The sequence below is a fragment of the Hydrotalea sandarakina genome (genome assembly GCF_003254115.1).
Lineage (GTDB): Bacteria > Bacteroidota > Bacteroidia > Chitinophagales > Chitinophagaceae > Hydrotalea > Hydrotalea sandarakina.
Window position 1 is genome coordinate 1 of record NZ_QKZV01000004.1, and the last position, 115343, is coordinate 115343.

General features: G+C 37.0%; 101 protein-coding genes (1 of these 101 running past the window's edge). 49 read left to right on the plus strand and 52 right to left on the minus strand.

The features are described 5' to 3' along the window. The first annotated feature begins 155 nt into the window (after window positions 1–155). The 12 genes from LX80_RS07100 (at window position 156) to LX80_RS07150 (ending at window position 20138) form a co-directional block, all read left to right on the plus strand. On the plus strand, window positions 156–467 hold the full coding sequence (locus tag LX80_RS07100) for a hypothetical protein (RefSeq protein ID WP_146250415.1): 312 nt from the start codon (window positions 156–158) through the stop codon (window positions 465–467). Then, entirely contained in the window at window positions 464–2275 is a 1812-nt protein-coding gene (locus LX80_RS07105; protein ID WP_111294714.1) for a hypothetical protein, read from the plus strand. The genes LX80_RS07100 and LX80_RS07105 overlap by 4 nt, the downstream gene beginning before the upstream one ends. 47 nt (window positions 2276–2322) lie before the next feature. Then, window positions 2323–3999: a type I restriction-modification system subunit M gene (locus tag LX80_RS07110; protein ID WP_111294716.1), complete on the plus strand. Its 1677-nt coding sequence runs from the start codon at window positions 2323–2325 to the stop codon at window positions 3997–3999. Continuing rightward, window positions 3996–4880 (plus strand): ORF6N domain-containing protein, encoded by an 885-nt coding sequence (locus LX80_RS07115; protein ID WP_111294717.1) that lies wholly within the window; start codon window positions 3996–3998, stop codon window positions 4878–4880. Before LX80_RS07110 ends, LX80_RS07115 begins: the two co-directional genes overlap by 4 nt. Then, window positions 4877–6121: a restriction endonuclease subunit S gene (locus tag LX80_RS07120; RefSeq protein ID WP_111294719.1), complete on the plus strand. Its 1245-nt coding sequence runs from the start codon at window positions 4877–4879 to the stop codon at window positions 6119–6121. Before LX80_RS07115 ends, LX80_RS07120 begins: the two co-directional genes overlap by 4 nt. A gap of 2 nt (window positions 6122–6123) precedes the next feature. Next, window positions 6124–6933, plus strand: coding sequence for a hypothetical protein (locus tag LX80_RS07125; RefSeq protein WP_111294721.1), 810 nt, complete (start codon window positions 6124–6126; stop codon window positions 6931–6933). Continuing rightward, the gene (locus LX80_RS07130) at window positions 6908–10102 is read left to right on the plus strand and encodes a DEAD/DEAH box helicase (protein ID WP_211307724.1); all 3195 of its coding nucleotides are present in this window, start codon (window positions 6908–6910) and stop codon (window positions 10100–10102) included. The genes LX80_RS07125 and LX80_RS07130 overlap by 26 nt, the downstream gene beginning before the upstream one ends. An 18-nt stretch (window positions 10103–10120) precedes the next feature. After that, window positions 10121–13045 (plus strand): type I restriction endonuclease subunit R, encoded by a 2925-nt coding sequence (locus LX80_RS07135; protein ID WP_111294724.1) that lies wholly within the window; start codon window positions 10121–10123, stop codon window positions 13043–13045. Between the two features lie 2 nt (window positions 13046–13047). Continuing rightward, the gene (locus LX80_RS07140; RefSeq protein WP_111294726.1) at window positions 13048–13485 is read left to right on the plus strand and encodes a M48 metallopeptidase family protein; all 438 of its coding nucleotides are present in this window, start codon (window positions 13048–13050) and stop codon (window positions 13483–13485) included. A gap of 78 nt (window positions 13486–13563) precedes the next feature. Continuing rightward, a complete protein-coding gene (locus LX80_RS14375; RefSeq protein ID WP_146250416.1) occupies window positions 13564–13752 on the plus strand; it encodes a hypothetical protein in 189 nt (62 codons plus the stop codon). A 60-nt stretch (window positions 13753–13812) separates the two neighbouring features. Next, window positions 13813–14778 carry an RNase H family protein gene (locus LX80_RS07145; RefSeq protein WP_111294728.1) on the plus strand — a complete coding sequence of 322 codons (966 nt, stop codon included), beginning with the start codon at window positions 13813–13815 and terminating at the stop codon, window positions 14776–14778. A gap of 542 nt (window positions 14779–15320) precedes the next feature. Beyond that, window positions 15321–20138 (plus strand): RecQ family ATP-dependent DNA helicase, encoded by a 4818-nt coding sequence (locus LX80_RS07150; protein WP_111294730.1) that lies wholly within the window; start codon window positions 15321–15323, stop codon window positions 20136–20138. Window positions 20139–20980: 842 nt separating this feature from the next. On the opposite strand, the gene LX80_RS07160 is transcribed toward LX80_RS07150, so the two are convergent. Next, a complete protein-coding gene (locus LX80_RS07160) occupies window positions 20981–21400 on the minus strand; it encodes an STAS domain-containing protein (RefSeq protein WP_211307725.1) in 420 nt (139 codons plus the stop codon). Window positions 21401–21682: 282 nt separating this feature from the next. On the opposite strand from LX80_RS07160, the gene LX80_RS07165 reads away from it, so the two are divergent. Next, complete coding sequence (locus tag LX80_RS07165) at window positions 21683–22372, plus strand: SDR family NAD(P)-dependent oxidoreductase (protein WP_111294734.1); 690 nt, start codon at window positions 21683–21685, stop codon at window positions 22370–22372. An 80-nt stretch (window positions 22373–22452) separates the two neighbouring features. Here the strand turns inward: LX80_RS07165 and katG are convergent, their stop codons facing one another. Beyond that, entirely contained in the window at window positions 22453–24699 is a 2247-nt protein-coding gene (gene katG / locus LX80_RS07170; protein WP_262509758.1) for a catalase/peroxidase HPI, read from the minus strand. A gap of 200 nt (window positions 24700–24899) precedes the next feature. On the opposite strand from katG, the gene uvrB reads away from it, so the two are divergent. The 7 genes from uvrB to LX80_RS07205 all read left to right on the plus strand — a co-directional run bounded on the left by uvrB (window position 24900) and on the right by LX80_RS07205 (window position 33322). Next, on the plus strand, window positions 24900–26942 hold the full coding sequence (gene uvrB, locus LX80_RS07175; protein WP_111294736.1) for an excinuclease ABC subunit UvrB: 2043 nt from the start codon (window positions 24900–24902) through the stop codon (window positions 26940–26942). A gap of 124 nt (window positions 26943–27066) precedes the next feature. Continuing rightward, window positions 27067–29028, plus strand: coding sequence for a tetratricopeptide repeat-containing sensor histidine kinase (locus tag LX80_RS07180; protein ID WP_111294738.1), 1962 nt, complete (start codon window positions 27067–27069; stop codon window positions 29026–29028). Continuing rightward, window positions 29021–29638 (plus strand): response regulator transcription factor, encoded by a 618-nt coding sequence (locus LX80_RS07185; RefSeq protein WP_111294740.1) that lies wholly within the window; start codon window positions 29021–29023, stop codon window positions 29636–29638. The genes LX80_RS07180 and LX80_RS07185 overlap by 8 nt, the downstream gene beginning before the upstream one ends. A gap of 503 nt (window positions 29639–30141) precedes the next feature. Beyond that, complete coding sequence (locus tag LX80_RS07190; protein ID WP_111294742.1) at window positions 30142–30768, plus strand: response regulator; 627 nt, start codon at window positions 30142–30144, stop codon at window positions 30766–30768. Between the two features lie 177 nt (window positions 30769–30945). After that, window positions 30946–31686 (plus strand): ParA family protein, encoded by a 741-nt coding sequence (locus tag LX80_RS07195; RefSeq protein WP_111294744.1) that lies wholly within the window; start codon window positions 30946–30948, stop codon window positions 31684–31686. A 13-nt stretch (window positions 31687–31699) separates the two neighbouring features. Then, window positions 31700–32431 (plus strand): esterase family protein, encoded by a 732-nt coding sequence (locus LX80_RS07200; protein ID WP_111294746.1) that lies wholly within the window; start codon window positions 31700–31702, stop codon window positions 32429–32431. 105 nt (window positions 32432–32536) lie between these two features. Next, on the plus strand, window positions 32537–33322 hold the full coding sequence (locus LX80_RS07205) for a peptidase associated/transthyretin-like domain-containing protein (protein WP_111294748.1): 786 nt from the start codon (window positions 32537–32539) through the stop codon (window positions 33320–33322). Between the two features lie 43 nt (window positions 33323–33365). Here LX80_RS07205 and LX80_RS07210 read toward each other — a convergent pair whose 3' ends face one another. After that, window positions 33366–33752 carry a MerC domain-containing protein gene (locus tag LX80_RS07210; protein WP_111294750.1) on the minus strand — a complete coding sequence of 129 codons (387 nt, stop codon included), beginning with the start codon at window positions 33750–33752 and terminating at the stop codon, window positions 33366–33368. Window positions 33753–33866: 114 nt separating this feature from the next. Here LX80_RS07210 and LX80_RS07215 point away from each other — a divergent pair, with 114 nt between their 5' ends. From LX80_RS07215 to LX80_RS07225, 3 genes are read left to right on the plus strand one after another with little or no spacing between them, the layout of a single operon-like run. Further along, window positions 33867–34505, plus strand: a complete 639-nt coding sequence (locus LX80_RS07215) for an SCO family protein (protein WP_111294752.1) — start codon at window positions 33867–33869, stop codon at window positions 34503–34505. 16 nt (window positions 34506–34521) lie between these two features. Next, window positions 34522–34950: a Fur family transcriptional regulator gene (locus LX80_RS07220; RefSeq protein ID WP_111294754.1), complete on the plus strand. Its 429-nt coding sequence runs from the start codon at window positions 34522–34524 to the stop codon at window positions 34948–34950. Between the two features lie 27 nt (window positions 34951–34977). Further along, entirely contained in the window at window positions 34978–35541 is a 564-nt protein-coding gene (locus LX80_RS07225; RefSeq protein WP_111294756.1) for a TlpA family protein disulfide reductase, read from the plus strand. 41 nt (window positions 35542–35582) lie between these two features. On the opposite strand, the gene LX80_RS07230 is transcribed toward LX80_RS07225, so the two are convergent. The 5 genes from LX80_RS07230 to LX80_RS07250 form a co-directional block, all read right to left on the minus strand. Then, the gene (locus LX80_RS07230; protein WP_111294758.1) at window positions 35583–36149 is read right to left on the minus strand and encodes a PepSY-associated TM helix domain-containing protein; all 567 of its coding nucleotides are present in this window, start codon (window positions 36147–36149) and stop codon (window positions 35583–35585) included. A gap of 116 nt (window positions 36150–36265) precedes the next feature. Continuing rightward, the gene (pdxH, locus tag LX80_RS07235; RefSeq protein ID WP_111294760.1) at window positions 36266–36910 is read right to left on the minus strand and encodes a pyridoxamine 5'-phosphate oxidase; all 645 of its coding nucleotides are present in this window, start codon (window positions 36908–36910) and stop codon (window positions 36266–36268) included. A gap of 73 nt (window positions 36911–36983) precedes the next feature. Then, on the minus strand, window positions 36984–40049 hold the full coding sequence (locus tag LX80_RS07240; protein WP_111294762.1) for an efflux RND transporter permease subunit: 3066 nt from the start codon (window positions 40047–40049) through the stop codon (window positions 36984–36986). Between the two features lie 38 nt (window positions 40050–40087). Continuing rightward, a complete protein-coding gene (locus tag LX80_RS07245) occupies window positions 40088–41146 on the minus strand; it encodes an efflux RND transporter periplasmic adaptor subunit (RefSeq protein WP_111295151.1) in 1059 nt (352 codons plus the stop codon). A 179-nt stretch (window positions 41147–41325) separates the two neighbouring features. After that, window positions 41326–42297 carry a c-type cytochrome gene (locus LX80_RS07250; protein WP_111294764.1) on the minus strand — a complete coding sequence of 324 codons (972 nt, stop codon included), beginning with the start codon at window positions 42295–42297 and terminating at the stop codon, window positions 41326–41328. Window positions 42298–42513: 216 nt separating this feature from the next. Here LX80_RS07250 and recA point away from each other — a divergent pair, with 216 nt between their 5' ends. The 3 genes from recA to LX80_RS07265 all read left to right on the plus strand — a co-directional run bounded on the left by recA (window position 42514) and on the right by LX80_RS07265 (window position 44701). Next, window positions 42514–43539: a recombinase RecA gene (gene recA, locus LX80_RS07255; protein ID WP_111294766.1), complete on the plus strand. Its 1026-nt coding sequence runs from the start codon at window positions 42514–42516 to the stop codon at window positions 43537–43539. 127 nt (window positions 43540–43666) lie between these two features. Continuing rightward, a complete protein-coding gene (locus LX80_RS07260; protein ID WP_111294768.1) occupies window positions 43667–44137 on the plus strand; it encodes a methylglyoxal synthase in 471 nt (156 codons plus the stop codon). 18 nt (window positions 44138–44155) lie between these two features. Beyond that, on the plus strand, window positions 44156–44701 hold the full coding sequence (locus tag LX80_RS07265) for a GNAT family N-acetyltransferase (protein ID WP_170120401.1): 546 nt from the start codon (window positions 44156–44158) through the stop codon (window positions 44699–44701). A 75-nt stretch (window positions 44702–44776) separates the two neighbouring features. Here LX80_RS07265 and leuB read toward each other — a convergent pair whose 3' ends face one another. The 5 genes from leuB to LX80_RS07290 form a co-directional block, all read right to left on the minus strand. After that, window positions 44777–45853 (minus strand): 3-isopropylmalate dehydrogenase, encoded by a 1077-nt coding sequence (gene leuB / locus LX80_RS07270; protein ID WP_111294772.1) that lies wholly within the window; start codon window positions 45851–45853, stop codon window positions 44777–44779. A gap of 12 nt (window positions 45854–45865) precedes the next feature. Next, window positions 45866–47392, minus strand: coding sequence for an alpha-isopropylmalate synthase regulatory domain-containing protein (locus tag LX80_RS07275; protein WP_111295153.1), 1527 nt, complete (start codon window positions 47390–47392; stop codon window positions 45866–45868). A 48-nt stretch (window positions 47393–47440) separates the two neighbouring features. Further along, window positions 47441–48037: a 3-isopropylmalate dehydratase small subunit gene (gene leuD, locus LX80_RS07280; RefSeq protein ID WP_111294774.1), complete on the minus strand. Its 597-nt coding sequence runs from the start codon at window positions 48035–48037 to the stop codon at window positions 47441–47443. Window positions 48038–48052: 15 nt separating this feature from the next. Next, on the minus strand, window positions 48053–49459 hold the full coding sequence (gene leuC, locus LX80_RS07285) for a 3-isopropylmalate dehydratase large subunit (RefSeq protein WP_111294776.1): 1407 nt from the start codon (window positions 49457–49459) through the stop codon (window positions 48053–48055). 201 nt (window positions 49460–49660) lie between these two features. Further along, window positions 49661–51097, minus strand: coding sequence for an NADP-dependent isocitrate dehydrogenase (locus tag LX80_RS07290; protein ID WP_111294778.1), 1437 nt, complete (start codon window positions 51095–51097; stop codon window positions 49661–49663). Window positions 51098–51180: 83 nt separating this feature from the next. On the opposite strand from LX80_RS07290, the gene LX80_RS07295 reads away from it, so the two are divergent. Next, window positions 51181–52104 carry a LysR family transcriptional regulator gene (locus LX80_RS07295; RefSeq protein WP_111294780.1) on the plus strand — a complete coding sequence of 308 codons (924 nt, stop codon included), beginning with the start codon at window positions 51181–51183 and terminating at the stop codon, window positions 52102–52104. 53 nt (window positions 52105–52157) lie between these two features. On the opposite strand, the gene LX80_RS07300 is transcribed toward LX80_RS07295, so the two are convergent. The 3 genes from LX80_RS07300 to LX80_RS07310 form a co-directional block, all read right to left on the minus strand. Continuing rightward, window positions 52158–52520 (minus strand): hypothetical protein, encoded by a 363-nt coding sequence (locus LX80_RS07300; RefSeq protein WP_111294782.1) that lies wholly within the window; start codon window positions 52518–52520, stop codon window positions 52158–52160. A gap of 98 nt (window positions 52521–52618) precedes the next feature. Further along, window positions 52619–53617 carry a Gfo/Idh/MocA family protein gene (locus tag LX80_RS07305; protein ID WP_111294784.1) on the minus strand — a complete coding sequence of 333 codons (999 nt, stop codon included), beginning with the start codon at window positions 53615–53617 and terminating at the stop codon, window positions 52619–52621. Between the two features lie 32 nt (window positions 53618–53649). After that, window positions 53650–54777 (minus strand): redoxin family protein, encoded by a 1128-nt coding sequence (locus tag LX80_RS07310; RefSeq protein ID WP_111294786.1) that lies wholly within the window; start codon window positions 54775–54777, stop codon window positions 53650–53652. A gap of 202 nt (window positions 54778–54979) precedes the next feature. Here LX80_RS07310 and mgrA point away from each other — a divergent pair, with 202 nt between their 5' ends. After that, window positions 54980–55978, plus strand: coding sequence for an L-glyceraldehyde 3-phosphate reductase (gene mgrA, locus LX80_RS07315; protein ID WP_111294788.1), 999 nt, complete (start codon window positions 54980–54982; stop codon window positions 55976–55978). Window positions 55979–55995: 17 nt separating this feature from the next. Next, window positions 55996–57204 (plus strand): glycoside hydrolase family 27 protein, encoded by a 1209-nt coding sequence (locus LX80_RS07320; protein ID WP_111294790.1) that lies wholly within the window; start codon window positions 55996–55998, stop codon window positions 57202–57204. An 8-nt stretch (window positions 57205–57212) separates the two neighbouring features. Here LX80_RS07320 and LX80_RS07325 read toward each other — a convergent pair whose 3' ends face one another. The 4 genes from LX80_RS07325 to LX80_RS07340 form a co-directional block, all read right to left on the minus strand. Further along, entirely contained in the window at window positions 57213–59603 is a 2391-nt protein-coding gene (locus tag LX80_RS07325) for a plasma-membrane proton-efflux P-type ATPase (protein ID WP_111294792.1), read from the minus strand. A 16-nt stretch (window positions 59604–59619) separates the two neighbouring features. After that, window positions 59620–60075 (minus strand): universal stress protein, encoded by a 456-nt coding sequence (locus tag LX80_RS07330; RefSeq protein WP_111294794.1) that lies wholly within the window; start codon window positions 60073–60075, stop codon window positions 59620–59622. 132 nt (window positions 60076–60207) lie between these two features. Beyond that, window positions 60208–61119, minus strand: a complete 912-nt coding sequence (locus LX80_RS07335; protein ID WP_111294796.1) for a diacylglycerol/lipid kinase family protein — start codon at window positions 61117–61119, stop codon at window positions 60208–60210. 60 nt (window positions 61120–61179) lie between these two features. Continuing rightward, window positions 61180–62229, minus strand: a complete 1050-nt coding sequence (locus LX80_RS07340; RefSeq protein ID WP_111294798.1) for a 3-oxoacyl-ACP synthase III family protein — start codon at window positions 62227–62229, stop codon at window positions 61180–61182. Between the two features lie 260 nt (window positions 62230–62489). Here LX80_RS07340 and LX80_RS07345 point away from each other — a divergent pair, with 260 nt between their 5' ends. Next, window positions 62490–63479 carry an aspartate-semialdehyde dehydrogenase gene (locus tag LX80_RS07345; RefSeq protein ID WP_111295155.1) on the plus strand — a complete coding sequence of 330 codons (990 nt, stop codon included), beginning with the start codon at window positions 62490–62492 and terminating at the stop codon, window positions 63477–63479. Window positions 63480–63561: 82 nt separating this feature from the next. Next, a complete protein-coding gene (locus LX80_RS07350) occupies window positions 63562–65064 on the plus strand; it encodes an NAD(P)H-hydrate dehydratase (protein WP_111294800.1) in 1503 nt (500 codons plus the stop codon). Here the strand turns inward: LX80_RS07350 and LX80_RS07355 are convergent. The 3 genes from LX80_RS07355 to ligA form a co-directional block, all read right to left on the minus strand. Then, window positions 65061–65729 (minus strand): DUF2461 domain-containing protein, encoded by a 669-nt coding sequence (locus LX80_RS07355; protein ID WP_111294802.1) that lies wholly within the window; start codon window positions 65727–65729, stop codon window positions 65061–65063. The two genes, LX80_RS07350 and LX80_RS07355, sit on opposite strands and share 4 nt — an antisense overlap. Window positions 65730–65813: 84 nt before the next feature. Continuing rightward, window positions 65814–66392, minus strand: coding sequence for an HNH endonuclease (locus LX80_RS07360; RefSeq protein WP_111294804.1), 579 nt, complete (start codon window positions 66390–66392; stop codon window positions 65814–65816). Between the two features lie 12 nt (window positions 66393–66404). Continuing rightward, window positions 66405–68519: an NAD-dependent DNA ligase LigA gene (ligA, locus tag LX80_RS07365; RefSeq protein WP_111294806.1), complete on the minus strand. Its 2115-nt coding sequence runs from the start codon at window positions 68517–68519 to the stop codon at window positions 66405–66407. Between the two features lie 150 nt (window positions 68520–68669). Here ligA and LX80_RS07370 point away from each other — a divergent pair, with 150 nt between their 5' ends. The 8 genes from LX80_RS07370 to LX80_RS07405 all read left to right on the plus strand — a co-directional run bounded on the left by LX80_RS07370 (window position 68670) and on the right by LX80_RS07405 (window position 75968). Next, window positions 68670–69413, plus strand: a complete 744-nt coding sequence (locus tag LX80_RS07370; protein ID WP_111294808.1) for an NUDIX hydrolase — start codon at window positions 68670–68672, stop codon at window positions 69411–69413. Between the two features lie 305 nt (window positions 69414–69718). Beyond that, entirely contained in the window at window positions 69719–70162 is a 444-nt protein-coding gene (gene rplM, locus LX80_RS07375; protein WP_111294810.1) for a 50S ribosomal protein L13, read from the plus strand. A gap of 30 nt (window positions 70163–70192) precedes the next feature. After that, a complete protein-coding gene (gene rpsI, locus LX80_RS07380) occupies window positions 70193–70582 on the plus strand; it encodes a 30S ribosomal protein S9 (RefSeq protein WP_111294812.1) in 390 nt (129 codons plus the stop codon). A gap of 51 nt (window positions 70583–70633) precedes the next feature. Beyond that, window positions 70634–71512 (plus strand): 30S ribosomal protein S2, encoded by an 879-nt coding sequence (gene rpsB / locus LX80_RS07385; protein ID WP_111294814.1) that lies wholly within the window; start codon window positions 70634–70636, stop codon window positions 71510–71512. A gap of 196 nt (window positions 71513–71708) precedes the next feature. Beyond that, window positions 71709–72548, plus strand: a complete 840-nt coding sequence (tsf, locus tag LX80_RS07390; protein WP_111295157.1) for a translation elongation factor Ts — start codon at window positions 71709–71711, stop codon at window positions 72546–72548. 136 nt (window positions 72549–72684) lie between these two features. Further along, window positions 72685–73401, plus strand: coding sequence for a UMP kinase (gene pyrH / locus LX80_RS07395; protein WP_111294816.1), 717 nt, complete (start codon window positions 72685–72687; stop codon window positions 73399–73401). A 66-nt stretch (window positions 73402–73467) separates the two neighbouring features. Continuing rightward, on the plus strand, window positions 73468–74772 hold the full coding sequence (locus LX80_RS07400; protein ID WP_111294818.1) for a TolC family protein: 1305 nt from the start codon (window positions 73468–73470) through the stop codon (window positions 74770–74772). A 41-nt stretch (window positions 74773–74813) separates the two neighbouring features. Next, window positions 74814–75968: a methionine aminotransferase gene (locus LX80_RS07405; protein ID WP_111294820.1), complete on the plus strand. Its 1155-nt coding sequence runs from the start codon at window positions 74814–74816 to the stop codon at window positions 75966–75968. 91 nt (window positions 75969–76059) lie between these two features. Here LX80_RS07405 and LX80_RS07410 read toward each other — a convergent pair whose 3' ends face one another. The 8 genes from LX80_RS07410 to LX80_RS07445 all read right to left on the minus strand — a co-directional run bounded on the left by LX80_RS07410 (window position 76060) and on the right by LX80_RS07445 (window position 87603). Beyond that, window positions 76060–78447: a glycoside hydrolase family 3 C-terminal domain-containing protein gene (locus LX80_RS07410; RefSeq protein ID WP_111294822.1), complete on the minus strand. Its 2388-nt coding sequence runs from the start codon at window positions 78445–78447 to the stop codon at window positions 76060–76062. A gap of 70 nt (window positions 78448–78517) precedes the next feature. After that, window positions 78518–79081, minus strand: coding sequence for a Crp/Fnr family transcriptional regulator (locus LX80_RS07415; RefSeq protein ID WP_111294824.1), 564 nt, complete (start codon window positions 79079–79081; stop codon window positions 78518–78520). 111 nt (window positions 79082–79192) lie between these two features. Next, on the minus strand, window positions 79193–79684 hold the full coding sequence (locus LX80_RS07420) for a DinB family protein (protein WP_111294826.1): 492 nt from the start codon (window positions 79682–79684) through the stop codon (window positions 79193–79195). 12 nt (window positions 79685–79696) lie between these two features. Beyond that, window positions 79697–80488, minus strand: coding sequence for a TIGR00266 family protein (locus LX80_RS07425; protein ID WP_111294828.1), 792 nt, complete (start codon window positions 80486–80488; stop codon window positions 79697–79699). Window positions 80489–80587: 99 nt separating this feature from the next. After that, window positions 80588–84190 carry an efflux RND transporter permease subunit gene (locus LX80_RS07430; RefSeq protein ID WP_111294830.1) on the minus strand — a complete coding sequence of 1201 codons (3603 nt, stop codon included), beginning with the start codon at window positions 84188–84190 and terminating at the stop codon, window positions 80588–80590. A 50-nt stretch (window positions 84191–84240) separates the two neighbouring features. Continuing rightward, window positions 84241–85443 carry an efflux RND transporter periplasmic adaptor subunit gene (locus LX80_RS07435; protein WP_111294832.1) on the minus strand — a complete coding sequence of 401 codons (1203 nt, stop codon included), beginning with the start codon at window positions 85441–85443 and terminating at the stop codon, window positions 84241–84243. A 25-nt stretch (window positions 85444–85468) separates the two neighbouring features. Then, window positions 85469–86875, minus strand: a complete 1407-nt coding sequence (locus LX80_RS07440) for a TolC family protein (RefSeq protein ID WP_111295159.1) — start codon at window positions 86873–86875, stop codon at window positions 85469–85471. 44 nt (window positions 86876–86919) lie between these two features. Next, window positions 86920–87603, minus strand: coding sequence for a TetR/AcrR family transcriptional regulator (locus LX80_RS07445; protein ID WP_111294834.1), 684 nt, complete (start codon window positions 87601–87603; stop codon window positions 86920–86922). Window positions 87604–87762: 159 nt separating this feature from the next. Between LX80_RS07445 and LX80_RS07450 the strand changes: the two genes are divergently transcribed. The 6 genes from LX80_RS07450 to LX80_RS07475 all read left to right on the plus strand — a co-directional run bounded on the left by LX80_RS07450 (window position 87763) and on the right by LX80_RS07475 (window position 94473). After that, the gene (locus tag LX80_RS07450) at window positions 87763–88404 is read left to right on the plus strand and encodes a DUF502 domain-containing protein (protein ID WP_111294836.1); all 642 of its coding nucleotides are present in this window, start codon (window positions 87763–87765) and stop codon (window positions 88402–88404) included. 76 nt (window positions 88405–88480) lie between these two features. Continuing rightward, window positions 88481–89551, plus strand: coding sequence for a 3-phosphoserine/phosphohydroxythreonine transaminase (gene serC, locus LX80_RS07455; protein WP_111294838.1), 1071 nt, complete (start codon window positions 88481–88483; stop codon window positions 89549–89551). Window positions 89552–89590: 39 nt separating this feature from the next. After that, window positions 89591–90826, plus strand: coding sequence for a DUF1015 domain-containing protein (locus LX80_RS07460; protein WP_111294840.1), 1236 nt, complete (start codon window positions 89591–89593; stop codon window positions 90824–90826). 33 nt (window positions 90827–90859) lie between these two features. Next, entirely contained in the window at window positions 90860–91882 is a 1023-nt protein-coding gene (locus LX80_RS07465; RefSeq protein WP_170120402.1) for a tetratricopeptide repeat protein, read from the plus strand. A gap of 134 nt (window positions 91883–92016) precedes the next feature. Next, complete coding sequence (locus tag LX80_RS07470; RefSeq protein WP_111294844.1) at window positions 92017–93807, plus strand: AMP-dependent synthetase/ligase; 1791 nt, start codon at window positions 92017–92019, stop codon at window positions 93805–93807. 42 nt (window positions 93808–93849) lie between these two features. Next, entirely contained in the window at window positions 93850–94473 is a 624-nt protein-coding gene (locus LX80_RS07475) for a hypothetical protein (RefSeq protein WP_111294846.1), read from the plus strand. Here LX80_RS07475 and yidD read toward each other — a convergent pair whose 3' ends face one another. The 18 genes from yidD to LX80_RS07565 all read right to left on the minus strand — a co-directional run bounded on the left by yidD (window position 94474) and on the right by LX80_RS07565 (window position 110126). Next, window positions 94474–94704: a membrane protein insertion efficiency factor YidD gene (yidD, locus tag LX80_RS07480; RefSeq protein WP_211307726.1), complete on the minus strand. Its 231-nt coding sequence runs from the start codon at window positions 94702–94704 to the stop codon at window positions 94474–94476. It lies immediately after the preceding gene. Then, window positions 94679–95095 (minus strand): ribonuclease P protein component, encoded by a 417-nt coding sequence (gene rnpA, locus LX80_RS07485; protein WP_111294847.1) that lies wholly within the window; start codon window positions 95093–95095, stop codon window positions 94679–94681. The genes yidD and rnpA overlap by 26 nt, the downstream gene beginning before the upstream one ends. Window positions 95096–95173: 78 nt before the next feature. Continuing rightward, the gene (gene rpmH, locus LX80_RS07490; RefSeq protein WP_074419624.1) at window positions 95174–95329 is read right to left on the minus strand and encodes a 50S ribosomal protein L34; all 156 of its coding nucleotides are present in this window, start codon (window positions 95327–95329) and stop codon (window positions 95174–95176) included. 203 nt (window positions 95330–95532) lie between these two features. Then, a complete protein-coding gene (gene murI / locus LX80_RS07495; RefSeq protein WP_111294848.1) occupies window positions 95533–96363 on the minus strand; it encodes a glutamate racemase in 831 nt (276 codons plus the stop codon). A gap of 70 nt (window positions 96364–96433) precedes the next feature. Next, window positions 96434–97039, minus strand: coding sequence for an OmpH family outer membrane protein (locus tag LX80_RS07500; RefSeq protein WP_111294850.1), 606 nt, complete (start codon window positions 97037–97039; stop codon window positions 96434–96436). Window positions 97040–97084: 45 nt separating this feature from the next. Further along, entirely contained in the window at window positions 97085–97603 is a 519-nt protein-coding gene (locus tag LX80_RS07505; protein ID WP_111294852.1) for an OmpH family outer membrane protein, read from the minus strand. Window positions 97604–97681: 78 nt separating this feature from the next. Further along, the gene (locus tag LX80_RS07510) at window positions 97682–100516 is read right to left on the minus strand and encodes a BamA/OMP85 family outer membrane protein (RefSeq protein ID WP_245898014.1); all 2835 of its coding nucleotides are present in this window, start codon (window positions 100514–100516) and stop codon (window positions 97682–97684) included. 85 nt (window positions 100517–100601) lie between these two features. Continuing rightward, window positions 100602–101363, minus strand: coding sequence for an isoprenyl transferase (locus LX80_RS07515; RefSeq protein WP_111294854.1), 762 nt, complete (start codon window positions 101361–101363; stop codon window positions 100602–100604). 158 nt (window positions 101364–101521) lie between these two features. Then, window positions 101522–102373 (minus strand): type IX secretion system protein PorG, encoded by an 852-nt coding sequence (gene porG / locus LX80_RS07520; protein ID WP_111294856.1) that lies wholly within the window; start codon window positions 102371–102373, stop codon window positions 101522–101524. A gap of 74 nt (window positions 102374–102447) precedes the next feature. Next, on the minus strand, window positions 102448–103326 hold the full coding sequence (locus tag LX80_RS07525) for an NAD kinase (RefSeq protein WP_111294858.1): 879 nt from the start codon (window positions 103324–103326) through the stop codon (window positions 102448–102450). A 112-nt stretch (window positions 103327–103438) separates the two neighbouring features. After that, complete coding sequence (locus LX80_RS07530; RefSeq protein WP_111294860.1) at window positions 103439–104833, minus strand: POTRA domain-containing protein; 1395 nt, start codon at window positions 104831–104833, stop codon at window positions 103439–103441. Window positions 104834–104956: 123 nt separating this feature from the next. After that, window positions 104957–105616 carry a CBS domain-containing protein gene (locus LX80_RS07535; protein ID WP_111294862.1) on the minus strand — a complete coding sequence of 220 codons (660 nt, stop codon included), beginning with the start codon at window positions 105614–105616 and terminating at the stop codon, window positions 104957–104959. 35 nt (window positions 105617–105651) lie between these two features. Beyond that, complete coding sequence (locus LX80_RS07540) at window positions 105652–106431, minus strand: alpha/beta fold hydrolase (RefSeq protein WP_111295165.1); 780 nt, start codon at window positions 106429–106431, stop codon at window positions 105652–105654. A 196-nt stretch (window positions 106432–106627) separates the two neighbouring features. Beyond that, window positions 106628–107140 (minus strand): CvpA family protein, encoded by a 513-nt coding sequence (locus LX80_RS07545; protein ID WP_146250418.1) that lies wholly within the window; start codon window positions 107138–107140, stop codon window positions 106628–106630. 77 nt (window positions 107141–107217) lie between these two features. After that, window positions 107218–107667, minus strand: a complete 450-nt coding sequence (locus LX80_RS07550; RefSeq protein WP_111294866.1) for a GatB/YqeY domain-containing protein — start codon at window positions 107665–107667, stop codon at window positions 107218–107220. A gap of 18 nt (window positions 107668–107685) precedes the next feature. Then, window positions 107686–108036, minus strand: coding sequence for a gliding motility protein GldC (gene gldC / locus LX80_RS07555; RefSeq protein ID WP_111294868.1), 351 nt, complete (start codon window positions 108034–108036; stop codon window positions 107686–107688). Between the two features lie 81 nt (window positions 108037–108117). Further along, window positions 108118–109248: a glycosyltransferase family 4 protein gene (locus tag LX80_RS07560; RefSeq protein WP_111294870.1), complete on the minus strand. Its 1131-nt coding sequence runs from the start codon at window positions 109246–109248 to the stop codon at window positions 108118–108120. A gap of 29 nt (window positions 109249–109277) precedes the next feature. Beyond that, a complete protein-coding gene (locus LX80_RS07565) occupies window positions 109278–110126 on the minus strand; it encodes a 3-hydroxyacyl-CoA dehydrogenase family protein (RefSeq protein ID WP_111294872.1) in 849 nt (282 codons plus the stop codon). Window positions 110127–110202: 76 nt separating this feature from the next. Here LX80_RS07565 and LX80_RS07570 point away from each other — a divergent pair, with 76 nt between their 5' ends. After that, window positions 110203–110817, plus strand: a complete 615-nt coding sequence (locus LX80_RS07570; protein WP_111294874.1) for a MerR family transcriptional regulator — start codon at window positions 110203–110205, stop codon at window positions 110815–110817. Here LX80_RS07570 and LX80_RS07575 read toward each other — a convergent pair whose 3' ends face one another. Then, window positions 110818–111924, minus strand: coding sequence for a mechanosensitive ion channel family protein (locus tag LX80_RS07575; RefSeq protein WP_111294876.1), 1107 nt, complete (start codon window positions 111922–111924; stop codon window positions 110818–110820). It lies immediately after the preceding gene. Window positions 111925–112380: 456 nt separating this feature from the next. Between LX80_RS07575 and LX80_RS07585 the strand changes: the two genes are divergently transcribed. From LX80_RS07585 to LX80_RS07595, 3 genes are all read left to right on the plus strand, one after another. Beyond that, window positions 112381–112878: a hypothetical protein gene (locus LX80_RS07585; protein ID WP_111294880.1), complete on the plus strand. Its 498-nt coding sequence runs from the start codon at window positions 112381–112383 to the stop codon at window positions 112876–112878. A 101-nt stretch (window positions 112879–112979) separates the two neighbouring features. Next, the gene (locus tag LX80_RS07590) at window positions 112980–113516 is read left to right on the plus strand and encodes a hypothetical protein (protein ID WP_111294882.1); all 537 of its coding nucleotides are present in this window, start codon (window positions 112980–112982) and stop codon (window positions 113514–113516) included. 15 nt (window positions 113517–113531) lie between these two features. After that, the gene (locus tag LX80_RS07595) at window positions 113532–114050 is read left to right on the plus strand and encodes a hypothetical protein (protein ID WP_111294884.1); all 519 of its coding nucleotides are present in this window, start codon (window positions 113532–113534) and stop codon (window positions 114048–114050) included. 194 nt (window positions 114051–114244) lie between these two features. On the opposite strand, the gene LX80_RS07600 is transcribed toward LX80_RS07595, so the two are convergent. Both LX80_RS07600 and LX80_RS07605 read right to left on the minus strand, forming a co-directional pair. Continuing rightward, complete coding sequence (locus tag LX80_RS07600; RefSeq protein ID WP_111295167.1) at window positions 114245–115003, minus strand: UDP-2,3-diacylglucosamine diphosphatase; 759 nt, start codon at window positions 115001–115003, stop codon at window positions 114245–114247. 21 nt (window positions 115004–115024) lie between these two features. Further along, window positions 115025–115343: the end of a LutC/YkgG family protein gene (locus LX80_RS07605; RefSeq protein WP_111294886.1), read on the minus strand. Its footprint extends 320 nt past the window's final position; only the last 319 of its 639 coding nucleotides appear in the window; the start codon falls outside the window, past its right edge — the gene reads right to left on this strand; the stop codon is at window positions 115025–115027.

Here is a 115343-nt window from a genome sequence, read left to right on the forward strand (position 1 = left end):
ACAGGGTGTAGCTAAAGCAATAAGTGTGTATAATCATTTACGTCCACATGGTAGTATTAGTTACAAAACACCTATAGAATTACATAATCATAATGAACCGGTTGAAAGGAAATGGAAGAACTATTATGTAAAAAAGGAACTATTAAAAGTTGGAGTTGCTGAGGAAACATACCGATGAAAAAAATATTTCTATAGCTGAGATGGGCTATAAAATATTTTTTTCATCTGCAACCTTAACTTTGAATAGTAAACCAATGGCAGGACTAAAAACAAATCGTAAACCTGTCGTAGGATTAAATCAAAAAAACTGTCAACTATTTTTAGGACGATACACATTTTTTAAAACCAATTTTATTGCCACCGCACAAGTGGCACATTTGGCTTTGCCCGACACACAAGCCGACCCTTCGCAAAGCCAAAAGAGCCACTTCTTTGCCAACCCACACGAAAACTGCTACAAACTATGAGTAAACAAATCAACATAGGAAATGCAGTAGCAATGGGTCAAATCTTGGAATTTGAAGTTGCTTTTCCGGGCGAGGAAAAATTGACTATCGAACAATATTTAGCAGGAAGCAGCAGAGAAATGATTTTAAATGCAGCAGCTTTCTTTTTAGGATTCAAGAATCACAAATCAAAGTTTGATGATAATAGAGAGTTTCTCGGAATGTTCTTCCGGGCGGAAAACAATGAACTTGCAAATCAAATTTATGACCGAATAAAAGAGTTTGAAAAGAAAGGCGTTCGTATAGGCATTATTAACACATATTCAAGCTTGAAACTGTTTGAATATTTCTTTTCAAGACCAGAGGAGCCCATAACGCAAACAGAAGCTCAGTTAGAAGTCAACTTATTCAAAGCATACTTAGTTCTAAACTCTGAATTCACCCAAAAACAGAGTATTGCCTTTCCGTCTGCACAGGAAAGCGATGAGGAATTGAAAATTCCGATGATGATGTTTTGTATGCAATATCCTGTTTCGGATAAATCGAACTACGACATCAATCAGATTTGGGCTACACAAATGATAAAGGCTATTTATCTATTTCAGTTTCTTGAATCACATGAAAAAACTCAACCCTTATTATCCGCTTTTTTAGCTTATTTCAAATGCCCAACATGGCAAGAATATTTAAAAAGTCTTTTGCCATTAACTACGCCTGCAATCCAAAGCGAAAGAGAAGCACACACCGATATTGTTATTGTGCCGGGAGATAAATTTGAACAAGGGTGTGCATTCATTGAAAAACTAATGGTTCAAGAACAAGATGAGCTTGACCCAAATGACTTCCTAACCATTAGAGCCAAACCTTTCTACAAAGTCAAGGATGGTGTTTACCGAATTATTTTCAATCTGTTTGTTGTAGAAAAGATTTTCAAAGGCGTTTATTTCCTTCTGAGAGATGTAAATAAAACCTTGCCAGCGGCAAGCCGAATTAAAGATATCAAAAGCTTTTACGGTGATGAGTTCTCCGAAAAGATTCTTTGCTATAAAGTAATGGAAAGCATTTATCCTGATAAATGTATTCGATTTTCAGGCAAAGAGTTAGCTGATATGAAAATAGATGCGGCACCCGATTACTATATTAGAAAAGGCAAAAACATTGTATTGATTGAGTCTAAAGACTTCTTGATAGCAGCCGATAAAAAAATGTCTTTCGACTTTAATGTGTATGAGGAAGAGTTTGGAAGAATATTGGATTTTGAAGAATTACCAGACGGAAAGATAAAACCCAAGGCAGTAGTTCAATTGATTAACAGTATTCGCAGAATTTTGAAAAATGAGTTTTCTGCCGATACTGATTATCATTACAAGGATGTTTTCATTTATCCGGTTTTGCTAAATCACGACCACCAATACGACACACCGGGATTTAATGAATTGATTGACTTTTGGTTTCAGGATGCTTTATTGGAGTTGGCAGAAGAAGGTTTGTTTATTCATCATGTTAAGCCGCTTTCAGTCGTAAATATTGATTCGCTTATTTACAATCAAGTCGGACTGTCTAACGGTATTCCTTTGCATGAAATGTTGAATCTGTATCATGAGAACAAAAAAGTAGAAAAACCGAAAAAGAAAAACTTCAAATCTCAAGTTGAATACGAACAATATCTTGAAGAATACAAACAAATGAGAATGTCGAAACTCATTCCATTCTCAATGTTCATTTATAAGTATTTCCATAAAGAAGGATTGTGGAAGCTACCGCCATTATTGGAGTTGGTAGCTCCGGCTCTTTTCAAGGAAGAATATGAAGCAAAAGAAGCCAAGTAAATCTTAACTTAGGCGATTAAAATAATAAACAAAAGAGCACAACATAAATGGCCAAACAAAACGGAAACGGAGAGAAAGTAAAATCCATGGAATCGTGGATTTGGGATGCGGCTTGCAGCATTAGAGGTGCTGCCGATGCAGCTAAATACAAGGACTATATTCTGCCACTCATTTTTGTAAAACGCTTGTGCGATGTGTTTGATGATGAAATTGACCGCATTGCCGATGAACTACATAAAAGAAACACTCGTGCTGAGCGTAGCCGAAGCAAAGCCCTGCAATTGGTGGAAAGAGATAAATCGCTGGTGCGGTTTTATTTGCCTATACGACCCAAAGACCCCGAAAAAGAAACGACTTGGGATGTAATACGCACTTTAAGTAATAAAATCGGCCAGCAACTTACCGATATTCTGCGTGCCATAGCCAAAGAAAATCCCAGTCTGCAAGGAATCATTGACCGCATTGATTTCAACGCCACAACGCATGGACAAAGAGATATTGACGATGACCGCCTGAGCAAACTCATTGAAAAAATTGCCGAGAAGCGTTTGGGGTTAAAAGATGTAGAACCCGACATCATTGGACGCAGTTACGAATACCTGATACGCAAGTTTGCCGAAGGCAGCGGGCAAAGTGCCGGAGAGTTTTATACGCCTGCCGAAGTGGGTATTATCATGGCAAAAATTATGGACCCCGAGCCGGGCATGGAAATTTACGACCCTACCTGCGGCAGTGGCGGCTTGCTGATTAAATGTGAGTTGGTGCTGGAAGAAAAAATGCGGCTTCGGCTACGCTCAGCCGACAGTAAAAAAGGTGATGACGGCTGCCTGAGCGAAGTCGAAGGCAGCCATAGATACGCCCCGCTCAAACTTTACGGACAGGAGTTTACCCCTTCAACCTGGGCCATGGCCAAAATGAACATGGTGATCCACGACATGGAAGGCGACATTGAAATTGGCGACACACTTAAAAATCCAAAATTCAGAAACGGTAACAAACTTAAAAAATTTGACCGCGTGGTGGCAAACCCCATGTGGAACCAGGGCAGAGACAGTTTGCCTTACATTACCGATGATTTTTTTATTAACGATGAATTTGGCCGATTCCCCGCAGGAAGTTGTGGCGGAAAAATTGACTGGGGCTGGATGCAACATATTTACAGCAGCCTAAATGATAGCGGAAAAGCAGCCGTAATTCTTGATACCGGTGCCGCCAGCCGTGGCAGCGGCAACCAGGGCAACAATAAAGAAAAAGAGGTGCGTAAATGGTTTGTGGATAACGACCTGATTGAAGGCGTGATTTACCTGCCCGAAAACCTGTTTTACAACACCACCGCCCCGGGCATCATTATCTTTTTAAACAAAGCCAAGCCCGCACACATTAAAAACAAAATTTATCTGCTCCATGCCGGAAAAGAATTTGAAAAAGGCGACCCGAAAAACTTTATTCCGCCTGCAAGCATTGAAAAGATAGCCGACTACTACAAGGCTTTTAAGGAAGAAGAAAACCCGCCTGCCGGACGGGCAGGGTTTGCCCGGCTGGTGAGCAAGGAGGAGATTGTAAAAAACGATTACAACATAAGCCCAAGCCGCTACATACAAATCACCGATGCCGAAACCTACCGACCCCTGGGCGAGCTGGTGGAAGAACTGAAAGCGTTGGAAGAAGAAGCCGCTGAAATTGATAAAGAATTAAAAACCATTTTTCAAAAGTTGGGGATATGAGTAAAAAAAGCAATGAAATAGCCCTGACCCAACAGCTGATTGAAAGCAGAATATTTACCATCCGCCATTTACCGGTGATGATAGACCGTGATTTGGCTGAATTGTATGGCGTGGAAACCAAGCGGCTCAACGAGCAGGTAAAACGTAACATTGAACGCTTCCCCGATACATTCAGGTTTCAACTGACTGAAACAGAACGGGACGAACTGGTCGCAAATTGCGACCGGTTGGCTAACCTGAAACATTCTTCCGCCATGCCCTATGCTTTTACCGAACAAGGTGTGGCCATGCTTTCGGCCGTGTTGCGCAGCGACACAGCCGTAAAGGTGAGCATTCGCATCATGCAGGCTTTTGTAGAAATGCGTAAATTCCTGATGCAAAACGCCCAAATTTTTCAACGTCTTGACCGCATAGAAACCAAACAACTGGAAACTGATAAAAAATTTGAACAAGTATTTAGGGCATTAGAAAGCAAACACCCGCAGCACGACAAAGGCATTTTCTTTGACGGGCAGGTGTTTGATGCCTGGGTGTTCATCAGCAACCTGGTGAAAAAAGCCCACAGCAGCCTGATATTGATTGACAACTATGTGGACGAAACCGTGCTGGCGCTTTTTGCCAAAAAGAAAAAGCAGGTAAGTGTAAGCATTTATACCCAAAATATAACCCGCGCTCTGCAGGAAGATGCCAAAAAATTCAATGCCCAGTATGGCGGGCTTTCCCTGCACCGGTTTGAAGCTGCCCACGACCGTTTTTTGCTGATTGACAAAACCGAAGTGTATCACATAGGCGCTTCACTGAAGGATTTGGGAAAGAAGTGGTTTGCCTTCAGCAAAATGGAAAAAGACACCTTAACCATTTTTCAAAAGTTGGGGATATGATAGAAGAGTGGAAAAAATATGAGTTTTCTAATTGCTTAGTCGACAATAATGTTGGTAGGTCAAATCAAATTAATGCATCAGAAATAAAACCTACTGGTAAATATCCAGTTATTGACCAAGGTCAAGATTTCATAGCTGGTTATACTGATGAAGAGGAAAAACTTGTTTCGGAAGGTTTGCCATATATAATTTTCGGTGATCACACAAGATGCTTCAAATATGTTGATTTCCCATTTGTTGTTGGAGCAGATGGAACAAAAGCGCTTTCACCAAATAAAGATCTATTTGATCCTAAGTTTTTTTACTTTCATCTATTAAGTTTTGATATTCCGAGTCGTGGTTACAACCGACATTATAAATTACTTAAAGAAAAAATAATCCTAAGGCCCCCCCTCCCCGAGCAGCGCAAAATCGCTTATGTGTTAAGCACGGTGCAAAAAGCCATAGAGCAGCAGGACAAACTCATCCGCACCACCACCGAACTCAAAAAAGCCCTGATGCAAAAACTCTTTACCGAAGGCATCCGCTGCCTGAGCGGAGCCGAAGGCAGCGGAGCCGAAACCAGACAAAAACAAACCGAAATCGGACCCGTGCCGGAAAGTTGGGAGGTGGTGGAGTTGGGTAAAGTTTGTGAAAAAACAAAATTGATAGACCCAACAAGATACCCCAATGAAGAATTTATTTATGTTGATGTATCAAGCGTGAATAATGAGTTATTCAAAGTAATTGAATATAATAAAATAAAGGGGAAAGACGCACCAAGTAGAGCAAGAAAATTAATCCAAACTGATGATGTAATTTTTGCAACAGTTAGACCGACATTGAAACGAATTGCTAAAATCACAGAAGATTTAAATAATCAAGTTTGCAGCACGGGTTATTGTGTTTTGAAACCAAATAAATCAAAACTTAATTCTGAATTTCTTTATCAATACTTACAAACAGATGATTTTATTGCAAGAATTGAGAAATTACAAAGGGGAGCTAGTTATCCTGCTGTCAGAGACTCCGATGTAAAAGGCGTGAAAATTCCATTACCAAAATATGATGAACAAATTTTAATTGGGAATTATCTGAAAACATTAGATCAAAAGAAGAGTTTAGCAAGTTCAAAAAAACAAACCCTTACCGCCCTATTCAAAACGCTGCTGCACGAGTTGATGACCGGGCAGCGGAGGGTGCATGAAATAGAATTTGAAGCACTAAATGCAGAAATAAAAGAAATGAGTACAAGCATGTAACTATGAATGTGGTTTATCAAGATATTGACTCAACATATCGCGGCTACGATGGGGTTTCGTTTGAAGAAACCGAAACCGATGCTTTGCTTTCCGGCAAGGTAAAAGATATTCTTGTAGATAGACCGCAAAGGCAGGAAATGCTCAGCATTCTGCAAACGCTTCAGCAGGATACCGGTTTTCAGCAATCGCAAACGCTCTTACAGGATATTCAGGCATGGCAAAATGAAAGCGTGGATGTGCAAACGTTCAGGGTTGGGGAAGCCTTGGCTGAAGTGGTTTTGCAGGAGCATTTCCGTTGTCGTTTTTACTGGAACGAACTACGCGATGCCCGCAATCCGAAAGGCAATAAAACCGGAGCCGATTTAGTTGGGTTTATCGAGATTCAAAATGATGTGCTGTTTCTGTTTGGCGAGGTAAAAACTTCTTCAGAAACAAAATCACCACCACAGGTGATGACCAATCCCGGAGGCATAGAACATCAACTGAAAGATTTGTATCAAGACCCGAAAAAGCGGCGTATTCTTATTAGTTACATTCAAAATAAAATTCCGCTGAACGGGAATGAAGATTTTAAAAAAGATTTTGATAAAGCAATCAAAACCTATTATCAGCAGAATGCAGGTAAATACCTTTTGTATGGAGTGTTAATAAGAGACACAGCCGTAAATGAAAAGGATATAAAACCTTCTTACCAAAGGTTAAAGGAAGAAATTCTGGAACCAATTGGGTTGAAACTATTAGCCATTTACTTGCCTATAGCTAAAGAAAAGTGGCTGAACAATATGAATGGAACAGGCAATGAAAGCAACTGAAAAATATAAACTTTTAAGCGATGCTTATCCTGAAATGCTTCAGGACATCGGGCAGCTTATTCAAAAAGGCAAGCTGGCTAAAAGGTTTTCATTGCTTCAATTGTCAGAATCCGAGCTGAATCAACTCGCTAAAGCCAAAGAACTGTGCGAACTGGAAATTTTGAAATTGTGGAATAATCAGGATGATGAAACCTTCAAAGCGCTTTGCTCGGTTTATTTTGATATTGCTTCCCTTTTACCCTGCGAGTGCAAAAGCGATGAAGATATTTACGAAATCATCAAAGTGATTTCGCTGGGCTATCTGGGCGAACATGCACATTGGCTTAGAGATTTTTTAATCTCTCAAAAAAATGCCATAGATAATTTACAAATCCCTGAAAAATGGAATAGCCGCCTGCTCCGAAAATGCTTTCAGGTGATGGTTTCATTAGTTATCAAAAAGTCATGGGCTGACCTCTCACAATCCATCAATGCAATTAACCAACTTAGAGAGGAACAACAACAATTTGAAGAACAGTTTTTAAGCCAGGTAAAGGAAGAAGGACAACCCTATGGTGCCGCTGAAGTGGTATCGCTGTATCACTTTGCCAAAACCACTGAGATAGTAGGGCAATACCTTTTAGAGGGAAGAATTGAAAATGGACAATACGATGTTGAAAATAAAATAAAATACCATCTGAAAGTTGCCCGTGAGTTTGCCGGTGCCGCAGGCAATATGATGCTGGAACTGCTGTATCAGTATGTAGAAGCCTTCGCCATCAAACTTTGCAGAAACACGATTTGGTACACACTCACGGGAATCAATCACTGGGTAAGTGCGTTTAATCAATTCGTTGCCAAACGAGAAGAAAATGCAGTGTTTGAACTATTGTATCCGCAAAAGGAAGCCATATTAAAAGGCGAACTGTTAAATCCTGCCCATCGCTCTGTTGTTGTGAGTTTACCCACTTCCAGCGGGAAAACCCTGATAGCTGAATATAAAATTTTACAAGCCCTGAATGAATTTAGGGACCGTGGTGGTTGGGTAGCTTATGTTGTACCAACAAAAACATTGGTGAATCAGACCTACATAAGATTAGAGCAGGATTTAGGCAAGATAGGTTTACAGATAGAAAAAGCCAGTGGCGTAGCCGAAATAGACGGATTTGAAGCCTATCTTGTTGAAAATAGTGGAGACCTTACAGATTTTGACGTTCTTGTTACCACCTACGAAAAGCTCAATTTACTTATCCGTCAGGGACTTGGCACTACGGAGCGCAGGCCGCTTGTACTTACCGTAGTGGACGAAGCTCACAATATTGAAGAAAAACAACGCGGCTTAAACCTTGAATTACTCTTAGCTACCATTAAAAACGATTGCCGTGAAGCCAACTTCCTGTTGCTTACCCCCGATATTCCAAACGCCAAACAAATAGCCGAATGGCTGGGCGGAGAAAGAGGAAAAACCATCAACATTCAGTTTGATTGGTGGCAACCCAATGAAAGAGTTGTGGGTGCCTTAGGAACACAAGGAAGAGGTAAAAGCTTTGATGTGTTTATCCAAACCCTAAACACTGCCAAAGGTACATATCAGATTGGTGAAAATATTCCATTGATTAAAGTAGAAAACTCCGAAATCAACTTATCGCAAATCAAACAGTCAAAAGTTAAGTTAGCACGTTTTGTCGGTAGTGAAATTTTGGATGTGAATTCACCCATCATCATCCTTGCTGCCGGTGTTGATGAGACCTATAGCATTGCAGATTATTTAACCCAAAAATGTTCTGTAAACTTTGAGCCGGATGATGATATAGAACTGCTGAAAAAATTTGTTCAAACCGAGTTAGGAGATGATTTTCCGTTGGTCAACTATTTAGACAAACGCATTGCCATTCACAGTTCAGCTATACCGGACGAAATCAGGCAACTTATTGAACTCTTGATGGTGCAGGGCAAATTGCAGGCATTAGTAGCTACTACTACCATAGCACAAGGTATCAACTTCCCTGTTTCAGCTGTGATTATGGGTTCATACGATTATCCATTCAGCGGGCCGATGCCCACCCGCGATTTCTGGAACCTTGCCGGACGTGTAGGGAGAGTTGGGCAACAATCCTTAGGTTGGGTAGGAATAGTTTCAAAGAATGATAGTGACTTACAGAAGATAGTCAACTATGTTAGTGAAGCTTCCCGGGATTTACTTTCCCAATTGGAAAGTGCGGTCGCAATAGCGATGGATAACCAACAAGAGGATTTTGCAAGATGGCTTTACAAGGATGAGCGTTGGTCGGCTATTCTGCAATATATTTCCCACTTGCGATTGCAGGTAAACGACCTAAACCAGTTCTTAAATCATCTGGAAGAGAAACTTCAGGCTACCTTGGGCTACCGACAAATTGAAGAAAGTAAAAAGAAATTTCTGATTAACAAATTAAGAGAATACGCACAAAATCTTTCATTAGAAGATGCACGCAGGGCTGATTCTACAGGTTTTTCAACTGTTTCTGTCCGACAAATGATAGCTAGGTTGTCACAATCAAATATTTCACCCGGTGATTGGAATAAAAACCAGTTGTTTTCTGAGCAAAATCAAACCATGAAAAAACTGGTTGGCATCATGCTCAACACTTATGAAATCAGAAAATCACTGGAAGAAATAAAAGTTGGTGAACATGTATTAGACCAGCAAAGCATATCCCGATTAATTATTCAATGGGTTAATGGCAATAATATTTCGCAAATTTCTCGAAGCATTTTTCCAAATGAAGACGACAAAACAAAAGCCATAGAAAAAACCACAAAAGCCATTTACAAAGTGATTGCCAACATGGCAAGTTGGGGCATAGCCGCTTTACAGAAAATGCCAACCAGTGGAATAGATTGGCAGGATTTATCAGAAACAGAAAAAAAGAAAATGATGAATATCCCTGCTTACTTGTTATATGGAGTGAATACCGATGAAGGCGTATTGATGCGTAAGGCAAATGTACCCAGAAGCATAGCGAACAATATGGGTAGCATTTATAAGCAACAAGTGAGTGATGAGATTTACAATAAAAAAACGTATATGGTTCAAGAATGGCTAAAAAATCAAGGAGAGGATGTGTGGCAAAGCATTGTGCCGTCTAACTCAAAATTAAATGCTGGAGAATACCAAAGGATATGGAAAAAATTAAACGGAGTTCAATAATCAAAAATACTTGTGCGAATGCCTTCACCAACGGAACATAAAAGCGTTCAAAGCCGCATCATAGAATATGCCACCGAAATTGGCTGGCAATATGTTTCGCAAAGCGAAGCCGAAAGCCGCAGGGGTTTTGATGCTTCTGCAGCTTCGCCAAGGGAAAAAGCCAGAAATGCCAGTCGTTTTTTCACCGATACCCTTTTTGAAAAAGTTAAAGAGTTCAATCCGAAGTTTAAAGACAACAAAGCCGATTTATTGCGTTTGCTTGATTTGCCTTTACCCAATATACACGGCAACCGTGATTTTCTGCATTACCTGCAAGGCGAAAAAACCTTTTTCAGCCAAGAAGAAAACCGGGAGTTCAATCTGATATTGATTGATTATGACAATCCTGCCAACAACATTTTTGAAGTAACGGAAGAATATTACTTGTTCAACGGGCAATATGCCAATCGTGAAGATGTGGTGTTTTTAATCAATGGTATTCCGGTAGTGGTTATTGAATGTAAAAACGCTACCAAAGATGAAGCCATTGCCATTGGTGTTGACCAACTGAGAAGATACCACCGGGAAACACCTGAACTGATGGTTCCGCAACAATTATTTACAGCAACAGAAAGCATCGGCTTTTCGTATGGCGTAACCTGGAATACCATTCGCAGAAATATTTTTAATTGGAAAAGCGAAGAAATAGGAAACCTTGAAGCTAAAGTAAAATCGTTTTGCGACCGTCAGCATATTCTCGACCTGCTCAAGAAGTTCATTCTGTTTGCTGAACAGAATGAAGAACTCAACAAATTCATTTTACGCCAGCATCAAAAAACAGCCGTTGACAAAGTAGTTGAACGGGCATTAGACCCCACCAAAACAAGAGGGTTGGTTTGGCATACGCAAGGCAGCGGCAAAACCTACACCATGATTAAAACAGCCGAGTTGCTGTTTAAAGCCCCACAAGCTGAAAAGCCAACCATCTTGTTGATGATTGACAGGAATGAGTTGGAAGACCAAATGCTGAAAAACCTAAATTCAGTTGGTGTAAACAATGTACAACAAGTCGAAAGCATTCAGGATTTACAACGGCTTTTGAAAAACGATTATCGGGGCATTATTGTGAGCATGGTGCATAAGTTCAGAGATATACCGGCCGATGTGAACTCGCGTAAAAATATTTATGTACTCATTGATGAAGCCCACCGCACCACCGGCGGAGACCTTGGCAACTATTTGATGGCAGCCGTTCCCAATGCCACATTCATCGGCTTCACCGGTACACCCATTGACAAAACGGCCTATGGTAAAGGCACTTTCAAAACTTTCGGCACGGATGACCCACAGGGCTATCTGCACAAGTATTCTATAGCAGACAGTATTGAAGACGGAACCACGCTTCCGCTCTTCTATGGCATGGCACCTAATGAGTTGTTAGTTCCAAAAGAAATTTTGGAAAAAGAGTTTCTGAGTTTGGCAGAAGCATACGGAGTGAATGACATTGAAGAACTGAATAAAATTCTGGAACGAGCCGTAAACACCAAGAACTTTTTGAAAGGTAAAGAACGGGTGGATAAAGTGGCTGAATATGTTGCCAAACATTACAAGGAGAATGTAGAACCTTTGGGCTACAAAGCTTTTTTAGTAGCAGTTGACCGTCCGGCCTGTGCTATGTATAAAAAGGCATTAGACAAATATTTACCTCCCGAGTATTCAGAAGTTGTTTACACAGGCAACCATAACGACCCTGAAGAATTAAAAGCCTATCATAGGGATGCAAGAAGTGAAAAGGAAATCAGGCGGAAGTTTACCAGACCCGATGAGTTGCCTAAAATTTTAATCGTTACTGAAAAATTATTGACGGGTTTTGATGCACCAATTTTGTATGCCATGTATTTAGACAAGCCCATGCGGGACCATACGCTTTTGCAGGCTATTGCCAGGGTAAACCGTCCGTATGAGAATGAAGAATTAGAAATGGTAAAACCGCACGGTTTTGTGTTGGACTTTGTGGGCATCTTTGAAAATCTGGAAAAAGCTTTGGCGTTCGACAGTGATGAAATCAACGCCATTGTAAAAGACATCAACTTGTTGAAACAACTTTTCCAAAGCAAAATGGAAAAAGATGTTCCACCTTATTTGGAGTTGATTCAGCATAGTTTCAATGACAAAGACACCGATAACCTGATAAATCATTTCAGGGATAAATCGAAACGCAAAGAGTTTTTCAAACTCTTTAAGGAAGTAGAAATGTTGTATGAAATTATTTCGCCTGACAAGTTCCTTCGTCCATACATTGACACGTATGCAACACTTTCAGCTATTTATCAGGTAGTCCGCAATGCTTATGCAAAAAGGGTTCAGGTGGACAGAGAGTTTCAACGCAAGACAAATGAATTGGTGCAAAGTAAAATTGCTGGCACAGCACCGCATTTCAACAATGAGTTTTTTGAAATCAACGAAAAGACAATTCAAAAAATCAAAGACAGTCAAGATAACGATAATACAAAGGTTATTAACTTAATCAAGAGCATTGAGAAAATTGCGGATGAAAATTCAGACGACCCATTTTTGATTGGCATTAAGGAAAGAGCCGAAGCAGTTGAAGAAAATTACGAAAGCAGACAAATAAGCACACAAGAGGCATTAGAAGAAATCCGTAAACTTTATGAACAAGATTTAAAACGCAGAAAGGAACAAGCCGAAAAAGGTTTTGACGATTTGACTTTCTTCATTTACAAGAAAATGCTTGAAAACGAAATCAACAATGCGGAAGAAATAACCAAACAGATAAAAGGGGAATTTGTAAATCATCCGAACTGGAAAACCAGCGAAAAAGAATTAAGAGAGCTTAGACAAGCAGTTTATTTCGCCTTGCTTGCAGAAGAAGACGACATTGATAAAGCCGCCAATCTGATTGACGAATTGTTTAACCATTTATTCATTGCTTTCAAATTGTAGTTATGGCAAAGTGGACAGACAAAGCGGAATTTAAACGGGCAGTTTACACCTATGCCGACAAAATGAAAGTTAAAGTAAAGTCATTGGCATTACGACCAATGTCAAACAAATGGGCTTCATGTTCGACAGACGGAAACTTAAACTTCAATAAGGAACTACTCGACTTAGACAAAGAATTGGGAGAATATGTGATTGTTCATGAACTACTACATTTTAATGTTCCAAATCATGGTAAACTTTGGAAGAGTTTAATGACAGCTTACCTTGGTGACTATGAAAAAATAGAATTGAAATTAAAGCAGATTGCTAGAAGCCAGCCCAATTTGCAAGCACATTTAAAAGCCGCACAAGCCAAAGCAGAACCAAAACTTTTAAAAGAGCTTGCAAAGCCGACCCAAGAAATGCAAAGCATTCACGAACGCCATAGAAATGAAAAATAATGTGAGTAAAAAATTGGTTTTAAAAAATCTCCTGCCCTTCAAAAAAAATAAAAAACGCAACGCACAGCCGACACGACAATGACACGAGAACTCAATACAGACAATGGTTTGCAAGGACGGACGACAGAAGGCCTACTGCTAACAGCGGTTTGGCATAATGGCGGGTGCAGTGCTTCGTATGAAAGTTTTGTGGTAGGTTCAAGTGCAGTTCTTCGATTAAACTTTTGTGCTAAAAATCCGCCACTACGCCAAGCCGCCAAACGCTAGCGGTCAGGCTATGAAGACAGAGCGTTACTCAACAGATGGTGATTGAAACAGCAACAACGAATGACAGATGAAGTAAAAATATTTGTTTATGGTTCATGCCACTTTTCCGAGCGACTTGACAGTTATGAAGTTGTTGGTAACGGTGGTTACGGAGTTGTGATATGTACCAACGGAAAAAGGACAGAAGAATGTTCAGGTGGTTTTTCCAACACGACAAATGCACGAATGGACATTGTTGGAATAACTGAAGGACTTAAAAGAGTAACTGAGCCAAGCAACATAACCGTTTACTTGACCAACGGTTACGTAATTGACACCTTAACAAAAGGCTGGTTGGAGAAATGGAAAAAGAAAGGTTTCAAAAAGAAAAAGCATGTTGATCTTTGGCTTGAATTGGACAAAGTTCTTACAGCAAATTCACATTCAATTTCGTTTCAGCATTCAAGAGATGTCAAGTTTTCTAAGGACTTCCAACAAGCAGAACTATTAGGTAAAACAATGTCTGAGAAGAGAAATCTACCAAGCGACTTAAAGACAATGGACAACACAGTAACCGACCTTTTTGTAGCCACAGGGGACGATGCAAGTCAAAATTCAGATTTTGAAATTACTGATGACGAGCCAATTCTTGACAGTATTTGCGTTGACGCTTCAACAATTTCAAATCCTGGACCAACCGAGTATCGTGGTGTTGACACCAATACAAAAAAGATAATATTTGATCTTAAACTGGAAGAAGCAACAAACAATATTGGCGAGTTTTTAGCAATTGTTCATGCACTTGCACTTTATAAGAAAAAGGGTGAAGAACTTAAAATTATTTACAGCGATAGTTTGAACGCAATCTCTTGGGTTAAACAGAAAAAATGTAAAACCAAATATGAAAAAACAGATACAAATAAGAAAGTTTTTGAACTCATACAACGTGCTGAGACTTGGCTTCAAAACAATCACTATGATACTAAAATTTTAAAATGGGACACTGCTGCTTGGGGACAAATTCCAGCGGACTATGGACGTAAGTAAACAGCAACATGACAACAAACATGTACTTCAAACGCTCGTGGATGGCTAAGCACAAACCGGTAACAGCCGTTTTGCGTCAGGGGGGTGACATGCAAACTTAAAGGTTTGTGCTCCTATTTGGCTTTGGTGCAGGTTGACAGCTTAGTGCTTCTATTCCCGCCCGAACACAAAGCGACTAAACGTTAGTGGTCATGCTATTGAGATATCGCAACCATTAAAACAATAGAAGGGCTGACAATAAATTTTAAGATAACAAATTTTGATAGGTAGACAACATACAGGAAACATAACTTCTGGGCAGTTCTAGCAGATAGTTCGCCACTCATGCCTATGGAGGAAAAAAATTAAAACAACCCCACCGTACAAAATAAAATCAAATTTCTACGACAAACGCACAAGCGGTAGATTTGCTGTTGCCGCAACACTGCATACCCTCACAAGGGCAACCCAAAAAGAGCTGCTTCTCACAACGCTTGATCAGTTGAGCGGTAACAAAAGAGCCCTATTTTCTCACTTTTATGAATATATTTAGCAAATAGGAAATGAACTCAATTGCATTTATTGATACGGAGGTTGAGCCAAAGAGCCAAAAGATACTTGACATTGGAAGTGTCAAGGGTGATGGAAGTTCTTTTCATAAAAATTCCGTAGCCGAGTTCATTCTATTTCTGAACGGAACACAATTCATTTGCGGACACAACATTTTCAATCACGACATAAAGTATATCGGAAAAGCACTCACTGATGCAGGAATAAATTCAGCAAACATCATTGACACTTTGTTTTTATCTCCCCTACTTTTCCCCACAAAGCCGTATCATGCTTTATTGAAGGACGATAAACTTCAATCAGAGGAAATGAACAATCCTTTGAATGATTCTGTCAAAGCAAGAGATTTATTCAATGACGAAGTTGCTGCTTTCAGCCAAGCAGACGAAACTCTTAAACAGCTTTTCTATTTACTATTGAAAGACAAAAAGGAGTTTCAATCTTTTTTCCGTTTCATCGCATATACATGTGCTAGCAAAGACATTGAACAACTAATTCGCCAAAAATTTCAAAATGAAATCTGCGAACGTGTTGATTTGAGGAGAATAATTTCAGAACACCCGATTGAACTTGCTTACTGTTTGTCCCTTATAGACTCGTTCATTCAATTCAAGAAAACACATTCCATCACACCGCCTTGGGTGCTGAAAAATTATCCAGAAGTTGAACGAATAATGTTTCGCTTGCGAAACAGACCATGCGTAAGTGGTTGTGTATATTGCAACAATGCTTTAGACGTACACAAAAGTTTGAAACGTTTTTTTGGTTTTGATTCATTCAGAACTTATGCAGGTGAGCCACTGCAAGAGAAAGCAGTTAAAGCTGCAGTTGACAACAAATCAATTCTTGCAGTTTTCCCAACTGGTGGTGGCAAGTCAATCACCTTTCAATTGCCTGCTTTGATGAGTGGAGAAAATTCAAAGGGTTTGACGGTTGTAATCTCCCCTTTGCAATCGTTGATGAAAGACCAAGTTGATAATCTTGAAAAAGCAAACATTGTTGAAGCTGTTACCATAAATGGTTTGCTTGACCCGATTGAAAGAGCAAAATCTTTTGAACGAGTTGAAGACGGCTCTGCTAGCATTCTCTACATCTCACCTGAATCACTCCGTTCAAGGACAATTGAGAAATTGATTTTAGGTAGAAAGATTGCTCGGTTTGTGATTGACGAAGCTCACTGCTTTTCTTCGTGGGGACAAGATTTCAGGGTTGATTATTTATACATCGGAGATTTCATCAAGCAAATACAAGAAAAGAAAAATCTTGAAGATGGAATTCCAGTTTCATGTTTTACTGCAACTGCAAAGCAAAAAGTAATTGAAGATATTCGTGACTATTTCAAAGAAAAACTTTCGCTTGAACTTGAACTATTCACTTCAAAAGCATCACGAACAAATCTTCAATACAAAGTTTTTGAGAAAGGAGATGAAGAGGAAAAGTATCAGACAGCAAGAGATTTGATTGAGGAGAAAAATTGTCCGACTATCATTTATGTTTCAAGAACACGAAAAGCATATTCACTTGCAGAAAGATTAACTGAAGATGGTTTCAATGCAAAACCTTATCACGGCAAAATGGATGTGAAGGAAAAAACTGCAAACCAGAATGCTTTCATATCTGGTGAAGTTCAAATTATGGTAGCGACTTCTGCATTCGGAATGGGGGTTGACAAAAAAGATGTGGGCATGGTGATTCACTATGAAATTTCAGATTCACTTGAAAACTACATTCAGGAAGCAGGCAGAGCAGGACGAGATGAAAATATTGTTGCTAATTGCTTCGTATTGTTCAACGAGGAAGACCTTGGAAAACATTTCATCCTATTAAATCAAACCAAACTTTCAATCAAAGAGATTCAACAGATTTGGAAAGCAATAAAGGAAATTACAAGATTCCGTTCAACTGTTTCAAACTCTGCGTTAGAAATTGCACGAAAAGCAGGTTGGGATGATAATGTTGTTGAGATTGAAACAAGGGTAACTACAGCAATTGCAGCATTGGAAGATGCTGGGTATTTGAAGCGGGGACAAAATATGCCGAGAGTTTTTGCCAATAGTATTCTTTCAAAGAATGCACAGGAAGCAATTGACAAAATCAATGCTTCGGAAAAATTTGAGGAGAAGCAGAAAGAAAAAGGGATCCGAATTATCAAGAAACTTTTTTCTAGTAAAAGTAGAAAGCAATCAAATGATGAATCAGCTGAATCAAGAATTGATTACATCAGCGACCATTTGGGGATTGTAAAGGAAGAAGTGATAAACATTGTGAATCTTCTTCGTGAGGAAAAGATTTTAGCAGATGCAAAGGACTTAACTGCATTTATCAGGAAAGGTGAAAACAAAAATCGTTCACTCAATATTGTTGAAGCGTTCGGTAAGATTGAAAACTTTTTACTTTCTATTTTTGAAGAAACGGAAAAAACATTTCACATTAAAGAACTGAATGAAAAAGCAGAGGCAAATGGTTGTGAAGATATAACCACTAACAAACTAAAAACCATTGTCAACTTTTGGGCAATAAAGAATTGGATTAAGCGACAGAATCTTGAATACTCAAAAAATCATATTGCAGTTCTTTGCCTTCATCCGAAAGATACTCTGAAAGAAAAGTTAGGGCGGCGGCATGAGTTAGCAAAGTTCATTGTTGAATATCTCTATGAGAAAAGTAATCTGAATGTTTCCGAAGATGACAAAGACAAGGAAGATGTATTGGTTGAGTTTTCAGTTCACGAGTTGAAAGATGAGTTTGAAAGGAAGCCAAAAATGTTTGAAATGAAAATCACACTTGATGATGTTGAAGATTCTCTTTTCTACTTGTCAAGAATTGATGCCATAAAAATTGAAGGAGGGTTCCTTGTAGTTTATAATAAACTGACCATTGAAAGAGTTGAACAAGACAACTATAAAAAATACACAAAGGAAGATTATCGTAAGTTGAATCAGTTTTATGAAAACAAGGTTCAGCAAATTCATATTGTCGGAGAGTATGCAAAGAAGATGATTGACGATTACCAGGATGCTCTACAATTTGTTGAAGATTACTTTCAACTCAATTATGCTTCGTTCCTAAAGAAATATTTTCCGGGAAGCAAAATTGACAACCTGAAACTCAAAATGACCCCTGGAAAATTCAAGCAACTTTTTGGAGAACTTTCACCAACGCAGTTGAAAATTATCAATGACAGTGAACCAAAAATTGTAGTAGCGGCTGGACCTGGAAGTGGTAAAACAAGAGTGTTGGTTCACAAACTTGCTTCATTGCTTTTGATGGAAGATGTAAAACATGAACAGTTGCTCATGGTAACTTTTTCAAGAGCAGCAGCAACAGAATTCAAAAAGCGTTTGTTGAAGTTAATTGGCAACGCAGCAAACTACATAGAGATAAAAACTTTTCATTCCTACTGCTTTGACTTGTTAGGCAAGGTTGGAAGTTTGGAAAAGTCTGATGTGATTTTGAAAAAAACAATTGAGAAAATCAAAAACAAGGAAGTTGAAGCGAGTCGAATTACCAAGACTGTTTTGGTGATTGACGAAGCACAGGACATGGATGAAGATGAATACAATCTGATAAATGCTTTAATGGAGCAAAACGAAGAAATGAGAGTAATTGCAGTTGGTGATGATGACCAAAACATATATGAGTTCAGAGGAGCAAGTGCAAAATATCTTGAACAATTTATTGAGTTGAACAAAGCAGTCAAGCATGAATTGGTTGAAAATTATAGGAGCAAAGGCAACCTTGTTAAATTCACGAATCAATTTGTAAAAAGAATTCGCCACCGCTTAAAAGACACCCCAATTATTGCAAGGCAAACTGACAATGGAAGAATAAAATTGGTTCGTTATCAAAGCGGCAATCTCATTACTCCGCTTGTGCATGACATACTCACAACTGGGCTTACAGGAACAACATGTGTGCTTACGAAGACAAATGAGGAAGCATTGCAAATCACAGGATTACTTTTGAAACATAACATACAAGCGAAGTTGATTCAAACGAATGACGGTTTCAGTTTGTATAATCTTTCAGAAGTGAGATTCTTTTTAAGCCGGTTGAATTTGGCTGATGATGTTTTCATAATCAGTGATGATGTTTGGGCAAATGCAAAGCGGGAATTAATAATCAGATTTCGCAATAGCACAAAGTTGGAAGTATGCAACAACATCATTAAAGATTTTGAAGCGACCAATCCCAAGAAGAAATACAAATCAGATTTGGAAGTTTTCATTCGTGAATCCAAGTTGGAAGATTTTTTCAATGAAAACGGAGAAACAATTTTTGTTTCAACTATTCACAAAGCAAAGGGAAAAGAGTTTGACAATGTTTTCCTGATGCTTGAAAACATCAATCCTACAACAGACGAAGCAAGACGCCAGTTATATGTTGCAATGACAAGGGCAAAGCAGAACCTGACTGTTCACTTGAATTCAGATTTCCTTGACGACCTAACAGCAGAAAATTTAGAACGAGTTGATGATAGAGAAATTTATTTACCACCAAATGAAATGACAATGCATCTGACTTTCAAAGATGTTTGGCTTGATTACTTCATCAACAAACAATATTTGGTATCTCAACTTACAAGTGGAGATACTTTGACTTTGAACGGAGATGAATGTTTGAATTCAAAGGGACAATCTGTTTTGAAATTCTCGCAGCAATTTGTAAAGCAAATTCAAAGTATGAGAGAGAGAAATTATGAATTAAAAAGTGCGAAAGTTAACTTCATTCTTTACTGGCTTAAAGAAGGAGAAGAAAAGGAAGTTAAAATTGTTTTACCGGAATTATATTTTGAAAGGAGAACCAACTAATAAGCCAATACACAAATTTACAAGCTACAAGCCATGGTACAGACCAAAGCTTACAAAAGAGTGTGTTTTTTTTCCCCAATAAGAAATTCAAATATTTTTTACCCTGGCCTTTGTTGTTTTAATTTTTTCCAACCGCACAACCCACGAAAGACGAACGATTTGACAGTTTATTGCAGACCTTAACTAGAAGATGTAACTTGACACATACGCCAGATGTAGGAACTGCTAACAGCCGTTTGCCGCAATGGGGGCTGATGTGGTTAAATCAAGCGCAGTACCTCTATCAACATTTGTGCTTGGTTGATAGTGAAGTACCCCGAAATCTCCGCCACTACGCCATGCCACAAAACGCTATACACAATCCTAAAACAAAATCCCCTTCACTAGTAAGCTAAAAGTTATTCAAAGCGAAGTGTATCTAACAGCCCACTGTACATTTCAAAGTCGAACAAAATCAATAGTATTAAAAACACCCCTGTAAAAGAGATGAAATAGCCAATACATGGCAGGCATTAATTAATTCATTCAGATCGAGTACAAAACAAAATAAGAAAAAGAAACCACCAGAAGGTAAACTCTTAGGTTAATGCTACATTTAAGCTTTCCAAATTCATTTTTGCCGCATAGCTAACGTTTATTTTTTAGGAAGCACTTTTGTGTAATAATTAAATTCTAACAATTAAAATTATGGGCACCATCATTTCACAATTTAGTATCCTTATTAAAAGCAAACTCACAACACTTAACTAAAAGCAATTTAAATTATTAAAATAGGTATGCTTTTCGCCAACCCATCACTATCAAATTAACACAGCTACTCTAATTATTTAAAACCAATTTCATCACCCATTCAACATAACATTATAGGTAGGATCTTCTATTACATTTACATCAATTAATGTTTCGGCATTTTTTAGTAATCTACGGCAGTCGGGACTTAAATGTTCTAAATGAACTTTTTTGTTCTGTTTCTGGTAGCGTTCCGTTAACTTATTCAATGCTTCAATGGCTGACATATCTACCACTCTACTTTCGCTAAAATCTATTATTACTTCCTTAGGATCATTAAGTATATCAAATTTCTCTGCAAACGCTGTGGTGGATGCAAAGAAAAGCGGACCGTATATTTCATAGTGCTTTACGCCATTTTCATCTACATATTTTCTTGCACGTATACGCTTGGTAAAATCTAATGCCAATAACTTATTCAGCAATAATAAGTCTAAACCTTCAGCAATAATCAGAAATATTATTCTTAACATAATATATTGAAAGAATAAAACAGGTAAAAAAATGGAAAAAAGGAACTTGGCGGGAAAAGGTACCAATCTTATTCACTGTTTTTCAACTTAATAAAAACAACCCTATTTTTTAAAACTTCAAACAACAACTAACCATTGTATGTTATCAATATATTGTTTAAAAATTTATATCAACGGTCAATAATTTTTTCACGACTATTAAAATAGGAGATATAGTTTCAGAAAAAGGAGATATTCAACAAATTGGCAACTGTAGTGTTATTATGAAAAAAATATTGAAAGATGCAATATTTAATCATTGGCACTAATGGCATTGGTGGCGCACTGGCCACACAGTTAGCTGAAAAGAATCATACCGTTTTTGGCACTTATTTTCAACACCCTAAAACAAATACAAATAATATTGAATACCATCCCTTAAATGTTTTAGACGATAATATTGATTTAAGCTTTTTACCTGAAAAACTTGATGGATTAGCTTATTGTGTTGGAAGCATAATGCTAAAACCTTTTCAACGATTAACTGCAAACGATTTTATACAAGATTATCAGTTACAAGTAGTGGGTGCCGTTAAATTATTGCAACTATGTTTGCCTAAGTTAAAACAAAGTCAACAGGCCTCCGTTGTTTTATTCAGTACCATTGCGGTACAAACAGGCTTTAACTTTCACAGTTTGGTAAGCGCCAGCAAAGGTGCCATTGAAGGCTTAACCAAAGCTTTAGCCGCTGAATGGGCACCTGCCATCCGTGTCAACTGCATAGCGCCTTCTATTACCAACACTGCTTTAGCACAAAACTTTTTAAACACACCCGAAAAAATTGAGTTGAATGCTCAACGACATCCATTAAAAAAAATTGGCAGTGCTAATGATGTGGCTAATTTGGCTTCATTTTTACTAAGCCCTGAAAGCAGTTGGATTACCGGTCAAATTTTTCATATTGACGGTGGCATGAGCAGCATAAAACTTTAAAACACCTATAGTTACATAAAAAAAGAAAGCAACTGAGAACAGTTGCCTTCATATTACAAATCTGAACCAATATGAAAAAGTTATGCATGTAAATCAAATCTGTCTAATTCCATTACTTTATTCCATGCTGCAATAAAGTCGTGTACAAACTTTTCTTTTGCATCATTTGCGCCGTAAACTTCGGCAATGGCTCTGAGTTCAGAATTAGATCCAAAAATCAAATCCACTCTTGTAGCAGTAAATTTCACTTTACCACTCTTACGTTCCTTAATTTCAAATACATCTTTTTTATCAGATATAGGTACCCATTTGTTATTCATATCTAACAAGTGTACAAAGAAATCGTTGGTAAGTGTACCGGGCTTATCGGTAAACACACCATGTTTAGAACCATCGTAATTAGCACCCAACATGCGCATGCCGGCTACTAACACTGTCATTTCAGGTGCCGTAAGCGTTAATAGTTGTGCTTTATCTACTAACAAATGCTCAGGTAACACTTTGTTGGTACTGGTAACTTTTACATAGTTTCTAAATCCATCAGCAATTGGTTCCAATACGGCAAATGATTCAACATCGGTTTGTTCTTGAGTAGCATCATTTCTGCCGGGTGTAAATGGAACAGTTACTTTAAAGCCTGCATCATGTGCTGCTTTTTCAACGGCTGCACAACCTGCCAATACAATTACATCGGCTAATGAAACTTTTTTATTTCCTTTTTGTGCAGCATTAAATGTTTGTTGAATTTTTTCTAAAGCATCTAACACTTTAGCTAAATGTGGTGGATTATTCACTTCCCAATATTTTTGGGGTGAAAGACGTAACCTTGCACCGTTGGCACCACCACGTTTATCAGAACCTCTAAAGGTTGATGCGGAAGCCCATGCAGTTGTAACCAAATCAGCAATACTTAAACCGGAATTGAGAATGGTTTGCTTTAATGAAGCAATATCATTGGCATCGATTAATGCATAGTCAATTGCAGGAATAGGATCTTGCCATAACAAAACCTCTTTGGGAACTTCAGGACCTAAATAGCGGGTAATAGGCCCCATATCGCGGTGAATAAGTTTGTACCAAGCTTTTGCAAAAGCATCGGCAAACTCATCAGGATTTTCATAAAAATGACGAGAAATTTTTTCATAAACCGGATCAACGCGCAATGCCAAGTCGGTAGTTAGCATAAATGGAGCATGGCGTTTGTTGGGGTCTTGCGCATCGGGTACAGAACCCGCACCGGCATTGTTTTTAGGCTTCCATTGGTGTGCACCTGCAGGACTCTTTGTTAATTCCCATTCATATTCAAATAAGGTTTCAAAGAAATTATTGTCCCATTTAGTAGGTGTTTTGGTCCATGCACCTTCTAAACCACTGGTAATAGCATCTGTTCCGACACCTGTACCAAATGAATTTTTCCAACCTAACCCTTGCTCTTCAATTTCTGCAGCAGCGGGCTCACGACTTACATATTTAGAAGGGTCGGCAGCACCATGTACTTTACCGAAAGTATGGCCGCCTGCAATTAAAGCTACGGTTTCGTAATCGTTCATGGCCATTCTGCCAAAGGTTTCGCGAATATCTTTTGCGGCTGCTAACGGATCGGGATTGCCGTTAGGGCCTTCCGGATTCACATAGATTAAACCCATTTGTACGGCGGCTAATGGATTTTCCAGTTCTCTGTTGCCGGTATAGCGTTTATCGCCCAACCATTCAGTTTCTGCGCCCCAGTAAATGTCTTGTTCAGGTTCATATATATCTTCGCGGCCACCACCAAATCCAAATGTTTTAAAGCCCATGGATTCTAATGCGCAGTTGCCGGCCAATACAATTAAATCAGCCCAGGAAAGCTTCTCACCATATTTTTGTTTAATAGGCCATAAAAGTCTTCTGGCTTTATCTAAATTGGCATTATCAGGCCAACTGTTTAATGGTGCAAAACGTTGAGAACCGGAACCGGCACCACCTCTTCCATCATGAATACGATAAGTTCCTGCACTATGCCATGCCATACGAATAAACAGCGGTCCGTAGTGACCATAATCAGCCGGCCACCAATCTTGCGAATTCGTCATCAACTCAAAAAGGTCTTTTTTTACGGCAGCGAAATCGAGCGATTGAAATGCTTTTGCGTAATTAAACTTTTTACCCATTGGGTTAGAAAGTTCTGATTGCTGGCGCAGAATATTCAACTTCAGTTGATTGGGCCACCAATCTTGATTGCTGGGACCACCACCGGCAACATGATTAATCATTCCATGATTAAATGGGCATTTGCCGGTACCATTCATTTTGTGGGTCTCTTTTTCGTGATTTGTAATAGGGTCCATATTTTGTTATTTTATTAATTCAGATTTTCAAAAGTACAACAATAAAAACATAAGTTTTATTTATAAATACAATAATGAAATCGATAAAATCTATCAATTAAAATCTTCTTTTAACAAAGCATTCGCAGCAATTCATTAATAATTCAAGCAAATTTTGGCACAATACAGCGGCATATTTTTTGAATGCAGTAATTTGCAGTATGCCTTTTCAAATTAATGCACCTTATTCACCCGGCGGAGATCAACCGGAAGCCATTAAACAATTGGTAAATGGATTACGAGCCGGCGAACAATTTCAAACATTATTAGGGGTAACCGGCAGCGGGAAAACTTTTACCATTGCCAACGTTATTCAACAAGTGCAAAGGCCAACGTTGGTATTAACGCATAATAAAACTTTAGTTGCGCAATTGTATGGGGAGTTTAAACAATTCTTTCCCAATAATGCAGTAGGTTACTTTGTAAGTTATTATGATTATTACCAGCCTGAAGCTTACATGCCTGTTAGTGATACCTATATTGAAAAAGACTTGAGCATTAATGAAGAACTGGATAAATTAAGACTGCAGGCTACATCCCAACTACTTACGGGGCGAAGAGATATTATTGTGGTGGCCAGTGTTAGCTGTATATATGGCATGGGCAACCCAACAGATTATGAAAACGGCATTATTCGAATTCAACAGGGACAGGTAATTTCACGTCAAGGATTTTTGCATGCCTTAGTTAATGCACTATACAATCGTTCGCAGGTAGAATTTAGCCGAGGCACTTTTCGTGTAAAAGGCGATACCGTTGATATTAATTTACCTTATGCAGATTATGGCTATCGCATTCGCTTTTTTGGAGATGAAATTGAAACTATTGAAAGCCTTGATTTAGTTACCGGCAAAAAAATTGGCAGCTTGGAAAATGCCGCCATCTTCCCAGCCAACTTATACCTGGCACCAAAAGATATTTTACAACAGGTAATTTATGAAATTCAAGATGAAATGCGGCAGCAGGTTGAATACTTTACCAAAATCGGTAAATTTATTGAAGCCCAACGCATTAAAGAGCGTGTTGAGTACGATTTGGAAATGATTCGTGAATTGGGTTATTGTAATGGCATTGAAAATTACTCACGCTTTTTTGACCGCAGACAACCCGGCACACGTCCCTTCTGTTTATTAGATTATTTTCCAAAAGACTTTTTATGTGTTATTGATGAAAGCCACCAAACCATTCCGCAAATTGCCGGCATGTACGGTGGAGACAGAAGCAGAAAATTAGTATTGGTAGAATATGGTTTTAGATTACCAAGCGCATTAGATAATCGTCCATTGAATTTTCATGAATTTGAAAATTTAATTGGCCAAACCATTTTTGTAAGTGCAACACCCGGCGATTATGAATTAGAAAAAACGGGAGGCGTTGTAATTGAACAAGTAGTTAGACCTACCGGGTTATTAGATCCACCAATTGAAGTAAGGCCTTCTGTAAATCAAATTGATGATTTACTGGATGAGATAGATAAACGCGTTAAACAAGGCGATAGGGTTTTGGTTACCACACTAACCAAACGTATGGCCGAAGAAATGGATAAATACTTGCATAGAATTAACATAAAATCGAAATACATACACAGTGATGTGGATACATTGGAGCGGGTTGAAATTTTAAGACAACTAAGATTGGGAGAAATAGATGTTTTGGTAGGTGTTAATTTATTACGGGAAGGGCTTGACTTACCGGAAGTTTCATTGGTAGCTATTTTAGATGCAGATAAAGAGGGTTTTTTACGCAATGAAAAATCACTAACACAAACTGCAGGAAGAGCAGCCAGAAATGCCAATGGCTTAGTTATTTTTTATGCAGACACCATTACGGAAAGCATGCAAAAAACCATTGATGAAACCAATCGTAGAAGAGAAAAACAAATTGCCTATAACATACAACACAATATTACACCCACTACCATAAAAAAATCCATTGAGCAAATTATGCAACAGACCTCTGTTTTAGACATAAAAGAAACAGAGCAGGAAAAAACGGTTAATACGGTTGCTTCAAAAGAGGGATTATTAGCTGCAGAAGATGCCGCTTCTTACCAAACAATTCCTCAATTAGAAAAAAGTATTGCACAAATTAAAAAGCAAATGGAAAAAGCAGCTCGTGATTTAGAATTTATTGAAGCTGCACATCTCCGCGATAAAATGTTTGCCTTGCAAGAACAATTAAAAGCCCTAAAAAAAGATAACTAGAATACTGAAACATTGCCTCCTAAACATTTTTACCATTCAAAACACAATAGCTTTTTTCAAAATAATATTAAATGATGTATATTGTTATACATTAATAAAACCCCATACCCCATATTTTTGAAACATGAAGCTGATTGGCATTTTATTCATTTGCTTGTTTGTTTGTCATCCTCCATCCTTCGGTCAGGCTCCGTCGTTAGATTCGTTGGAAGCTATGGCATTCCATGGCACAACAGATAGCATTAAAATTGAGGGGTTATATAAACTATGTTTCAGCTATTTATCTATCGATCCGCAAAAAGCCGTTTTGTATGGTGAAGAGGCCTTACTACTCAGCAATAAAGTGCCTAATGAAATTTTACTGGCAAAAGTATTAAACAACTTAGCACAAGCATACGACTTACAACGCGATTTTAAAAAGTCTAGAGCACTTTTGCAAAAAGCAATTTATTTAAGTATTAAAGAAAATGATGAAGAGGGACTGGGCAATGCACAAAACAATATGGCCTTATCTTATTATTTAGAAGGACAACTGGACAGTTCCTTATTTTGGCATTACAGAGCATTAGAAACCAGAACGAAAATTGGGAATGTATTACAAATTGCAGATACCCACAATAATATAGGCATTCTATTCAGCCTAACAAAAGCATATAAAAATGCTTTATTTCATTTGAATGAAGCATTAAAAATTTACGTTTCACATAAAGATACCAATGACTTAGCCAATATTTACAGTAACGTGGCAGACGTATATCAACGACAAAAAAAATATGACAGTGCCATACATTTTTTACACCTCTCTATCAACTATGCCAAGTTTGCCTCATCGCCAAATTTGCTTAAAAATGCCTATCTAAATATGGGGTTTTGCTATAATGGAATGCAGGATTATAACAAAGCTTTGGAATATTTTAAAAAAATTGAAAGTTATAATAATATAGAAAAAGATGTTACTGTTTATTCCTATTTATTATTAGGCTTGAGCGATGCATACCTTGGGTTACACAATTATGCATTAGCTATTAGCTATGCAGAACAAGGCATTCAATTACCTTCGGTTGGCGACAATAACAAACTTGAATTGTATAGTTACTATTATAAAAACTTAGCCGATGCATATGAAGCCCAGGGCAATCTTTCAAATGCATTACTGTATTTCAAATCATATAAATCAGTAACCGATTCTTTAAGAACAGAAGAAAATATTCGCAACCTAAATGATTTGGCAGCCAAATACGAATCAAAACAAAAAGACCAACAAATAGAAATTTTAAATAAGGACAATGAGTTAAAAAGCTTAGCATTAAAAGACAAAAAAAACATCATCATTTTTTATAGCATAGGGCTAATTGTATTGGTATTTAGTTTGGGAAGTATTTTGCTTTTATATTTTAATAAAGAAAAATTAAACCATGAATTAGCAGAGAAAAATAAATTGATTACACAATCATTGGCTGATAAAGAAGTATTACTAAAAGAAATTCATCACAGAGTAAAAAATAATTTACAAGTAATTAGCAGTTTACTGAACCTGCAAAGCAAAACCATACAAGATGAAAATGCTTTAATTGCATTAAAAGAGGCAAGAGACAGAGTGAAAGCCATGGCCATCATTCATCAAAATTTATATGTAGAAGGCAATATTGCCGGCATAGATATGCACGAGTATATTGAGAAACTCATCAACAATTTATTTAGCTCGTACAATATTGATGAAGCAAACATTCAATTAAAAATGGAAGTGGACCCTATTCAATTAGAGATTGATTATTTAATACCCATTGGTTTAATATTGAATGAATTAATCAGTAATGCTTTGAAATACGCCTTTAAAGGCCGTGAAAAAGGCACTTTAGAGGTTACTTTGCATACCTGGCAAAACAAATTAATTTTGCAAGTAAAAGATGACGGTATTGGAATGCCTAATGAAATTGATTTTAAGCATTTGAGTACCATGGGCTATCAATTAATTGATTCATTTATCAAAAAATTAAAAGCAGAGTTGTATATTGATGGCACAAACGGTACAACAATAACATTAATTATTCCCAATTACCACACCAAAACTGCTGTATATGAGTGAAATTAAAATTTTAATTGTTGAAGACGAGCCTTTAATTGCTGCCGATATTGCTCAATGTTTAACCAATCTTGATTTTTGTGTATCGGGCATTGCATACAATACATTTGATGCGTTAAAAGAATTGGAAACCAATTTGCCGGATGCCATTTTATTGGATATTAATTTGCATGAAGAGAAAGACGGAATTGATTTGGCCGGTGTAATTAATACCAAGTATAAATTACCATTTGTGTATCTTACCTCACATGCCGATAGACTGACATTGGAACGCGCCATTAAAACCATTCCTGCAGGATATATAGTAAAACCATTTGACGAAAAAGATGTGTTGGTAAACCTGGAAATTGCCTTACATAACCATGCACAACAACACAATGCTGCATATCCCAGTTTATCATTAAAAGCCATTAATAAACATTTGGTGAAACCACTTAGCGAACGTGAATTCGAAATTTTAAATGCCATTTATGATGGCAAAACGAACCAGCAAATGGCGGAGTCATTTTATCTTTCTGTCAATACCATCAAAACACATATTGCAAATATTTATGGCAAGTTAGAAGTTACTTCCAGAACGGCAGCCATAGCAAAATTGCGCAATTGGATTTAGTATTAACACAAGCAACTTTGCAGGAATTGTCTGAACTTTCCCATATTCAATTTCATTTGCTGTTTTATGCTTGAATGAGCTGTACAATGCTTTTACCAATGGCGATTTCAGGCTTTCAAAATCATACTATTGGGTGAATAATTTAATCAGTAAAATACTTCAAATTTGCGGTATTGAATATCAGAATGTTTCTGGTTTAGGGGGTTAAAAACGTTTTGGTTTTTCATAGGATATAGGATTTATGGGCGTCTCTTTCTAGAGATGCCTTTTTTCTTTTCAGCCTCCTTTATTTAATAATTTTCTTATATATTTTGAAACCTCAAAAAAAGTTTGTAACTTGCCACTTATATAATATCCAGGCCTAATTATCTTTCGAAGTAAATACATTTGCAAGCGCTACCCTTGTAAAAGGTACAAAACCTGTGAAAATACCCATTTAACTTTAAAAAGCCTTAAAGATTGATGTGTATGTTTCACTAATTTTTGTAAAATAAAATATTCATATGAAAATAATTTTAGCGGACGACCACAATGTTTTACGAAAGGGCTTGATTATGATTTTGGAAAAAGCCTTCCCTTCTGCAGAAATTGAAGAAGTTTCTGAAGGTACAGACCTCATTAAAAAAGTAATGAAACAAAAGTGGGACATAATTATTTCCGACATTTCCATGCCCGGTCTCTCAGGCATTGATGCCATAAAGCAAATTAAAGATATTAGTCCGCATATTCCCATTTTAGTATTAAGTACGCATGCACCCGAGCAATATGCGCTAAGAGCCATTAGAGCAGGCGCATCGGGATATTTAACCAAAGAAAGCGCACCCGAAGAATTACTAACAGCCATTAATACTTTACTGCGCGGAAAAAAATACATTACACCGGAAGTTGCCGAAATACTGGCGGAAGCTTACGGAGATGATTTTGAAAAAGCCCCACACGAACAATTATCTGACCGGGAATTTCAGGTTTTGCAACTTATTATAAAAGGCAAAACCATTTCTGAAATTTCAGAAGCATTATCATTAAGTGTCAACACCATTAGTACTTACAAAGCCCGTATTTTAAGCAAAATGCACGTACACAATAATGCTGAATTGATTAAATATGCCATAGATAACAATTTAATGTAATCTACGCTAAAAGTATCCTTTATTACCCTTCCTTAAGTTTACACGGTTTATTTTGCTGTGCAGTGTAACATTGTGTATTCAACCTCTTAATAATTAGCGCAATTACATTTAAAACCATAGTTGCAAAAAAATTGTATGGAATATTTGATGCATTCAAATGTTTTGTATATTTAAACTATGGTCAGTTTAGCATTTTATAACCTGAAAGGGGGTGTTGGCAAAACCGCATCAGCCGTTAACCTTGCTTATTTAGCTGCACAAGAAGGGAAAAAAACTTTGGTATGGGATTTAGACCCACAAGGTTCTGCTTCGTTTTATTTGGGTGCTTCAGCTACTACCAAAAATGAATCAAAGAAAATTTTATTGCAAGAAATAGATATAACGGAAGTAGTACTACCAACCGCTTATGATCATTTATCGGTTATACCGGCCGATATTTCTGCCCGCTATGCAGATATTTTACTCAACGAAATGAAACAGTTTAAAAAGAAAGTAGCCGCTTTATTAAACAGTTTTAAAAAAGCATTTGATATAATAATTATAGATTGCCCGCCGGGACTTTCTATTTTGCATGAAGCTATTTTTTACGCAGCTGATTGGATTTTAATGCCCAATATTCCCACAACTTTATCTATTCGATCATTCGAAACTGTATTGCAGTTTTTTAAAGACAATGATATAAATAGCGATAAAATAAAATGTTTCTTTAGCATGGTTGACCATAGAAAGAATTTACACCATGAAACCATGCATGAATTTTATAAAGACAAACTTTTTTTAAAAAATTATATTCCCTATTTAAGCGATATTGAAAAAATGGGTATTCACCAAGCACCACTGGAAACCTTTGCTTCCAGTAGCTATGCCGCTCAATGTTATAGGGAAGTTTGGAAAGAAATAAAAAGAACTTGTTTATAAACCACTTGCATTTATGGTAAAAGAAATAACATCGTGGTTTAGTCCCGCTTTGCAAGAAGAAATGCCCATTGCAACTTATGGTTATTTCGGATTTGCTTTACTGCTGATACCTACTGCTGCTGCTGATTTTTTAGAATATGAACGATTTCAATTAATTGATGCACTCTCTCCCCATATTCATGCCGGGAAAATAAAAGTATTTAGCATAAACAGCATGAACAACCAAAGCTGGATGAACGATAATATGGAACCTGCGCATAAAGCCATTCGTCAGAATCAGTTTAATGAATATGTTCATAATGAAGTTATTCCCTATATACGCAGGCATACCAGTAACAACACCTTAATATTTACTTGTGGCGCCAGTTTTGGCGCATTACATGCCATGAATTTATTTTTAAAACGCCCCGATATCATTAACGGTGCTATAAGCATGAGTGGTGTGTACGACTTAACAGAATACACAAAAGGCTATTGGGATGAACAAGTATATTACAACAGCCCGCAACATTATATACCCAACCTTACCGACCCTTGGTTTTTAGATAAAATTAAAGCCAGTCACCATATTCATATTTATTCAGGTTCAGGTGCGTATGAAGATCCGGAAGCAAGCAGAAGGTTCTCCAAAGTACTATGGGACAAAGGCATTTGGAATGATTTAGAAATTTGGGGTAATGATATTCCACACGATTGGCCCACTTGGCGAAAAATGCTTCCATTAATTATTGAACAAAAATTTTAGCCCTTAGCCGGCCGGGCTTAAAATTTTTAAATAACATGTTAATTCCTGCTGAAAGCTATTCATCTTAGTTAATTTGGCTTTAATATTACAAACCAATTGAACAGTTTGACAAAATATATTTACTTACTATCTCTACTCATTTTTGCCATTGTTGAAGCCCACGCACAACAGCCTTCAAAGGCATTCACAATTAAAGGGACTGTTTACGACATAACAGCCCGTCGTCCAATAGAAGCGGTTGCCGTGTTAACATCATCCGGCAAAGGAACTTTAACCGACTCTTTAGGCAAATACAGCATTACGGTATTTCCGCATGATTCTATTTGGTTTTCATTGATTAATAAAACCACCATGAAATACCCGGTAGATACAATTAGTAATACTGAAGCATTCGATGTACAAATATTTTTAAACGCCTTTAACTTGCCCGATGTAAGTGTGCGCAATAGAAGCTATAAACTGGATAGTATTCAAAACAGACAGGATTATGCCAAAATATTCAATTTCAGAAAACCGGGACTTCGTTTAAGCAATGGCCCATCGGGTTACAACCCCGGCAGTGTTACAGTTGGTTTAGATTTAGATGAAATTATTAATTTATTTCGGCGAAAACGAAACCAAAGCATTGAATCATTGCAACGACGCTTAATTCAACAAGAACAAGATGCATACATTGACCATCGGTTTAATAAAGGTTTTGTTCGAAAAATTACCGGCCTTACATCTCCACAGTTAGACAGTTTTATGGTAAAATACAGGCCGGACTATGATATTTTGAAAATGTTGAACGATCTTGAATTTGGGTATTATGTTGAACAATGCTACAAACAATACATGCGTAATTTAGGGCTGGATAAATATTACTTTCGGAAGGAAGACACTCCGTTTTAACTTACATGATGTGGTCATAAGTTAAACTTCTACAGCTAAAACATTACTTGGTAACATTAACCGCAGGTTTATAGTTGCAGGTTTTATTGTTAAGCAAATGGCCATAAACAATAAAAATGACGGCAGGTATTAATAATACCACTTCCCATTTATGCCAAAACTGTTTGGCAACTAAAAAAAGAATACCAATTAAGAAAATTACCAATGGCTTCAATTGGTGGTGTTTGTATAAATAACCCCGCAGTAAAGAAAATGCACCAATAACAAAAGCCAATCCAATCATAAAATACTCAAATGCTCGGTTATGAATTACTTCTATACCTAATAGGGGCAAACTGGTTAATACAATTGGCAGCAAGGCACAGTGAATGGCACAGGCAACAGAAGTAATAATTCCCACTACATCCCAATTTACCTTTTTCAAAAACATGGCACAAAGATAAGAACATTGCAACAATGTTGCAAAATTAACAAAACAAAAAAATCTTCAACACCATTTAGCCGACGTGAAGGCGTAAATTTGCAATCTATTTAATTCATTTTCATGAACAAGAAGAAACTGATAATTTATTCCGTGTTTTTTATTGGGTTAGTGGCGGTTTTTATGTTCGTAATATCACGGGTAACCGATATGTTTCAACGTAGCACGCTTACAGAAAGAAGCACAGTGTTACCTTTCCAATTTACAAACCAAGATGGTAAACCTGTTACCAATAAAGACGTAGAAGGAAAAGTATATGTGGTAAACTATTTTTTCACCACTTGCAAAGGCATTTGTCCCAGAATGAACAACAATTTGAAAGAAGTATATGAGCAGTTTAAAAACCGCCCCGACTTTATGATATTGTCGCATACTTGTGATCCTGACAATGATTCTGTTCCAAAAATGAAACGTTATGCCGACTCTATGCAAGTAAATACCCAAAAATGGGAGTTTTTAACGGGAAGAAAGGATAGCTTATACAAAATGGCTCGTTACAGCTATGGTATAGATGATCCCAAAAATACCGTGAACGATATTAAAGATGATTTTATTCATACGCAATTTGTTGCATTGGTGGATAAAAATGGTATAGTACGAGGTCAGGTTTATGACACGCTAAAAAAAGATGAAATTGAAAAATTAAAACACGATATTGAACAATTATTGAATGAACCAACACCCGGTACTGCTTTACGATAAATGATAAACTCGCTTTATGAATAACATTTTTGCCGACATATTAAGGAAGAACAATTTAAGTATTACACCTTGTCGATCAGCTATTTTAGAATTATTTCATGAAGCGAACGGCGCATTAACCCATGCTGCTATTGAAGAAAAAACCGGGGAACAGTTTGATAGGGTAACTATTTACAGAACGTTACAAATTTTTGTAGAAAAAGGATTAATTCACACCATACCAAGCCCCGATAATTCAATATTATATGCATTGTGCAAAGATGATTGTTCAGAAGGACACCACCATGATGACCATATTCATTTTATATGCAACCAATGCAGCACTACAGTTTGTTTAGACCATATAAGCACACCCAAAATAGTTTTACCCAAAGGATTTAAAGTTCAACAAACAGATGTTTTAATTAAAGGCCTTTGTGCACAATGCAATTCCAATTCACAATAAATTCATTTTATTTAAAAAATCATCAACATGTTACACAATAAATTTTTTGCAAACGGATTTGTAATACTACTGATAACGACAGGAATCACTTTAACTGCCTGCAAAAACAATCAATCGAGTAATGAACCTGTACAAAGCACCAATGCAAGTACAAGCAATGCAACTACAGCCAACAATAACACCAACGCTGATGCCTTGCCGACCTTTAGCATAAAAGATGCCAACGGGAAAGTTGTGAATTTAAAAGATGCTTTTAAAGGAAAAAAAATATTGGTGAACTTATGGGCTACCTGGTGCCCGCCCTGCCGCGCTGAAATGCCTTCGTTACAAACCTTATACAGCACAACTGATAGCAGCAAAGTTGCCTTTGTATTTCTTTCAATGGATGATGATTTCAATAAAGCTTTACAGTATGTAAAAGATAAAAAATACACGCTTCCGGTTTATTATCCTGCACAGGAACTACCCCAATTATTCAATGTTGAAGGCATTCCTACCACATTTATTTTTGATGCTAACGGTAAAATTATTCATCAACAAGTGGGTATGGGCGATTATACCAGCCCCGAAATTAGACAACTGCTTCAATAAATAAACATTCACATTCAACTGCACCAATTTATTTCCCATTGTTATTGGTAAAACAAAACCAAAATAGCAATGGGAAAAATTATGCCCATAAGTGCCAACCACCAACCTCTTTTTTTGAAACTATACTTCCCACGCATTAAAAACATACCACTAACGGTAATAAAAATTAAACCAAGGGCAAATATATCAGAATACCAAATCCACCAGTTGCCCGTAAACTTGTGTAAAAATGCCATTTGCGCCAACACCGGTTTGGGTTTCCATAAGTTCATTTCAACCATGCCATTTTCCAAATGTATCGTTATATCTGCATTGGCAAAAACAGCCACCACAGTACTATCATTTCTGGAATCTGAACGCAAAAGTTTTCCCAATTGTTGTGCGTCGCCAAAAGCTTGCAGCTGCTGCTTTTGAATACTATGTGCCGCGCCTGAAAATGCAGATGACAACTTCTTATATTCATACAAATATTTATCGGGCTTCCAAAGTTTTCGGTGGTTTTGTGCAATACCTGAAACAGCAAAAGCAATAATCAATCCTACAAAGAAATAGCCAATATCACGGTGCCAATTACGCAGTGATTTATTCGACAAAAAATTATAAGCCATAAAGGGTTAATTAAGTGATGCGAAACTAACCCTCCATTAAAGCGAGCATTTATAAATTAGGGAAAAACGTTTATGTTTTTGGGAAGAATTTGTTATGCTTAGTCAATACCAAACCGTTAAGGTGCTAAACGTACTTTTTCCCAACTGCCATTAGCTTGTAAATTATATTGAATTCTATCGTGCAATCGATTACTCCTGCCTTGCCAGAACTCCATCATAACGGGTTTTACGCAATAACCTCCCCAGAAATCGGGACGAGGAATAAATCCACCTTCATATTGCTGTGTGAATTTTTGAACAGCAAGCTCCAACTCTTCTCTGTTTTTAATTATCCGGCTTTGTGGCGAAGCCCATGCGCCAATGCGGCTGCCCTCGGGCCTTTGTTGAAAATAAGTATCACTTTCTTCAACCGATGCTTTTTCAACTATTCCTTCTATACGAATTTGCCTTTCCAATTCTTTCCAAAAAAACACTAATGCAGCATGTGGATTTTCAGCTAATTCATGCCCCTTGTGGCTGTTGTAATTTGTAAAAAAAACAAAGCCATCCTTACTGTAATCTTTCAACAACACAATTCTGGCACTGGGTAATCCGGTTTTAGTGGCAGTAGCTAAAGTCATGGCATTTACTTCCTCAATTTCACTGTGTATTGCTTGTTGCCACCATTTTTCAAATTGATCAAATGGATTGTTGGCACAATCGCTTTCGTTTAACGATTGAAGTTTATAATCCTTTCGAATGTTTGCAATATCTAAACGCATGGTACAAATTTAGAAGCTGCCATTGGTAAAAAATACTGATGTGCATCAGTTTTCATGAAATTCAACAGAAAAGTTATTCAATAATTTCAAACTGTTTTTGTTGATGTTTTCCTGAGATATACGTATAAACGGCCGGAATAACAAACAAGGTTAAAATTAACGAAAACAGAATTCCGCCTACAACCACAATACCCAAAGGAATACGACTGGTGGATGCAGCACCTAAACTGAGTGCAATGGGTAATGCACCTAATGAGGTAGCTAAGCTGGTCATTAAAATGGGGCGCAGCCTTTGTGTAGCAGCTTGTACCACCGCATTTTCTTTAGCTAATCCATTTTCGCGTTTTTGATTGGCAAATTCCACAATTAAGATCCCATTTTTAGTTACCAATCCAATTAACATAATCATTCCAATTTCAGAAAAGATGTTAAGGGTTTGATGGAAAATAAATAAGCTTAATAAAGCACCGGCTAATGCCAAAGGCACCGTTAACATGATGGTGAATGGATCCAAGAAACTTTCAAATTGTGCAGACAGCACCAAATAAATGAGTATTAACGCAAGTATAAATGCAAATAAGATGTTGGATGAACTTTCAGCATAATCGCGGGATGGGCCATTTAAAGCAGTGTGATACGTTTCATCCAACAAGCGGTTGGCAATATTTTGCATGGCATTGATTCCATCACCAATGGTTTTACCTTCTGCCAATGATGCCGATATGGTAGCTGATTTATAACGATTAAAATGATATAACGTAGCCGGATTGCTGTTTTCCTCTAAATGCACTACTGCATCTAATGGAACTACATTGCCCGATTTTGTTCGAAGAAAAATATTCTTTATATCGTCCGGATTGTTTCTACCCTCTCTGTCAATTTGTGCAATTACTTGATATTGATAACCATTCATAATGAAATAAGCCAACCTACCCCCACTAAAGGCAGCCTGTATGGCACCCACCACATCCGCCGTAGTTAATCCTAAATCTTTCACCTTCATTCTATCAACCGTTAATCTAACTTCAGGCTTATTAAACTTTATGTTTACATCGGCATTAGCAAAGGTTTTATCTTTCCGCACCTCTTCCAGAAATTGCGGTAAAATACTTTTCAACTTATTCAAATCCTGATTTTGAATAATAAATTGAATAGGCAATGACCCTCTTGAAGCCAAACCAACGGAAATGGTTTGTTCTTGTATGGCAAAAATGCGGGCATCATTAAATTGAGGTAATTTTTTTTGTAAATCATTTACGATATCTGCCTGGCTGCGAGTTCGCAAATTTGGCTCTATTAAACCTAAACGGGGTTGTGATGTATTACTACCCGGACCAGCAGGTGTGCGAGCAAATACAAAATCGCGTTCAGGAATTGAATCGTATAAATAATTAGCAAAATTATCTATGAAATTAACCATGTAATTATAACTGGTTCCTTCAGGTGCAGTAACTACGAAGCGAATACTGCTGCGATCTTCAACGGGTGCCAATTCCGATTGCAAATTGCGCATGAGCAAGCCAATTATAACTAAACAAATGGCAACAATTACCCAGGCCATCCATCTAATTTTCATAAATCCTTTCAAAGCACGTTGATACAATGCTTCCATGCCTGTAAAAAATGGTTCTGTTTTTTTATAAAACCATCCTTCATGTGCATTTTTTGTGTTTAAGTAAACATTTAGTACCGGTGTTATGGTTAACGAAACAAAAGCAGAAATTAGCACTGCAGCTGCTAAAGTAACACCAAACTCTCTAAACAAACGCCCTACAAAACCTTCTAAAAATATAACGGGCAAAAACACCACTGCAAGTGTAATAGAGGTTGAAATAACTGCAAAGAAAATTTCTTTACTGCCTTCTAATGCAGCTTTTCGAATGGGCATTCCTTCTTCTAACTTTCTGAAAATATTTTCTGTAACAACTATCCCATCATCAACCACCAAACCCGTGGCCAATACAATGCCCAATAAAGTAAGAATATTAATGGAAAACCCGGCAATATACATTACGAAGAAAGTTCCAATTAATGAAATGGGAATATCAATTAATGGGCGCAATGCAATTAACCAATTACGGAAGAAAAAGAAAATAACCAATACCACAAGCCCAAAGGCAATGAGTAAAGTTTCTTTTACTTCGGCAAGGCTTTTACGAATGTTTACCGTATTATCAATTAATACATGAAACTGAATATCGGATTTATTAGATGCTTCAATTTGTTTTAATCTACGGTAAAATTCATTGGCAATTTCAATGTTATTGGCACCGGGTTGCGGAATAATGGCTAACCCTACTGCATTGACGCCATTGTATTTCCATGATTGTTCCAAATTTTCAGGACCTAATTCAATACGAGCCACATCATTTAATCGAACAATTCCTGTTGAATCTTCTTTTATAATTAAATCACGAAACTGTTGTTCATTGGTTAACCTACCCATGGTACGAATAACCATTTCCGTATTATTACCATATATTTTACCGGGTGGCAGTTCAATGTTTTCAGTTTTCAATGCATCACCTATATCAGTAAAAGCCACATTATGTGCCAACATTTTAGATGGATTCAACCAAATACGCATGGCATAACGCTTTTGGCCAAATATGTTAATGGCGCTTACATCTTTAATGGTTTGCAATTGTTGTTGCAAAACGGTTTCTGCATAATCGCTAAGTTCCAATAAACTTTTGGTGCGACTTTGTACAGCAAGAATCAAAATAAAATCGCTGTTTGCATCAGCTTTAGAAACAGTCGGTGGCGCATCAATATCTTGGGGTAAGCTGCGTTGTGCCTGGCCCACCTTATCGCGAACATCACTTGCAGCAGCTTCTAAATCAGTACCTAAATTAAATTCAACCGTAATTTGGCTACTGCCTAAACTACTGGTTGATGAAATGGAACGAATACCGGGAATCCCATTAATTTGCTTTTCAAGCGGCTCTGTAATCTGACTTTCAATAATATCGGCATTAGCACCGGTATAATTCGTTGAAACGGTGATGATTGGCGGATCAATTGCCGGATAATCGCGTACGGCCAGGAATGTGTACCCCACTATACCAAATAAAATAATAATGAGGTTCATTACCGTTGCCAATACGGGACGCTTTAATGAAAGGGCAGATATATTCATGAATTAATACAACTTGAACGTTTTGGAATACAATACCATTAATTGGAAAATTCGGACAATTGCTTCACACTTCTTACCTGAACAGCATTTTGTGGCCTTGCGAACAACACACCCGTAACTACCACCGTATCGCCTTTTTGAATGCCTTTTACAACCTCAACGGCATCTGCTTGCCGAACGCCTGTTTCTACATTTACAAAAAAAGCTTTCCCATTTTTTACCAATACCGCTTGCTTATTTTTATCGTCGGGAATTAATGCATTCGTAGGCACCAAAATAGCTTTTTTATCATTATTGGTAGCTACAATTACTTTCACAAATGCACCCGGATTAACACCTCCTTCTTCCAACAAGGCACGAACTTTAATATTGCGAGTGGCGGTATTTATTTGAGGTTCTGCAGCAATAATGGTTGCTTTTTGAGTAGATTTCTCTGCAGCATCGCTTTTAACAATAACGGTATTGCCTTTGCGAATATAGCGAGCATATTCCTCAGGCATGGTAAAATCAATTTTTAAACGATTTAATTGTTGCAAAGTAGCAATAACTGATGCCGGAGTAACATAAGCACCAGGGCTAACCTGTCGCAAACCCATTGTGCCATCGAAAGGTGCTTTTATAATGGTTTTATCAATTAATGACTGGGTATAAGCAATATCGGCTTGAATACTTTTTACTTGATTGAGCGATGCATCATAATCACTCTGATTGATACCATTTATATTAAGTAGTTTTTTATTCCGTTGCTCCGTAATTTCGGCCAACTGCAATTGTACTTTTAATTTAGCCAACTGAGCTTGTAAATCGGCATCATTAATTGTAGCAACCACTGTTCCTTTGGTTACCGGTTTTCCTTCCGGCACATTTAAATATGTTAATCGACCACTTACTTCAGGCCTTAACTCAACATATTCATTGGCTACTACGGTACCATTTGCTTCAATTTGAGAAACAATAGATTGTGGGGTAGCAATTAAAACATCTACTACGGGTATGGAAGCACTGGTTGCCTTAGCAGTGTTTTTTCCCTTTTTCGTATGGCAAGCCAATAATGCAAAACTAAAGCCGGCAATGGCACAAACAATTGGTTTTATCATTGAAACAGCGGGTTGAAGTTTGGTTGCTAATATAACCAAAATTACCCGGCAGTGGACAAATGAAGGATGAACGGACGAAAAAGCTGTATTAAAGAATCAATGAAATGACCATACATTTAATTTTAATTCAATTCAATTTTTGACAAGATAATATTCCATGGAACATTTTTTTGAAAAAGCTATTTCATAGTTATTATTTCAAAATGTTGTACCTTATTTTTCAACGGCTTTAGTGTTTTAAGATAAGCGTAAATTGCGGACAAATCATTTGTATCCATTCCGCCATACATAGACCATGGCATAATGGTATTTATTTTCTTATCTGTCATGGTTTCTAAATTTGCAGTATCGCTATAGGTTTTGAATCGGGCAATAAAACTTTCCCGAGTCCAATTACCAATACCGGTTTCTTTATCGGGCGTAATATTGGCTGAGTAAACATTACCATTGGGCATTTTAAACAATCGGCCTCCGGCAAAAGCCATATCCTTTATTAAGTTACCTTTTTCTTGCATGGTATGGCATTCCATACAAGCAGCAATACTTACCAAGTAGTTACCATAAGCTATAGTATCGGAGGGCTTAGGTTTGGCCATGGGCACTGCTTTTTGGGGAATAGTGTTTAAAATTAAATTCATGGGGAATTGAATGGAACGAGGTGGAATAACATTTTGAATGGGGTGCAGTGAACGTATATAAGCAATGATATCCAATACATCTTCTTTATCCATATTGCCATAATATGGGTAAGGCATTACCGGAAAAATGGCATGTCCGTTTTTATCAACACCGGTGGTAATTACCCGATAAATTTCACCATCGGTCCAGGTACTTAAATTAGCGGGTGTTATGTTTTTTGAATAAAACTTGCCCGGAAAGCCAAGTTCTTCACCAAAATATTCTCCGCCCTTACCCTCTGTACCCGGAGTAATGGGACCGGTATATTTTTTCCAGTTACGGGTGGAATGACAATCCATACAAACCGTAACATGATTGGCCAAATAAGCACCATGCTGAACGCGCTGTGGAGTAATATCAACTGTTAATTCAGGGGCATTGCCAACATTAGGCAATACATATTGCAGGTAAATAAACACTGCAGCTATCATTAGCAGCAACAAAGCCCCAACCCAAATAAGTATTTTTTTCATGACAGGATGTTTTAGGGTAAATGGATGGCTATGCAGGTTTTGAGTTGATTGAAGAATAGTAAAATACGGCGGAAGTTTTATTTATACAAGCACAATTTTTAACCCGGACAAAATAATTAAATAATATTTTTAGCAAAATTTGCTAAAAATATTAGTGTGCGTAATTTTATTTCCTTAACTTCGTGGCATTATTAATTTTGGAAGAAAATAATTGATATGAGTAATGCAGATAAACTGAAAGCACTGAAACTTACTATAGACAAGATTGACAAGGATTATGGCAAGGGAAGTGTTATGATGATGAATGAAAAACCGGAACGATTGAATGAAGTAATTTCAACCGGTTCAATTGGTTTAGATATTGCCTTAGGCATTGGCGGATTACCGAAGGGAAGAGTAATTGAAATATATGGACCTGAGTCATCCGGTAAAACCACTATTGCCACCCATGTAATTGCTGAAGCGCAAAAGAAAGGAGGCATTTGTGCCATTATAGATGCAGAACATGCATTTGACAGTAATTATGCGCAAAAATTAGGTGTTGATGTTGACAATCTTTTAATATCACAACCGGATTATGGAGAACAAGCTTTAGAAATAGCAGATCGATTAATCCTTTCCGGTGCCTTAGATGTTGTGGTTATTGACTCTGTTGCAGCCTTGGTGCCTAAAGGCGAATTAGAAGGTGAAATGGGCGACAGCAAAATGGGTTTACAAGCCCGTTTAATGAGCCAAGCCTTGCGAAAACTAACGGCCACCATTAGCAAAACCAATACCGTTTGTATTTTTATTAACCAATTGCGCGAAAAAATTGGAGTAATGTTTGGCAATCCGGAAACAACAACCGGTGGTAATGCTTTAAAATTTTATTCATCCGTTCGTTTAGATATACGCCGCATTGCGCAAATAAAAGATGGCGATGAAGCAATTGGTAACAGGGTAAAAGTAAAAGTGGTTAAAAACAAAGTAGCCCCACCTTTCCGTTCCGCTGAATTTGATATAATTTTTGGACAAGGTATTAGTAAGATTGGTGAAATAATTGATATGGGTGTTGAATTGGGAATTGTACAAAAAAGCGGTAGTTGGTTTAGTTATGATAACAACAAATTAGGTCAGGGTCGCGATGCAGTGAAACAATTATTGCAAGACAATCCCGAATTGGCTAATGAAATTGAAGGAAAAATTAGAGCAAAAATTTTAGAAGCCAACAGTGCTGTAGAAACTGTGGCAGCAAAAGCATAAGTTTTTTGGATTTAACAGGTTAGTAAGTGTAAAGCCGTCTTTCGTTTGAAGGATGGCTTTTTTATTTGTGTACATTATTTCTTCTCGGCAAATTGTATCTTCATAGCTCAAACATTCAATCAAACGTATGGCAAATTTTCGGTTATTGGCAAAAAGAAAAAGAATTGCTTTGGTAGCACATGATAATAAAAAAAGTGATTTAATAGCGTGGGCCGAATACAATAAAGAAGTTTTAGCAAAACATGAACTTATTTCAACCGGAACCACAGGAAAATTGATTGAAGCGGCATTAGATCGTCCGGTAAAAAAATTATTGAGTGGTCCATTGGGAGGCGATCAACAAATTGGAAGCATGATTGCTACAGGGGAAATTGACATCATGATATTTTTCTGGGATCCCATGGAAGCGCAACCACACGATAGCGATGTAAAAGCTTTATTGCGTTTATGTGTAGCATGGAATATACCCATGGCCTGTGACAGAGCAACGGCAGATTTTTTAATGACTTCGCCCTTTATGCATGAAACCTATGAATTAGCTATTCCCGACTATACGCAATATTTAACCCGCAAAATTGAAACACCCAACCATCCTTAATATTTAAACCTTCTGTTCTTGACAAAACAAGTAACCCATATTAACGAAAACGCAAGTGTTACATTAAAACCCTGGAACAAAAATGATGCTGCTGCATTAGCCAATATAGCAGATAATAAAAAAATATTTATGCAGGTGCGCGATTCATTTCCGCAGCCTTATACACTTACTGATGCATTGAAATGGATTGATGCGCATTTACAAACAAGCAAAGCCACAAATTTTGCCATCTGGTATAATAATGAATTGGCAGGTAGTATTGGTTATGTACCCCAGGAAAATGAACGGAGGCACATTGCCGAAATAGGTTATTTTATTGGGGAAGTATTTTGGGGGAAACAAATTGCAACAAAAGCAGTTGAGCAACTATTACAGTTAATACAGCAACAACAAAAGTTTTATAGAATTGAGGCTTACGTTTTTGAAAAAAATGTGGCTTCTGTTAAAGTACTTCAAAAAAATGGCTTCTTTTTAGAAGGCATACAACATAAAGCTGCCATTAAAAACAATGAAATGCAAAATGTGTTGGTGTGGGTGAAATTTTTAACCAACTACAAAGTTTAATCATATGTAGTTTTACTAGTTCTTAAAAAAATGACAACAAAATAAATGCAGTACGTTAACTAGATGAAATAAAAACTACTTCAAATACGCTAATACTAATTGTCCCATCTGCTCAGTACCAACAATATTTGCGGCCTGTGTAGATGAATTAGCAATATCACGGGTACGATAACCTGCTTTTAAAACTGCATCTACAGCGGCAATTACCGCATTCGATTCCGTTGTTAAACCAAAACTAATATCCAACATTAATGCAACCGATAATATAGATGCTAAAGGATTGGCTACACCTTTACCGGTTATATCATGTGCCGAACCATGAATGGGTTCATACACACCGGTTCCATCGCCAATGGAAGCAGAGGCCAACATACCCATAGAACCGGCAATTTGTGAAGCTTCATCGGTTAATATATCCCCAAACAAATTAGCCGTTACAACAACATCAAAACGAGTAGGTTCTTTAATTAACAGCATGGCAGTAGCATCTACAAATTGATGCTCAACTGTAACATCAGGATAATCTAATGCTACTTGCTGCACTACTTCACGCCAAAGGCGACTGGTTTCAATAACATTGGCTTTATCAACCGAACATAATTTTTTTCTTCTGGTACGTGCAGCCTCAAATGCTTTACGCGCAATTCGTTCAATTTCATATCGGCTATATTCAGCAACATCGAATGCGGTATTACCATTGTTCTTTCTGCCTTTTTCACCAAAATAAATATCCCCGGTTAATTCACGAAAAAACAAAATATCGGCACCTTTTAAAATCTCAGGTTTAATACTGGAAGCATCTAATAATTCATCAAATAATTTTATGGGACGAATATTGGCATATAAACCCAGTTCCTTACGCATTTTTAGTAAACCCTGTTCAGGTCTAACTTTAGCTGTGGGGTCATTATCATACTTAGGATGGCCAACAGCACCAAAAAGCACTGCATCGCTTTGTTTCATTTTTGTAAGCGATTCATCCGGCAATGGGGTACCGGTAGCTTCAATAGCTACATGCCCAATTAAAGCAGTATCATAACTAAATTGATGATGGTATTTTTGTGCAATAGCATCTAAAACTAACTTTCCTACTGCTGTAACTTCTTTTCCTATGCCATCACCGGGCACTACTAAAATTTTTTTATTAGCCATTGCGTATAAACTTTAAATCTGATTCAACATTTTTTGTGTGGCTTTAATAGCAGAAACGGTTTGATCGCTATCTAATCCTCTGGTTTTAAATTCTCTGTTTTGATAGAACCAAGTAATAATGGTTTCGCACAATGCGTCGGATTTTCCTCCGGGCGGTATGCGAACTTCATAGTCGGTTAATTGAGGTAATTCTCTTTTTTTTAGCGCATAGATAGTTTTTAGTGCATTCATAAATGCATCATACTGACCATCACCTTGTGCATGTTGTTCAAAAATTTCCCCATCCATGTTAATTTTAAGTGTTACAGAGGGACGAAGATTTTTTGAGTGTGTAAGCACATAGTTTTCAATATGCACTCGTTCTTCTATGGAATTACTATCCAATACATCGGACAAAATATAGGGTAGATCTGATTGTGTTACAACTTCCTTCTTATCGCCAAGTTCAATGATGCGTTGGGTAACTTTTTTTAAATCTTCTTCAGATAATTGAATGCCCAACTGCTGTAAGTTATTTTCAATGTTGGCTTTTCCACTTGTTTTGCCTAATGCATACCGGCGTTGACGACCAAAACGTTCGGGCAATAAATCATTAAAATATAAATTATTTTTTTTATCACCGTCGGCATGAATACCCGCCGTTTGTGTAAATACATTTTCACCCACAACCGGTTTGTTTGCAGGAATTCTGAAACCGGAAAAAGTTTCCACTAATTTGCTAATGGTATATAATGATTTTTCAACCACATTGGTTTTAACATTTTTGGCGTAATCGTTTAACACGGCAATAGCACTGGCCAAAGGTGCATTACCCGCCCGTTCACCCATGCCATTAACTGTTAAATGTAAACCTTTTGCTCCGGCTTTAACAGCTTCTAAAACATTGGCAATGCTTAAATCATAATCGTTGTGTGCATGAAAATCGAAATGAATATTAGGATAACGTTGTACAATTGACGAAATATATTCAAAAGTTTCAGAGGGCGTTAAAATGCCTAATGTATCGGGCAATAAAATGCGCTTCACAGGTTGCTGCACTAAGAAATCAAGGTATTCAAATACATAAGATTTTGAATGCCGCATACCATTGCTCCAATCTTCCAAATACACGTTACATTCAATATCGTTATTGCGTGCTAATTGAATTACGGAAGCAATTTCAGCAAAATGTTGTTGAGGCGTTTTTTTAAGTTGATGCGTTAAATGATTTAATGAGCCTTTCGTAAGTAAATTCATTACTTTGGCTCCAGCTTGTAACATCCAATTAACAGAAGTATCGCCATCAACAAAAGTGAGTACTTCTATTTTATGTAAACAATTATTTTCTGCAGCCCATTGTGTAATTTTTTTAACGGCCAAAAACTCTCCTTCCGAAACCCTTGCAGAAGCAATTTCAATTCTATCAACTTTTACTTCCGTTAAAAGCAATTGAGCAATGGTTAATTTTTCTAATGCTGAAAATGCAACACTACTGGTTTGCTCCCCATCACGCAGGGTAGTATCCATAATTTCAATGTATTGTGTTTTTTCTTCATGCATAAGTTTGTACATTTTGTGCTAGGGTGAAAGCACTTGGTGTATTGGCAATTAATAAAAACTTTTTTCTGAAAACGCTTGAATGGCAGGTTTTATAGATTGCAGATAATCAATATCATCAAACCCATTTAACAAATTATGTTTTTTATATGCATTAATTTCAAATGAATACTTTTCACCGGTTGAAAGAATAGTAAAAGTTTGATTGGGAAGATGCACTTCGAATTCAGTAGCAGGATTTGCTTCAATTGCCGTAAAAACAGCTTGTAAAAATTCGGGGCTTACTTGTACAGGAAGAATACCGATGTTTAGAGAATTATTTTTAAAAATATCAGCAAAAAAACTGGAAACTACACAACGGAAACCATAATCGTAAATAGCCCAAGCAGCGTGTTCGCGGCTACTGCCACTACCAAAGTTTTTACCCCCTACTAAAATTTTTCCTGAATAAATAGGATTATTCAAAACAAAATCTTTTTTAGGTGTATTATCGGCATTATAACGCCAGTCGCGAAACAAATTATCGCCAAAACCTTTGCGCTCAGTAGCTTTCAAAAAACGTGCAGGTATAATTTGGTCTGTATCAATGTTCTCCATAGGCATGGGAACTGCGGTACTTTTTAAAACAGAAAATTTATCGTAAGCCATAAAATTAAATTCAAATTATTGCATTAAAGTTCTTGGATCAGTTACAACACCGGTAACGGCAGCTGCAGCAGCTACCAAAGGGCTGGCTAAAAGCGTGCGGCTACCGGGGCCTTGCCGTCCTTCAAAATTTCTATTACTGGTACTAACCGCATATTTTCCTGCAGGTATTTTATCATCATTCATAGCTAAGCATGCGCTACAACCGGGCTGCCGCAATTGAAAACCAGCTTCAGTTAAAATATCTAAAATACCTTCTTCTTTAATTTGTTGTTCTACAATACGCGAACCGGGTACGAGCCACGCAGTAATATGCTCTGCTTTTTTTCTGCCTTTTACAATTGTTGCAAAGGCGCGAAAATCTTCAATACGCCCGTTGGTACAACTGCCTAAAAAAACGTAATCCACTTTTTTTCCCAAAATGGCTTCGTTTTCTTGAAAGCCCATGTATTCTAAAGATTTTTTGTAAGATGCCTCACTACCACCCATTTGTGAAGCGGCAGGAATTTTTTTAGAAATACCGGTACCTAAACCCGGATTGGTACCATAGGTAATTTGAGGCTCAATATCGGCAGCATTGAAATATAATTCTTTGTCGAAAACAGCACCTTCATCAGTTTTCAGTGTTTTCCAATAAGCTAATGCTGAATCCCAAGCAGCACCTTTGGGTGCTTTTTCTCTACCTTTTAAATACGCAAATGTGGTATCGTCAGGTGCAACCATTCCTCCGCGGGCTCCCATTTCTATTGACATGTTGCAAACCGTCATACGACCTTCCATACTCATATTTTGGAAAACATCGCCGGCATATTCAACAAAATATCCTGTAGCGCCACTGGCAGTTATTTGAGAAATGATATATAAAACCACATCTTTCGGCAAAACTCCTTTCCCCAATTCTCCATTCACATGAATACGCATTTTTTTTGGCTTAGGTTGCATAATGCATTGAGAGGAAAGTACCATTTCAACTTCGGAAGTACCAATACCAAATGCAATACATCCAAATGCACCGTGAGTTGAGGTGTGTGAATCACCACATACAATGGTCATACCGGGTAACGTAATACCATTTTCGGGGCCTACCACATGCACAATACCATTTTTAGGATTTCCCAAACCCCAATGTGAAATGCCATACTTTGCAGTATTTTCTTCTAATGCTTTTAATTGATTAGCTGACAAAGGATCTTTTACAGGCTGATCTTGATGGATGGTAGGAGTGTTATGATCGGCGGTAGCAAAAGTTTTATCGGGAAACATTACAGAAAGTCCGCGATTTTTTAATCCTAAAAAAGCAACCGGACTGGTTACTTCATGAATAAAATGACGATCAATAAAAAGTACATCGGGACCATTATCAATGTGTTGCACCACATGTGCATCCCATACTTTATCAAACAATGTAGATGGTGTGTTCGACATGAAAAAAAATTTTTAAAAACTACATCCCCCATGACGGAGGAGTGTAAAATTCGTAAATTTTACAGACAAATGGATAGTTTTTTAAAATTTATTCAAAAAATAAGCCCTTTTTTAAATACTAACAAATGTTCGTAGTAGATATATAAAAAAAAGCAATCCTTATAACTAGGATTGCTTTAATATTTATGGATTGAATTTTATCTATTCCCCCTGCCCTAACGAAAAGGCGCGAACTCCGTTAAACGTGTATAAGTTTTCTGTTTTAATAACATCTATACCTGCTTCATTGGCAGAAAATAGTAGTTGCAGAACATGTTTTTTATCCAATTTGGTATTAGGAGCCGCGTAAAATCGACAACGCCAATGGTCGGTACAAAAAGTTTCATCAAAGCCATTTGGCCAAACCTTTGTTCCCCGATTGGTAATCATGGTTAAAGTTAGTTCGGGTGTATTTAAAGTTTGTAATTGCTTCGCTAATTCTTCAGCATGGCTGCCTTTCCAATCAACAAAAACATCAATTCCGGTTAATTGCTTTTCAGCAGGAGCCTTCCGCTTATAAGGAGGAATTGATAACGTAATGCCATTGGTGTAATGTACCTTAGGTAATTGAACGGGTTGCTTACCTAATCTTTCAATCACTGCCTCACCAAACTCTTTCGTTCCAACTAACTGTTTACTAATCCCCGGCTTATGAATATCTGCTGTATGAATACCATCTTCAATGGTGGTTAACCACGCATTTTGAATAGAAGAGGCGGCTTCATTTTCGCCAATATGATTTAACATTAAAACAGCAGCTTGAATTAAACCGGATGGGTTAGCCATATTTTTTCCTGCAATATCGGGTGCTGAGCCATGAATGGCCTCAAACATCGCACAAGAACTACCAATATTAGCTGAACCGGCCAATCCAACCGAACCGGTTATTTCAGCAGCTACGTCAGATAATATATCTCCGTATAAATTCGGCATCACAATTACATCAAACAATTCTGGTTGGTTAGCTAAACGAGCAGCACCAATATCCACTATTAAATGTTTACTTTCAATGGAAGGATATTCTTTTGATATTTCATCAAACACTTTATGAAACAAACCGTCTGTTTGTTTCATAATATTATCTTTTACAAAACAAGCTACTTTTTTTCTTCCATATGCTTTAGCATACTCAAATGCATAACGTATAATACGCTCACAGCCCGGACGTGAAATCAATTTCAAGCATTGAACAACTTCATCTGTTTGCTGATGTTCAATTCCTCCATATAAATCTTCTTCATTTTCACGTATAATAACTACATCCATGTTTGGATGTAAGGTAGAAACAAAGGGATGTAAACTTTTACAAGGACGTACATTGGCAAATAATCCCAATGTTTTTCTAATGCTAACGTTTAAACTTTTGTAACCGCCGCCTTGCGGTGTTGTAATGGGTGCCTTTAACAAAACTTTATTGGTTAAAATACTTTGCCATGCCTGCGGCTGAATTCCGGAAGTATTTCCGGATAAGTACACTTTCTCACCCACCATAATTTCATCAAATTGAACAGCCGCACCCGAAGCTTTAATAATTTTTAAGGTTGCATCCATTATTTCCGGACCTATACCATCGCCTTTCGCTATTGTAATTGTTTTCATAAAAATTAATTTCGGCGCAAAAGTATTGCCGTTATATCATTGTGTTTCATTTATCTTTATAATGAAATTGATTAAAATAATTTATGAATTACACTTTACATCAACTATTGGTTTTTACAACAATTGCCAAAACAGAAAGTATTACCAAGGCTGCAGAAGAATTAAATTTAACCCAACCTGCTGTTTCTATTCAATTAAAAAACTTACAAGATCAATTTGAATTACCCTTAACCGAAATAATTGGGCGGAAACTATACGTTACAGAATTCGGAAAAGAAATTGCAGCAGCAGCGAATAATATTTTGAACGAGGTACAAGCCATTGATTATAAAACGCAAGAATACAAAGGCTTATTAAGTGGCAAATTAAAAATAGCTGCTGTTTCTACGGGCATATATGTTATACCTTATTTTCTGGAAGGGTTTTTACAACAACATCCCGGAATTGCGCTAAGCCTTGATGTAACCAACAAAGCAAAAGTGTTAGAAAGTTTGGAAAATAATGACATTGATTTTGCCATGGTTTCCGTTTTACCCGAAAACATGGCAATAGAAAATATTCCATTACTAAAAAACAAATTGTATTTAATTAATAATACACAACAAATATTCCCGGCCAAAAAACATTCACTTTCATTACTGGAAAAAATACCTTTAATTTTCAGAGAACAAGGTAGCGGTACCCGATTGACGATGGAAAGTTTTTTTGCTGAAAAAAATATAACGGTACATCAAAAAATGGAATTAACATCGAATGAAGCAGTAAAGCAGGCCGTATTAGCCGGTTTGGGCAGCTCAATTATGCCATTAATTGGAATAAAGAATGAGTTAATGAACAAAAGTTTGCAAATAATTCCATTGCAAAACTTTCCAATAATTACTAATTGGCAACTAATTTGGCGGAAAGGGAAAAAACATTCGGCCATTGGAAGGGCCTTATTGAAACATATTCAGGCAGAAAAAGAAAATATTATAAAAAAATATTTTGACTGGTATGAACAATATTAAAACATCACCGCACCAAAATATTTAGTATAATGGTGCGGTGATAAATAAATACATTAATTCTTTTTAATGTAGGTTTTGTTCCCATTTGAATTAATGTAATAATGGCCTCCACGCTTGCCTTCGTAAATGGTTCTGCCTTTATCATCTTTCCCAATTACTTTGTCATTACCGGCTGCAGCTGTTGAAGGAGCTGCTTTGGTTACGGTTTTTGGAGGCTTAGTAGTTGGTTTGGAAGTTGTAGCAGGAGGGGTGGCAGGTGCTGCTGTTTGTGTTGCAGCTTTGGTTTTAGTTGCTTTTGCTTTTTGAGTTTTGGTTTGTTTAGTTGTTTTGGTTGCTGTAGTTTGCGCCTGTGACAGTGAAGGAGCAATTATCAGCATGGCCATTACTAAAAATAACCCACCTAATAATTTTTTCATACAAGATTTTTTAGTGAAAAATATATCCTAATATATTACAAAAAAGCAACGCTACAAACTGAAAATTGGAAATGTATAGAAATACTACTTTTTGATGATTATTGATCTTGAGGATAGCTTATCCCCGCGATACTTCTAATTGAATCAAGTGTTTCCATTAATGTAAGTGTAAGTTCATGTGTCATCACCGGACTTTCCGTTAACCCTTGTTGTAAACAATTGGTAACATGCTGCGCTTCGTATTGATAGCCCCACCCTTCCGTTTTTTCAACTGCAATTTCAACAGCCTCTTTAATTGAAAAGTCGTAGTACAAAATTTTAGCAGAGGGTTCATAAAATCTGGAAGTTAATTTAATGGAAGCCTTGGTGCCTGCAATTTCTGCTTCAGTAGGTAACGTAGTGGTAAAAGATGAAAACAATTGAGCCATTGCACCACTTTTGTAAGTAAATAAAATGGAACATTGTTCATCAACAGATGAATGGGCATGTGGTATCATCGCTGCTTGAATATGTTGAGGTTTTCCTAGTACACTTAATGCCATAAACACATTGTAAATACCGATATCTAATAATGTTCCGCCACCTAACTCAGGTTCAAACAAACGCGGTGACACTGGGGACTGAGGCTTAAATCCGAAATTAATTAATACGGCTTGAACAGTACCCAATTTACCTTCTTCAATAATTTGCATTAATTGTTGGTAGTGCGGCAAAAACTTAGTCCATAAAGCTTCCATTAAAAACACTTTTTGCTGCTTTGCCAAGGCAATCATGGCTTTGGCCTGTTTGGTATTGATTGCAAATGGTTTTTCACACAATACTGCTTTACCATGTTGTAAACATAACATTGTATGTTCAAAATGAAAGCTATGCGGAGTAGCAACATATATTACATCAATAGCTGCATCATTTACTAAATCTAAATAACTGCCATAAGCTTTATCAGCATTGAAGTTTTTCGCAAAACTTTCAGCAGATGACAAAGAACGAGCAGCTACTGCACTCAGTTGAGCATCTTTTACCAATTTTAAATCGGAAGCAAATTTTGCAGCAATTTTTCCGCAACCTAACATGCCCCATTTTATTATTTTTCCCATTCTATTTTTTTTACTACAAAAAGTTAATTGGTTTAATAGTAACGCCCAATATATGCATTATCAACAATTATTTTTTTTAATGTCGAAGGATCAATGGCACCTTCATGGGCATATACAATTTTACCACCCGGCTCAACAAGAATAGTGTAAGGCAAAGCACCTTGCCATTTGGGGTCTATGGCATCTATTAAAGCATATTTATCATCTGTATTGAGTATATAATTTTTGCATGAAGCTTGTTGCAATTTTAAAAAGTCCAATGCTTTAGCTTGTTTGGAAGGATCATCGGCACTTATGGAAACAAACTCAAAATCGCGCCCACGGTACATTCTATTCATAGTAATGAATTCGGGGAACTCAGTTACACAAGGTCCGCACCAGGTTGCCCAAACATTAATTAACCGTAATTTATTAGAGGTGTTTTTTAATAGCGCTTTAATAGAATCAATAGAAACGGCGTTTAAACTTACCGGTTCTGCTGCCCATTGTTGTTGAGCCAAAGTAATCCAGTTACTTTTTTCAGCCCATTTTATGGAACAGCCGAACACTTTTGTTGTACTAACGGTAACGGGTTTACCGGCAAGTATTTCATCAATAGCATTAGCTGCATCGGTATGTTTTGGCGTTTTCCCCGGCTTTTCTGTATCATCTACGCGCCCTGAATACCGCAGTTTCCTTTCTGCATCAAAAATAAAAACATGGGGCGTAGCTATTGGACCATATTTTTTTGAAACTTCTTGATTATCGCCATCATACAAATAAGGGAAGTTGAAATGCTTTTCCGCAGCCCTAATTTTCATTTCATCAAATGAATCACTTAAATCTGTATAACCCAATTCATCTAACCGAATTGATTTTGGATCGTTGGGCATAATAGCAACAACGGCCACGCCTTTGTCTTTATATCGATTCGTTAATGCAATAATTTTATCCTCATAAGCTTGTGCAGTGGGACAATGATTACAGGTAAATACTACCACTAATATTTTTGCATTTTTAAACGATGATAATGAATACCATTTACCATCGGTAGCAGGCAGTTTAAAATCCGGTGCCGGTGCACCAATCGGTAAAGTAGGATGTTCTGAAAAGGTATTCCGGTTTGCTATTGTTACATTGGTTTGTAAAATAACAAAAAGCAGTATCAGCATTTTTTTCATTGTCAAGCAATTTAGGAATTCACATTGCAGAAAAGGTACTGACAAAACCCTGAATCACAAAAAACTAAGTGTATTGGTGTTAACAATTTGATGTAGGTCAATAATTAGTTTGTTTTCGTAGTGAATAAATACAGAATCTTACCTTTAGGTTTTACCGGTTTAACATTTTTCACACATCAGTTTTAAAATAAAAACAATACGTATGTCTTACTTGCCTAATGAAAATCGTTACCAACAAATGGAATATCGTAGGTGCGGTAAAAGTGGAATATTATTGCCTGCCTTATCGTTAGGCTTATGGCATAATTTCGGTGACATTGATACTTTATCAAATGCGCAAAGTATTTTACGTTTAGCATTCGACAATGGTATTACCCATTTCGACTTAGCTAATAATTATGGTCCTCCACCGGGGGCTGCCGAAAGTAATTTCGGAAAAATATTCAAGACTGATTTTTTACCTTATCGCGACGAATTAATTATAAGTACCAAAGCGGGCTGGAAAATGTGGGAAGGCCCTTATGGTGATTATGGCTCAAAGAAATATTTAGTAGCCAGCTTAGATCAAAGTTTAAAAAGAATGGGTTTGGACTATGTAGATATTTTTTACCATCATCGGCCCGACCCCAATACTCCTTTAGAAGAAACAATGGCTGCCTTACATTTAATGGTACAACAAGGCAAAGCCCTATACGTTGGTATTTCCAGCTATCCCCCCGAAACAACACAAAAAGCTGTTGATATACTTGCGAAAATGGGTACACACTGTTTAATTCACCAACCAAAATATTCTATGCTTGACCGTTGGGTTGAAGATGGATTATTACAAACACTGGAACAAAATGGAGTTGGCTGTATTGCATTCTCACCCTTGGCACAGGGATTATTAACCAACAAATATTTAAATGGCATTCCTGAAAACAGCAGAGCAGCCAGTCATAGAGGCAATGGAGCCATTGAAGAAAATGCCATTACACCTGAATTAATAAAAAAGATTAATGCTTTAAATAATGTTGCACAACAAAGAAACCAAAGCTTGGCACAAATGGCTTTAGCATGGATTTTAAAAGACCCAAGAATTACTTCTGTAATAGTTGGCATTAGTAAACCGGAGCAATTAACAGATTCATTAATGGCATTAAAGCATTATAGCTTTAGCAATGAAGAATTAAAGCAAATAGAAGCAATACTTGCAGAATAATATTTAAAAGAATTATTATGAAAAAATACCTACTCTTTTTGGGATTAATCTCTTGTTTGCAAGCTTATACTCAAAAAATGCAAGGGCTGGCACTAACACCGCCAATGGGTTGGAATAGTTGGAACACTTTTGCAACCAACATAAATGAGCAACTGGTAAAAGATATTGCAGACATAATGGTGAGTAGTGGCATGAAAGATGCAGGCTATGAGTACTTAGTGCTGGATGATGGTTGGATGGCCATGGAACGTGACAAGGATGGAAATTTAGTTGCCGACCCCAAAAAATTTCCACATGGTATTAAAGCCGTAGCAGATTATGTACATGCCAAAGGTTTAAAATTTGGCTTATACAATTGTGCAGGTACAAAAACCTGTGCGGGTTATCCCGGCACCAGAGGGTATGAATATCAAGATGCTCGTTATTATGCAGCTCACGGAGTAGATTATTTAAAATTTGATTGGTGTAATACAGAAGGTATTAATGCTAAAGAAGCTTACACTACCATGAGCAAGGCTTTGGCAGCTACCGGTCGCCCCATCGTTTTTAGTTTGTGTGAATGGGGACAAAACAAACCCTGGGAATGGGCAAGCAATGTTGGCCATTTATGGCGAACTACCGGTGATATATCCAATGTTTTTGCAGGTACTAAAAACATGGGCACCTGGCAAGCCTTAGGTGTTTTAAAAATTATTGATTTACAAAAAGGGCTTCGTGCATATGCAGGACCCGGACATTGGAATGATCCTGATATGTTAGAAGTGGGCAATGGTTTAACGGATGCGGAAAATCGTGCTCATTTTTCAATGTGGTGCATGTTGGCTGCACCTTTAATGGCGGGAAACGACTTAAGAAAGATGACTGAAGCCACTAAAAATGTGTTAACCAATAAAAATGTAATTGCTGTTGACCAAGATCCTTTAGGTATTGAAGGTTTTGCATATACAGAAAAAGACAGTGTTGAAACCTGGTTAAAACCTTTGCAAAATGGTGACTGGGCTGTTTGTTTTTTGAATAGAAGCAATAAACCGGTAAAATTTAGTATGGATTGGAAACAACACCCCATTGTTGATACATTATCAAAAGCTACGCTAAACGCAGTAACCAATATTTATAATATTAAAAATTTATGGACCAACACTACAGAAGGGAATACCAATGAGCCATATAGCAACACAGTGGGTGGGCATGATGTGATAATGCTTAGATTACAAAAAAGCAACTAATATTTTTTTCATGACTGCTGTTTCTTGGCAAAGTAATTCAGCAAAATAACTTTAACTGAATCGTTAATTACTAAGTTGCAAAATAAAAAGAAAGCCAGTGTACATACAGCAGGAACAATGGGCAAAGCAGCAAATCCGGTAAAGCCAATAGGCAATAAAATTAATACCAAAACAATATCGGCAATAATTACCCATAGTAAGGTTTTACTGATGGGTTCTTTATAAAATCGCCCATTAGTGCGCACCGTTATTACTGCACATATGCCTGAATAAAAAAGTGTAGCAAAACCAAGAGAATGAGCAAGCTCCGCATTACTGATTTTAAACTGATGGGAAGCCCATAAAAACCAAAACAAGCATTCCGCAAAAAGTAAAATACCCAATACAAAACCTTTCATTACCATTGGCTTTATATTCCAATTAGCCGGTTGTTTACTCCATTGCACTTTGTCGGTTGCCAATGCCAAAACCACAAAATCAATTAAAAACAACATCAATACCATATCAATGGGGCCGACAACAAATTTTTTTGTTAACAAATAAGCAATGCATACAAACAAAATGGTTTGTAAAGTTTTGGCAATTTTATTAACGGTGTAGTTTGCAATTCGGGTATGGGTTATTCTTCCTACTCTTAATAAATCAACAATTTGTTTCAATCCGTTTTGTAACAAAATAATACTGGCAGCTTGCTTAGCCACATCGGTAGCAGAACTTACAGCAATTCCAACCTCGGCTTGTTTTAAAGCAGGTGCATCATTCACCCCATCACCCGTCATTCCGGTTATTTGTTTTTGCTGTTGTAAGCTTTTTACAATATTGTATTTATCCTCCGGCAAAACTTCGGCAAAACCATCATATTGAGCAATAACGGATCCGGATTGCTGTAACATACCCCTAACCTCATTAATGGCAACAATATTTTTACCTACGCCCGCCTGTAATGCAATTTCCTTAGCAACCGGAAGGGCATCGCCGGTTAGCATTTTTACCGTAACACCTAGTTGTTTAATAGCAGCAAGCATTTCAGCCGAGTCCGGACGTGGCGGGTCATATAATGCAGCAATACCTACTAATTCAGTTGTATTGTTTTTTTTAATGGCCACTGCAATGGTTTTAAAACCTTTTGTAGCCCAAGCATCAACAGTTTCATCTAATATATGCTCAGGATGAGTACATAATTCTTGTATAGTTAAATAAGCTCCTTTCAGTATAACAAAGGTTTCATTATGATGCTGAATGGTTGCTTCTGTTCTTTTATTGGCCGCAGAAAATGGCACAAAAGATTGTTGTTGATAATCCGATAAACTTATGCCTTCTTTACTCAACCGATTAAAAAAAGCATCATCAATGGCATCATTATTCGCTTTAACCGATGCTAAAGTGCCATATAGTAGAACATCCTTATCAGTAAAATTGGGTGTAGGTTTAATATCTTGTAAGGATAATTTATTTTCAGTGATGGTTCCCGTTTTATCAATACACAAGGTAGTTAATGTTGCAGCATCTTCCGTAGCACTTAATCGACTAACCAATAACCCTTTTTCAGATAATTCTTGCGAAGCCTTAGCCATACTAATGGTAAACATAGCCGGTAAACCAATAGGTACTGCAGACACTAACAATATTAGTATTAATGGCAAAGTAGCTATAAACGATTCACCACCCAATAATGCATTTACCACAGTTATACCCAATACAACTACCACAATTGAAAATAAAATTTGCACTACTTTCCCAACCACTTCTTCCATGTGCATTTTATGTTTGGCCGACATGATTAAGCCTTCTGTTTTCCCAAACAGCGTATTCGTTGCAGTAGCAATAACCAAAGCAGTACACTCACCATTTTTAACAATGGACCCTGCATAAATGGTTTCATTTTCTTTTGCGTCAATTAAAGCAGATTCACCGGTTAACGCAGATTTGTCAACCTGTAAGTGTCCATTTATCACCAACATGTCTGCTATTAAAAAATCACCGGTACGAATGCGAAGAATATCGCCGGGTACAATAGCTTTTGAGGGCAAGTTCACCCAATCGCCATTACGCAAAACCCTAACCGTTACAGTAAGCTTTGCTTTTAACGATTCTACCGTTTTTGCAGCACGCATTTCCTGCCAAAAACCAACAATTCCATTAAAAAGCAATAACCCTGCAATTAACCATCCATCAAAATTTCGATGTAATAAAAATGAAACAATAACTGTAGCTTCAAGCATCCAGGCAGTTAAACCCCAAAAATGTTTTAAGAAAAGTAGATAAGCTGGTGTTTTCTTTTCTTTCACTTCATTCCATCCATACTTTTGCTGCAAGCCGTTTACCTGTTCGTTAGTAAGGCCAGATTGTATGTTGGTGCCGAAATGTTGAAGTTGTTCTTGCAGGGTTATTTCAGCCATATATATCTATTTTAAATTATTTACTGCTGGGAACAATATATAATGGCTTTTTGGTTTGTTTTAAAATTTTTGCAGCTACATTCCCCAACAACAAAGTATCTATTGCGCTTAAACTATGCGAGCCTAAAACTATTACATCGGCATTATACTCATCTGCATAATCTAAAATAGCAGAGGCAGTATCGCCTTCCAAAACCATTGTTTTAATATTATTATTGCCTAAGTGTTTTGCAGCAGCGGTTAAAAAATGTTCAGCTTGTTTTTTTAATTCATCTACCATCTCAATATTATTCGCAGTATTAAAACCACCAAATCCCATAATGGGTGAATAATCTACTGCATAATAACTGGCATCGGCCACTACATGTACTAAGCATAATTCTGCATTCATAGATTGTGCCAACTCATTGGCTTTCTCGGCAATTTGTTCGGCTGAAGGATTGTAATCAAGAGCAACTAATACTTTTTTCATATTGATTTAATTATAAGTGACTAAATGGATTAAATAATGGCATCGCTTTAAAAAATGCAGGTTAACAATACGGTAAGATAAAAAATAATCAACAAAGCAATTGCATTTTTTTGCAAAAAAATGTATAAAAAATTAATTTAACCTGTTAGGCTGAATCAATGAAAAAGCACTTGGAATAGTATTTACAACAATCGAGTCGCTTGTTTCTATTGGCTCTCCATCAATGTGCAAAGGTGCATGTTTTAAATTGTGTATTGTAATAGCCGAGGTTTGAAAATAAATAACATTTTTATGGGTAATCTCATTCACCAATTCTTGTAACCGGTTATTGCCTTTAATTTGTTTTAATAAGGCAAATGGAATTTTTGCTTTATTCATTTTTTGAATAATTACAATATCTAACAGCCCGTCATTTAAACTGGCTGCAGGAGCTATGGTTAAATTATTACCAAATTGGTTACTATTGGCAATGGTTATGGCAAATGCATCCGTGAAAAAAGAAAAGTCATTCAATACAACTTCAAACTGAAAAGGCTGAGCTTTAAAAAAGTTGATTAAACTTTCTTTGGTATAAGTAAATAAACCACGTTTTGAATTCATGGCAAACCGATGTGCCACTTCAGCATCGAAGCCTAACCCACTTAACATGCAAGAGTAATGTTGATTTATGGTAAATGCATCAACCGGCATGGGCTTTCCTTCAAAAATTACGGACAATGCAGCCTTCGTTTTTTTTGGAATATTTGCCGCAAAGGCCAAACCGTTACCTGAACCTGATGGTATAATACCAAAATTTACTTTGCAATGACGCAAAGCACGAGTAACTTGGTTAACAGTACCATCTCCACCCGATATTACTACATCCGTAAAACCTTCATGTTCAATTTTATCTTTCACTACATCATAGTTTGCAATGGGTGAAGTAGGCAAAATTTCAAATGCTATTTTCCTTGCATTCGTTTCTTTTTCAATTAAGTGTATAATTCCATCTTTTTTTGAAGTACCTGAAATTGGATTTACTAAGTATAAAATTTTACGTGACATGCTTTCAAGTATTACATGGGATTTAACAAAGAGAAATTAACAGGCATCCATTATAATGAATTACCATTTTAACAAAGCACTAGCCCACGTAAAACCACTGCCAAAAGCAGCCAAGCAAACTAAATTACCTTTTTGTATTTTACCCTGTTCCCATGCTTCGCAAAGGGCTATGGGTATTGAAGCCGCTGTCGTATTTCCATAGTATTGAATATTGTTAAATACTTTTTCATCTGTTAAGCCCAATTGCTGTTGCACAAATTGCGCAATACGCAAATTGGCCTGATGGGGAATTAACATATCAATATCGGCAGGTTTATAGTTATTAGCTTGCAAAGCTTCCTTAATAACTTCAGGAAATTTTACTACTGCCTTTTTAAATACAGCAGGACCATCCATATAAGGAAAATTTTGTGCATTGTCAATCATGGCATGGCTCATAAACATTTCGCCAATAGGGGCATCGTCAAAAGTTGCGTAGTTTTGAGTACCCCAATGATTAGCGTGTGTACCCGGGTTATACATAGCCAGTATTTCAGCCGATTCCCCATCACTATGCAGATGTGTGCTTAAAATTCCACGATTTTCATCTTCAGTAGGTTGCAACACAACAGCACCGGCACCGTCACCAAAAATTACACTTACATTACGTCCACGAGTACTAAAATCTAATCCAAAACTGTGCTTTTCCGAACCCACTACTAATATATTTTTATACATTCCGGTTTTTATAAATTGATCGGCTACACTCAGCGCATATACAAAGCCGCTGCATTGATTGCGTACATCTAATGCACCAATTTCTTTCATTTTTAATGCGCGTTGCAGCAATACCCCGCATCCGGGGAAATAATAATCGGGTGAAAGCGTGGCAAAAACAATAAAATCAATATCCTGTGGGGTTATGCCGGCGCGCTCAATAGCAATTTTAGCGGCCTCAACACCCATTGTTGTGGTAGTTTCTTTGGTACGATGGGCAAATCTTCTTTCTTTAATTCCGGTTCTTTCCTGAATCCAGGCATCACTGGTATCCATGTATTGTAACAAATCGTTATTCGTCACTACTTGTTCTGGTACATACATTCCAATACCGGCAATTGCAGATCGTATCATAATTTTCAATTTAAAAGTGAAGGTACATGAAAATAATTTTGGCAGAATGAATTTTGGCTCTAATTTCGCAACCGCAATGAATACAAATATCTATACCAAACGTACCAAGAAACCTGTTTAACGGGAAGGTACTTTTTTGTGTATAGGCAACATAAATAAAAACCTTCCCAACGTTGGAAGGTTTTTTTTATGCCTCATTGCAAAATGCACACAACCAATTAGAGCAAGCAAACATTATTCTATCACCAAAAAAACAAAAAATGAAAGTAGCCGTAGTTGGAGCTACCGGTTTAGTGGGCTCAAAAATGTTACAGGTATTGGAAGAAAGAAACTTCCCCGTTAGTGAATTAATTCCCGTTGCTTCGGAAAAATCTGTTGGCAAACAGGTAATGTTTAAAGGGAAACCTTATGCTGTTGTTGGCATGGAAGCAGGAATTGCCGCAAAACCCGCCTTGGCATTGTTTTCTGCCGGAGGCAGCACCTCATTGGAGTGGGCACCCAAATTTGCAGCAGCAGGCATTAAAGTAATTGATAATTCAAGCGCTTGGCGAATGGACCCTACTAAAAAATTGGTAGTGCCCGAAGTAAATGCCGCAGTATTAACTAAAGATGATTTTATTATTGCGAATCCCAATTGCTCAACCATTCAAATGGTAGTAGCATTGCAACCATTACATAAAGCCTTCACTATTAAACGAATTGTAGTAAGCACTTATCAAAGTGTTACGGGTACCGGCAAAAAAGCTGTTGACCAATTAATGAATGAACGCAAAGGCGTACAGGGCGAAATGGCATATAAATATCCTATTGATTTGAATGTCATTCCTCAAATAGATGTGTTTTTAGAAAATGGCTACACCAAAGAAGAAATGAAAATGGTGAACGAAACCAAAAAAATTATGCAGGACGACAATATTCGTGTTACAGCTACAACTGTAAGAATTCCTGTAATTGGCGGCCATAGTGAAAGTGTGAATATTGAATTTGAAAAAGAATTTGAACTACCCAATATTATTGATTTATTGAACAACGCACCGGGTGTTGTAGTTCAACAAGATGATGCAGCACAATTGTATCCAATGCCATTGTGGGCACATGAAAAAGACGAGGTTTTTGTGGGTCGTATTCGTCGCGATGAAACACAACCCAAAACATTAAACATGTGGGTAGTAAGCGATAATTTACGCAAAGGTGCTGCAACTAATGCAGTACAAATTGCAGAATACTTATTGGCTAATCATTTGTTGTAGCGCTTTTTTAGTGCTTGTTTTTTACACCTTCTCAAAAATAGAAATTTGCGAGAAGGTGTTTTTTTTATAATAACTTTAATGCATGAAATTATTATCTGCCGCGCAATTACAAGAATGGGATGCTTATACCATTGCCAATACGCCAATTGCTTCTATTGACTTAATGGAAAGAGCAGCGAAAGCTTGTACACAATGGATATTGAAACAACCTTTTTTAAAGCAACCAATTTATATTTTCTGCGGCAAAGGCAATAATGGTGGTGATGGTTTAGCTATTGCAAGATTATTACATGAGGCCGGTATTACACCCAAAGTTTTCATTGCAGAATTTGGAAAACCGGGTACTGATAATTTTCAAGAAAACTTACATCGTTTACATGTATTGGGATTACCCATTCAGTATATTTCATCGGAAAATTTATTGCCACCCATAAATGATGATTCTATTGTGATTGATGCCTTATTGGGAGTAGGCTTAAACAAACCCCTTTCAGGCTTATATGCTTTAATTGCAGCACATATTAATACCGCCAAAGCTACCGTAATAGCTATTGATGTACCCACCGGTATGTACATTGACCAACATACTGAAAGTACCAATATTGTAAAAGCCAACTATACACTGACTATTCAATGCCCCAAACTTTGTTTTTTAATTCCTGAAAATGCAGCTTTTTTTGGCCAGGTACAAATATTAGATATTGGATTACATCCTGCTTACTTAAGCACCATAGATACAAACTTACAGCTAACCGTACTGGAAGATATTCAGCAATGCATACACGTTAGAGATGCCTTTTCGCATAAAGGACAATTTGGTCATGCACTGCTTATTGCCGGAAGTGAAGAAAAAATGGGGGCAGCTATCATGGCAACGGGGGCGGCCTTACGTAGTGGAACCGGTTTAGTAACCGCACAAGTACCGGCATCAGGAGCAACTGCACTAAACATCTGTTATCCGGAGGCTATGCTATTAATGCGCAGTAATACAATTGACAATATCAATCATTACACCGCTATTGGAATTGGACCCGGATTGGGCGTAAATACGGATTCACAGCAAATATTGTTCAATGTAATTTCACATTATAAACAACCCATGGTTATTGATGCGGATGCACTTTCTATATTGGCTGAAAATGCAGATTGGCTGCGGCTTTTACCTAAAGGAAGTATTTTAACCCCGCATCCCAAAGAATTTGATAGGGTTTTTGGAAAATGTGTTAATGATTTTGAGCGCCTGCATAAAGCTTTAGCACTAACGCTACAATATCCGTTAACCATTGTGTTAAAAGGTCACTATACATTAGTAGCCCAGCAAGGAAAAGGCTTTTTTAATACTACCGGCAATGCAGGATTGGCGAAAGGTGGTTCGGGCGATGTTTTAACGGGAATTATTACTGCTTTGCTGGCACAAAAATATGAGCCATGTATTGCAGCACGCTTGGGTGTTTACTTGCATGGCACTGCAGCTGATTTGGCATTAGAAACAGAAGCTGAGGAAAGTTTAGTTGCCACACAGGTAATAGCCTATTTGGGTAAAGCATGGAATTATGTAAAACCTTCTGCTGCCTTTATTCATTAACCCTCTATGGCCCTGTTCATAAAATGCACAAATGGTTGTAATGCTTTAAACGCATCTATTACATTTTTAACTAAGTCGGATTCTGTTAAGGCTGCATCGGTTAAAGGTTGAGCAGCTACCCAACTTTTCATTTTTAAATAGGCAATAGCCGGATTATTTTTATCATACCCTTTCGGTTCACGTTGCAAAACCATTGCCGGTTCACGGCTAAAATCGCCGTAATGTTTTTGAAACGATTTATTTTTCAGCATTAATTGCCATTCGTCCCAACAATAGTCAATTTCCTGTCGTACTTTTTGTACGAGGGCTTTATCGGGCATCCAAAGGCCGCCACCTACAAAACTTTTGCCCGGCTCTAAATGAAAATAATAGCCTGCCAATACTGATTTTTTTCCGCCTTTTGAAAATGCAGCACCCATATTAATTTTATAAGGGCTTTTATCCGCACTAAACCGAACATCGCGATTTTGGCGAAACACACAATCTTTGGGTTGTAAGGGAAGCAAGTCGGGTTCATGCTTTGCAAAACCTGTAAGTACCTGTTGGGTAAATTGCAAAAAATCAGCACGAGCAGCCTCATAAGCCGGCCTATTTGCTTGCATCCATTCGCGATTATTGTGCTTGGCCAGATTCTTTAAAAACGAAATTGTTGACTTGTTGAGCATACTGCAATAAAAAAGTTAACGAAGCACAGCAATGGTGTTCCGTTAACGCAGGTTTTAAAATTATAAATAAGCTAAATAGTGTTGTTACACTTTTACATGGCCCCAGTTTTCACCACGTTTTATGCGGGTAATAGCCATTTCGCTAACGCCATACTTTTCAGCCATTTGCTTATAAGTAAGTTTACGCTTGGGATTGGCCAACATTTTTTTAATGTCTTTTACCTGTGCCAAGGTTAACTTCAATCCTTTTTTCAACTCGGCTGTGCGCTGTTGAATTTTTTTGCGAGCAGCTTTTACACGTGGGTTGCTTTTGTTGTGTTCAATAACTTCTTCTTGTGTTGCCCATTTTAAATTTTCAGCTCTGTTATCTTTCTTGTTGTGATTGAGATGGATGATAAACTTTTCATTGGCCTTAGGCTTTTTCAAAAACAATTCTGCAACAGCTCTGTGTAACAGAAAATGTGTGTAGCTATCTTTTACTTTCAGGCGAATGATCCGATATCCTTCAATCGCTGAACCTTTAAGCAGGGTGCCATCTTTTTTAAAATTTTCAGTAAAAGAGGCAATTCTTCCCATGTTGCTTACCATATACTTTTTTTGAAGGGCATTCGAATTTGGGAAATCAAATTGACGCCACTTTTCGTTGGGTAGGTGTTCAAACATAGTTAAGGTTGTTTATTGTTGCAATAAAGATAGAAATTCATTTTCATCAATTATCTTAATTGTATTAATCTTTTTTGCTTTTTCCAGTTTCGAACCGGCATCTTCGCCCACAACCAGGTAATTTAACTTACTGCTTACACTGCCAACTATAATGCCGCCCCGTTGCTCAACCATACTTTCTGCCTCGGAACGCTTGAATTTGGTAAGTGTTCCGGTAAACAAAAAGGTTTGCCCCTGCAAATTACCGTTATGGGTTTGTGTACGCTTTTCATTATTAAACTGCAACCCATAACTTTTCAATTCATTCAGCATTGCCAAATTTTGGGCATTACTAAAAAAATGCTGAATACTTCCTGCTACTTTAACGCCAATATCTTCCAATTGTTGTAATTCCTCGTTACTCATTTTGGCCAAATCAAGCAAATGGGTAACGGCATTGGCCAGTGTTTTGGCAGTAGTTTCGCCTACAAAACGAATGCCCAGGGCATAAATCAGCCGATGCAAAGGCTGTTTTTTGGAAGCTTCAATGGCATTTTGCAAATTTTCAACCGATTTTTTCCCAAACCCGTCTAATTGCGCAATTGCTGCAAAATCAAGGCGATAAATGCCCGGAATATCTTTCAACAAACCCAGTTCATAAAACCTTCTTATGTTGGCTTCGCCCAGGCTTTTTATGTCCATAGCATCCTTACTCACAAAGTGAATAATGCGCTCTAATACTTGGGCTTTACATTCAATATTCACGCAACGCCATACGGCTTCACCTTCTTCTTTAAACAGAGGGCTATGGCATACCGGGCAATGCTTGGGAAAATGAATTGCTTTTTCATGCCCGGTTCGTAATTCGGGCATTGATTTTACAATTTGTGGAATTACATCGCCGGCTCTTTCAATTAAAACGGTATCGCCAATTTTTAAATCTTTTTCCTTAATATAATCTTCATTGTGAATAGATATACTGGATACCGTTACCCCGCCAATGGCAACCGGATTCAGCTTGGCAACAGGCGTAACAGCACCTGTACGGCCTACCTGAAATTCAACCGACTGCAAAACGGTGGTAGCTTGACGTGCTTTGAATTTATAGGCAATGGCCCACCGTGGGTGATGGCTGGTCATTCCCAACGTTTCTTGCAATGCCAAATTGTTTACCTTTATTACCATGCCGTCTATTTCATAAGGCAGTTCATCGCGCAAATGTTCAAAAGCCTCTACTTGTTGCACTACTGCATCAATTCCTTTTACAATTTTTCTTTCTTTTACAGGCGAATGCAAACCACATTCCCATAGCAACTGCAGCATACCGGCATGCGTATTTAATAATGCAGATGCTGTTTCGGTTGCATAAGGCAATTTGGTATAATAGCTAACATGGTATAAAAAAGCCTGCAAATTCCTTTTCGCCACTTCTTTCGGATCTTTCATGCGCAAACTTCCTGCGGCAGCATTTCGAGGGTTGGCCATAGGCGATAAACCCTGCTCGGCCAATTTTTCATTATACAAAGCAAAGGCTTGCTTCGTCATAATAACTTCACCCCTAATTTCTATCAATTGTATGCCATATTTAGAAAATGGAGCGGTTAAAGGAATAGAATGTATTTGCTTGATATTGGTGGTAATATCTTCTCCCTCCACACCATCTCCACGGGTAAGTGCACGCACCAAAACATCATTTTCATACACCAACGAAATACCCGCACCATCAAATTTAGGTTCAAGGGTATATTCTATGTTCGGCTGGTGAGCTATTTCCTGAACTCTTCTATCCCAGTCTAACAAATCGGCTTTATTATAACTGTTTTCCAAACTAAGCATGGGCACCAAATGGGGTACCGTTACGAAATTCTGATTTAAGCTATTACCTACACGCTGAGTGGGTGAAACCGGTGTAATTAAATCAGGATGTGCTTTTTCTGTACGCTCTAAAAGTTTATATAAACCATCAAACTCAAAATCACTAATCAATGGATTATCGGCTACATAATATTGATATTCATGAAAACGCAACACAGTGCGCAGGCTTTCAATATCGGCGGCAGCTAACTCAACAGCATTGGGCAAACTTTCAATTTGCATCCATTTACGGGTTAACTCATTTAATGCATGAATATTTTCAGCAGTGTACATTGTTTTTCGGAATTAGCTTCAAAAATACTTGCTTACCTATAAATACCCATTTTTATGCTTATGTAAAATTTACACATCATTTAAAAGTATTACCTTTAACGCCCCATTACTTTCTTCTGAAGTAGAAGATGAACTTAATACTTGCCAACAATGAAACCCAAAAGCGTTCAAACCGAACCAGCCGCACAGCGCCCATTAATAACCGATGTAAAAGCCTTAGTTAATTCATACCCTCGAGTACCCATTACCGTTGACTGTGTAATTTTTGGCTTTGATGGAGAAGAACTGAAAGTATTGCTGATAAGAAGTGATCTTGAAATGTATAAAGGCAAATGGTCGCTTTTAGGCGATTTTGCAGAAGACAATGAAGAGTTAGATGATGCCGCTTACAGGGTATTAAAAACACGAACCGGCATGACCAATGTTTATCTTGACCAAGTACGCACTTTTAGTAAGCCCAACCGCCACCCCGGAGGCAGAGTTCTAACAGTGGCTTACTGCTCGTTATTGAATATTCAACACCACGAGTTAAAAACCTTGGACAATGAATTGCACTGGCATAGTGTAAATTCAATTAAAGAAATGGCATTCGACCATAAAGAAATTTTAGATACCTGCCACCAATGGTTACAAAAACGCATTCAAGAACATCCCTTAGGATTTAATTTATTACCCGAAAAATTCTCCCTACGCGAACTGCAAAATTTATATGAAGCCATTTTAGGCGTACAATTAGACCGCCGCAACTTCCGCAAAAAATTTGCAGCAATGGGTTTACTGATTGATATAGGTGAAATGGAACAAGATGTACCACACCGCCCCGGCAAATTATACAAGTTTAACTTTCAGAAATACGAAAAAAACAAACGAAAGTGGATTGGAATTGACTTTTAAATTTCAGCCAACCTTAGAAACCCCAAGCCACTGTGTTTTCACAAATAGTAATGCGCTTAAAGCCGCCAATGGTGCATTCTTACCCTTAAGCGGCCGCTTAAAATGCCCGAAAAATGCCTGTTGAAAGGCATAAAGAAAAAATAGAGACAAAATTTTTATTGAAAATCAATTAGTTATAAACACACGATAAAAAAAAGAGCTCATAAAATTGCAAATCTCAAAGCATTCATGCTACCTTTGCCATCCCAAAAATTGGGCTATTCGCCGAAGGGATAGCTTCGGCATCATTAAAACAAATCATTATTATGAGTCATCTTCATTTCACTACCAAGCATGCAAACGCGGCTACCGTTAAGCACAACTGGTATGTTGTAGACGGTACTAATCAAACCGTAGGGCGCCTTGCTTCCAAAATTGCCGCCGTATTAAGGGGCAAAAACAAAGCGTATTATACTCCACACGTTGATTGTGGCGATTACGTGGTTGTTATTAATGCCGATAAGTTAGTATTTACCGGCAACAAAATGGATGAAAAATTGTACATCAACTTTTCCGGCTACCCCGGTGGTAAAAAAGAAGAAGCCGCTAAAGATTTATTAAGACGCAAACCTGAAGCGGTTTTAGAAAGAGCCGTTAAAGGCATGTTACCCAAAAATCGTTTAGGCCGTAAAATGTTCAATAAGTTGTTTGTTTATGCAGGCAACGAACATCCGCATAGTGCACAACAACCTAAAGAATTAAAATTTTAAACTCATTTTTCAACCATCAATTCCAAATAAATGGAAAAACAAAAAAACGCAGTTGGACGCCGTAAAGAAGCCGTAACCCGTGTATTTATCAGTAAGGGTGAAGGTAAAATTACCGTGAACGATAAAGACTATAAAGAATACTTTCCGTTAGTTTACCTGCAAAACCAGGTAGAAGCCCCTTTAAAAACTGCCGAAGTAACCAATAAATTTGACATTGTTATTAATGCACAAGGCGGTGGTTTAAAAGGACAAGCCGAAGCCGCTAAGCTGGGTATTGCCCGCGCATTATTGGAAGTAAATCCCGAATTCAGACCTGTATTAAAAGCTGCCGGCTTATTAAAACGTGATCCTCGCAGTGTTGAACGTAAGAAATTCGGTCACAAAAAAGCACGCAAAAGCTTCCAATTCAGTAAACGTTAATTGGTTTTGGATACAACAAACTTTATCATTCAAACTATTTATACAAACACAATGGAAAATAATACTTCACTACAGCAGCAGTTGTTAGATGCCGGTGTACATTTTGGCCATTTAAAAAAGAAATGGAATCCTAAAATGTTGCCTTTCATCTATGCAGAAAAAAAAGGCATTCACATTATTGACCTTAATAAAACTGTTGACCATTTACAGGAAGCAGCCGCAGCTATGAAGCAAATTGCCAAAAACGGCAAAAAAATAATGTTCGTAGCTACTAAAAAGCAAGCTAAAGAAATTGTAGCCGAATGTGCTAAACGCGTTAACATGCCTTACGCTACCGAACGCTGGCTGGGTGGTATGCTTACCAACTTTAACACCGTTCGTAAAAGCGTAAAAAAAATGCAAAGCATTGAAAAAATGCTGAACGACGGCAGTGCTGAAAGTCTTACCAAAAAAGAACGCTTAACCCTTAGCCGCGATAAAGAAAAAATGGAAAAAGTGTTAGGCGGTATAGCTCAAATGAGCCGCCTACCCGCAGCCCTTTTCTTGGTTGACATTGGCGTAGAACATATTGCATTAGCCGAAGCTAAACGTTTAGGCATTACCACTTTTGGTATGGTTGATACCAATTGCGATCCTAATAAAGTTGATTTCCCAATTCCTGCTAATGATGATGCTACCAAATCAATAGCCATCATTACCAATTACTTAACCGCTGCCATTGCAGAAGGCTTAGCCGAACGCCAAGCAAGTAAAGAAGAAGAAGAAACACACGAAGAAACCAACGAATTAGAAATTAAAGCCCGCAGATTGGAAGCCGAAGCTCAAAGCGAAGCTGCCCGTGCCCGTAAAGGTGGCCGCGGTGGCGAAGCCGGTGGTGCCCCCAAACGCAGAGTACCCAATAGCCGCCGTCCAGCCGGTGGTGGCAGATAAATAAATTGTAACAAAACCGGGTTCATTTGCCATTATTTTTATGAACCCGGCTGTTACCACTTTATTCAACTTCCGTTGCGTCGCACACTGCAACTTCCTGTACATTCTTCAACATTTCATAACAAAACATATAGCAATTGTTGAAATAGCCACAGGTAGTTTTGCAACAATTTTTAACCGAACAAAATTTATTACCATGAGTACTGTTACTATAACCGCAGCAGATATTAATAAACTACGCCAGGCAACCGGTGCCGGTATGATGGATTGCCGCAAAGCCCTTACCGAAACCAATGGCGATTTTGAAGCAGCTATTGACTGGTTACGCAAACAAGGCCAAAAAGTTGCCGCTAAACGCAGCGACCGCGAGGCAAAAGAAGGCGTAATTATTGCTAAAACCAATGCAGATAATACAACAGGTTTTATTGTTTGCATTAGCTGCGAAACCGACTTCGTTTCTAAAAATGCCGATTTCGTTGCCTTTGCTCAATCAATTGCCGATGCTGCAGTGGCTAACAACGTAAAAAGTATTGACGAATTAAATGAAGTTACCGTTAATGGTGCTAAAGTAGCCGACCTAATTAACGATAAACTGGCTGCTATCGGCGAAAAAATTGGCATTCAAAAGTTTGAAAGAATTGAAGCACCTTATGTTGCCTCATACATTCACGGAGCCTACCGCATGGGCGTTTTAGTAGGTTTAAACAAAGCTGCTGCCGAAGCCGGTAAAGATGTAGCCATGCAAATTGCAGCTATGAATCCTGTTGCCATTGATGCCAACGCTGTACCTGCCGAAATAGTTGAAAGAGAAAGAGCTATTGTTACCGAACAAATTTCTGCCGATCCTAAAATGGCCGGTAAACCTGCCGAAATGATTGCTAAAATTGCAGAAGGTAAATTAAACGCCTTCTTTAAAGAGCAAACATTATTGGCACAAGCTTTTGTAAAAGATGGCAGCAAAAGCGTTGGCGACTATTTAAAATCAGTTGATGCCGACTTAAAAGTAATTGCTTTTAAACGCGTTGCATTAGGATAAATATTTTCCAACATTTGTACAAAAAAAGGGAACTTTCAAAAGGTTCCCTTTTTTCGTTTTGTAACTTCTGCAAAAAATCAGGTTATTTGCACTATAATCATTGCACATAGAATTCATTTAATCAACAACCTTTTATATGCTGCCTAAGTACAAACGTATTCTGCTAAAGTTATCGGGCGAAGCCCTAGTTGGCGATGTTAAAAACGGCGACCCCTTTGACCCAAAAATTATTGAACAATATGCCCAAGACATTAAATTGGTTACTAACCTGGGTGTTCAGGTGGCAATTGTTATTGGTGGCGGTAATATTTATCGGGGTATGAATGAAGCAGAAAGCGGTATTGAAAGGGCACATGGAGATTATATGGGTATGTTAGCCACCGTTATTAATGCTATGGCCATGCAAGCCATGCTTGAAAAAATTGGTGTTTATACCCGTTTACAAAGTGCCATTAACATGGAACAAGTAGCTGAACCTTATATCCGTCGAAAAGCATTGCGACATTTAGAAAAAGGCAGAGTGGTAATATTTGGTGCCGGTACGGGCAACCCCTATTTCACTACTGATACTGCAGGTTCGCTAAGGGCCATTGAAATGAAAGCCGATGTTATTTTGAAAGGCACAAGGGTTGATGGCATATATAATGCCGACCCGGAAAAAGAACCAAATGCCAAACGCTTTGAAACCATTAGCTTCCAAGAATGTATTAACCAAAACTTGAAAGTAATGGATATGACAGCCTTTACACTTTGCATGGAAAATCAATTACCCATTATTGTTTTCGACATGAATAAGCCCGGAAATCTTTTAAAAGTGGTAGAAGGCATGAATGTGGGAACATTGGTACAATAGTCCGCCCATTGTCCGTTCATAAAATATTTTTGATACAACCCTGCACCAACGCTAATTTCATGCATTATGAGAAAGTTTTTTTTATTGGCCTTGGGCTGCGGTGCATTGCAGGTAATGGCTCAGCGCCCGCTTTCAGTTTTAGATGCCGTAAACCTGGCTTTGAAACAGAATTACAATATTCAAATTGCCAAAAGCAATATTGATATTGCAAAAGTCAATAACAACATTGGTATTGCAGGTGGTTTACCAACAGTTACGGGCACTGCCACCAATCAGGAAAGCATTGTAAATATTAATCAAAAAATTAACAGTGCAACCGGCGACAGAGACTTAACCCGGAATGGCGCCATCAGTAATAACCTGAATGCAGGTGTAGCAGGCTCTATGCTGCTATACAATGGTTACCGGGTAATTGCCACTAAAAAACAATTAGAAGCAATTGAAGCACAGAGCGAATCATTGTTCAATTCGCAGGTGCAAAATACCATTGCTGCCGTAATGACCAAATATTTTGATGTGGTAAGACAAAATAGTTACTTAACCACCCTTTCAAAAAGCATTGATGTTTCAAAAAAACAACTGGAAATTATTAATGCCAAACGTAGCGTTGGGTATGCCAATGATGCCGATTTATTTCAAGCTGAAATTGATTTACACAGCAAGGAACAAGACTTTCAATCACAAAAAATTGTAGTTGAACAAACCAAGGCCGATTTATTAAACCTTCTAAGCCTTACCGCCGATTCAACCATTGTTCTTACCGACTCCATAGCCATTGAAAACAATATAAAATTTGATGATATTTTAACCCGCTTACAACAAAACCCTGATATCATTGCCGCATCACAACAAATTACCATTAATGAGTTGGCTGAAAAACAAACAGCTGCATTGCGTTATCCCTCTTTGCGTTTAAACGGGGGCATTAACTACGGAAGAAGTACCAGCAATGGCGGACAAATTTTATTAAACCAACAGTATGGGCCTTATGTAGGTTTAAATTTATCGGTACCAATTTATAATGGCAGCGTATTAAAAAGGCAACAACAAACCGCAGCTATCAATACCCAAATTTCCAAAACACAAAAAGAGGCTACCATTTTAAATTACCAAACCGATTTAGCCAAAACCTATCAAATGTATATTCATACATTGGACTTAATAGCTGCCCAATATGCCATTAATCGTTTATCGGAGCAGTTAGTAAATTTAACCTTGCAACGGTTTAGTTTATCACAAGCCACTATTTTGGAAGTTCGTGCAGCCCAACAAAGTTTTGAAGAAGCCGGCTATAAACTGGTGAATTTAAGCTATGCTGCCAAAGCTGCTGAAATAGAATTGAAAAGAGTTGCCGGCACCATAGCCCCTTAAGTTATTTAATTGCCCTATTATAATCCTATTATAATTCTGTTATGCAAATTCAATCAAAATTACCCCAGGTAGGTACTACCATTTTTACGGTAATGAGTCAATTGGCCAATACACATCATGCCATAAATTTAGGACAAGGCTTCCCCGATTTTATGATGGATGAAGTATTGGTGGAAGCTGTAAACCAAGCAATGAAAAATGGCTTTAACCAATACGCACATACCAATGGTGTGCCTGCCTTACGGGAAGCCATTGCCGAAAAAGTACTTTATTTGTATCATACCCATATTAATGCGGAAACTTCTATTACCATTACCCCCGGAGGCACTTATGCCATTTACACAGCCCTTACAACCATTTTACAGCCCGGCGATGAAGTAATTGTTTTTGAACCTGCTTATGACAGTTATGTGCCTAACATAATTTTAAATGGTGCCAAACCTGTATTTATTGCTTTGCAATATCCCAACTATGCCATTCCCTGGAATGAAGTTGCGGATAAAATAAACAATAAAACCAAAGCAATTATTATCAACTCTCCCCATAATCCCACCGGTGCAATATTATCGGAACAGGATATTCAACACCTGAGAAATTTAATAGCAAATACTCCCATAAACATTATTAGTGATGAAGTTTATGAGCATTTAATTTTCGATGGTATAATGCATCAAAGTATGTTGCGTTACCCCGATTTAATGGAAAGAAGTTTTGTAATTGCATCTTTTGGAAAAACTTACCACTGTACAGGCTGGAAATTAGGCTATTGCATTGCTGCTGAGCCATTGATGAAAGAATTTAGAAAAGTGCATCAGTTTAATTGCTTTAGTTGCGACACCCCCAAACAAATAGCCTTAGCACAATATTTACAACTAAAAGATAAGTATTTAGAATTGGGTCATTTCATTCAACAAAAGCGCGATTATTTCAGAAACCTAATGCAAGGCACCGGTTTTGAATACATTCCTTCACATGGAAGTTATTTTGAATGTTTTAGCTATACTAAACTATCCGATAAACCCGATGATGTTTTTGCTACCACATTAGTAAAAGAAGCCGGTATAGCCACTATTCCCGTATCTGCATTCTACCACAACAAAACCGATGAGAAAGTATTACGATTTTGCTTTGCCAAAAAAGAAGCCACACTGTTAGAAGCAGCACAACGTTTGCAACATTTTACCAAGAAAGGTTAAATAAAAGTCACTACTTTTTCCGGCGCACAAAAAAAGGCAACTCCGCAGTTGCCTTTTTAAAACTATCAATTTTTTATTACATCCCAATCAACTAATCAGCAGGTTGTAACTCGTGTATAGGCTGCTGGGGCACCATTAAATTTTTTACTTTTTCGGTAATTACTTGTTGCGGTAATTGGAAGGTAGCTGTTTGCAAAATGTTAGCTGATGAATTTCCAACTTTAATGGTATAATTTCCGGCATCTGCAATCCAAGCTGCTTGGTCGGTTACAAAGGAAGCCAGGTCAGCAGGCGTTAAAGCAAAAGAAATGGTTGTTGACTGTCCGGGTTGTAACAATGGTGTTTTTGCAAAAGCCTTTAGTTCTTCTGCAGGTTTACCGATTTTACTATGGGGTGCAGAAACATACAACTGAACCACTTCTTTTCCGGCAACTTTACCTGTATTCGTAACAGTTACTTTAACAACAATATTTTGCTTCATAACATTTGCACTTAACTGAAGCGGCTTCATATTAAATTGAGTGTAGGATAATCCATAACCAAAAGGATAAGCAGTGTTTACATGAAAGGTTGTAAAATAACGATATCCAACATAAATACCTTCTTCATAAATTACCTCTGCAGGCACACCAAATAAAGAAAATCCTTTGTGCTCATTAGGCTCTAATTCTTTTCCGGGGAAGTTTTTGGCAGATGGTTCATCTTCATAACGAATGGGGAAAGTAACGGCTAATTTTCCTGAAGGATTTACTTTTCCACTAACAACATCAGCAATAGCATTACCTGCTTCTAACCCGGGTTGCCATGCCAATAAAATGGCATCGGGCCAACTGCGCCAGCTATCAGTTTCAATTACACCGCCAATATTTAAAACAACAATTACTTTTTTGTTTTGAGCATGAAAAGCTTCGCAAACTTTTTGTATCATGCTTTTCTCTTCAGTAGATAAAGTAAAATCGTTTTCTACTTTTCTATCAGCGCCTTCGCCTGCATTACGGCCTATCGTTATAATGGCAGCTGCAGCATTTTGTGCTTCTGTTTGTAACAAAGGTTCCTCTAAATTCATTTCTTTAACTCGTGGTACTAATTCAAAAAAGAAACGAGGCTTGGGTTGTTTGGCTTTTTCTTCTGCTATATAAGTGGTATAAGCTTCAATCAGGTTTTTGTCAATGCTATATCCTGCATTTAATAACCCTTTATCCAATGAAATGGTATAAGCTTTATTTACATCACCGCTACCGGTACCTCCGGCAATAATATCATACGATGTATTACCAAAGAGAGCTATTTGTTTGTTGTTTTTAATCGTCAATGGCAGTGCGTTATTATTATTTTGTAACAATACCATTCCTTCTGTAGCAGCTTTTCGAGAAATTTGTGCATTTGCTTTTAAATCGGGTTTATCGGTATAAGGAATTTTTTTGTAGGTAGGCGATTCAAAAATTAAATCCACTACTCTTGCTGCATTTCTATTAATAACATCTTCACTTAATGTGCCATTTTTTACTGCTGTTAAAATAGCATTATATTGCAAAATGGTACCGGGCATTAATAAATCGTTGCCCGCTTTCATTTGTGCAACGGCATCTTTTCCACCAAACCAGTCTGTCATTACCAAGCCTTTAAAGCCCCATTCATTCCGAAGAATATCAGTTAATAAATCATGACTTTCAGAAGTATAAGTGCCGTTAATTAAGTTGTAAGAAGACATAACAGTCCAAGGTTGCGCCTCTTTCACAGCAATTTCAAACCCTTTCAAATAAATTTCACGTAGTGCCCTCTCACTTACAATTGTGTTAACACTGTTTCTATTAGTTTCCTGATTATTGGCTACAAAATGTTTAATGGAAGTACCAACGCCATTTTGTTGAACCCCACGGACCATAGCTGCTGCAATATGCCCTGAAACCAAAGGGTCTTCAGAATAATATTCAAAGTTTCTTCCTCCTAAAGGATTACGTTGAATATTCATAGCGGGTCCAAGAATTACATCAATACCATATTGTTGAATTTCACGACCAAATGCTTTCCCTACGCTTTGCACCAAACTGGTATCCCATGATGAAGCCAGTAAAGTACCTACGGGCCATGCCGTTGCATAATAAGTTTGATTGGGATGATCAGGAAGAATTGGATTAATCCGCACCCCTGCAGGTCCATCGGACAAGGTTAAAGAAGGCAATCCTAAACTTGGTATAGCATGTGTACGACCTGCAGCACCGGGTACCTTTTCTGGAATAGATGCATCTTGTGGCAACGATGGTGGCAACTGAAAACCGGGTGTTGCATGTTTAGCCGTATCTTTTTTATCGGATGCAGCGGTAGGGCCCGGTAAACGCATACCCATTCCTACTACTAACTCAACTTTTTGTTCAAGTGTCATTTGACCAACCAGTTGTTTAGCTTTTGGTGATTGTGCCAGTATAGTTTGGCCACTGTATAACAAAGCAAGGGCAGTTAAAATGTAAAGAGGTTTCATATGTTTAATTTATTGAAACCTAAAGTTCATTGCTTAAAGCATAGCTTTCATTGACAATAGTCAAAAAAAATTATCTATGTGCCCGAATACGACTGAGTGTTTCTTGTGTAATACCCAAAAAAGAGGCGATATAAGACAAAGGCACTCTTTGCAAAATGGAAGGATACTCGTCAGCTAAGCGTCTATAACGATGTAAGGCTGTTTCAAATTGTATGGCATCCATGCGTTGCTGCGAAGAGATGAGTGACCTGGTTAATAATTTTCGTAACCACCTTTCCACATCATGGTACTCATCGCAGAGGCGCATTAAATCATCATGATGTATGCCCATTATTACTGATGGTTCAATAGTATGAATATTTAACTTGCTGGGTGTTCGCTTAAAAAAACTGGTTATGGAAAGAAAAAAGGTTTCATCCATTGCCAGCCACTCGGTAATTTCTTTCCCATGTTTAAAATAATAAATACGGGCCAGGCCGGATGATACGAAATAAATATAATCGGAAACAATACCTTCTTTGAGCAGCATGTAATCTTTCGGTAATTTCCATTGTTGCCAATGTTGTAAAAAAGCCTGCAAACTATCGTTAGAAAAATAACCTGATCCTGCAATTTTTTGGGTAAGTTTATCCATAATGCATAGCAACTTTGCTGTTACGAATTTACTGCTTAGTTAATTAATTCCGGCAACAATTATTTCAACATATGATAAGGTGTTTTCCATAGCGAGATATAGCATAAACAATTATTTTAATGCAGCATAAAAACCCAAATCGGTACCGGTTATTTGTTTTGTAATAAAAGCTATTTGCCCGGTATGGTAAGATAAATGCTCCGTAACATGAATAAGGATGGCAACCCCGCTCATATGGTAAATTTGTACTGCATAAAGCTGAAGCCATTTATCAGTAATACAGGATTGGGTAATTTTTTCTGCTTCCAGTAACACATTGTTTAATTGTTGTAACAAGGTTGCTTTAGGCATGTGTTGTTGTTGCTGAAATTCAGCATCTCTATTTCTTTGATATACCTGCCCACCCAAAGTAGCCAATATGTACTGACTAATGTTGCCGCAAAGATGCACTATTAAATTACCAATACTATTGGTAACGGGGTTGGATTGCTGCCAAACTTGTTCTTCGGATAGTAGCGACAAGCAATATGTTATTTTATGTAAATTTTCATGCCAATAATGCAAACATGTTTGCACTAATTGTTCTTGAATTGCCTGCTCCATATTCTTATAATTTTACCATCCATCACCATCTAATAAATTACCTAATCCGCCCAACACACTTCCTTCTTCACGCTTTTTAAAAGTAGCATATTGCAAGATGCGGCCTGCCAAACGACTAATAGGCAGGGTTTGAATCCAAACTGTTCCGGGCCCACGTAAAGTTGCAAAAAATACACCTTCACCACCAAAAATGGTATTTTTTATACCGCCAATAAACTGAATATCATATTGCACTGTAGCGGTAAAACCTACTATACAACCCGTGTCAATTTTAAGTAATTCACCCGGTTGCAATTCTTTTTGTTCTACATGGCCGCAAGCATGCACAAACGCCATTCCGTCACCTTCTAACTTTTCCATAATAAAACCTTCACCACCAAATAACCCTGTACCTAATTTGCGTTGAAATTCAATACCAATGCTAACCCCTTTTGCAGCACATAAAAAAGCATCCTTTTGGCAAATTACTTTGTAACCAAGCCTATATAAATCTAATGGAATAATTTTACCGGGATAAGGCGCCGCAAAGCTTACATGCTTTTTACCCACTCCTGTATTGGTAAAAGCTGTCATAAACAAATTTTCCCCTACCAACATGCGTTTTCCGGCTGAAAACAGTTTCCCTAATAATCCATTATTTTGATTACTGCCATCACCGAAAATAGTTTGCATACTAATGCCATCGTCCATCATCATAAATGCACCCGGCTCAGCAACAGCGGTTTCATTAGGGTCTAACTCAATTTCAACATATTGCATTTCTTCGCCTATAATTCGGTAATCAATTTCATGGTTTTGCAGCATACTTATTTTTTTAGTGAAAATACAAAAGCTAATTATTTCAAAATAGAAAAATAAAAAACCGCTACAAAATCATAGCGGTTTTTGTTTTTTGATGGAAGTTTAGAACCAACTTCCTATAAATGCATCATTAACATTTTGCAATTGCATACGTTTCCTTTTTTGAACATGCCTTCTGTGATTAATTAGTGTTATTATGATTAATAGCAGGAAGATGATTGTAAATGGCGGTATAGCCAAAAAGCTAATCCATTTACCACCAAACATGCGGCGCATAGGTTTGCGTAAACGCTCTGCTATCAAGTACATAGAAGGTACAATAATCAATGTCATGAAGAAGGCAAAAGCCAAACCAAAAATAATGGTCCATGACAAAGGCTTCCAGAACACCACATTATCACCGCCAAAATAAATGTGCGGATTTAATTCTGAGAACAGCGTTATAAAATTAATATTAAAACCAACTGCAATAGGTATAAATGCTAATATAGCAGCTAAAGCAGTTAATAATACAGGAATAATGCGTGTTTTACCAGCAGCGATTACAGCTTCACGAGTTTTCATTCCACGCCCACGTAGTTCATCGGCAAACTCAATTACTAAAATTCCATTTTTAACTACAATACCTGCAAGACCAACAATACCTAAGCCGGTCATTACCACCGATACTTGCAAACCGGAAATAGCAAAACCCAACAACACGCCAATTACACTGAAAATAATTTCGGTTAATATAATAATAGGCTTACTAACGCTATTGAATTGCAGTACTAAAATGACTAAAATTAAACCTAATGCAATTAGTAAAGCTTTACTTAAAAAGGCACCTGTTTCAGCTTGTTGTTCGCCCTCTCCGGTTTGTTTAATGGTAACACCGGCAGGCACTTTTGGCTTAAACTGATCAATGTATTTTTTCAGTACCTGATTTACGCCTGTTGCATCGTAACCCTGATTGGTTAATACATTTGAACGCAGTGTAATTAAGCGTTTTTGGTCTTTTCTTTTTACGCTTCCCAAGGTGTTTGTTGGCTCAACTTTTACTAATGCGCTAATGGGTATGTTTTTAATTGCACCGCCGGAAGCTATATCGCGGAAAGAAATACGCATATTCAACAAGTCGTTTAAATTCTGACGTTGATAGTCTTGACTGCGTAATTGAATTTTATATTCATCTTTTCCTTCTTTAATTTTTGAAACTTCACGACCAAATAAAGAAGTTCTAATTTGTTGTCCTATTTGTGCCGTAGAAATTCCTTCCGTTAAAGCTCTATCGCGATCAATAGTTAAAGTAAGTTCCGGATTTTTTAAATCAACATCCATTTTTAATTCTTCAACTCCGGGCACTTGTATAGAATCCAAATAATTTTTCAACGATGTGGCAGTACTAATTAAATTATCAAAATTTTCGCTGGCAATTTCAATATTAATTGGGGGATCAGTTGGCGGACCGGAGCTTTCCTGGTCAACCGTAATTTCTGCTCCGGGTATGCCTTTCATTACTGCTCTTATTTCATCTAAATATGGCGCTGTAGAAATACCGTGACGCTTTTCATACTCTACAAATGAAACCTGTATTCTACCCAATTCACTGCGAGTACTTCTATCACCACTCATAGGGTCGGCAGCACCAACAGCAACGTTACTAATTACGCTTTCTACAATAGGGTTGGTTTTGCCTTTGGCTTCATCAATACCCAAAACCTTATTTACACGACCTTCTAACACACGTGTAATAGAATCTGTGTACAATACGTTGGTTCCAACCGGCAGCTTCAAATAAACATAAATTTGGTTAGGATCTCCTTTTGGAAAGAAAGTTATACCTACGTGATTTGTACTGATAGCTACAGCAAAACCAATTAGTGCAACAAAAAACAAGGCAATGGTTGCTAACAACAATTTTACCGGACGCCATCCGTGTAATGCCCATCGCAATAGGTTTTCATAATGATTCATTATCCATGGAAGACCATGATTTTGGAAATAATGAATGGCATCATCTAACACAAAGCGGTTAAATACTACCAAAATCATGAAGAACAGTAGCAGGTTGCCAAAGAAAGTTAAACCAATAACATCTAACAAAATGCCAATAACAATGGCAACCCAGAATGAAGCTTTTTTAAATAACTCTTTTTTAGCAGGCTTCTCTTCTCCTTCCGGATGATTCATAAAATCAACCGCAAAAACAGGGTTCATAATAAATGCTACCACTAATGATGCTGCTAAAGTAAAGATGAGCATGGTTGGCAGATAAATCATGAACTTACCAATAATACCCGGCCAAAACAATAAAGGAAAGAAGGGTGCTAATGTAGTAAGCGTTCCGGCCAACACAGGCACAAATACTTCACCTGCAGCCATTCTGGCCGAGATTTGAATCGGTATTTTACCTTTGCCTTGTGTAAATATTCGATGCGTATTTTCAATTACCACAATTGCATCATCTACAATAATTCCCAATCCAAACAGCAATGCAAACAACACTATAAAGTTTAAGGTAACGTGTGAACCTACAATTAAGTCTGCGCCGGGTAAAAATACAAATGCCACAAACATACTTAATGGAACAGATAAGGCAACGAAGAAAGCGTTGACGACACCCATGAAAAACATAAGTACAATTAAAACCAACACAAAGCCAATTACGATAGAGTTCACTAAATCATTGAATGAACTTCTTGTTTTAATACTTTGATCGCCGGTAATAACTGCCTTTAAATCTTTTGGAAGTGATGATGCTTTCATTTTTTCAACCACTGCTTTCACAGCATCACTTGTTTCAATTAGGTTTTCGCCTGAACGTTTAATAATGTTTAAAGTAATAACATTCTTACCATCCAATCGGGCGAAGCTTTCGCTTTCTTTCGTAGTATCTTTAATGTGCGCAATATCTTTTAAGTAAACAGGGGCACCCATTTGGTTGCGCAAAATAATTTTAGATATGTCGGCAGCAGTTTTTAACTGACCTTTAATTTGCAGGTTGCGCTTCATATTTCCTACATCTAATAAACCGCCGGAAATATCAAGGTTTTCGCGCTGCACGGCATTTGTAATATCATCAAACGTAATACCGGCTGCCTCCATTCTAAAATTATCAACATTAATTTGAAATTCACGATCGGGCGCACCCACTTCATCTACCCGATTAATTTGCGGAATATTTTCTAGTTCATCTTTTACATCATCTGCATATTTTTTTAGTTGCTGCAAATCATAATCGCCGCTAATGTTTACATACATTATGGGTTGATCGCTAAAACTAACTTCTAATACTGTAGGTTCTTGTGTTAAATCGGTTGGCAAATCTTGCTTTGCTTTATCAACCGCATCTTTCACTTTCTGTAGGGCTACTTCAGTTTTTACATCAGTTTCAAATTCAACAGTAATAGCAGAATAATCTTGCTGCGAAGTACTGGTGAACTTTTTAATTTTTGCACCGGTAATGCCCTTTATTTGTTTTTCAATTGGCCTGGTAACTAAGTTTTCAATGTCTTTTGGAGAGTTACCTACATAAATAGTTTGCACATAAATAGTAGGGATAACTATATCCGGAAATTGCTCTTTCGGCAATGTAACAAATTGAAAAATTCCACCAATGCTTACAAAGAGCATGATTAAGTACATGGCCGTTTTGTTTTTAATACTCCATGTAGTTGGTGCAAACTCTTTGAACTTACTGTTTATATCTTCTAATAAACTCATAAACTTATTTTAAAGCTGCATGTATAAGGTTAACTATAAAAATAACGGTACTACAATTGTGTAGTAATTAATTGACCATCGTATAAACTTTGATAGCCATCGGTAATAATTTGATCACCCGGTTGCAGACCGCTTAAAATTTCTACATTATCACTATTCATCATACCAATTTTTACCGGACGTTTCTTGGCAACCAATCGGCCGCCTTCTTTTACAGCTACTAAAACATATTTCCCGTTTTCATCATTCTGTATAGTATTAATGGGAGCAGTAATAGCGTTGTTAGCTTTATAGTCTTGAATAGCTACAACAGCTACTTGATTGGGATAATATTCCTTTCCAGAAGGCAGTTTTGCTTCAGCAAAAAAACTTCTATTATTCGCATCAATTAAATTGCCAATTACGCTAATATTGGCATCAATTGTTTTATTAATATCTGGTAAGGTTATTTTTACAGGTGAACCTACTACAACTTTACCCAAATAGTTTTCCGGCACCTGTGTGGTAACTTTCAAGTTACTGGTATTCACAATTTTAATTTGTGGAGAGGTGCCAGAGAAGCCGGTAAACAATTCACCAACACGAACATTTACATCATCCGCTACTCCATCAATGTCTGCATAAACCTTGGTATATTCTAATTGTTGTTTGGTAATATCTAACTGTTTTTGCAAAGCAGCCAATTGGCTTTCTAAATTTGCAACATTGTTTTTAGCGGTGATTAGCTGTACTTCAGTACCAATATTTTGATCCCACAGGTTCTTTTGTTTTTGATACAATGTTTTAGCAAAGTCAAGCTGTGTTTGTACAGTAGCAATATTTTGTTGTGCTGCATTTAAACTTTGTTTAGCTATGGCGTCATCTAATTGCAATAATAATTGCCCCTTATGAATTTTATCACCTTTCTTCACATATAAAGCCTTTACCACACCACCGGCGCCTTTGGGCGCTACGTATGCAATATTAACAGCATCAACGCGCCCTTGTAAATTAATGTAATGAATAAAGGTTTGTGGTGTTACGGTTGATAAAACTACCAGCTTTGCTTTTTCAGTATTGGCAAAACCGGTGTCTTGCTGTGCAATTTTCTTTTCTAAATCACTAATTTGTTGATTGATTTTTTGCTGTTGCTTTTTTAGTTCAGCCAGTTGCTGCTTCTCATTTTGCAGTTCAGAAGACGATGACTTTGCAGAGCAGGAAGCCATTGCAATAGCGGTTGCAGCAATAACAGTGTATTGAAATATTTTTTGCATATAATAAATTTATTTTTTGAATGAATTATAATTTTCCGATTGCTTTTAAGTAATCAACCCTGGCAATTGCAGCATCGTACAATGCATTAACGTAATTGGTTTGGGCTGTTTTCAAGTCAGTTTCAGCAGCAGTTATTTCTGTGTTACTTCCTGTTCCCACTTCATATTTCTTTTTGGTTTGGTTATATACGGTTTCAGCTAATTGCATATTTTTCTTTTGAAAATCGAGTGTTTCTAAGGCAGTAGCAAAGTTTAGCTGGGCAGTTTTCACATCATTATCAATAGAAAGTTTCAATGCATCTAAAGAATTATCTGTTTGTTTGAGTTCTAAACGCGATTGTTTAATTTTTGAATCTTTTGAAAATCCATCAAACAAAGGCACACTAATATTTAAGCCAATGGCAGATGCAGTAAACCAATCGCCCTTTTTATCAAAAAAATTAAACTGACTGCGATATGCCTGCTTTGCAAATGAACCGGATAAGGTTACAGTGGGCAAATAGCTCATTTGATAACGCTTTACATTGTATTGGTTTAATTTTTTAACTAACTGTAAGTATTGAAAATCTTTTCGGTTGGTGTACTGATAAGCAGTATCATTTAAAATATTGTCTTTTATTACATCTTCATTAATATTATCAGTAAGTACCAGTGAATCTTTTACCGGCATACCAAGTAATATTTTTAATCCTAAATATCCAACAGCAATACTGTTTAGTGTTTTTTGTTTTTCTGTTTGCAGGTTTGCTAATTGAACAGAAGTTTTATCAACATCTAATTTTTCGGCAAAACCATTTTTATACATTTCTTGAGTATCGTGTAACAATTTTTGCAGGCGTTCAATATTAGCATCCAACAATGCCACCTGAGTTTTACTTACCACTAACTGATAGTACACTTTATAAATGTTAGCTTTAATGTTTTCTTCAGTTACCTCAACATTCTTTTGCTGATATTGCATGGATGTTGAGCGGGCTTGCAAGCCAACAAAAACCTGCCCATCAAATAAAATTTGTGAAAGAGCTACACTGGCAGTAGCATTATAGGGTGTACCGAATTGTGCCTGTACATAACCAAAATCTGATGGAGCAACGATAGGATTTCCTGCTCCATTTTTTACACCTTCCTGTACTAATACTCCATAAGTAGCAGCAGCAATAAAGTTGGGAAAACTCTGAACTGCCACATTAGGATAATAATTGGTATTGATACCGCCATTCAATTGCGGCAATGCGGCAGACGTTACCCCTCGGTTTATTTGCTGCTGTATTTGAACATTCAATAAAGCATTTTTTATTTGAGCATTGTTTTTATGTGCGTATTCTAAGCATTGTTGTAATGAAAATGCATGTATTCCCTCACCGGTTTGTGCTTTTAAAACAATACTACTGCCCATGGTAATAAATAGCAGTATCATTAATTTTTGTTTCATACCCTTCATTTATTAGTTTAAGTTTTAGATATTATTTTAGTTACTTATACGCGATTCAATTCTTTTTGGAGATACTTTGCAATTAACTTTTGGCCTTTTGCAGTTGCAATTCCATATAAAAAATGCTGCGTAATGGCTTCAGCCAATTCTGCCAAACTGTATTTACCGATAGATTGATTGAAGGCAGGATTAAATATTAAGAAAATTGACTCGATTCTATAAGCCGCCATAATATCAATTTTTATATCAGAACGATACAACTCTTCCTCAATACCTCGTTTCAAATTGCGAGTAATCTCCTGATATAAAAACTTGTTTTTATGCTCATAGAATTGTCGAAAAGCTTTGGGATGATATTTTTCCAATTCGTACAACAATAGCGGATTCATGTTTTTCAGCATATCTTCTACCATTTCAATAGCCAAAAAAACCTCGTGTATTGCATTTTCGCTTTGTTGACATTGAAAAGTGCAGCGCTCTGCATTTCTTTTAATTTCATCTGCTATTACCTGTTCTACCAAATTATCCTTATCAGTAAAATATTGGTATAAGGTTTTTTTACTCATGCCTAACTGCGAGGCAATTTCGTCCATACTTATACTACGTACGCCGTAGCGCATAAATAGCTCATGGGCTTTTGCAATAATTCGCATTTCATTTTCCATAACGGGCGCAAAACTATGGAAACTTTTAATGTTGCCAAAGTTTCTATCATTATTTTTTCTCAACTTTGTATAAATACTAACTAAGTATTACTTCTAAACAAAGAAAACTGCATTAACGCCATTAAGAAAACAGCATTAAAAAAACCGATGACGAATTTGCTTAAACAAAACCGGTTTATTGATTTATGCGCTTTATTACTCATTTTATTGTAAACTTGTGGTATGAAAAAAAACCGGCTTTCATTGGTTTTTCAATTGTTACTGCGTAATATTTTAAAATATTTATTACAAGGGCTGGCAGTTTTAGCACCCATAGGTATAACCATTTGGCTGGTGGTAAGTGGTTTTAATTTTATTGATGGTATTTTACCCAATGTTATTCACAGTATTTTTCCTGATTTAATTAAGGAAAACCCCGATGGCAGCTTAAAACGCATACCCGGTGTTGGTTTTATTGTTGTAGTTATAGTTGTACTATTGGTAGGCCGCATCTCTTCTTCATTTATCTTTTCAAAAATTGTTGAAGCATTCGATACCATTTTAGAACATACGCCCGGCGTAAAATTTATTTACTCCTCAGTAAAAGATTTTTTTGAAGCGTTTTCGGGTAATAAAAAGAAGTTTGATAAACCGGTGATGGTAAATGTTGATGCCAATGATGTATGGCGGTTAGGTTTTATAACCAGCAAAGATGCATCAGGATTCAATTTGCCCGATCATATTGTTGTATATGTGCCACACTCTTATGCCATTAGTGGTATTACTTACATTGTTCCAAAAGAAAGAGTTCGTATTGTAAACAATATGAATGCTGCTGAAGCTATGAAATTTATTATTAGTGGCGGAATTACCGAACACGACTAACTACCATTTGTTTTCATGAATTTATTAACGCATTGCTTTGCCGCTATTTAATTAAATTGCAGCACTTTTAGCAATCATGAAAAAACATAATTTCAATTCAGGCCCTTCCATTTTGCCTGCACCTGTAATAGAACAAGCCGCTGCAGCATTGCACGATTTTAATGGAATTGGATTATCAATTTTGGAAATTGGTCACCGTACCGAATGGTTTATTGCTGTTATTGAAGAAGCCAAAGCGTTGGTAAAGCAACTAATGCAACTAAATGATGATTACGAAGTTTTGTTTTTACATGGCGGTGCCACAACACAGTTCATGCAAATTCCAATGAACTTCCTAACACCCAACGATACTGCTGCCTATTGCGACAATGGCATTTGGGGAAGTAAAGCTATTCAGGAAGCCGGTTTTTTTGGCAATGTGCACATTGCAGCTTCATCAAAAGATAAAAATCATACTTACATACCTAAAAACTTATCACTACCCAACAACGCCAAATATTTACACATTACAACCAACAATACGGTTGAAGGTACCCAATGGCATAGTTTACCGGAAACAAACTTGCCACTTGTAGCCGACATGAGTAGTGATATTTTTAGCAAGCCCATGCCTTTTAACCATTGTTCACTTATTTATGCCGGCGCACAAAAAAACATGGGCGCTGCAGGTGTAACCTTGGTTGTAATAAAAAAGGATTGGGCAGCTTCCATTCAAAAGCCTGTTCCACCCATTATGCACTACCAAAAACATATTGAAGCAAAATCATTATTAAATACACCACCGGTATTTGCTATTTATGTTGCTTTACTCACCCTGCGTTGGATAGTTGCAGAAGGCGGATTAACTGAAATGGAAAAGCGTAGTAAACAAAAAGCAGCATTACTTTACCATACCATTGACAGCTTACCCATTTTTACATCGTATGTTGCCAAAGAAGATAGAAGTTTAATGAATGCAGTATTTTTTATGAAAGATGAAAACTTACTGTCTTCATTTTTGCAAACCTGCACCGAAAATGGAATGGTAGGTGTAAAAGGCTATAGAACCGTTGGTGGCATAAGAGTAAGTATGTATAATGCTCTACCGTTAGAAAGCGTTCAGGCATTTTGCGAATTAGCCCAATATTTTGCTCAAAAGCACGGATAAATAATTTCATAAACACTTTTTAAATCAATTAACAATAGCATGGCCATTATTCAACCTTTTAAAGCCCTTCGCCCACAGCCGCAATACTCAAAATTTGTAGCCAGCAAACCCTATGATGTATTAAGCAGTGCAGAAGCAAAAATAGAAGCACAAGGCAATCCACATTCATTTTTACACATTACTAAAAGTGAAATTGATTTACCGGAAAATATTGATGTGCATGCACCTGAGGTATATGAACAAGCCAAACAAAATTTAAACGCATTTATTAAAAGAGAAATTTTATTCCGTGAAAGCAAACCTTGCTATTATATTTATCGTTTAATCATGAACGGCAAAAGTCAAACCGGTATTGTTTGTACCAGTGCTGTTGATGATTATGATAACAACATTATAAAGAAACACGAATTTACACGTCCTGATAAAGAACAAGACCGGATTAACCACATAACCAAAACCGGTGCGCAAACCGGTAATGTGTTTTTAGCTTACCGAAATGTAAATGATATAGATGCTTTTGTTGAACAATGGACCCATACCAAAGCCCCGGTTTATGATTTTGTTGCAGATGATGGAATTGCCCACACCATTTGGATTGTAAATGATGACACTGCCATAAATACTATTTCCAATTTGTTTCAGCAACAAGTGCCCGTTACTTACATTGCCGATGGTCATCACCGTGCGGCATCTGCAGCCAAAGTAAGAAAATCGTTTAACGGTAACATACCACAAGGTGCCAACTTTTTTTTAACTACTTTATTCCCTGCCAATCAATTGGCTATTCTAGACTATAACAGGGTAATTGCCGACTTAAACAACCACAATGAAGAGGGTTTATTAACAGCATTACAAAAAAATTTTACAGTAATTCCCCAAGGCAAAAAAGCATTTAAGCCAACAAAGCCTCATCAAATGGGCATGTACATTAACGAAAATTGGTATGAATTAAATGCATTACCCGGCAGTTATAATACCGACCCCATTGGTATTTTAGATGTTAGTATTTTACAACAAAACATTTTAGAACCCATTTTTAACATTGTTGACCAACGTACCGATAAGCGCATTGATTTCGTAGGCGGAATAAGAGGTATGGAAGCATTGGAGGCAAGAGTAAATAGTGGTGAAATGAAAGTTGCTTTTAGCCTTTATCCTGTTACCATGGATCAGTTATTTGCCATTGCCGACAATAATGAAATAATGCCACCCAAAAGCACTTGGTTTGAGCCTAAGTTACGCGATGGATTATTAACACATTTAATTTATGAATAAATGTATTTTCGCGTAAGCCAGAAAAGTATTTTTATGAAACGTGTTGCTTTATTTTTATTGTTCGGCATATTTAGCATTGCAGCATTGGCGCAAACACAAGATGCCGCACAATTGTATAAAGATGGTAAACAATTGCTGCAACAAGGCGACTATGATAATGCCATTATGGTTTTGAATAATGCTTTGCAACAAGATCCTAAAAATTTAGACATTCAAAAAGATCTGGCTTTTGCTAATTTCTTAAACCGCGATTATGCCAGCGCAATTAATGTTAGCAAAAAAATTATTGAGCAACCAGGTGCCGACGAACAAGCTTATCAAATTTTAGGCATGTGTTATAAAGCCATTGCCGAGTATAAGCAAGCAGCTGATTTATACGAAAAAGGCATCAAAAAATTTCCCAACAGTGGTGTATTATACAATGAATATGGCGAGTTATTGGCCATGAACAAAAATTTAGATAAAGCTATTCAGTATTGGGAAAAAGGAATTGAAGCCGACCCTAATTACAGCAGCAACTACTATAATGCAGCCATGTATTACAGCCAAAGCAATACCAATTTATTTTGGGTAATGTATTATGGTGAAATTTTTGTAAACCTTGAAAGCTACACTACACGTACTGCCGGCATGAAAAGTACATTGTTAGATGCTTACAAAAAATTATACACGCAATTTAAGCCCGAACAATGGACCAGTGAATATAAAAAAACACCTTTTGCACTGGCATGTATGCAGGTGTTAAAAAACAGTATTTATCAAATTGCTACAGGTGTTACACCCGATAATTTATTGGCAGTAAGAACCCGCTTTGTGTTAGATTGGTATAATGGCGGCCTAAACCAACAGTTCCCCTCTCGTTTATTCGATCAATGGCAATATTTTTTGCGTGATGGTATGTTTGAAGCTTATAACCAATGGATATTTGGTGCAGCTGCCAGCCCCGCTCAATACCAAACCTGGGTACAGCAACATGCTTCAGAAGCCAATGCTTTTAAACAATACCAAAGCAATAGAATTTTTAAAATACCGATGGGGCAATTCTATCATCAATAAATTAGTTAAGAATTTACAAAGTTTGCGTTCCTAAACCACTATTAAAGCAGGTTCTGTTTTTTTAATTAAAGTGGTTTACTTAAATTGTATTTTGTTGCAAACAAAAATTCATTTAGTAATAACGATTTGCCATTATGCTTACACCCAAACGCTTATTCGATGTAATTGACCACCAATTACAGCATTTTCCTAAAGAAACCATGTTGGCTGCTAAAGAAAACGGTCATTGGCGCAGCTATAGCACCCAACAAATTCAGCAATTATCCTTACAACTCAGTGCCGGCATTCGCTCATTAGGTATTAGTGGAAACGATTTTACACCTGAAGGCAGCGACAAAGTGGCAATTATTAGTAACAATCGCCCCGAATGGGTAATTACCGATTTAGCCGTGCAACAGTGTGGTGCTATTTTGGTTCCGTTGTACCCCACTACAAACCCTCTTGAAATTGAATTTATTTTAAACGATTCAAAAGTTACCACCATATTTGTTAGCAGTGCCGACCTTTTAGATAAGATTAAAGGTGTACAAGCCAATGTGCCTACGTTACAACACATTTTCACATTCAATAATATTGAAGGAGCCAGAAATTGGCGTGAATTATTGGTGACAGACGAAACTCAACTTCAAGCCATACAAAACATTCGTTCACAAATTCCAACATCTCATTTAGCCACCATTATTTACACTTCAGGCACAACCGGCACACCCAAAGGTGTAATGTTAAGCCATAGCAATATTTACAGCAATGTAATGTTTAGTAAAGAAAGCTTCCCGTTTGAAGATGCGCCGGAAAGTAAAGTATTAAGCTTTTTACCACTGAACCATATTTTCGAAAAAACAGTAACTTATATTTATTTGTACAGTGGCATTTCCATTTATTACGCTGAAAGTTTAGATACTATTGGCGATAATTTAAAAGAAGTGCAACCCGACGGTTTTACCACAGTTCCCCGTTTGTTGGAAAAAGTATTTGAGAAAATAATGCATACCGGCAGCCAACTTACCGGCATAAAACGCAAATTGTTTTTTTGGGCAGTTGCTTTAGGTACTCAATATGATAACCGTATTAATAAAGGTTGGTGGTATAATTTGCAATTAGCATTAGCCAATCGTTTAATCTTTAACAAGTGGCGTGCTGCATTAGGCGGAAATGTAAAATACATAGTTACCGGTGGTGCCGCCTGTCAGGTAAAACTATTGCGCATTTTTAATGCTGCACAAATTCCGGTATATGAGGGGTATGGCCCCACCGAAAACAGTCCGGTGATTTGTGTTAACAGAAAAACACCCGGCGGTAAAAAATTCGGTACGGTTGGTCCCCCCATTTCAGGTATTGAGGTGAAATTGGCTGCTGATGGTGAAATATTGGTGTCCGGACCCTGTGTTATGGTTGGCTATTACAAACGCCCCGATTTAACTGCCGAAGCAGTAATAGATGGTTGGCTTCATACAGGTGATATAGGTGAATGGGATGAAGGTTTCTTAAAAATTACCGACAGGAAAAAAGAATTGTTTAAAACCAGCGGTGGTAAATATGTTGCACCGCAACCTATAGAAAACAAGTTAAAAGAAAGTGCTTTTATTGAACAGGTATTGGTTGTAGGCCCCGAAAGAAAATTTGTAGGCGCCCTGATTGTTCCATCATTTTCTACCTTGCAATCATGGATGAAGGAAAACAATATTCCCTTTACCGGTAAAGAACAAGCTATTCGCGAACCCAAAGTAATTGAACAATACCAAAAAATTATTGATAAATACAACCAGCTGTTTAACCATGTAGAACAAATTAAAAAATTTGAATTATTGCCGGTTGAATGGGGCATTGATACAGGTGAAATGACACCGAAAATGAGCCTGCGCAGAAAAGTTATCATGGAAAAATATGCAGCTGAAATTGAAAAAATTTATGCCGACAATAATTAATGAAACGCTCATACTTTTTTAACACTCAAAATCATTAAAACAATGCTTAAAAAATTTACCTACTTTGCATTTTCTGCCGCATTATTTGCAGCCTGTTCATCGAACAACACAAAAAAAGTAATGATAGTTGCTACAGGCGATATTAATGTTAATACTGATAATAAAACCATTACTTTGGCCGGTGGCTCTGGTGCAACAGATAAAACAGTAGAATTTAATAGCTCAGGCCCATTAACACTTACCATAAAAGCAGAAGATGGTTCAAGCACACCTGTTACTTTAAATGATAATGGCTTTTTTATGCTGAATGCAAGAAAAGATACTATTGTAGGTGCCTACCAAAATTATGCTGCCCCAAAAACTACTGTTGATACCATTAAACAAGCTACACTTGAAAAGGGCATTGATTCATTAAGCCAACTTATTGAAGGGAAAAATGTATCCGCAGCTAATCGCAATTTTTTTGTTACGCCAAATACAGCCGTAAAACTTACAGCTAATACTGATGCATTTGTGGTACCGCCGTTTCACCAAATGACCTCTATTGAAAAAGTAGGTGATAAAGATCCGGAGGTTTACCGTTTTTATACTGTGAATGAAATTCGGGAACAACTTGCCAAACTAAAAGCTTTAACTGCACCACAACCTGCGCAGCCTAAAAAATAATTACGGTACAGGATCGTGCCCATGACTTCCCCAAGGGTGGCATTTGCTAATGCGTTTTAATGAAAGCCAGCCACCCTTTATTATACCATATTTTTTTAATGCTTCAATAGCATATTGCGAACAGGTAGGTGTAAATCTGCACTTGGGTCCAATGTTGGGAGAAATTACATATTGATAAAACTTAATCAATATTATCAATGGCCAACTAAGTATGTTCCTTATCCATTTCATCCACTTTACGGTTTAATTGAAGCAATAACTTCTTCACCACATGCGGCAATTTATCTTTTTCAGGCATTTCTTTGCCTACATAAATAATAAACAAGTTCAACTTTACTTGTTTTTGATAAACTGCAGTTTTTAATTCAACTTTATTCAAACGATAAGCCTCACGTAACAGGCGTTTAATATAGTTGCGATGAACCGCTTTTTTAAAATAACGGCTGCTAACCGCTACACCGGCCTGCAATAAATGTGTTTGTTCCGCTATATTGTTTGTAAGGTTATAAAAAATTTTAATAGGGTAAGCATACAATTGTTGGCCACCGGCAAACAAAGCTTCTATTTGCTTTCGACTTTTTAGTTTTTCGGGTTTTGAATAAGCATAAAGCCCGTTGGTCATGCTAATCTGTTTTCAATAAAAAAAGCCTCGTCCATATTTTGGGTGAGGCTTTTAAAGATATAAAGAATTTTGAAATTGCTATTTTAAACCTTTTTCGCTAGATACAGTTAACTTCTTGCGACCTTTCCTTCTGCGACTGGCTAACACCTTTCTTCCATTAGCAGTTTGCATACGCTTGCGGAAGCCATGTACCGATTTGCGGCGACGCTTGTGAGGTTGGAATGTACGTTTCATAATAATTTTGTTTTGCTAACCCAAAAATAATTTTTCAACTTCAACAGTGGCCACCATACCACTCGTTTTGTGAAAGGATGGCAAAGGTAAGGGTAGCGGATTAAAATTGGTAATTTTCAAGGCAGTTTTTTTGAAAACTGTAATTAAAAAATGAATTTTATACAATTTCTACCCGTAAAAAAGGCTTAATTGTATGCTATATTTTAACCTAAATCAATCTGTTGTGCCGTTATTTCACTGCCATAAAATAAAGTAGCTTGTTGCTCAAAAATACTATCATCATCTGTTGTATAAAAGGCTTGCCGCCCATTTTGGGTACATTTTGCTTCTATTTCAGGGTGGCGTTGCAAGTAATTTTGCAGGCTTTGTGCCACAATATTTCCTTGCATAATTACCTGAATGTGTGCAGGAAGTGCCGCTTTAATTTTCGGATACAACAAAGGATAATGCGTACATGCTAACAATATTGTATCAATGTTGGCATTTTGCTGTAACAGTTGTTGAATGTATTTATTAACAAAATAATTAGCCCCTTCATTCAAGTGTTCATTATTTTCAATTAAAGGTACCCACATTGGGCATGCTTGCTGCCAAACGGTTACTTCGGGAAAAAATTTCTGTATTTCAATAGGGTATGATTGCGAAAGCACTGTGCCTTGTGTTCCCAGAATTCCAATTTGCTTTGAAAGGGAATATTGACCAATAATTTCGGCGGTTGGCCTAATTACCCCTAACACTCTTTTATTGGGCGCCAATACAGGTAAATCTTTTTGTTGAATGGTACGCAATGCCTTGGCCGATGCTGTATTACAGGCTAAAATAACCAAGGAACACCCTTGTTCAAAAAACCATTTTACGCATTCTAAGGTATAATGATAAACCGTTTCAAAACTTCGTGAGCCATATGGTGTTCGAGCATTATCGCCCAAATATAAATAATCGTATTGCGGTAATAATGCAGCAATATCTTTTAAAATGGTTAATCCGCCATAGCCACTATCGAAAACCCCTATGGGTCCTTTGTTTTCTTGCATATTTCAAAAATAAGAAAGCATCCGGGCTTTATGCAGCACAGATGCTTTGAATATTGTTGATTGATGAATTTTAGTGTTTTACGGGCGGTTTAGCGGGAGCAGGGGTTGTAGTACCACTGGTGCTAATACCCAAAGCTTTTATTTGATCTTGAATTTCTTTGGGTAATGGAATTTTCATTTTCGCCAATACACGTAGCGTTAATTCTTCCGATTTTTCTGCATATAACAAAGCATCGGGTTTAAACACGTAAGTGTATTTTTGTTCTGCCATTACTTCTTGAAATGCTTTTCCGATAATATCATAAAAAGGTTGCAACAATTGAGCTTGTTTTTGCTGCATCATTTGGTTTTGATATTGTTGCCAGTTCTGCAATTTTGCAAATTGATCAGCCAAATCGCGTTGCATAATTGATTTCATGCTTGAATTCATTTTAGCTGAATCTGCTTTAAAAATGCTATCTTTTCTTTTAAACTCACTAATAGCATAATCTCTCTGCTCGTTTAATGAATCGGTCATGTATTGATTCAATAAGGTATCTACTTTTTGAATACCGGGCATTAAAGCTAAAACGTTTTGCTCGTCAAAAATGCCAATTTTAATGTTTTGTGCCATTGAGGTACCCGCCATAACCATAGTCAAACCAAAGGCGGCAACTAATACTATTACTTTCTTCATTTTTTTTGTTTTATAGGTTGTTTTTTGTTTGCTTTTTGTAAAAATTTATGGTTTTATGCCCAAAACGCGGAGCACGTCATCGCTCTTATCTAATTTTGGGTCGACAAATATAACGGTAATTCCTTCACTTTTATCCAATACAAAATCATATGCTTTTTCCACTGCAATTTTTTGAATAGCATTGTAAACTTTGTCTTGTATGGGTTTAATCAAACGTTGTCTTTCTTTAAATACATCACCATCGTAACCAAACCGTTTTTTTTGTAAATCGCGTACTTCTTTTTCTTTGTTAAATAATTCTGCTTCACGTTTATTTTTAAGTTCATCACTTAACATTACCTGCTCTGCTGCATAATTCTTATACATTTGGTCAAGTGCAGCTTGTTTATCATCAATTTCTTTTTGCCATTGCTCGCTAATTAATTGAATTTGTTTGTTAGCCTGAATATACTCGGGCATTTTATTTAAAATGTACTTTGTATCAATTACTGCATAGCGCTGTGCCTTTACAAACATGGTGCTTAGTAAAAAGCAACTTATCATCAATAGCAATATTTTTTTCATAACAGGTTAATTGTGTTGTCTGCCAAAAAATAATTGGTTTGAATGGTTTCGCACAAATTAAATGAATTCATTTGAAAGTTATTCAGGTTCAAATCCTAACATAAAGGTAAATCTAGAAATATCCTTAAGGCTTGCACCCGGTGTATAACGGTCTAAACCAATACCATAGTCAAATCCTAACAATCCAAACATGGGTAAGAAGAAACGCATACCCACACCAACTGAACGACGCAACTGGAATGGATTATAATATTTCAAATCGTACCAACCATTGGCAGCTTCGAAGAACGATTCGGCGTAAATAGTACTACTTGGATTTAAACTTAACGGATAACGCAACTCGGCCGTATACTTGTTAAACATGGTAAAGTATTGGCTTGCCCCGGTTTGGTCGGGATTAATGCGAGGGTTAGAACTTTCATAAACCGGGTAACCACGTTGCGAAATGATGTCGTATCCAATTAATGCATATTGGTTGCTTAAACCGGCATCACCCAACTGAAAACGTTCGAACGGCGAAATTTGTAATTGCGGGTTGTAACGGCCCAAAAATCCAAACTTAGCCGCCAACTTCAACACAAACATTTTGTTGTGGTCTTCGCCGGTACCCTTACTTAAAGGCACGTACCATTCTCCGTTAAAACGCCATTTATGGTATTCAATAAAATTATATGGATCGTTTTGATAAACAACGGATGGGTTAAATAACGAATAAGGTGGTGTTACTGCTAAGCTGGCCAAGAAGGTTGAACCCGAAGTTGGGAACATGGGTTGGTTAACCGATGAACGTTGCAATGCCACTTTAAAGTTAAAGTTGTTGGAAATACCATTATTAAACAAAGTACCATCGCGCAGTTTTAACTGTTGGCTTATGGCATAGTTTACCAATTGATAACGCGTATAGTTCACGGAAAATGAAAGTGAAAAATAGTCGTCGGGCCAAGTTAGCTGTTTACTATAGGCAACAGAGGCACCGGTTGTTTTTAAGAATGAACGTCCTGCAGCTGCAGCAGTATAAGTTCCGGTAAGCGGATCGTAGGCATTGGCAAACTTGGTATCATAGATAGAAAACGTTAGCGCATTGCGTTTTTTACCACCTACCCAAGGTTCCGTAAATGAAAAGTTATACGAACGGAATGCACGACCATTACTTTGCACCCTAAAGCTAAGCTTTTGACCATCACCCATGGGTAAAGGATCCCAAGCTTTTTTGCTGAAAATATTTTTAATTGAGAAGTTATTGAAAGAAACACCCACGGTACCGGTTAACCCAATGGCACCACCCCAACCGGCACTTAACTCTAGCTGGTCGCTCGATTTTTCTTCTAAAGTATAATTTATATCAACTGTTCCATCATCGGGATTGGGTACAGGGTTAATTCCAATTTTTTCCTGGTTAAAATAATTTAACTGGGCAATTTCACGCTGAGAACGAATTAAATCGGCACGGCTGAATTTTTCACCCGGAATGGTACGCAATTCCCTGCGTATTACATATTCCTTCGTTTTATCGTTTCCTGCTATACGTACATTTTTAATAGTAGCCTGCGGACCTTCTACCATTCTAATTTCATAATCAATAGTGTCGTTATAAACAGCAGTTTCAACCGGGTCGGCACGGAAAAACAAATAACCATTATCCAAATACAAGCTGCTAATATCAGCACTACCATCGGGTACACCACCACCTTTACCCAAGCGCTTGTTTAAAATTTCCATGTTATAGGTATCCCCTTTTTTAATACCCAGAATTACCGATAAAATTGAATCGGAATAAATGGTATTCCCTCTCCAGGAAATATTACCGAAATAATATTTATGCCCTTCACTTACCTGAATATCAATATCTAAATTGCCTTTTGAGTTTTTAAACACTTGGTCGCGGGTAATTTGCGCATCGCGATAGCCAATAGAGTTATAATAATCTATAATGGCATCCTTATCCTCATTATACTTTTTTTCGTTGAATTTGGCAGAAACAAATGGCTTTATGCGGATGTAGGGTGAAAGTACTTTACGCGTATCGGTAAAATTCAGGAAACCCTTATCGTGCATGTATTGTTGAAAAGTATAGGGTTTGGGTTTAATGAATCCACTGGTATCAATAGAAGGATATAATGTAAAATGCCCTTTTTCTTTAGTTCCTTTCATTTGTTGCTTCAGTTTAGAAGCATCAACATTTTCATTACCGGCAAAATAAATATCACTAATCTTTATTTTCCCGCCGCGGTCAACTATAAATACCAAATCCATAGAATTAGAGCGGGTTGAATCTTTAATTTCCTGGATGGTTACATGGGCGTTTTGATATCCTTTATCAAAAAAATATTTTCTGATGGCTTCAGAAGCCGTACGTTTCATGTTTTCGGTAACCACTCTTCCGGGCACTAAACCTGTTTTAGAGTTCAAATCGTCAATAGCACCTTTGCCAATACCTTTAAAATAAAATTTAGATAAGCGAGGGCGCTCAGTTACATTAATTTCAATGTCTATATTAGTGCCATGCAGTTTGGTAATATAAATTTCAACGTCAGAAAAATAGTTTTGACTCCATAACTTATTAATAGCACGGGAAAAATTGTCGCCTCCGGGAATTACAACCTCATCGCCCACATTTAAACCGGATATGGAAATAAGCAAATTTTCATCGAAATACTTGTTACCGGTAACTTTTATGGATTCAATTTTATATTTTTTGGGTGTTTTTTGATTGAAAATATTAATCAAATCGGCGTCTATAGATGTAATGGTAGTATCAGCCTTTTGTTGGGCAAATACAGACAGGTGAAAGCAACTAAGAAAAAAAGCAAGTGTCAAAAGCTTAAGCGTTTTCTGCATCCGAATAGGGTTTTTTGGTATGGTTGCCGATCTATTGTACCATAAAAAAGTAGCATTAGACAGTTGTTTCAGCATATATTAATTGGAGCAAATTAAAGGGAATAATTGTAAGTGTTTGTTAAATTGACCGTAAAATTTATGGGTAAAGTGCATGAAAATATTATTTGTGTAATTCTTCCGCTTTAATTTGTTGGCTAATTTTTCCAAAACGGCGTTCCCTATTTTGAAAATCAATAATAGCTTCATATAAGTTTTCTTTTCTAAAGTCGGGCCAACGGGTATTGGTAAAATATAATTCAGCATAAGCCAACTGGTATAATAAAAAGTTGCTAATTCTGTATTCGCCACTGGTTCGAATCATTAATTCGGGATCGGGTAAATTACTGGTGCTTAAATATTGTTGTAGGGTATCTTGTGTAATAGTTTCCGGTTCAATTTTACCCGCTTTTACATCTTTAGCAATGTTTTTAACGGCATTCACCAATTCCCAGCGACTGCTATAACTTAAAGCCATAACCAGGTTAAGACCGGTGTTGGCAGCGGTAAGGTCAAGTGCTTCCTGCAAAGCGGTGCGAGCAAAATCGGGCAACATGCTTAATTCGCCAATTACATGCAAACGAATATTGTTTTTACAAAGAGTGGGCACTTCTTTACGAATGGTTTCAACCAATAAGGTCATTAAGCCTTCTACTTCCGGTTGTGGTCTATCCCAATTTTCTGTACTAAAAGCATAAAGAGTAAGATATTCAATACCCAATTCCGCACAACCTTCTACAATATTGCGAACACTTTCAACCCCATGAAAATGACCATACAAGCGCTCCTGGCCTTTTTCTTCGGCCCAACGCCCGTTTCCATCCATAATTATGGCAATATGGCGGGGTAATTTAGCTTTATCAATTTGTTGCAGCAAAGCAGGCATGACACACCTTTTACAATTTGTAGCGGCAAATGTATGGAAAGCAATGGTATTGCAAATAAAAATATGGTGCGCCGATTAATGTTTTTGTATTTGCCGGCTCTTAGTTTAAATTTTCAGCAAATTTTAATTTTATCCGGTTCACCGCAAGCATTAAAATTTTAATGCGTAGGGCATTTATACGATTGAATATTGAAAGATATGCCTATTTGCAATGAAACATAAGAGTCGTTTTTTAAACTGGTGCCACGCTGGCGACCTTTTATGCCAATAACTGTTCCGGTTTCATAGCTGCGATCTTGCAATAAAAACCAAGTGGTAGGATTTCCATTGGCATCTACCGCCGGAAAAGCATCGGGTGCATATGTAGTACTAACATCGTCAATATAGTCGGTAGAGGTAAATCTGTAGGTTACTTCTGCAAACACATTCATTTTTTCATTTAAGGCATATTTGGCACCAATACCAAAAGGCACACACAAGGCAGTAGTACCATATTGTTTACGATTAGGGTAAAGAGGGCTTCCTTGACCTTCAGTACCTAATGGGCGTAAATAAACTTTTGTTCCGTTTAAATAGGTGTAAGGATTATAAGAAAATATGCCAACACCTAAACTTACATAAGGCGTAAAACTATATTCTGGCACACCGGGAATGAATTTGAAGAAGTTAAAATCGCCACTTATAGCCATTTCCCAAATGTCGGTATTAAAACTAAGGTTACGGCGGCGTTGAAATGGGTTATCACTATACTTATCGGAATAACCTAAAAACAAGTAGTTACCCGAAAGACGAACCCCAACGTAATTATTAATTTGTTTGCGATAGAATAAGCCTGCTGCAAATTTGGGTTTGTTTAATTTACCGGTAGGATTTAAATCGCCGAAATAATGATCTAAGCCAATTGATGCACCAAATTCCCCGTCATGCACGAAGCTATCATATAATTGAGCTTGTACAGGCAGGGCGAAGAGTATAAATAAGGCAAATAGCAGCCAATATCTTTTTATCATTACATGGTGGTATTTCCGGATGTAAATATAGGTGCAAAGTATTTCATTTTATCATAAAATAACTTTATCAACTGTTAATTTCTTTTATCAAGCCCCCAAGTAAGCTTGTTATGCAGGGTTGAAAGGAAACTGTTTTCATTTAAACGAATCAGGTTTACATAAAACTTTTCCTTACGTATGGCTATTTGTGTGTTAATGTCAACAATTTCTTTGCGGGCATCTAAAGCACAAATAAATTGATCGGTTCTGCCTTCTACTTCAAATGAAATTACGCTGGTATCGGCTACCACTATGGGACGAACATTTAAATTATGCGGCGCAACAGAGGTAATAACAAAGCTGGGCGAATCGGGATATAAAATAGGCCCATTACAACTCATGTTGTAGCCTGTTGAACCGGTAGGTGTTGCAATAATTAAACCATCGGCCCAATAAGTATTTAAAAATTCACCGTTTAAATAAGTATGAATTTTAATCATTGGCGAAGTATCGCGTTTATGAATGGAAAATTCATTTAAGGCAAAGGGTGCATTATTGAACAGTGGCACATTGGCATCAATATGCAATAAACTTCTTTTATCTACCACAAATGTTCTGTTCAGCAAGGCATCAACTGCACTTAATAAATCATCGGGACCGATACTGGCCAAAAAGCCCAAACGACCAAAATTAATGCCCAATATGGGGATATTGGTATTTCTTATTAATGTTACTGCATCCAACATGGTGCCATCGCCCCCTAAACTAATGAGACATTCTACTTCCGGGTCAAAATCATCGGCGCTTTCAAAGGCAGCAATGTGTTTCAGCAAATCGTCAGGCAAATTAATTCTATTCATTAATGGGCGGTAAATTAATATGCCGATTTTATGTTGCACCAACAGTTGAACCAATTGCTGCAGAGGATTACCCTGCTCAATATCTAAACCACGGCTATAAATAGCTACTTTCATGTGTAATTAATTTGTAATAGCAATTTTGCGTACACTTTTACAGATTGCTACTTAAACGCTTTGTGTACGCATTTTGATATACCCAATTGGTTTTAAATTTTGATTTACGTTTTTAAAAACCATTATTAGCATGCAAATATAGCCCTTTGCCCCCGAGTTGATTAAAGCTATATTCCAGTCGAAAAACAAAATCGTAAATGGACACAATATCTAACCCAAAACCCCATGTGTGCAGCAATTTATTGTTCAACAAATTGTTGTTAATGTATGGGTTGTAAGCATAACCAACATCTGTATAAATTTTGGCATAAAAACGAAATGGAATTTTATCGTGGGTTTTGCTTTTAATCGGGTTTTTAAAAATGTATTTTAAAAACTGGTGATTTAATGAAAAATGTGCTAAGCCCCCCGCCATTCCATCGGCCACATAATATTCAAGCCCGGGCATTTGGTAACTGCCATAACCTAATAAAGCCTGACTAAAAAAATAAGGATTGTAGGGGAATTTAATGGTGGCAGAAGCATCGGCCACTATAAAAGTTTTGGGCAAAATAGGTTTTGCAAACAATCCATATAAACCCACTTGCCACATGTTGGTGGTTTTGTCAATGCCCCGTTTATATAAGCTGGCTTGTGCCTGCCATCCCTTGCTGGGATAAACATTGTAATCTGTATTAAAATATTGATACAAGTAAGTAAAATCAATGTATTTAACCTGAGTTGCGCCATTAGGAAAGAACATTGGGTTTAAAGCTGCAACAGTGTCTGCTATGTTATCACTATCATATGAAACCCGAAAATAATGCCGTTGAAACTGATCGGGACGGTAGGAGTACGTGGCATCTACTCTATAAAATGTTCGGGCATAATTATTATCGTTTTTAAAAAACAATTGCTGGTTGGTTAAACTGGTAGCATAATTAATTTCGCGTTGGTTGGAATAGCCAAAGCCAACATTAATGCCTTGTTTCAAGCTTTTATCAAAAAAAGGTAAGTTATAACGCAGTGCCACTTGTTGGTTATAACCATTGATTAACCAAATATTTAAATTATCGTTTTGCCCGGTAAAATTGTTGTAATTAAACTTTATACCATAATTCACCCTACTTAAACTTCGGTTTTGTTGCACCCACCATTCATTGAAGTTTCTATCAACTAATCTAAAATAAGGCAAGGGTAAAAAATACAGCCGTTCTTTTACCCGAATATGAATAAAGGCAACATTGCCTTGCAGTCTATCTACATAAACACTATCATCAACAAACAAACCGGTGTTATAAATTAATTGTTTCGATTCAATTAATTTTTGAGACAATTGGTCTGGTGTAACGCGGTCACCTTTTTTTAAAGTAGCTTCTCGTAATATGATGTAGTCTTTGGTTTTTTTATTCCCAAAAATGGAAATACCGCCAATAATGTATTCAATAGGTTGTTGTAAGGAGTCAGAAATTTGTGCCTGCGTAGGTAAACAACTGCATAATAAAATTACAAGGCACCAATAGCGCATAATAGCAAAAAATGTGATTTTTGGGCGGTAAAAGTAAGGTTTAACTGCTATTTGTTGGAAAACGCAGGAAAAATTAACAACAAGGGGGCACCGTTCAGTTTTAAATGAATGCAGAAAGGATGCCTAAACATTTAAATAATTCATTAGGTTGTTGTAATTATCCTTCAGCTCATTTGTGTACCATTCATCGCCTAAATAATACAGCACATTGTATTCATAGCGTTGAAATGTAGCTACCACATCACTTATTTCCGTTTTGTTTATTTTAATGATAACATCTAATAACCCGTTGTTGCTATTGATGCTAGAGTTTAACTGCGTAATAAATGCATCATTTGTTTCTACCAAGCGATTAATTTCCCCGAAAGAATACTCTTTTCGTTCCATTTGCAAAACGATGGTTCCTCCTGGTAGTTCAATGCCGGTATAATGTGCGGTAGCCCGCAGCAAATCATTTGCTGTTACAATTCCATCTAAAATATTTTCAGGTGTTACCACCGGAACCAATGTAAGATGGTTTAAAGCAGCAAGTTTTACGGCGGTAAAAATAAAGTCGGTATTTAAAACAGCTACCGGAATAAATTCATCAATTAATTCAGAAAGTGATGCTTCTTCGGATACAGACGCTAAAGCATCTCTATTCAAAATACCAACAAAAGTGCCATTGGTACAAACAGGCCAATGTTCAACAAAATAATCTTCCATTAAAACAATAGCTTGTTTAGCCGTATCGGTTAATTGCAGAATGGGATAATATGTGCGTTTATATTCCTGAACCAACATACCGATTCATTTAACTAAAAAAGCCATTTTTGAAACTAACGTATTGGAGCCGCAGATTGTTTTGTTTTAGCTAAAAAAGCCTCTAATATTTTATTGAATTCATCGGGCACTTCCATCATTGGTGCATGTCCGCATTTATCAATAAAATGCAATTCACTATTGGGTATCAGCTTATTGAATTCCTGGCCCACAAACGGAGGAGTAATGGTGTCATTATTACCCCAAATAAGTAAAGTGGGTTGTTTAATTTGGTTCAATTCTTCGCCTAAATTGCTTCTAATGGCACTTTTAGCCAATGCAATAATTTTAATAACTTTTAACCGGTTATTGGTAATTTCAAACACTTCATCAACCAATTCTTTGGTTGCCATTGCCGGATCGTAAAAAGTTAGCTCCGTTTTTTTCCTAATATATTCGTAATCGCCACGTTTGGGATAGCTATCGCCCATACCATTTTCAAAAAGTCCTGAACTTCCTGTAAGGGTTAAGGTTTTAATTTTTTCGGGATGTTTTAAAATATGCACTAAGGCAACGTGGCCACCTAATGAATTTCCTAAAAGATTAATGTTTTCATAACCACGCATTTCAATAAACTTATGAACAAATTTTGCTAAGCCATGAACGGTGGTATGAAAAATATCAAGTTCAAATAGGGGTAAAATGGGTACAATAACCTTATGGGTTTTGCGAAAGTGCTCAACTAAATCGGAAAAATTACTTAACGCCCCAAAAAGGCCATGTAGTAATAGTAATGGTTCACCCTCGCCTTCTTCGAGAAACTTAAACTTTTCTATTTGATGTAATTGGTACTTCATGTTGCTTTTCTTAACCAAATGCTACTACGTGTTTATTTACAAATAAAAGCAAATTATATGGAAAAAACCAAGTTTAGCGGTTTTGAATGCCGTTTTTTGCTGATAATTATTCAGCTAAGTTATTGTATTCCTATTGGTATTGTGCAGTTTACAAAATTTAATTGAAAAAGTTTGAGAAAACCTGACTAATTACCACTTACCAAACAGATTGTAACCTTTGCAAACTGTTCTCCAAAAACGGCACAACTGATGCTGCTTTATGTAGCAAAGCAGGAACATATGCCTGTATAAAACCTAATGTTTTAGAAGATTCCCGTACCCGGCTATTTAAAATGGGCAATTGCGTGGCGTAAAATATAATAATAGCACCAATGCTAACATACATAAATACGTATAATGCTGCACCCAAAACTTTGTTTAACATACCCATCCACAGCATTTCAAGGGTATGCTGTAATACATTCGCCAACAAATGAATAACAATAATTACAGCTATAAGTACCAATAAAAAAGCAATGAAACTTAACCAACGCGTTGTTAAGGCAGTTTGCGCTTTTAGCCAAATGGCCACCCATTCAAAGGTTTTAAATGCTACTACCAAACCAACTATTAAAGCAATGATTGAAAATATGGCTACAACAAAGCCGCGCTTTACACCCTTGTAAATGCCCAATAAACACAAAATAAGCATCAACACATCTATTAGCATAAATACATATTTAATGTTTGTTAATACATAATACAGCCAATAAATGTGCCAATGCAAGCATATTGAAAATGGGTTGGTTATTGTAATAATTCTTTTACACAAGCAGCAATGGCTTTACCATCTGCCTGACCGGCTAATTGCTTAGATGCTACACCCATTACTTTACCCATGTCGGCTGCAGAAGTTGCGCCTACTGTACTAATAATTTGCTGAACTGCTGCTTTTAATGCTTCAGGTGATAATTGTTGCGGTAAAAACTTTTCTATAACAGCAATTTCTTCTTGCTCTTTAGTGGCTAAATCGGCGCGGTTTTGCTGTTGATATATCTCTAACGAGTCTTTTCTTTGCTTCACTAATTTTTGCAAAAGTTTTAATTCTGCTTCGGCTGAAATTTGACCATTGGCGCCGGGTTCCGTTTTGGCTTTAATAATTTCAGCTTTTATGGCACGTAATCCACGTAATAAAGCCTCATCTTTCGCTTTCATGGCCTCTTTCATTTCAGCCATAATTTTTTCTTCCAAGTTCATAAAAAAGTTTTTAATGCGTTAAACCAATTTGTTTTGTTCCATTTGCAATTGGCGGAATTTTTGGTAAAAGCTTTTGGCAAAGTTTTTCATTTCCTCCACCAGTTCTTTATGCTGAGTAGCACGACCAAAAGTATCTGCCATTGACATTAGGTTTTGATAATAAAAATCGGCCATTTCATCAACCATCATGTCCTTGGTCCATAAGTCAATACGCAGGGCACTTTTATCCATACCATCCCAAAATGCCAACATCATGGCTTTAGCTTGTTGCCAATCTTCGGCAGTACTATCGGTTGCCCGCCATTGAATTTTTGAAGGAATTTTATCGGTATCTAAAGTTACTTGAATTTGAATGTCGGATTGATGCATGCGAATACTGTATTAAAGTTAAAAGCGCAAAAGTACAATAATCGTTTGAAGTGCCATATAGAATAGCCGGCAGCGCCAAAACTATTTTGCTGCAATGTTTACCATAGCCTCCCAAAATTGTTGAGCACTACTATCCCAATTGAATTGAGCTGCCCTTTGTTTACCCGCTGCAATTAATTGAGATCGTTTTATTTCATCCTTGTACATCAAAATCATTTGCTGTGCCAGTGCTTCCACATTATCCGGTGCAGCCATTAATGCAGCATCGCCTGCAATTTCCGGCAAACTGCCTGCATTACTGCAAATTACAGGGGTTTCGCTTTGCATAGCCTCAATAACAGGAACACCAAATCCTTCAAAAAAGGAAGGATATACCAATGCATAAGCCGAAGCCATTAGCGCCTGTAATACTTCATCACTTACATAATTCATTACTACCACATCGTTGCGGTGTTTGTAAGTTTCTATTTTATTCATTACCGCTTCATAATCCCAGGCAAGCCTTCCCACCACAATTAATTTCATATTACTTTTTTGCCATCTTTTAAAAATGGTAAAGGCTTTTAATAAGTTCATTAAGTTTTTTCTGGGATGAATACCCCCCACAAATAAAAAGTATTCACAACCTTCAGCATATTGTGCTTTTACCTGCTGTTTTTCATCAAAAGAAAGGGGTTGAAAACCCGGCTTGGCAGCATTATAAATAACTGATGTTTTCGCTGCTGCATAAGGATAATGCTGAACAATATCGGCCTTAGAAAACTCGGACACCGTAATAACCTTTGCTGCTTTTTTTAAAAACTTGGGTGTATAAAACCGATAGTAATACAAATGATGTTTAGGAATAAAATCGGGATAATGTTTAAAGGCCAAATCGTGTACCACCAATAATTGTGGTATTTTAGAGGTTAACGATGCAAATCCATAAGGCTGTACCCAAACTTGCGGCGCATATTTTTTTAAAGCCAAAGGCACTTTTACATCGTACCAATATTTAAACGAAAGGGCATGCCTTGCTTTAGGATTAACCACTAACGGTAATATATTGTCGGCAGTAATAAAAGATGCGTCATAGGGCCTATCGAATACATAAATGAACTGCGTTTCCGGATGTTGCTTTACCAGTCGCTTAAATATTTCATGCACATAATTTCCGTACCCTTCCATGGCATTGGGTTGCAAAAAAAGCGCATTTAAAGCCACACATTTCATAATTACCGGTTTACTCTTCTTAGCCTATTTTAATATTCGTAAAACCCCTTTCCTGTTTTTTTACCTAATTGTTGCAGTGTAACTTTTTGTTGTTGCAATGCAGAAGGTTGCAAACGAGTTGGCTTACCCAACGCCTCCCAAACAATGCAACTTACACCGTAATTAATGTCAATACCAATTAAGTCCATTAGCTTAAATGGCCCCATTTTAAAGCCTGATGCTTCCATAATTTCGTCAACTTGCTCAACTGTGGCCAAGCCTTGTTCTACCAAACGCAATGCTTCTAAATAATAAGGCCTTGCTACTCTGTTAACAATGAAGCCGGGTGCATCATTACAAAGTACCGGCGTTTTACCTAATTGTTTGCTTAACGCTATTAAGGTATCTATAATTTCAGGAAGTGTTTGAGCACCTTTTATTACTTCAACCAACTGCATAATGGTAGCCGGGTTAAAGAAATGCAAGCCTGCCAATAATTCCGGCCTTTCAATTGCTTTTGCTAATGCATTAATAGATATGGAAGAGGTATTGCTTGCTAAAATGCAATTATAATTATTTACTGCTAACAACTGATTGAATAATGAAACCTTGGCTTCTTGTTGTTCAATAATGGCCTCAATAATAACAGGGGCTTTACAGTTTTGTATTTCATGCGTAAACTGTAGTCTATTGAAAATATCTGTTACTTGTTGTGCATCTAGTTTGCCTTTTTGTTGCAGTAAGTTTAAATTTTTAGCAATACCATCACGACTTTTGGCTAATACTGCTTCATTTACCTCAAACACAATGGTTTGTATGCCTTTTTGTGCACACAACTGTGCAATACCACTGCCCATGGTACCTGCACCACAAACTGCTATGGTTGTAATTGTTTGCATAGAACTTGCAAGATAAATACAATAATTTTATTAACCCATCTTGAATGCTTTTACGAAATGTTGGTAATTTTACAGCATGGCTGCACAACAGTTAGATTTATTTGGAAACCCGGTTCCTGAAAATAACGGAAAAGGCAAAGTAATTTTTGCCAACAACCAAATTCAGGTAAAAATTAAACAAAAAACGGCTCCTGTAAGTTCATCTGTTGTTGAAACAACAAACACCACGGATGCACAAAATACTGAAATAGTCTCAACCGCCAATGCCCTACCGTTAGTAGAGACCAATAAATCCAAACGGGGAAGAAAATCGCATAAAGTGTTATTAACTTCTGCAGAAGCCATTCAGTTACCTGACGATGCTACATTGCAGCAAAAATTATATCATCCAATTGGTGATGTTGCCAAGTGGTTTAATGTTACCACCTCATTAATTCGTTATTGGGAAAATGAATTTGATATTTTAAAACCAAGAAAAACCCGAAAAGGGGATAGGTTATTTCGTTTTGAAGACATAAAAAACATTGCGTTAATTTATTATTTACTACGCGACAAAAAACTAAGTATTGAAGGCGCTAAACAATATTTAAAAGCGAATAAAAACAAAGCCAACGAACAATTTGAATTGGTACAATTACTGGAAAAAATGCGTAGTTTTTTATTGGAAATTAAAACCAATTTAGAAAGCTAATCATGATGCATTGTCGCTAATATTCTTTACATGCACCTCTGTATTGGCTGCAGCCAAATCAATACCCAGTTCTTGTACTTTTTGAATACCGAATAAATTCACTCCTTCACACAATAATAAAAAATCACTGTATTCCTGTGGCATCTTTACGTAATACAACGCACTAATAATATGGGCTTTTTTTCCTGCATCTACCAAATTAACCATACAACTGGCAACTTGCGAATTTTGTTGCAAATACGCACGAATGGCGTTTAATAAATCTTGTATTTGTTGCGATGTAGTGGTTAATCCCAACTCCATGCGCAATTCAGCCATACGTTGAGTAGTAAGGGTAACATTATCTACCACACTATCTACCATTTGTTTATTTGGAATTGTTAACAGTGTTTTTCCGGCGGAACGAATTTTAGTACTACGTAACCCTATTTTTTCAACCGTTCCGGAAAAGCTTTGCACTTTCACAAAATCGCCCACCCGAAAAGGTTTATCAAAAAATATAATAAATGAAGCAATTAAGTTTTCAATACTTTCTTTTGTGGCAAATGCAACAGCGGCACCAACTAAACTTAATCCCGTTAATAAACCGCTTACATCGCGGTGAAAGGAAAATTTCAACACCATTAATACACCTGCCAACACCAACAACACCTTCAAAAAATCTTTAAAGAATAATAATATTTGCCTATCACCCGCTTCTTTTGATGCCAAGGCCTTATCGGCTAATATGATGGCAATAAAATCAATTACTCTCAGGCAAAGCCAAATAAAAACAATAATGAGTGATGCATTGGTAAGGCTATCAATAGCTTCGTAAAAAGTTACTTTATATATGCGGAAATCAAATTCTTTGGGAAAGTTTAAAGCATCAAAAGCGGTAAAAGCTATAAATAAAAACAAAAACAATTCTAAAGGCGGTAGAATTAAACTAATAAATGCTTCGCGATGATAAACCTTACCTTTTTTAGAAAACAAACGATAAATAATACGAGCCAAATACTTGGAAATAAAGCGTTTTACAATAAACGCCAAAACAATAGTAGCCAATACCACCAGGTAACTGCGCACACTATTGCCCCCAATTATTTGTTGTAAAAACTGCCTCATAGTAACTGTAAAACTAAATGGAATAAGTAATAATAGTTTACTAATTATAATAAAATTTATTGAAAAAATATCATCTTTATTTTCGTTATAAAACTAATTTTCATTAATCGCATCATTTAAAAAAGCTAATATGCCCCCCGCAATTAACTACTACAATAAAAATTCATAGTATAAAAGGCAAGAGTCCATTTATAAGCAAACTAGCGATTACTATGTTATTCGTTAGCTTGTTATTTGCATCCTGCACAAAGTATACTTATCCCATTAGCTACAAACAGCAATCCTCCTTTTTTGAAAGGATTGATTCTTTAAGAAAGTTTTATAACATACTTAATGGCGGTTTAGCCAATGATGCATTGTTAAATAATACAATAACTCATTTTAAAGATTTTGATGTTAAAACGATTTAGTACCTCTGATTGAATATAAATATGGAAAGGCCTTTGGGATGTTAGTTTGGTATTAGAAGACAAAAATGGCACATTTACTGTTGTTACTCCGATTATTAATGCTGAAAATAAAGTAACCGCTTTGATATTTGGATCGGCTAGAAACAAAGATTACAGCTATTTTAGATTAATAGATCGAAATACACCCCAGTTGCATTTAACAGAATATGGTGACAAGAAAGCTACAATATTTACAAAAGCAACTTTGTATGGAATTTTTAATGTTCTGGAATCTAATTGGAAACATGCTATACATATTCTAAGCAATAGAAGTGAGAATATGCCTATTGGCACAATGAGTAATAATGGTATAAGTGAATTGCATGTTGCTTCTATTCAATCTTGTTGGGATTATAGTTATACATATGTAGAAGCAGGCTATAATTCTGTTACTGTGATTACAAGACAATGCCAAAGCAATGCTATGTATATTGATAATAGCGCAGGTAATTCCGGCTTGGGGGCTGCCACGCCAATTATGGAGTGGTGGTGGCGGTGGTGGTAAAAGTGCTATTTCAATACCCAAGAATAGTATAACAGATGTAAGAAAAAACTTGCAGAATCCTTGTTTTAAAGCAATTGCAGATCTTATGAATAAATAATAATTTGCAAAATATTGTAACAAATATCTTACAAAAAACTTTTAATGTTAGCCCCAAAATTCATCTTACGCTTGCTGAAAGTAATTATATTGTCAACCTAAATGGAAGACCAGTCGCTGCTCAAACACAATCTCAATATGATTCCTCTAGCGGAGTTTTAAATATTACCACTTACATCCGAATAGATCAAATAGACCCTGCAGCAAGTCAGGAGTATAAAGCCAGTTTATTAATTCATGAAATTGTACATGCTTATATATTCACACATCCTGAAGTATTAAATGGGTTAACGCAACATGCTTATATGTTACAGAACTATATTGATGGCATTTTGGGTCTTTGCAAACTTTCTTTCCCTCTAACTTCGCAACAAGCAGCCAGCCTAGCCTTAGGTGGATTAGGGGATGATATGACCGGTACACAAGCTTTCGCTGATGCGTTAACTAAATATGGATTTACAACTGATAATAACAGTAATAATTACCAATTTTATTTACAACAATTTCAATATGGCACAATAGGAATACATTGCAACGACTAAATATTTTCAAAATTTATGAGACAATCAATAATAAAGTGCAAATACCTAATTATTATTTCTTTAGCAAGTTGTGTGTACATTCAAACATATGCCCAACCAATTAATAGGAAAAATTTAAGGGAAACAAAAAAATTTTTGAAATTTATTAGAGCTACAGAATTCAATGGATATAACTTTTTAAAGATTGAAAATTATTTATGTAACAAAAATTTATTTTCAGGTGTAATATTATCTGGCAATGGCACATATGGCTTATCGAATGAAGAAAAAATATTTTTGCAAAAACATTTTAAGGATACTTCAAAATATATTATTAATAAACATTTTTTGAAAAATATAGAATTTGTTAATGAAAATGACAGTAATTATTGGAAGCTATCAAAACCTATTTTCCTAAGAAATTATTCTATTTGCATATTTTCTTTTGAATCAATTATTAAACCAGAAGGCTCGGAGGAGTGGACTTATATGTATAAAAAAGAGAATAGGAAATGGAGTAAATTATTCCCAATGGCGGAAATTAGGTATTACTAAAGCATGCATTTAATAAATTTGGTGAGCATGTATTTTAATTTAAAATATTTATAGCCAACCATTCGAATCAATCTAAAAAGTAAAAATGTAATTTTACGTACTGTGTTTTCGGTTTTAATTAAAATTCTTTATTAATTTTTTATTTATTTTTTACTTTATAATTATTATTCTGCAAAAAAACTCAACCCTTCTAATTATTCTTCCCATTTTTTCAAATCTACCTTTGTGCCATCAAACACAGCATAGGTAAAATATTGAATCCAATCGCCAAGATTAATGTAACGGCTATTGTCATTCAATGCAAAATCAATAGGTAAGTGGCGGTGACCAAAAATAAAATAATCGTAATGGTGTTTGGCCAGCATTTCTTTACAGTAAGTAATTAGCCACTCGTTTTCTTCACCCAAAAAATGATCTTCGCTGCTACCGGTTTTAGCACGGCTTTTTCTACTTAAATAATTTGCCAAACCCATACCCCAGGTGGGATGTAATTGCCCAAATAACCATTGGCATAAACGATTACGAAAAATTTTTTTGATAAACTTATAACCGTAATCTCCGGGACCTAAGCCATCTCCATGGCCTATATAAAATGTTTTACCATTCCATTCATATACTTTGGGCTCAAAGTAAACCGGTATGTTCAGTTCTTTTTGAAAATAATCTTTCATCCACATGTCGTGGTTTCCCACAAAAAAATGTACAGGAATACCTGCATCGGTTAATTCGGCCAATTTACCTAATAAACGTGTATAACCTTTGGGTACCACAGTTTTATATTCATACCAAAAATCAAAAATATCGCCAACAATAAAAATTTCAGCAGCTTCGTCTTTAATATTATTTAAGAATGCCACTACTTTTTTTTCACGCACCAAACTACTGGCATAATTGGGTGCGCCTAAATGAAAGTCGGAAAGAAAGAATATTTTTCTATCGGGAAAATCGTTCATGTTGTTGAGCATAAAAAGGGTTTAACCTGCCGCATCTACCAAAAAACAAAATACTTCTTTGGGTCCATGTACACCTACAACTAAAGTTTTTTCAATATCGGCGGTACGGCTAGGACCGGTAGCAAGGCTTACCAACGATGGCCAATTGCCGTTATACTTTGTATTTATTAATTGCAGTCCATCTTTCACATCAAACACCAATTGGTGTGTGTAAGCAATACAAATGTGAACAGGCGCATAAACACTTACTGTGCGCCCACTTTCGCCGGCACTGCTTAATAATATACTGCCGGTTCGGGCAATTAAACTTTCGCAACCTGTAATGGCTGCTGCACAATTA

Coding starts and splice junctions, on each gene's coding strand:
- LX80_RS07105 (WP_111294714.1), top strand. CDS start 464: ATGAGTAAACAAATCAACATAGGAAATGCAGTAGCAATGGGTCAAATC.
- LX80_RS07110 (WP_111294716.1), top strand. CDS start 2,323: ATGGCCAAACAAAACGGAAACGGAGAGAAAGTAAAATCCATGGAATCG.
- LX80_RS07115 (WP_111294717.1), top strand. CDS start 3,996: ATGAGTAAAAAAAGCAATGAAATAGCCCTGACCCAACAGCTGATTGAA.
- LX80_RS07120 (WP_111294719.1), top strand. CDS start 4,877: ATGATAGAAGAGTGGAAAAAATATGAGTTTTCTAATTGCTTAGTCGAC.
- LX80_RS07125 (WP_111294721.1), top strand. CDS start 6,124: ATGAATGTGGTTTATCAAGATATTGACTCAACATATCGCGGCTACGAT.
- LX80_RS07130 (WP_211307724.1), top strand. CDS start 6,908: ATGGAACAGGCAATGAAAGCAACTGAAAAATATAAACTTTTAAGCGAT.
- LX80_RS07135 (WP_111294724.1), top strand. CDS start 10,121: ATGCCTTCACCAACGGAACATAAAAGCGTTCAAAGCCGCATCATAGAA.
- LX80_RS07140 (WP_111294726.1), top strand. CDS start 13,048: ATGGCAAAGTGGACAGACAAAGCGGAATTTAAACGGGCAGTTTACACC.
- LX80_RS14375 (WP_146250416.1), top strand. CDS start 13,564: ATGACACGAGAACTCAATACAGACAATGGTTTGCAAGGACGGACGACA.
- LX80_RS07145 (WP_111294728.1), top strand. CDS start 13,813: ATGACAGATGAAGTAAAAATATTTGTTTATGGTTCATGCCACTTTTCC.
- LX80_RS07150 (WP_111294730.1), top strand. CDS start 15,321: ATGAACTCAATTGCATTTATTGATACGGAGGTTGAGCCAAAGAGCCAA.
- LX80_RS07160 (WP_211307725.1), bottom strand. CDS start 21,400: ATGTTAAGAATAATATTTCTGATTATTGCTGAAGGTTTAGACTTATTA.
- LX80_RS07165 (WP_111294734.1), top strand. CDS start 21,683: ATGCAATATTTAATCATTGGCACTAATGGCATTGGTGGCGCACTGGCC.
- katG (WP_262509758.1), bottom strand. CDS start 24,699: ATGGACCCTATTACAAATCACGAAAAAGAGACCCACAAAATGAATGGT.
- uvrB (WP_111294736.1), top strand. CDS start 24,900: ATGCCTTTTCAAATTAATGCACCTTATTCACCCGGCGGAGATCAACCG.
- LX80_RS07180 (WP_111294738.1), top strand. CDS start 27,067: ATGAAGCTGATTGGCATTTTATTCATTTGCTTGTTTGTTTGTCATCCT.
- LX80_RS07185 (WP_111294740.1), top strand. CDS start 29,021: ATGAGTGAAATTAAAATTTTAATTGTTGAAGACGAGCCTTTAATTGCT.
- LX80_RS07190 (WP_111294742.1), top strand. CDS start 30,142: ATGAAAATAATTTTAGCGGACGACCACAATGTTTTACGAAAGGGCTTG.
- LX80_RS07195 (WP_111294744.1), top strand. CDS start 30,946: ATGGTCAGTTTAGCATTTTATAACCTGAAAGGGGGTGTTGGCAAAACC.
- LX80_RS07200 (WP_111294746.1), top strand. CDS start 31,700: ATGGTAAAAGAAATAACATCGTGGTTTAGTCCCGCTTTGCAAGAAGAA.
- LX80_RS07210 (WP_111294750.1), bottom strand. CDS start 33,752: ATGTTTTTGAAAAAGGTAAATTGGGATGTAGTGGGAATTATTACTTCT.
- LX80_RS07215 (WP_111294752.1), top strand. CDS start 33,867: ATGAACAAGAAGAAACTGATAATTTATTCCGTGTTTTTTATTGGGTTA.
- LX80_RS07220 (WP_111294754.1), top strand. CDS start 34,522: ATGAATAACATTTTTGCCGACATATTAAGGAAGAACAATTTAAGTATT.
- LX80_RS07225 (WP_111294756.1), top strand. CDS start 34,978: ATGTTACACAATAAATTTTTTGCAAACGGATTTGTAATACTACTGATA.
- LX80_RS07230 (WP_111294758.1), bottom strand. CDS start 36,149: ATGGCTTATAATTTTTTGTCGAATAAATCACTGCGTAATTGGCACCGT.
- pdxH (WP_111294760.1), bottom strand. CDS start 36,910: ATGCGTTTAGATATTGCAAACATTCGAAAGGATTATAAACTTCAATCG.
- LX80_RS07240 (WP_111294762.1), bottom strand. CDS start 40,049: ATGAATATATCTGCCCTTTCATTAAAGCGTCCCGTATTGGCAACGGTA.
- LX80_RS07245 (WP_111295151.1), bottom strand. CDS start 41,146: ATGATAAAACCAATTGTTTGTGCCATTGCCGGCTTTAGTTTTGCATTA.
- LX80_RS07250 (WP_111294764.1), bottom strand. CDS start 42,297: ATGAAAAAAATACTTATTTGGGTTGGGGCTTTGTTGCTGCTAATGATA.
- recA (WP_111294766.1), top strand. CDS start 42,514: ATGAGTAATGCAGATAAACTGAAAGCACTGAAACTTACTATAGACAAG.
- LX80_RS07260 (WP_111294768.1), top strand. CDS start 43,667: ATGGCAAATTTTCGGTTATTGGCAAAAAGAAAAAGAATTGCTTTGGTA.
- leuB (WP_111294772.1), bottom strand. CDS start 45,853: ATGGCTAATAAAAAAATTTTAGTAGTGCCCGGTGATGGCATAGGAAAA.
- LX80_RS07275 (WP_111295153.1), bottom strand. CDS start 47,392: ATGCATGAAGAAAAAACACAATACATTGAAATTATGGATACTACCCTG.
- leuD (WP_111294774.1), bottom strand. CDS start 48,037: ATGGCTTACGATAAATTTTCTGTTTTAAAAAGTACCGCAGTTCCCATG.
- leuC (WP_111294776.1), bottom strand. CDS start 49,459: ATGTCGAACACACCATCTACATTGTTTGATAAAGTATGGGATGCACAT.
- LX80_RS07290 (WP_111294778.1), bottom strand. CDS start 51,097: ATGAAAACAATTACAATAGCGAAAGGCGATGGTATAGGTCCGGAAATA.
- LX80_RS07295 (WP_111294780.1), top strand. CDS start 51,181: ATGAATTACACTTTACATCAACTATTGGTTTTTACAACAATTGCCAAA.
- LX80_RS07300 (WP_111294782.1), bottom strand. CDS start 52,520: ATGAAAAAATTATTAGGTGGGTTATTTTTAGTAATGGCCATGCTGATA.
- LX80_RS07305 (WP_111294784.1), bottom strand. CDS start 53,617: ATGGGAAAAATAATAAAATGGGGCATGTTAGGTTGCGGAAAAATTGCT.
- LX80_RS07310 (WP_111294786.1), bottom strand. CDS start 54,777: ATGAAAAAAATGCTGATACTGCTTTTTGTTATTTTACAAACCAATGTA.
- mgrA (WP_111294788.1), top strand. CDS start 54,980: ATGTCTTACTTGCCTAATGAAAATCGTTACCAACAAATGGAATATCGT.
- LX80_RS07320 (WP_111294790.1), top strand. CDS start 55,996: ATGAAAAAATACCTACTCTTTTTGGGATTAATCTCTTGTTTGCAAGCT.
- LX80_RS07325 (WP_111294792.1), bottom strand. CDS start 59,603: ATGGCTGAAATAACCCTGCAAGAACAACTTCAACATTTCGGCACCAAC.
- LX80_RS07330 (WP_111294794.1), bottom strand. CDS start 60,075: ATGAAAAAAGTATTAGTTGCTCTTGATTACAATCCTTCAGCCGAACAA.
- LX80_RS07335 (WP_111294796.1), bottom strand. CDS start 61,119: ATGTCACGTAAAATTTTATACTTAGTAAATCCAATTTCAGGTACTTCA.
- LX80_RS07340 (WP_111294798.1), bottom strand. CDS start 62,229: ATGATACGATCTGCAATTGCCGGTATTGGAATGTATGTACCAGAACAA.
- LX80_RS07345 (WP_111295155.1), top strand. CDS start 62,490: ATGAAAGTAGCCGTAGTTGGAGCTACCGGTTTAGTGGGCTCAAAAATG.
- LX80_RS07350 (WP_111294800.1), top strand. CDS start 63,562: ATGAAATTATTATCTGCCGCGCAATTACAAGAATGGGATGCTTATACC.
- LX80_RS07355 (WP_111294802.1), bottom strand. CDS start 65,729: ATGCTCAACAAGTCAACAATTTCGTTTTTAAAGAATCTGGCCAAGCAC.
- LX80_RS07360 (WP_111294804.1), bottom strand. CDS start 66,392: ATGTTTGAACACCTACCCAACGAAAAGTGGCGTCAATTTGATTTCCCA.
- ligA (WP_111294806.1), bottom strand. CDS start 68,519: ATGTACACTGCTGAAAATATTCATGCATTAAATGAGTTAACCCGTAAA.
- LX80_RS07370 (WP_111294808.1), top strand. CDS start 68,670: ATGAAACCCAAAAGCGTTCAAACCGAACCAGCCGCACAGCGCCCATTA.
- rplM (WP_111294810.1), top strand. CDS start 69,719: ATGAGTCATCTTCATTTCACTACCAAGCATGCAAACGCGGCTACCGTT.
- rpsI (WP_111294812.1), top strand. CDS start 70,193: ATGGAAAAACAAAAAAACGCAGTTGGACGCCGTAAAGAAGCCGTAACC.
- rpsB (WP_111294814.1), top strand. CDS start 70,634: ATGGAAAATAATACTTCACTACAGCAGCAGTTGTTAGATGCCGGTGTA.
- tsf (WP_111295157.1), top strand. CDS start 71,709: ATGAGTACTGTTACTATAACCGCAGCAGATATTAATAAACTACGCCAG.
- pyrH (WP_111294816.1), top strand. CDS start 72,685: ATGCTGCCTAAGTACAAACGTATTCTGCTAAAGTTATCGGGCGAAGCC.
- LX80_RS07400 (WP_111294818.1), top strand. CDS start 73,468: ATGAGAAAGTTTTTTTTATTGGCCTTGGGCTGCGGTGCATTGCAGGTA.
- LX80_RS07405 (WP_111294820.1), top strand. CDS start 74,814: ATGCAAATTCAATCAAAATTACCCCAGGTAGGTACTACCATTTTTACG.
- LX80_RS07410 (WP_111294822.1), bottom strand. CDS start 78,447: ATGAAACCTCTTTACATTTTAACTGCCCTTGCTTTGTTATACAGTGGC.
- LX80_RS07415 (WP_111294824.1), bottom strand. CDS start 79,081: ATGGATAAACTTACCCAAAAAATTGCAGGATCAGGTTATTTTTCTAAC.
- LX80_RS07420 (WP_111294826.1), bottom strand. CDS start 79,684: ATGGAGCAGGCAATTCAAGAACAATTAGTGCAAACATGTTTGCATTAT.
- LX80_RS07425 (WP_111294828.1), bottom strand. CDS start 80,488: ATGCTGCAAAACCATGAAATTGATTACCGAATTATAGGCGAAGAAATG.
- LX80_RS07430 (WP_111294830.1), bottom strand. CDS start 84,190: ATGAGTTTATTAGAAGATATAAACAGTAAGTTCAAAGAGTTTGCACCA.
- LX80_RS07435 (WP_111294832.1), bottom strand. CDS start 85,443: ATGCAAAAAATATTTCAATACACTGTTATTGCTGCAACCGCTATTGCA.
- LX80_RS07440 (WP_111295159.1), bottom strand. CDS start 86,875: ATGAAACAAAAATTAATGATACTGCTATTTATTACCATGGGCAGTAGT.
- LX80_RS07450 (WP_111294836.1), top strand. CDS start 87,763: ATGAAAAAAAACCGGCTTTCATTGGTTTTTCAATTGTTACTGCGTAAT.
- serC (WP_111294838.1), top strand. CDS start 88,481: ATGAAAAAACATAATTTCAATTCAGGCCCTTCCATTTTGCCTGCACCT.
- LX80_RS07460 (WP_111294840.1), top strand. CDS start 89,591: ATGGCCATTATTCAACCTTTTAAAGCCCTTCGCCCACAGCCGCAATAC.
- LX80_RS07465 (WP_170120402.1), top strand. CDS start 90,860: ATGAAACGTGTTGCTTTATTTTTATTGTTCGGCATATTTAGCATTGCA.
- LX80_RS07470 (WP_111294844.1), top strand. CDS start 92,017: ATGCTTACACCCAAACGCTTATTCGATGTAATTGACCACCAATTACAG.
- LX80_RS07475 (WP_111294846.1), top strand. CDS start 93,850: ATGCTTAAAAAATTTACCTACTTTGCATTTTCTGCCGCATTATTTGCA.
- yidD (WP_211307726.1), bottom strand. CDS start 94,704: ATGAAATGGATAAGGAACATACTTAGTTGGCCATTGATAATATTGATT.
- rnpA (WP_111294847.1), bottom strand. CDS start 95,095: ATGACCAACGGGCTTTATGCTTATTCAAAACCCGAAAAACTAAAAAGT.
- rpmH (WP_074419624.1), bottom strand. CDS start 95,329: ATGAAACGTACATTCCAACCTCACAAGCGTCGCCGCAAATCGGTACAT.
- murI (WP_111294848.1), bottom strand. CDS start 96,363: ATGCAAGAAAACAAAGGACCCATAGGGGTTTTCGATAGTGGCTATGGC.
- LX80_RS07500 (WP_111294850.1), bottom strand. CDS start 97,039: ATGAAGAAAGTAATAGTATTAGTTGCCGCCTTTGGTTTGACTATGGTT.
- LX80_RS07505 (WP_111294852.1), bottom strand. CDS start 97,603: ATGAAAAAAATATTGCTATTGATGATAAGTTGCTTTTTACTAAGCACC.
- LX80_RS07510 (WP_245898014.1), bottom strand. CDS start 100,516: ATGCTGAAACAACTGTCTAATGCTACTTTTTTATGGTACAATAGATCG.
- LX80_RS07515 (WP_111294854.1), bottom strand. CDS start 101,363: ATGCCTGCTTTGCTGCAACAAATTGATAAAGCTAAATTACCCCGCCAT.
- porG (WP_111294856.1), bottom strand. CDS start 102,373: ATGATAAAAAGATATTGGCTGCTATTTGCCTTATTTATACTCTTCGCC.
- LX80_RS07525 (WP_111294858.1), bottom strand. CDS start 103,326: ATGAAAGTAGCTATTTATAGCCGTGGTTTAGATATTGAGCAGGGTAAT.
- LX80_RS07530 (WP_111294860.1), bottom strand. CDS start 104,833: ATGCGCTATTGGTGCCTTGTAATTTTATTATGCAGTTGTTTACCTACG.
- LX80_RS07535 (WP_111294862.1), bottom strand. CDS start 105,616: ATGTTGGTTCAGGAATATAAACGCACATATTATCCCATTCTGCAATTA.
- LX80_RS07540 (WP_111295165.1), bottom strand. CDS start 106,431: ATGAAGTACCAATTACATCAAATAGAAAAGTTTAAGTTTCTCGAAGAA.
- LX80_RS07545 (WP_146250418.1), bottom strand. CDS start 107,140: ATGCTAATAGATGTGTTGATGCTTATTTTGTGTTTATTGGGCATTTAC.
- LX80_RS07550 (WP_111294866.1), bottom strand. CDS start 107,667: ATGAACTTGGAAGAAAAAATTATGGCTGAAATGAAAGAGGCCATGAAA.
- gldC (WP_111294868.1), bottom strand. CDS start 108,036: ATGCATCAATCCGACATTCAAATTCAAGTAACTTTAGATACCGATAAA.
- LX80_RS07560 (WP_111294870.1), bottom strand. CDS start 109,248: ATGAAATGTGTGGCTTTAAATGCGCTTTTTTTGCAACCCAATGCCATG.
- LX80_RS07565 (WP_111294872.1), bottom strand. CDS start 110,126: ATGCAAACAATTACAACCATAGCAGTTTGTGGTGCAGGTACCATGGGC.
- LX80_RS07570 (WP_111294874.1), top strand. CDS start 110,203: ATGGCTGCACAACAGTTAGATTTATTTGGAAACCCGGTTCCTGAAAAT.
- LX80_RS07575 (WP_111294876.1), bottom strand. CDS start 111,924: ATGAGGCAGTTTTTACAACAAATAATTGGGGGCAATAGTGTGCGCAGT.
- LX80_RS07595 (WP_111294884.1), top strand. CDS start 113,532: ATGAGACAATCAATAATAAAGTGCAAATACCTAATTATTATTTCTTTA.
- LX80_RS07600 (WP_111295167.1), bottom strand. CDS start 115,003: ATGAACGATTTTCCCGATAGAAAAATATTCTTTCTTTCCGACTTTCAT.